The organism is Tropicibacter oceani (genome assembly GCF_029958925.1).
In the GTDB taxonomy this organism is placed as follows: Bacteria; Pseudomonadota; Alphaproteobacteria; order Rhodobacterales; family Rhodobacteraceae; genus Pacificoceanicola; species Pacificoceanicola oceani.
The window spans coordinates 1,579,579-1,689,541 of sequence record NZ_CP124616.1 but is presented as its reverse complement, the minus strand read 5'-3'; the positions used below and the strand labels follow the sequence as shown (position 1 = coordinate 1,689,541).

The window sequence follows — 109,963 nt, the reverse complement described above, 5'->3', positions numbered from 1 at the left end:
CCTGCGTCGAGGGTATCGCCGCCCTTGCCCGCGCCACCACATCGGCCGAGGCTGCCGCCGCCTATTCGGGTGAACAGCTGACATTCGGCGTCGATTACCTGATCCCCAAACCCTTCGATCCGCGCCTGTCGGGTGTCGTGTCGACCGCCGTGGCGCGCGCCGCCATGGAAAGCGGCGTGGCCCTGCGCCCGCTTGAGGACCTCAAGGCCTACAAGGCGCATCTGGACGCCAGCGTCTACAAATCCGCCCTGCTCATGCGCCCGGTGTTTCAGGCTGCGCTGTCCGCCTCGCGCAAGATCGTCTTTTCCGAGGGCGAGGATGAACGCGTCTTGCGCGCCGCGCAGGCGATCATGGAGGAAACCACCGAACAGCCGATCCTCATCGGGCGTCCCGATGTCATCGCCACCCGCTGCGAACGCATGGGCCTGAACATCGGCCCCGACAGCCTGCAGATCGTGAACCCCGAAAACGACCCGCGTTACCGCGATTACTGGGGCACCTATCACGAACTGATGGCGCGCAAGGGGGTCACCCCCGATCTGGCGCGCGCCATCATGCGCACCAACACCACCGCCATCGGCGCCGTCATGGTGCATCGCGGCGAGGCCGACAGCCTGCTCTGCGGCACCTTCGGCGAGTACCGCTGGCACCTGAACTATGTCACCCAAGTGCTGGGCGGCGGCACCTATTGCCCCAAGGGCGCACTGTCGATGATGATCCTCGAAGACGGGCCGCTGTTCATCGCGGACACCCATGTCTGGTCCGTGCCGACGCCGCAGCAACTGGCCGAAACCGCCATCGGCGCCGCCCGCCATGCCCGCCGCTTTGGCGTGGAACCGCGCATCGCCTTCTGTTCGCAGTCGCAGTTCGGCAACCAGACCGAAGGCAGCGGCAAACGCCTGCGCGAAGCGATTGCCCTGCTCGACGCCATGCAGACCGATTTCCAGTACGAAGGCGAAATGAACGTCGACGCCGCGCTTGACCCGGAGCTGCGCGAACGCCTGCTGCCCGGTGGTCGCCTGCAAGGCGCGGCCAACGTGCTGATCTTTGGCCACGCCGATGCCGCCAGCGCCACGCGCAACATCCTCAAGATGAAGGCAGGCGGGCTCGAGGTCGGGCCGATCCTGATGGGCATGGGCAACCGCGCCCACGTCGTCACGCCCGGGATCACCCCGCGCGGCTTGCTGAACATGGCAGCGATTGCCGGCACGCCGGTGGCGCATTACGGCTAGGCCCGGCAGACCGCTCCGCAGCGCCCCGGACCTGATCCGGGGCCTCTTGGCCCGGTGATCCGACCGGGCGGATGCCCTGCCGACTCAGGTTTTGCACTCACAAATTTGCAGATTTGCAATTCACCCGCATCTTTGCACGCCTCGCGCAAAACCGCAGCGGGTTTGCAAAACTTCGCAACGCCATCCCCGCCGAATATGCAAATTTCCTGCGGTAATCTGTCCTGTCATACGCCAACACACTTGCCCGACACGGCCACCACCCCCTAAGCCATTCCTCAAGGATCAAGAGGAGGACGACCGTGGGTTACAATGACGTCTATCAGGCCTGGAAAGCCGACCCCGAAGGCTTTTGGATGGAACAGGCCAAGGCCATCGACTGGGTCGAGGCCCCGAAACAGGCACTCTATGACCGCGGCGATCACATCTATGAATGGTTCGCCGACGCCAAGGTGAACACCTGCTGGAACGCCGTGGACCGCCATGTCGAAAATGGCCGGGGCGAACAGACCGCCATCATCTACGACAGCCCCATCACCCATACCAAGCGCGAAATTTCCTACGTGGAACTGCGCAACCGGGTTGCCAACCTGGCCGGCGCCCTGCGCGCCAAGGGTGTCGAAAAGGGCGACCGCGTCATCATCTACATGCCGATGATCCCCGAGGCGCTTGAGGCCATGCTGGCCTGCGCCCGTCTGGGGGCCGTGCATTCCGTGGTCTTTGGCGGCTTTGCCTCGAACGAACTGGCGGTGCGCATCGACGACGCCAAGCCCAAGGCAATCATCGCCGCCTCGTGCGGGATGGAGCCGGGCCGCGTCATCCACTACAAGCCGCTGCTTGACGGGGCCATCGACCTGGCCAAGCACAAGCCCGACTTCTGCGTGATCTTCCAGCGCGAACAAGAGGTCGCCAAGCTGATCGAAGGCCGTGACTATAACTGGCACGGCTTTCAGTTTGGCGTCGAACCGGCCGAATGCGTCCCGGTCGAGGGCAACCACCCGGCCTATATCCTTTATACCTCGGGCACGACCGGCCAGCCCAAGGGCGTGATCCGCCCCACCGCCGGACACCTCGTGGCGCTGAACTGGACGATGAAAAACCTGTATAACGTCGACCCCGGCGATGTGTTCTGGGCGGCCTCAGATGTGGGCTGGGTCGTTGGTCACAGCTATATCACCTATGGCCCGCTGGTTCACGGCAACACCACCATCGTCTTCGAAGGCAAGCCGGTCGGCACCCCGGATGCGGGCACCTTCTGGCGGGTGATTTCGGAACATAAGGTCAAGTCGTTCTTTACCGCCCCCACCGCCTTTCGCGCGGTCAAGCGCGAGGACCCCAAAGGCGAGTTCGTCAAGAAATACGACCTGTCCTGCCTCAAGGCCGTTTATCTGGCAGGCGAACGCGCCGACCCGGACACCATCGTCTGGGCGCAGGACCAGCTGAAGGTTCCGGTGATCGACCATTGGTGGCAGACCGAAACTGGCTGGTGCATCGCGGGCAACCCGCTGGGGATCGAGGAACTGCCGACGAAACTTGGATCGCCTGCGAAACCCATGCCCGGCTATGACATCCAGATCCTGGATGAAGCAGGCCACCCGATGCCCAAGGGCGAACTGGGCGCGATTGCCGTCAAACTGCCCCTGCCCCCCGGCACCCTGCCGGGCCTGTGGAACGCCGAGGCGCGGTTCAAGAAATCCTATCTCGAACATTTCCCCGGCTACTATGAAACCGGCGATGCGGGCATGATCGACGACGACGGCTATGTCTACATCATGGCGCGCACCGATGACGTGATCAACGTCGCCGGCCACCGCCTGTCCACCGGCGGCATGGAAGAGGTGCTGGCATCGCATCCCGACGTCGCCGAATGCGCGGTGATCGGCGTGACAGACCAGCTCAAGGGCCAGTTGCCGCTGGGCTTCTTGTGCCTGTCCTCGGGCGTGAACCGCCCGCACGACGAGATCGTCAAGGAATGCGTCAAACTGGTCCGCGACAAGATCGGCCCGGTTGCGGCCTTCAAACTGGCCTGCGTCGTGGATCGTCTGCCGAAAACCCGGTCGGGGAAAATCCTGCGCGCCACCATGGTCAAGATCGCCGACAGCGAAGAATTCAAGCTGCCCGCGACCATCGACGATCCGGCCATTCTGGACGAAATTCGCGAAGCCCTGCAAACCCTGGGCTATGCCAAGGGCTGACCAAAACAAAAGGCGGTGCATCCGAAATTGATGCACCGCCCCTTATTCTACCCAGCCATATTGGGAGCCTCGCCGCGATTGTAACCCACCAAAGACATGGGGACGACGAGTTACGACGGCTTGGCGAAACGGCACGGGCCGAAACACGGACCCTACAACACACTGGTTGCGCGCCACTCAACGCGCAAAGACGACCAACACCTTCAGTCGCAATAATTTCGTCTGACGGCGGATGCCATTCCACAGACGGTTGAAAAGTAATCAAAGATCAGGAAAGTTTCCCCAAATCCACTTTTCTCGCGCTGCCCGTCTACCTATTCATGAGTCCCGCCAGTTGTATGTGATACAAGTCACAGTCGCCCGGAATTAAAGACAAAAGGCCAATCCCTTGGACGGACCGATCTCGCAAAAACAGACCAGCATCCTGTTCGAGTCCTTGCCAGCCCGGGACGCCGCCGCCCTTCGGGCGATGGGGCGGCCCATGCATTACCAGCCGCAGGCCCAGATCTGCGCCGAAGGCAGCGATGATCAGTCCATGCTGCTGATCGAAACCGGGCGCGTGGAAATCAGCCTGACCTCGGTCGATGGGCGCCGCTCGATCCTGGCGCAGCTTGGCCCCGGTGAGGTGGTCGGGGAAATGGCCGCCCTTGATGGCGAACCCCGCAGCGCCGACGCCGAGGCAGCCGTGGATGTGACCGGACTGCTGTTGACGCGGTCGCAGGTGCAACGCTTTCTGCGCGATCACCCCGACGCGGCCTTGCAGGTGATCCGGACGCTTTGCGCGCGCCTGCGCAAGACCAATACGCGGCTGGCAACCCAGGTGCTCAGTGACGGGCCGTCACGGCTGGCCGGGCTGCTTGGGCAGCTTTTCGAAGACTGGGGCACCCCCGACGCCATGGGCCACCTGCACCTGTCCGAAGGGTTTTCGCAATCCGACCTGGGCGACATGACCGGGCTGACGCGCGAAACCGTCAACCGCGCCATACGCTCTTGGGAAAAGGACGGGATCGTGCGCCGCGACGGCCGCAGTCTTGTCCTGCTGGATCCGGCGCTCTTGGCGAAACGCGCGTTTTAGCGCAGCATCGCCTGCGACAGGTTGACGTTCGCGGTCTTGCGGATCAGGTAGGTCACCCGTTCCTTGACCCCTGCCCGTGATCCGCCAACCATGCGTTTGACGATCTTTTGCTGGTCAAGCAGCCCTTGCAGCGATGTCTTGCGGCCCAGCTGCGTCAGCACCAGCTGCCCTTCGTCCAGGTCCAGGTTCCACTGGTGCAGGCCCTTGTATTTGCCCTGCTCCGCCTCGTTGGGGCAAAAGCTCAGGATCAGCCCGCCACCGATTTTCACCACCGAAAGCAGGTTCACCAACCCCAGCACCGGGTCGATCGAATGATCGAGCGAGTTGAAGCACCAGACCACGTCAAAACTGCCCGCTCCGAAATCCGCCAGCGCTGTCTCGAAATAGCCGGGGCGGGTGCGCACCACCCCTGTCACGCCGACCGAATCCAGCAGCCGGTTGTATTCGTCCGACAGCGGGTCAACCGCGGTCAGATCCACCTGATAGGTGTCATGGGCATAGCCGACATAGGACAAGGGCCCCGACCCGATATCCAGCACCTTGACCGTCTGGCCCGGCGTCAGGTCCAGATGCGGCAGCAGGTCAACCAGCATCGGGGTCAAGGGCGCGTTCGGGTCCGTCCGCCGTTGGAAATCGACGGGCCAGCGGTCACCCTTCGAGGTGATCCAGCGATCCCAGAATTCCACCTCGGCGGGGGCCCGCACGGTCCAGGCCTCGCGGTCCCATGTCGCGGTATTCTGAAGGCTCGGAATGTCCATGATCACCCTATCCCTGAAACAATGCATCAAAGCACAACTGTGGGGCGCGCACCCCTCCAAGGCAACCGTTTTCCCGGCCAGGCCGCGCCGTCAGACGAATTGTTCCTGGATCAGCCGTTCTTCCAATCCATGGCCGGGATCGAACAACACACGATGTTCGATCCGGGGTTCGGACCGGATGTGCACCTGGCGCACATCGCGCACCGCGCGGCTGTCCGCCTCGGCCATGACCGGGCGTTTCTCGGCCTCCAGCACCTCGAAACTGACTTCGGCGGATTTCGGCAACAGCGCGCCGCGCCAGCGCCGGGGCCGGAACGCGGCCACCGCCGTCAGCGCCAGAACATCCGCCCCGATCGGCAAAATCGGCCCGTGCGCCGAATAGTTGTAGGCTGTCGATCCGGCGGGCGTCGCCACCAGCGCACCGTCACAGACCAGTTCGGCCAGACGCACCTTGCCGTCGACGCTGATCCGCAGCTTGGCCGCCTGCGGACCCATGCGCAACAAGGACACTTCGTTGATGGCCAGCGCCCGATGCTCGGACCCGTCCCCGCAAACCGTGCGCATGACCAGCGGGTTGATCACCGCGACCTCGGCCGCCTCCAGCCGTTCGGGCAGGCCGTGTTCGGAATACTCGTTCATCAAAAAGCCGACGGTGCCCCGGTTCATGCCGTAGACCGGCGCGGGGTTGTCCTGGGTGCGATGCAGCGTCTGCAACATGAACCCGTCGCCGCCCAGGGCCACGATCGCATCGGCCCCCTGTTCGGCATGATCGCCATAGCGGCGCGTCAACCCGCGCAGCGCGGACTGCGCGATCGCGGCGTCCGAGGCGCAGAAGGCGATCTTTAACGACATAAAGTTTCCTGTCCTCTCCGTTTGGAGCCAAAAGAAACACAAGTTCCCCGCCCTTGCCAGCCAAGACGCAAGATTAATGCGTTATGTCGCTTTACATTCTTTGCCTCCGGTATCGTTTCCGATACGAAACCGCCAATCCCGAATCCCAAGGAGCAGGACGATGACCGCATCCCACCGTGACACCGGTTTCTTCACCGAAACGCTTGAAACCCGCGACCCTCAGCTTTTCGGCGCCATCAAGGGCGAACTTGGTCGCCAGCGGGACGAGATCGAGCTGATCGCCTCGGAAAACATCGTGTCCCGCGCCGTGATGGAAGCGCAGGGCAGCGTGATGACCAACAAATACGCCGAAGGCTATCCGGGCCGCCGCTATTATGGCGGCTGCGACTGGGTCGACGTGGCGGAAAACCTGGCCATCGAACGCGCCTGCCAGCTGTTCGGCTGTGAATTCGCCAACGTGCAGCCGAACTCGGGCTCGCAGGCCAACCAGGGGGTGTATCAGGCGCTGATCCAGCCCGGCGATACCATTCTGGGGATGAGCCTGGATGCGGGCGGCCACCTGACCCACGGCGCCAAACCGAACCAGTCGGGCAAGTGGTTCAACGCCATCCAGTACGGCGTGCGCCAGCAGGACAACACGCTGGACTACGATCAGGTTCAGGAACTGGCACTTGCCCACAAACCCAAGCTGATCATCGCCGGCGGCAGCGCCATCCCGCGCCAGATCGACTTTGCCCGCATGCGCGAAATCGCCGATATGGTCGGCGCCTACCTGCATGTGGACATGGCGCATTTTGCCGGTCTGGTGGCAGCGGGCGAACACCCCTCGCCTTTCCCGCATGCGCATGTGGCCACCACCACCACGCATAAAACCCTGCGCGGCCCGCGCGGCGGCATGATCCTGACCAACGACGAAACCATCGCCAAGAAAGTGAACTCGGCGATCTTCCCGGGCATTCAGGGCGGCCCGCTGATGCACGTCATCGCCGCCAAGGCCGTCGCCTTTGGCGAAGCGCTGCGCCCCGAATTCAAGGCCTACGCCAAGCAGGTGATCCTCAACGCGCAGGCGCTGTCGGACCAGCTGATCAAGGGCGGTCTCGACACCGTGACCCACGGCACCGACACCCACGTCGTGCTCGTCGACCTGCGCCCCAAAGGGGTCAAGGGCAACGCCACCGAAAAGGCATTGGGCCGCGCGCACATCACCTGCAACAAGAACGGCGTGCCGTTTGATCCCGAAAAGCCGACGATCACATCCGGCATCCGGCTGGGCAGCCCCGCCGGAACCACCCGCGGTTTCGGTGAGGCCGAGTTCCGCCAGATCGCCGACTGGATCATCGAAGTCGTCGATGGGCTGGCGGCGAACGGCGAAGACGGCAACGCCGAAGTCGAAGCCAAGGTCAAGGCCGAGGTCGAGGCGCTGTGCGCGCGCTTCCCGATCTACGCAGACCTTTGAACGGGTGCGGGGAATAACCCCGCCCTGCTGCACGACAGCCTGTAGGGCGGGGTTATCCCCCGCCCTTTTTCGTGGCATGCTGCCCAGGGCCTATTGTTGGGCCTGAAAGGACACCCATGGACATTTTCCGCGCCGGAAGCCGCCCGTCAAGCACCCCGAGCCCCGACTATTTCACCGGCAAGGTCCGCATGGACCCGGTGATTTCGTCCAACCCGCCGTCGCGGGTCAACGCGCTGATCGTCACCTTTGATCCCGGCGCGCGCACCGCCTGGCACACCCATCCCTACGGGCAGACCCTGCACATCCTGTCGGGCCTGTGCCTTGCGCAAAGCGAAGGTCAGGACATCCGCGAACTGCGCCCCGGCGACACCTGCTGGTTCGCCCCGGGTGAAAAACACTGGCACGGCGCCGCCCCCGACGTGGGCATGGCGCACCTGGCGATCCAAGAGGCAAAGGACGGCAGCGCCGCCGACTGGCTGGAACAGGTCTCGGACGCGCAATACACCGGCCCGCGCATCCCCTGACCCCAAATAGCATCGCTGCCAAAACCCTGTTTCCTCAAACAGCCCGCGCCACGATGAAATGGTTGGGCAGGGACTTGGGATAATCCCCGGTCTCGACAATCTCGAAGCCCGCCTCCCTCAGCTCGGCCTGCAGCATCGACGGCGACACAAAGCCAACCCCCGGCGGCGCCTTGCCGAACCAGCGCAGCACCGCGATCAACGGCCGGAACCAGGGCTTGCCCGCAAGGCACGGCGTCTTGGAAATGAACACCCCTCCCGCCGGCAAGGCCGCGCGCACCTGCGCCATCAAATCCCGGCGCCCGGGCAGCAGATGCAGCAGGCTGAAGGCCAGGATCACATCATATCCCGGCTGCACGGCCTCCTGCGCCTCGGCCCGCACAAAACGCAGCGCGCCCCCGTCGGGCACCGGTTTGGCCATGGCAATGTCCAGCATCCCCTGCGCCGCATCCGTCGCCGTATAACGGCGCACCGCATCGCTCAGGCGCAGCGCTGTCGTCCCGGTGCCGCAGCCCAGCTCCAGCACCGCCATATCGGGGCGCAGCCAATGGCGTACCCGCTGCAAGGTCGTCTCGTAGGCGGCCGGATCACCGACCGGACGGGCGGCATATTTCACCGCAATGCGGTCCCAAAAGGCACTGTCTGTGGTCATCTGACGCTCCTGAACCAAATCTGCCGCGACCCTATCCCGCCTGATCGCGCAAACCCATCGCCCAAAAGCGAAAGGCCCCCATGCGAATTTGCATGAGGGCCCCCAAAGCCTATTCGGCGGCGTCGCGGCGCGGCAGAACCCAGTCGGCGCGCGGGAAATGGCAGGTATAGCCGTTCGGAATACGCTCAAGGTAATCCTGATGCTCCGGCTCGGCTTCCCAGAAATCCCCCACCGGTTCGACCTCGGTCACCACCTTGCCCGGCCAATGGCCCGAGGCCTCGACATCGGCAATGGTCTCAAGCGCACAGGCCCGCTGCGCATCATCGACATAATAGATCGCCGAACGATAGCTCATCCCGCGGTCATTGCCCTGCCGGTTCACCGTGGTCGGATCGTGGATCTGGAAAAAGAACTCCAAAATCTGGCGATAGCTGATCCGCGCGGGATCGAACAGGATCTCGATCCCCTCGGCATGGGTGCCGTGATTGCGATAGGTCGCATTCGCAACGTCACCACCGGTGTAACCCACGCGGGTCTTTTCGACACCCGGCAGCTTGCGGATCAGATCCTGCATGCCCCAGAAACAGCCCCCCGCCAAAACAGCGCGTTCCATCATTCCACATCCTCCACCTGGGCCAGATACTGGCCATAGCCTTCGTCTTCCATGTCATCGCGATGCACAAACCGCAACGAGGCCGAGTTGATGCAATAGCGCAAACCGCCCTGCTCGACCGGCCCGTCCGGGAACACATGCCCCAGGTGACTGTCACCATGGGCGCTGCGCACCTCGGTCCGGATCATGCCATGCGTGGTATCGCGCAACTCGACGATATTGTCCGGCTCGATCGGCTTGACGAAACTCGGCCAGCCGCAGCCGCTTTCATACTTGGCGGCACTTGCGAACAAAGGCTCGCCCGACACGATATCGACGTAAATCCCCGGGTCCTTGTTTCCCAGATATTCGCCCGTTCCGGGGCGTTCGGTGCCGTTTTCCTGCGTGACACGATACTGCTCGGGGCTGAGCGTTTCGATCACCTCGGGGCGGCGTTCATACTTGGCCATGCGCGTCCTCCTGTTTGTCTGACCATAACATGGGCCAAAAAACGCCCGATACAATCCGTTTCACACGCCGTGTCACGATCGCTTGTGTTCCCTCTTGCGGCAAAGCGCCCGAACCGCCAAATGCAAGGATGAGCGCATTCTTTTTAACTCCCAAGGCAAGAAGGGTCCGCTCGGGGCGTCGGGATGGCAGCCTGACGCCCCTCATCGCTCAGGCGGGCAGGCGCGCCGCCGCCCAGCGTGCCGCATCGCGCACCGCCGCGTCCGCATCCTCGCACAACGCTTGCACCGCAGGCCGCAACCCCGCCTCGCCGGAATTGCCGATGGCATAGCAGACATTGCGCACGAACCGGTCCCGCCCGATGCGCTTGATCGGACTGCCCGAAAACAGCGCGCGAAACCCGGCATCGTCCAACCCCGCCAGATCTGCCAGCCTGGGCGCCAGCAATTCGGGCCGCGCATGGTACTTCGCCTCGGCGGCGCGCTGCGCGAACTTGTTCCACGGACAAACCGCCAGGCAATCGTCACAGCCATAGATCCGGTTGCCCAGGCCTGCGCGCAACGCCGGGTCCACCGGCCCCGCGTGCTCGATCGTCAGATAGGAAATGCAGCGCCGCGCATCCAACTGGTAGGGCGCCGGAAAGGCCCCGGTCGGACAGACATCCAGACAGGCCCGGCACGATCCGCAATGATCGACCTCACCCCCATCCACGGGCAACGCCACCGTGGTGAAAATGCACCCCAGGAAAAACCACGATCCCAGTTTCCGACTGACCAGGTTGGTATGCTTACCCTGCCAACCCAGCCCCGCCGCCTGCCCCAGCGGCTTTTCCATCACCGGAGCAGTGTCGACAAAAACCTTGATCTCGCTGTCCGGCCCGGCGGTCTCGATCAACCAGCGCCCCAGCCGCTTCAGCCGCTTTTTCACAACGTCATGGTAATCGCGGTTCTGAGCATAGACCGAAATCGCCGCCCGATCGCGTTGCTCCAGCACCGCAAGCGGATCATGCTCCGGGCCGTAATTCTCGGCCAGCATGATGACTGACCGCGCCTCGGGCCACAGCGCATCCGGCGCGCCGCGCCAATGCATCCGCTCGCCCATCCAGCCCATCTGCCCATGCCGCCCCGCAGCCACATAGGCCTGCAAACGCGCCATCACCTGCGGCACATCCCCCGGCTGACAAACCCGACAGGCGGCAAAGCCCACCTCCCGCGCCTCCGCCTTCAGCATGTCCACAAGTTCAGCCAACCGCCAGCCCCCTCATTCCTCTTGCCCGAAATATCCCGGGGGCGTGGGGGCTGGCCCCCACTCCGACCTCACAACAAACACCGCGCCCCGGGCATCGCCCCACGGGACGGCGGGCGGGGCGCCTTTGCGCTCCTGCGCAAACAGCGCCGTCCGGCCGGCCTCAGAAATCCAGGTCGGCGTAGTGCGCCGGCGGCGGAAAGCCGGGCACCTGGTCGGCCAGGATCGACCGGAACGCCGGCCGAGACTTGATCTTGGCGTACCAGTCCTTGACCACCTCGCTGCGGTTCCAGTCCACGTCCGAAATGTAATCCAGCGACGACAGATGCGCCGCCGCCGCGAAATCGGCCAGCGTCATGCTGTCGCCCGCCAGCCAGCGCCGGTGATCCAGAAGCCAGGCCAGGTAATCCAGATGATACTTGATCGCCTTCGCCCCGGACTTGACGTTGCCGCTGTCGGGAAAACCCGCCTTCATGACCTTCTTGTTCACCCGTTCGTACAGCAGCTTGCTGGTCACTTCATTGTGGAACTTGTCGTCGAACCACCCCACCAGGCGGCGCACCTCATAGCGCGCATCAGCGCTGCGCGGCATCAAGGACGGCTCGGGGTACTTCTCCTCGATCCACTCGCAGATGGCGGCGCTTTCGGCCATGGTCTTGCCGTCGATCTTCAGCACCGGAACCTTCGCCGCCGGGTTGCGGCGCAGGAAATCCGGGTCCTTTTCCCAGTACCGTTCCTCCAACAGCTCGCACTCGATCTTCTTCTCGGCCAGGCTCAACCGGACCTTGCGGCAGAACGGAGACAAGGGAACGTGGTACAGCTTGGCCATGATGATCCTGAAAGAGACTGCGAACAGCCCCTACTTGCCGCGAAACCCACCCGGATTCAAGCGGACAAGCGGGCCTGCGCCAGCAATGGCCGACGCCGGCGGGCTCCTGCCGGGTGGCGGCTCCAAACCGGCGCCCGGGCCCTCAGCGCTCGAAACAGGCCGCGCGCCCATCCGCCGCGATCGTGTCTGCCCCCGACCGGATCGACCTGGCGCGCCGTTCCAGATAGGCCGTCGGGCGCGCCGCATTGCGGTTCTTCGGATTGGGCAACACCGCCGCCAACAGCGACGCCTGCCGCGCCGACAGGTCCCCCGCCCCGACCCCGAAATAATGCCTAGCCGCCGCCTCGACCCCGAAAACACCCGTGTCGAATTCGGCCACGTTCAGGTACACCTCAAGGATGCGCCGCTTGGACCAAAGCGCCTCGACCATCGGGGTCATCAGCGCCTCCAGCGCCTTGCGCAGATAACTGCGCCCCTGCCACAGATAGACGTTCTTGACCACCTGCTGCGAAATCGTGCTGCCGCCCCGCGCCGCGCCGCTTTCGATGGCCGCCCGGATCGCCGCCATGTCAAATCCCCAGTGGCTGCAGAAATTGGCGTCCTCGGCCGCCACGGCCGCCCGCAACATCACCGGAGCGATGGCGTCGACATCCATCCAGACCTGCTCGACCGTCCCCAGCCTGCGCTGCTCGGACCAGATCGTATGCGTGGTCGGTGGGTTCAGCCCCTTGAAGGCCAGAACCAGCATCAACATGACAGCAGACATGATCACCCCCAGTCTGAACGCGCCCCGCAGCACCCAGCGCATCGGCCGAAAGCGCCGCCCCTGCGCAGGCGTCTTGGCCGCGGATTTACGCGCGGGTCGGGCCTTCTTTGCGGGGCTTGTCTTGGCTGCCATGTCCAAGGATTAGACCGTCTTTGCAAAAAGGGAAACAATCCTGGCAGAATGGGCCGGGCGGCCCTTGCGAAAAGGACACGCCCGGCGTGGATCGCGATATCGCCCGCAGTCACTCAAAAGAAAACCAACCACATCCAAAGCGCCGTTGAATTGCTTCTCCGGTACGCGATGCCCACAGCGCAGCGCTAAACCGTTTGGCCCGCCGGGAAAAGCGTTAATTGACGCGATGTAACGTCACATCCCGATGCACCGAAACCCGTTGCCCCGCTGCAACGCAAAAAGGCCCGGGGACATCCCCCCGGGCCTTTCGCATTCATATGGCCTTGCGGATCATTCCGCCGGAACGGCCTTGTCTTCGATGCCCAGAGGATAGGCGATCTTGTCCAGCATTTCGGTCGGGCAAACCTGCAAGAAGTTCGCCTTTTCGGTATCCCAGTGCTGCAGGATATCCGCCGCCTTCAGGCTGTTGGTCTCGGTTGCGTGGCGTTCGATCAGGCCTTTCAGCTGGGCCTCCCACTCGGGGGTGGTGACCGGGCAGGTCACAAGCCCCTCAAGGTTCATCATCGAATGCGCCTTGCCTTCGGGATCGTACAGATAGGCCATGCCGCCGGTCATGCCCGCGCCAAAGTTTGCCCCGATCGACCCAAGGATCACCGCGACACCGCCGGTCATGTATTCACAACCGTTGCTGCCACAGCCCTCGACCACCACTTTCGCGCCCGAGTTGCGCACCGCAAAGCGTTCTCCTGCGCGGCCTGCCGCAAACAGGTGCCCGTCGGTCGCGCCATACAGCACGGTGTTGCCGATGATGGTGTTTTCCGAGGCCACCAGCGGCGACACCTGCGGCGGACGCACCACGATCAGACCACCGGACAGGCCCTTGCCGACATAGTCGTTGGCATCGCCCGACACTTCCAGCTTCAGGCCCGGCGCGGCAAAGGCACCCAGCGACTGCCCCGCGCTGCCCGTCAGCTTGACGTGCAGGTGGTCGGGTTGCAGCGCGTTGCGCATGCCGAACTTGCGCACGATATGGCTCGATACCCGCGTGCCTACCGTCCGATGCGTGTTCATCACCGCATAGGACAGCTGCATCTTTTCGCCGTCCTGAAGGAACCGGGCCGCATCGCGCACGATTTCGGCGTCCAGCGTATCGGGCACCGGGTTGCGCGGGCGGTCGCGGTCATAGACGATGTTTTCCGAGCCATCCACATGGATCAGCAGCGGGTTCAGGTCCAGGTCGTCCAGATGTTCCGAGCCACGGCTGACCTGGCTCAGCAGGTCGGCCCGGCCGATCACGTCAGACAGGCTGCGCGCACCGATGCTGGCCAGGATCTCGCGCACTTCCTGCGCGTAGAAGGTGATCAGGTTCACCACCTTGTCGGCGTTGCCGGTGAACTTGGCGCGCAGGTCTTCACGCTGGGTGCACACGCCCACCGGGCAGGTGTTCGACTGGCACTGACGCACCATGATACAGCCCATGGCGATCAGCGCGGCGGTGCCGATGCCGTATTCCTCGGCGCCCAGCATCGCGGCCATGACGATGTCACGCCCGGTGCGCAGCCCGCCGTCCGTGCGCAGCACCACGCGGGACCGCAGGTTGTTCATCGCCAGAACCTGATGCGCCTCAGTCAGACCCATTTCCCAGGGCAGACCCGCGTACTTGATCGAAGTCGCAGGCGAGGCCCCGGTGCCGCCGTTATGGCCGGACACAAGGATCACGTCGGCGTTGGCCTTGGCCACACCGGCGGCAATCGTGCCAACACCCGAGGACGCCACCAGCTTCACCGTGACCTTCACAGTCGGGTTGATCTGCTTGAGGTCATAGATCAGCTGCGCCAGATCCTCGATCGAATAGATGTCGTGGTGCGGCGGCGGGCTGATCAGGGTCACGCCTTCAGTCGAATGGCGCAGACGCGCGATCAGCTTGGTCACCTTCATGCCGGGCAGCTGGCCACCTTCGCCGGGCTTGGCGCCTTGTGCGACCTTGATCTCAAGCTCTTCGCAGTGGTTCAGGTACTCGGCGGTGACGCCAAAGCGCCCCGAGGCCACCTGCTTGATCTTGGCCGACGGGTTGTCGCCGTTGGGTTCGGGCACGAAATGCGCCGGATCTTCGCCGCCCTCGCCGCTGTCGGACTTGGCGCCGATGCGGTTCATCGCGACGTTCAGCGTCTTGTGCGCCTCGGGCGACAGTGCGCCCAGGCTCATGCCCGGCGTCACGAACCGCTTGCGGATCGAGGTGATCGATTCCACCTGCTCCAGCGGGATCGCATCGCCCAGCGGCTTGATCGCCAGCAGGTCGCGCAGATGGATCGGCGGGTTGCTTTGCATCGCCTTGGAATACTGCTTCCACAGCTCGAACGACGCACGGTCACAGGCCGATTGCAGCAGGTGCATGTTCTGCGCACCCCAGGCGTGGGTTTCGCCCGATTTGCGGGCCTTGTAGAACCCCCCGATCGGCAGCACATCGCGCCCCGAGGCAAAGCCCAGCGCATGCACCTCTTCGGCCTTTTTCTGCAGACCGTTCAGACCGATACCGGAAATCCGGCTGATCATTCCGGGGAAGTATTCGGCGCACATGGCGCGGCTCAGCCCCACGGCTTCGAAGTTCAGACCGCCGCGATAGGACGACACGACCGAAATGCCCATCTTGGACATGATCTTCAGCAGGCCCTGATCCACAGCCTCGCGGTAGCGCGCGACGGCCTCGGTCAGGGTGCCGTCCAGCAACCCGCGCCCGATGCGGTCGGCGAGGCTGTCCTCGGCCAGGTAGGCGTTGACCACCGTCGCACCCGCCCCGATCAGCACCGCAAAGTAATGCGGGTCGATGCATTCTGCGCTGCGCACGTTCAGCGAACAGAAGGTCCGCAGTCCCTTGCGCGTCAGGTGGCTGTGCACCGCGCTGGTGGCCAGGATCATCGGCATCGCGACCTTGCCGGCGTCGCAGCGTTCATCCGTCAGGATGATGTGCCCGCTGCCCGAACGCACGGCGTCCTCGGCCTCGGACCGGATGCGCGCCAGCGCGTTGCGCAGCGCGCCCTGCCCGCCATTCGCCGGGAAGGTACAGTCGATCTCGATGAAGGGCGCGTTGAATTCCGCCTTCAGCGCCTCGAACTGCGCATTGCCCACAAACGGGCTGTCCAGCACGTAAATCTCGGTCTGCGCGCTGCTTTCGTCCAGCACGTTCTTGAGGTTCCCGAACCGCGTCTTCAGGCTCATCACCCGGAATTCACGCAGGCTGTCGATCGGCGGGTTGGTCACCTGGCTGAAGTTCTGGCGGAAGTAATGCGACAGCGGACGGTATTTTTTCGACAGCACCGCCGACGGCGTGTCATCGCCCATCGAGGCCAGCGTTTCCTTGCCGTCCTCGGCCATCGGCGCCAGGATCTGCTCAAGCTCTTCGATGGTATAGCCGGCCGCGATCTGGCGCTGGCGCAGCTCGGCGCCACTGAACAGCGGCTTTTCGGTGACCGCGCTCAGCTTTTCGTCCAGTTCGGTGATCTTGCCGACCCATTCGCCAAAGGGCTGTGATGCCGCCAGAGCGTCCTTGATCTCGACGTCGTGGTACAGCTTGCCCTCTTTCATGTCGACGGCGATCATCTGGCCCGGGCCAAGCGCGCCCTTTTCGCGAACCGTCGCCTCGTCCGTCGGCACCATGCCGATTTCCGACCCGGCGATCAGCAGGCCATCGCCCGTCACCACATAGCGCATCGGGCGCAACCCGTTGCGATCCAAACCGCCGCAAACCCAGCGGCCATCGGTCATCGCCAGCGCGGCGGGGCCATCCCAGGGCTCCATGACGCTGTTGCAATAGGAATACATGTCGCGCCAGGCCTCGGGCAGTTCCACCGCCTGCTTGGACCACGATTCCGGCACCAACATGGTTTTCGCCATCGGCGCATTGCGCCCGGCGCGCACCAGCACCTCGAACACCGCATCCAGCGCCGCCGAGTCAGACGACCCGTTCGGGATGATCGGCTTGATGTCCTCGGCCAGTTCCTCGAACGTCCCCGAGGCCATGCGGATCTCGTGCGACTTCATCCAGTTGATGTTGCCCTTCAGCGTGTTGATCTCGCCGTTGTGCGCCAGCATGCGGAACGGCTGCGCCAGCCACCACTGCGGAAAAGTGTTCGTCGAATAGCGCTGGTGATAGATCGCAAAGGCGCTTTCGAACCGTTCGTCCTGCAGGTCGGGATAGAATTCCGCCACCTGCTCGGCCAGCATCATGCCCTTGTAGATGATCGACCGGCACGACAGCGACGCGACATACAGCCCGTTGATGCCAGCGGCCAGAACCGCCTTTTCGATGCGGCGGCGAATGACATACAGCTCGCGCTCAAAGGTTTCCTCGTCCACGCCCTTGGCGTTGGAGATCAGGATCTGCTCGATCTCGGGGCGCGTCGCGTTGGCCTTTTCGCCCAGGCATTCCACCTTCACCGGCACATGGCGCCAGCCATAGATGTAATAGCCCATGCGCAGCACTTCGGATTCCACGATGGTCCGGCAGGCCTCTTGTGCGCCATGATCGGTGCGCGGCAGGAACACCTGCCCCACCGCCATCAGCTCGTTGCGGCGCGGCTTGTGGCCGGTGCGGTCGATCTGGTCGTAAAAGAACTTGACCGGGATCTGGACGTGAATGCCCGCGCCGTCACCGGTCTTGCCATCGGCATCGACCGCGCCGCGGTGCCAGACCGCCTTGAGCGCGGTGATCCCCGCGGCCACCACCTTGCGCGACGGCTTGCCCTCGAGGCTGACCACCAGGCCAACACCGCAGGACGAATGCTCTTCGCTTTCGTGATACAGCCCGTTCTCGGACAGGTACGCGCGCTTGGCTTCCTCGCGGGCCACCCATTGTGCATCATACTTGGTCATGGTCCAGTTCCTCCATGAAGCGCCGCCGCAGCGGTCATTAAATCCGCCGGACCCTAGGACGGCGCTGCCGACACGAGTCCGAATATGTCACGGGGGTCCGGGGTTTTTGTCCCCCGATCCGCCCTCAATCCTCTGGGCCGCCGCCGTCCAGAACGCCGAATTTCTCGACGCATTCCTGACGTGTCAGCAACCGCCGCCCGTCCATGCCCGCATAGGCAAAGCTGTCCGGCTTGTGGTCGATGTAGATCTCGTTGGTGATCTCGAACCCGTTTGCATCATCGAAAAGGCCGATCGGCAGTTCGGTGGTGCCGAACCAGTCGCCCGGCATCGTCACCCGGAAATACATCCCCGACCCGCATTTGGTGCAAAACCCGCGCTCGGCCCAGTGGCTGGACGCGATTACGCCCAGCGCGTCGCCGCTCCAGGTCACCTTGTCCGTCGGCACGGTCACGCCAATCAGCGCGCTGCCGGTCCAGCGGCGGCACATCTCGCAATGGCAGACCCCGGCCTTGGACGGGACATCCGTGGCAACAAAGCGCACGGCGCCGCACATGCAGCCGCCTTCCCGCTTGGTTCCCTGTTCAGACATCCTTCATCCTTTCGACAGTCCGGGTCAGTCGCCCTGACCCTTTAACCTTGGTTAGCGCCCGATTTCCGGGCAATGTGCGGACCCGCACAACAGCCTTGCAATCTGTACCAAACGCGCCGGGTTTCGTACCAAACCCGTCCAAAGGGGCGATTTTGCCGCCGCTCAGGCCCGGTGCACTCTGTACCAAACCCGGCCTGTTTCGTACCGATTGCCCTTTTCGATCACTCCGCCGCGACGGCAGCCTCGGCGTTGAGGTCCGTCAACAGGGCCTCTGCACAGTCGCGCCCGTCGCGGATTGCCCAGACCACCAGCGATGCGCCGCGGACGATATCGCCGATGGCATAGACGCCCGGCATGGCGGTGCGGCCACTGGTGAACTCGGCCTTGACGGTGCCCCAGCGGGTCACTTCCAGCTCGGGCTGTCCCCACAGCGTCGGCAGGTCTTCGGGCTCGAACCCCAGCGCCTTGATCACCAGATCGGCCGGTTCGTCATAGTCGCTGCCTTCGATCAGTTCGGGGCTTTGACGGCCCGTCGCATCGGGCAGGCCCAGACGCATGCGTTCGACCACCACGGCCGAAACCGGATCGCCCTTGAAGCCCTTGGGCGCGGTAAGCCATTCAAACTGAACGCCTTCTTCCTCGGCGTTCTGCACTTCACGCTGGCTGCCCGGCATGTTGGCGCGGTCGCGGCGGTACAGCAGTTTGACGCTGCTTGCGCCTTGGCGCACGGCGGTGCGCACGCAGTCCATGGCGGTGTCGCCGCCGCCGATGACGACGACCTTCTTGCCCTTGGCGTTCAGTTCGCCGCTTTCGAATTCCGGCACCTTGTCGCCAAAGTTGGCGGCGCGGTTCGAGGCAGTCAGATAGTCGATGGCCCGTGCAATCCCCGTGGCTCCGACACCCGGCCCGCGCAGGTCGCGCGACTTGTAGACGCCGGTGGCGATGATCACCGCATCATGCTGCGCCCGAATGTCGTCAAAGGTCATATCCTCGCCGACATTGCAGTTCTGGACAAAGCGCACCCCAGCCTGTTCCAGCTGGTCGATCCGGCGCATGACCACATCCTTTTCCAGCTTGAAGCCAGGGATGCCATAGGTCAGCAAGCCGCCGGCGCGGTCATAGCGGTCATAGACCGTGACCTGCAGACCGGCACGGCGCAGCATGTCCGCCGCCGCCAGCCCGCCGGGGCCGGCACCGATGATGCCCACGCTTTCACCGCGTTCCTGCATCGGAACGCCGGGCTTGACCCAGCCCTTTTCCCAAGCAGTATCGGTGATGTATTTTTCGACCGACCCGATGGTGACCGTGCCGTGACCGGATTGCTCGATGACGCAGTTGCCTTCGCACAGGCGATCCTGCGGGCAGATGCGGCCGCAGATTTCCGGAAAGGTGTTGGTGGCCTGGCTGATCTCGTACGCCTCTTCCAGACGGCCCGTCGCGGTCAGGCGCAGCCAGTCGGGAATGTTGTTGTGCAGCGGGCAATGGCTTTGGCAATAGGGCACGCCGCACTGGCTGCAGCGGCTCGCCTGCTCTTCGGCCTTGGCCTGGGCGTATTCGGCGTAAATCTCGTCGAAATCCTTGTTGCGGACGTCCGCATCACGCTTTTCGGGCATGTCGCGTGCAACATCTACGAATTTCAGCATGGGCTGCTTGGCCATCTTGGTCTTGCTCCGTTCAGGGATTCCGGTTTCGACTCTCTACACAAGGCGGAAACGGATGAAAAGTAAGTCATGCTGACCTATATTCGATATTTTTCCAAAGCGCCCGCCCCAAAGCCCCCTGAATCCCCGCCTTTTAGGTCCGAACCGGTCCTTTAAATGGCGTTTCGTCGCTAGTCCAATAGGTTATACAGAGCCTGATTTTCCACTACGGATGATACCAGATGACCTTTGCCCACCTGCTGATCCTTGCATTGATCCAAGGGATTACCGAATTCTTGCCCATTTCGTCCTCGGGGCACCTGATTCTGCTGCCGAATCTGACCGGCATGGCGGATCAGGGCCAGGTTCTGGACGTTGCCGTCCATATCGGCACCCTGTTCGCCGTCGTGCTGTATTTCTGGAAAGACGTCCAAGAGGCCCTTTTCGGCATCCCCGCCATGCTGCGCGGACGGCTGGACAGCCCGGGGGCCAAGCTGGCCTTTCTGCTGTTGGTCGCCACGATCCCCGTGATCCTGGCCGGTCTGGTGCTGAAGGTCACCGGCCTGAACGACATGCTGCGCTCGACCGCGGTGATCGGCTGGACGATGCTGATTTTCGGACTGGTGCTGTACTGGGCCGACAGCCGGGGCAGCGTCGAAAAGACCGCCCCCGACTGGACCCTGCGCGACGCCGTCATCATGGGGTTGTGGCAGGCGGTGGCGCTGATCCCCGGCACCTCGCGGTCTGGCATCACGATCACGGCGGCGCGCCAGTTGGGCTATGCCCGTCACGACGCGGCGCGCCTGTCGATGCTGATGTCGATCCCCACGATCATCGCCTCGGGGACCTTGCTGGGGCTCGAAGTGGCGGCGACCGCCGATGCCGCTGCCGCGCGCGACGGCGCCATCGCCGCCGTCATGGCCTTTGTCGCGGCGCTTTTGGCGCTGACCTTGATGATGCGCCTGCTGCGCTCGGTCAGTTTTACGCCTTACGTGATCTACCGCGTGATCCTTGGCGTCATCCTGCTGTGGATCGCCTACACCTGATCGGCATGGCCCGGCTGCGACGCCGGGCCATGCCCTGTCACTGGGACCATTCCCAAGGCCGCGTGAAGGCGCCAAGCACCTCGGCCACCGTTGTCTCTTCGGCGCCATTGCGGTCAAGCTGCGCCACAAGGCCGCGCTTTTTGTCGTCAACGACCGAAACCACCCGCGCCGCAAGCCCCTGCTCTTCCAACGCCGCGTTATAGACGCGGGTGATCGCGGCCTTGCGCAGATCGGGCTTGAAGACCTTGCCGACGGCGGTTTTGGGCAGCTCGCCGAGGATGGTCATGTGCTTGGGATGGGCGGCGCGTTCGTGGACATGCACCCTGGCATGCTCCAGCAGTTCCTCTTCGGTAACGCTTGCCCCGGACACCAGCTCGACAAAGGCGCAGGGCAATTCGCCGGCATAGGCATCCGGCTGGCCGATGGCCCCGGCAAAGGCGACCGCCGGATGCGCCAGCAGGGCCTCTTCGATCTCGGCGGGGTCGATGTTGTGACCCGAGCGGATGATCAGATCCTTGGCCCGGCCGGTGATCCACAGGTAGCCGTCCGCATCCACCCGGCCCAGATCGCCGGTGCGCAGATGGGTGCCATAGTGGAACAGATCGGCGTTCTTTTCCGCCTCGGTATAGGTATGGCCCGCAAAAACGCCGGGGTTGGAAATACAGATCTCGCCGACCTCGTCGACGCTGCATTCCACCGGCGCGTCACCCACCATCTTGACGATCTTCACGTCCGTATAGGGCAGCGCGATGCCGGTCGATCCGACCTTCTTTTCGCCGTCCGGCGGGTTGACGCTGACCAGGCAGGTCGCCTCGGTCAGACCATAGCCTTCGCAGATGGTAACCCCGCAGGCCGCCTCGAACCGCTTGAACAACTCCAAAGGCATCGGGGCCGACCCCGAAAACGCCGTCTTGATGCTGGAAATATCCGCATCCACCGGGCGCTGCATCAGCGCCGCAACGGCCGTGGGAACGGTGATCACAAAGCTGATCTTCCAGCGCTCGCACAGCTTCCAGAAATTGTCGAACACACCTTCGCCGCGATAGCCCGCAGGCGTCGGGAACACCACATGCGCCCCCGAACACAGCGCCGCCATCAGGATGACGTGGCAGGCAAAGACGTGGAACAACGGCAGCGGACACATGATGTTGTCCCGCTCGTCAAACAGCAGCGTCGCCCCCAGCCAGCCGTTATAGATCATCCCGCTGTATTTGTGCTGGGCCACCTTGGGCATGCCGGTGGTGCCGCCGGTGTGGAAATAGGCGGCGATCCGGTCATCGGTGCTGTCGGCGAACCCCAGGGTCCTCGACTGCTTCGCAACCTCTTTCGAGAAACACTTGTAGTCGGCATGGGCATGGCTGCGGTCCAGCTTCGGCCGCACCAAAGGCACGATCCAGCTTTTGGGCGGCGCCAGATAGCGGTTCAGATCGACCTCCAGAACCGTATTCACCCCCGGCGCATGCTGCACCGCCTCGGCCACCTTCTGCGGCACATCGGTCTTGGGGAAAGGTTTCAGCGTGACAACGACCTTGGCCTTGGTCTCGCGCAGGATCGAGGCGATCTGCTCAGGCTCCAAAAGCGGGTTGATCGGATTGACGATGCCCGCAACGGCGCCCCCCAACAGCGTGGCAATCGTCTCGTTGCAGTTGGGCAGCACATAGGCGATCACATCGCCTTCACCGATGCCGAGACTGCGAAAAAGGTTCGCCGCCTGCGCTGTCCTGGCCTGCAACTCGCGCCAGCTCAGCGTCTCTGACTTGTCCTTGGGCCCGGACAACAGCTGATAGCTGACGGCCGGACGATCGGGAAAGGCATCAGCGGTTTTGGACAGCTGGCCCCAGATCGTTTTCGGAACGTCGCGCTGATCCCAGGGCATCGCCCCTTGTATTGCATCACGGTCGGCCACCCCTGCATAGGTCATGGTCGGCCCTCCTCCCTGTTTTTTTTCATTGCCAGCACTGTGGAAAGGAAAACGCATTCGCGCAAGAGGAAGGGACGCTGCGGCAGCTTCTTCGTGACGCCGCGTCCCTGCTTCTTCTTGGTCAAAATACTCCGGGGAGCGTGAGGGGCAGCGCCCCTCACTCCCGCAGGTGGCTGCGCGCGCAAGGCCGGCAAGCGGTCACTCGGCCGCGACCCCATCGGTGAACTGAAGCCGCGCCAGCCGGGCATAAAGCCCGCCTTCGGCCACCAAAGCATCGTGCCCGCCTGTCGCGACAATGCGCCCGTGTTCCATGACGATGATGCGATCGGCCTTTTTCACGGTGGCCAGGCGGTGCGCCACGATGATGGTCGTGCGCCCTTCGGCCAGCTTGTCGACGGCCGCCTGCACAGCCCGTTCGCTTTCGGCGTCCAGCGCGCTGGTCGCCTCGTCCAGCAGCAGCACCGGCGCGTCGCGCAGGATGGCGCGGGCAATCGCCACGCGCTGTTTTTGTCCGCCCGACAGCATCACGCCGCGTTCCCCCAGCCAGGTGTCATAGCCTTCGGGCAGCGCATTCAGGAAATCATGCGCGGCGGCGGCACGGGCGGCGGCCTCGATCTCGGCGTCGCTGGCGTCGGGACGCCCGAACCGGATGTTGTCCTTGGCCGAGGCGGCAAAGATCACCGGGTCCTGCGGCACCAGCGCGATATGACGGCGGAAATCGGCGCGGGTCATGTCCGGCAACGCCACGCCATCCAGGCGCACGGCCCCGCTGATCGGGTCATAGAACCGCTGGATCAGCTGGATGATTGTCGTCTTGCCCGCCCCCGACGGGCCGACCAGCGCCACGGTTTCGCCCGGCGCGATGGTCAGGTCGACATGGTCCAGCGCCGGAATCTCCGGGCGCGCCGGATAGTTGAACGACACCGCGTCAAAGACGATTTCGCCACGCACCGGTTCAGGCAGCGCAGCAGGCCGGGCCGGGTCCTTGACCGTGTCGGTGGCTTCCAGCAACTCGACCAGCCGCTCGGTCGCGCCGGCGGCGCGCTGAAGCTCGCCAAAGACTTCGGACAGCGCCCCCACGGCCCCCGCCACCATGACCGAATAGACCACGAACTGGATCAGCGCGCCGGGCGTCATCTGATCGGCCCGCACGTCCCAGGCGCCAACCCAAAGCACGCCGACGATCCCGGTAAAGACAAGGAAGATCACGATTGCCGTCATCAGCGCCCGCGTCCAGATCCGGCGGCGCGCCGCGTCAAAGCTTTTCTCGGTCACATCCGCAAAGGCTTCGCGCGACAGGGATTCGTGGGTATAGGCCTGCACGGTCTGCACGCTGCTCAGCGCCTCGGACGCATTGCCCGACGATACCGCGATCCAGTCCTGGTTCTCGCGGCTCAACTTGCGCAGGCGGCGGCCCAGCGTCAGGATCGGCACCACGACGATCGGCACCAGCAGCAGCACAAGCCCCGTCAGCTTGGCCGAGGTCAGCGACATCAGCAGCAGGCCGCCAAAGAACAACAGGATGTTGCGCAGCGCGATCGAGATCGACGAGCCGATGACCGATTGGATCAGCGTCGTGTCGGTGGTGATGCGGCTCAGCACCTCTCCGGTCATGATCTTTTCGTAAAAGGCTGGCGACAGCGCGATGGCCCGGTCAAACACGGCCATGCGGATATCGGCCACCACCCGTTCGCCCAGCCGCGTCACCAGCGCATAGCGCAGCGCCGTCCCCAGCGCGAGAAGGCCGGCAAAGCCCAGCGCGGCGGCGAAATAGCGGTCCAGCAGGGCGCCGTCCTCGACGTTGAAGTTGTCGACCACGCGGCGCACCGCCATCGGCAGGGTCAGCGAAATCGCCGCCGTGGCCATCAGCGCCAGCACCGATGCGATCATCAAGCCCTTGTAGGGCGTCAGAAAAGGCCACAGCGCCGAAAGCGATCCCAGCTTGCGCGACTTTTCACGCTCTTCTTCGCCATTCGTCTGCTTGCTTGTACCGCGGGCCATGCCGTCTCCTTGGATCTTTCACAGGGCCTTTTGCCATGCCAGACGCGCGGGTCAAGCGCCGGAATTGCCGCAAGGGGGATGCAAAGGGGGGTTTTTGGAGCGGGCGGCGGGAATCGAACCCGCGTCTCTTGCTTGGAAGGCAAGGGTCTTACCATTACACAACGCCCGCGACGCGTCATGAATTATGACAGCCCGGCGGCGACGTCAAGCAACTGGTTTGCCCATCTGCCCGTGCAATGCGATCTGCGCCGGATTGGCCCATGCGCGGCGCTAGGGCGCGATGGGGTCGATCAGCTGCGCACCGCTGGCGCGGTTGGAATTCACCTCGGTCCCGACCCGGTGCAGCGCCAGCACCGCTTCGGGCGGGGCGTGCATCAAGGTGGCCGCGCCGTGCCCTTCTTCGCCCAGCCATTTTCCCCAATCATTCTTGTCCAGGATCACCGGCATGCGGTGGTGGATCTTTGAAATCTGGTCATTTGCCCCGGTGGTGACGATGGCGCAGGTGCGATGGCGCTCCTCGCCCTGCGCCCAGTCCTGCCAGACCCCGGCAAAAACCAGCGGGCCGCCATCCGCCGCGTGGATGTACCACGGCAGGCGGTTGCCCGCCTCGTCCTTGGTCCATTCGTAGAACCCCGTGACCGGGATCAGGCAGCGCCTTTCGCGGCAGGCGGCCTTGAACGCCGGTTTTTCGGCGATGGTTTCGGCACGGGCGTTGATCAGCAGCGGGCCACCGTTGGTCGCCTTGTACCAATGCGGCAAGAACCCCCAACGCATCGCCCCCAGCCGCCTTTGCCCCTCTTCGCTGCGCACCACGTGGACCTGGTTGGTCGGGCAGACGTTGTAGTTGGGCACCGGCGGCAGATCGTTGGCAGGCACCGCGCTGAACAATTGTGCCATGGCGTCAGGCGGCAGGGTGATGGCAAAGCGTCCGCACATGCGCCTAGCCCTTGCGCCCGAGGTTGGAATACAGCAGCAGCCCCCAGTCGACCAAATCGCGCTCCAGCTTGCTCCACTGTGCGCCAAAGGCCAGCGGGTCCAGCCGCGCGCCCTGGGCGATCTGCGCCAGCGTGCGTTTGCCGTCGATCCCGGCGATCAGCGCGGCGGCCTCGCGCGGCAGGCGCAGCGTGGTGCGAAGTTCGGGCAGCGTAACGGGGATCGGTTTGCCCTGCGCCACGGCCTGCGCCAGCGCCCTTGGCTGCACGCCGCGCAGATGCGGAACCAACTGCCGGTTGCTGCCCTTGGCGGGCTTGCGGGTGTCCCCGGCCGGCACCGCATAGGCGATGTGCATCTTGAGCGTGCCGTGCAGCTTTTCGGCCACTTCCATGGCCTTGGCGTCGCTCAAGCCGCCAGGGCGCGGGGCGATGCGCGACAGATCGTACAGCGCGGGGGTGGGAAAGCCCTGCAAACGCCAACCGGTCTGGTCCAGAACGTCCAGCAGTTGCGGAATGTCATAGGACCGGTCCTGCCCGTGCAGCAGCAGGTCGTAAAACCCCGCATCGCTTTGGGTGTGATCGCCCAGGTTAGGGTTCGTCGCAAAGGGATGGCCCTTTGGAAGGGCGGCGACGATGTCCCGGGCCTGACGCAGCCGGGTTTCGGCATCCACCCCGTCGAACAAGGCGCCAAAGGCCTCTTGCAGCGGATAGACCCCGGACCGGCCATAAGGCGCATAAACCATGAAGCCCAGCCCGCCACCGGGCGCCAGCGCCGCGCGCAGGGCCTTGAACCCCTCTTCGGGTTGCGGCAGGTGGTGCAGCACACCGCAGCAGTCGATATAATCGAACTGGCCATAGTCAGGCGCATCCAGCAACGACCCGGTGTGAAACCGGATGCCCGTCAGCCCGCGCGCCTGCGCCCGCGCCTCGGCCACCGCGCGCGAAGCGGTGGACAGATCGACATAGGTGATGTCAAAGGGCGCGCCCGCATTGGTCAGAACCTGCGCCAGCTGGATCAACCCGTCGCCGGTGCCGCCCCCCGCCACCAGCGCGCGCAGGGGCTGCGACCAGTCGCGCGCACCGCCAAACAGGTGATGGTCGATTTCCAAAGGATGCGAGGGCGAGCCGGTGATCAGGCGCTTGGCCTCGTCCGCCGGATCGCGTTCGGGATAGGGGTAGGTTTCATATTGCTCGCGGGTCGAGACCATGCCGGGGCTTTCACAAACTGCTTTGACCGGCACAGTGGCACGGCGCGCGCCCAAGGCCAAGCCAGAGCCGGGTCAGCCGCGCTTGCGGGCGATCTCGATCCTGGCTTCGAGCAGGGACATGTCGCGGATCAGCGCGCGGCGATCGGTGCGGTCGGTGGTGTCGCGCAATTGGTCGCGCAGGCGGGCCAGTTCGCGCGACAGCGAAACGAACTCTGGCACCGCGCCATTGTCCTTGAGGATGCGATTGAGCACGGCGTTCTGCGGATCGTCGCAGGGCGGCAACGGTTTGCCCGCCCCGGTCAGGTTGTCAAAGGCGCCCTCGGCCTCGGCGGCCTGAATCCTGGCGTTGATAAGGTCAATCAGCGGGTGGTCCATGATCGCCAGTCTGCCAGAGCGGCGCGTCCTGAACCAGTGGGCACAGGCCAAAAAAAGCGGCGCCGGAAAGCTCCCGGCGCCGCCAAATCCGTCAGACCGGATTATTCAGCGATCTTGATGCGGCCATCGGTATAGGGCGCATAGGGCGCGTTCTTGGCGATGTATTCCGCCGTGACGTCGGCCAGATCGGGACCAAAGTCATAGGCGTTCTGCGCATCGACGAACATCTTGAACCCGTCGCCGCCGTTGCGGACATAGTTGTTCGACACAACGCCGTACAGCTTGTCCATTTCGATGGGGGCACCGCCCACCATCACGTCCGACACCCGGCTGCCGGCCTCGGCCTTGGGGTCAAAGGCAAAGGTCATGCCCGCGACTTGCGGGAAGCGGCCTGCGCCCTCTTCGACCTGGCTCACGCCGTTTTCCAGCGCTTCGACCACGACCGCGCCAGTGACCTGAAAGGTCGACAGCGTGTTCTGGAAGGGCAGCACCGTCAGCACTTCGCCCATGGTCACCTCGCCCGCGTCGATCGAGGCACGTAGCCCGCCCGAGTTGGCAATGGCGATTTCGATGCCCTGATCCTTGACCCGGTCAAGCATGGCGTCGGCCACAAGGTTGCCCATCGAACATTCCATGGCGCGGCAGACGTCGCGGTTGCCTTCGATGGCTTCGGCGGCCTCGGCCACGACCTTGTTGCGGATTTCCTCCAGCGGCACGGCGGCCTCGGCGATGCGGGCCTTGGTGGCCTCTTCCTCGACGACCGACCCGTCCAGCAGGATCGGTTCGCCCTTGGCTTCGGTGATCACGCCGTTGTCGTCAAAGGTCACGTTCAGCTCGCCCAGGAACTTGCCATAGGCATAGGCCTGCACGATGGCGGTATCGCCGATCATGATCGGGTACGGGCCCTTGGCGCCTTCGATGGTGTTGGACAAAAGCGAGTTGTCGTGACCGCCGACGATGACATCCACGCCAGTGGTGTTTTCAGCCACGCGGGTGTCGACGTTCAGACCCGAGTGCGACAGCACGATGATCTTGTTCACGCCCATTTCGGTCAGCTTGTCGACCTCGCCCTGCACCGCCTCGGAGGGATCGGTAAAGATGATGTTCTTGCCGGGGCTGGCCAATTCATCGGTGTCCTGCGGGGTCAGGCCGATCAGGCCCAGCTTTTCGCCGCCGCGCTCGATCACCGTCGATTTCATCAGCACATCGGCCAACAGCTCTTCGCCCGAGACATCGGCGTTGGACATCAGCACCGGGAATTCCACCGCGTCGATGAAACCGCGCAGCACCTCGGGGCCATCGTCGAATTCGTGGTTGCCCACGGTCATCGCGTCATAGCCCATCTGGTTCATCATCTCGGCGGCCAGCTTGCCCTTGTAATAGGTATAGAACAGCGTGCCCTGGAACTGGTCGCCGCCATCCACAAGGATGTGGTTGTTGGTGCGGGCCTTGGCCTCGGAAATGGCGGTCTGCAGGCGGGCCGAGCCGCCAAAGCATTTGCCCTCGGTGTTGTCCTCGGCCGAACAACCCGAATCGTATTTGCTGATCGGTTCGAACCGGGCGTGGAAATCGTTGGTGTGCAGGATGGTCAGGGAATAGTCGGCGTAGGCCTGCCCGGCCATCAGGGCAAGGGCGGCAGCGCCGGTCATCAGACGATAAGACATGGTGAACCTCTCTGTCGGTATTTTCTTCTATGGGCACAGGGTGACTCCACCATGGGGCGAGAGTCAAAGGCTGAAACGCACTATCCCCGCGTCATGTGACAGGCGCATGACCCCCTTGCACGAAAAACGCCCGCCCCCATATCGACAGGATGCCCCGGTTTCCCTGGCGCCCCCTGCGGCGCGGCCTTGCCGCCCTTGTTGTCCTGTCGCTGGCTGCGGCCTGCGCCCTGCCCGGGCCGCAGCACGCGCTTGCGCCCGGACTGAACGGGTTGCAGCGCATCGCCCCGGGTGTCTACAGCGACGCCCCGGGCAGCGCCGAGGCCCAGCGAATGGCCCTGGCCGAGGCCCGCGCCCGGATCGAGCCATTTCACGGCGACGTCATGCCGGGCCGCATGATCCTGTGCACCGCCCAGCCCTGCGCCGACCGCATGCGCATCGGCGTCCTGGGACTGGCCTATGGCGACCGGTTGGTCATCATCGGACCTGCCGGCATCACCCCGGCCGTGATCGGGCATGAGCTTGCGCATGTCGGCCTGCACCGCCGGGTCGGCCTGTCCGGGCGGCTCCAAAGCCGGATGCCGCGCTGGTTCGACGAAGGCCTTGCCGTGTGGCTGTCGCCCGACCCGCGCTATCTGCGCCCCGATCTGGCGCGCGATGCCGAATGGATCACCCAGGCGCGCAGCCTGCGCGACTGGAAGAGCGTAGTGACCAAGGACAGCTGGCCCGCAGTCTATGGCGCCGCCGGCCGCATGGTCGAGGCGATCGCAGGCGAGATCGGCGCCGAAGGCCTGCACCGGTTGATCGAGGCCACCGCAAAAGGCGCGGATTTCGACGCAACACTGGCCCGTCTGCGCGCGGACGCTTGACCCCTGCCCCGCGTCAAGGCAACAAGCAGCCATGCTGATTTACAAGATCCTTCGCGCCGAGGAATGGGCGGCTTTGCAATCCCGCGGGGAAACCGCCGGAGCGCCAATCGACATCGCCGATGGCTATGTGCATTTTTCCACCGACCAGCAGGCGCGCGAAACCGCGGCCAAGCATTTCGCCGGGGTCGAGGGGCTGCAGCTGCTGGCCTTTGACACCGACACGCTGGGCGATGACATCACGTGGGAGCCGTCGCGCGGCGGCCAGTTGTTCCCGCACCTCTACGCCCCCTTGCGGTATGCGCAGGTGGTCTGGTCGCGGCCCCTGCCGCTGGGCCCCGGTGGCCACGACTTCCCGGAAGGCTTTGCATGAGACTGATCGAACAGGCGGGGCTGAAGCTGCTGCGCGGCTGCGACCCCGAGCGCGCCCATGGGCTGGCCCTGACCGCCCTGCGTGCCGGGCTGGCCCCGGCGCCGGGTGTCGTTACCTCTGACCGGCTCCGCTGCTCGGTTGCCGGGCTGGACCTGCCCAACCCTATCGGCCTTGCCGCCGGGTTCGACAAGAACGCCACGGCGCTGGCAGGCCTGTCCCGCGCCGGTTTCGGCTTTGTCGAGGTTGGCGCCGCAACGCCGCGCCCGCAACCCGGCAACCCCAAACCGCGCCTGTTCCGGCTGCGCGAAGATCAGGCGGCGATCAACCGCTTTGGTTTCAACAACGACGGCATGCAGGCCATCGGCGCGCGTCTGGCGCAGCGCCCGCGCGGCATGGTCCTGGGCCTTAACCTGGGCGCCAACAAGGACAGCGATGACCGCGCCGCCGATTTTGCCCGCGTGCTGACCCATTGCGGCGCGCATATCGATTTCGCCACGGTCAATGTGAGTTCGCCCAACACCGAACGCCTGCGGGATCTGCAAGGGAAAGAGGCGCTTTCCGCCCTGCTTGCCGGCGTCATGCAGGCGCGCGCCGCGCTGGCCCGCCCCGTCCCCGTTTTCCTGAAAATCGCCCCCGATCTGGACGAACAGGGCCTTGCCGACGTGGCCGAGGTCGCCCTGTCCTCGGGCGTTGCGGGCGTGATCGCCACCAACACCACCCTGTCGCGCGACGGACTGACATCCCGTCATGCGGGCGAAATGGGTGGCCTGTCGGGCCAGCCCCTGTTCGAAAAATCCACCCGTACGCTCGCTCGCCTGTCACAGTTGACCGATGGCGCCCTGCCCCTGATCGGCGTTGGCGGCGTCGGCTCGGCCCAGCAAGCCTACGACAAGATCCGCGCCGGAGCCTCGGCCGTGCAGCTCTATACGGCGCTGGTCTATGGCGGCCTCAGCCTTGTGCAGGACATCGCCACCGGTCTTGACGCCCTGCTGGCCCGCGACGGCTTTGCCAATGTGGCGCAGGCCGTCGGCACCGGACGAAAGGACTGGACATGATCCTGTGGCACAATCCCCGCTGTTCGAAATCACGGGCCGCACTTGCCCTGTTGCAGGAACAAGGTGTCACGGTCGAGATCCGCAAGTATCTTGACGATGCCCCGTCGCTGGACGACCTCAAGGCCGCGCAAAGGGCGCTGGGCCTGTCCGCAATCGCCATGATGCGCCCGCAAGAACCGGATTTCAAAGCCATGGGCCTGTCGAAAACCGACGACGATGCCACGCTGCTGCGCGCCATGGCACAAACCCCGAAACTGATCGAACGCCCCATCGCCTTTACCGGGGGCAAGGCGGTGATCGGACGCCCACCGGAACGGGTGCTGGACCTGCTCTAAAGCTTGGGCACGACCCGCGCGCCCTTGGCCGCTGTCACGAATGCGGCGATCCTGGCGGCGTCCTTCACCCCCGGCGCGCTTTCCACCCCCGAGGACACGTCAACCTGACGCGCCCCGGTCATGGCAATCGCCGTAGCCACATTGTCAGGGGTCAGGCCCCCGGCCAGCATCCAGGGCTTGGCCCAACGCTTGCCCGCCACCAATCGCCAGTCAAAGGCCAACCCGTTGCCCCCCGGCAAATCGGCATTGCGCGGCGGCTTGGCATCGATCAACAACTGGTCGGCCACCTGTGCATAGACGCCCAGCATCGGCAGATCCTCTTCGTCCGCCACACCCACCGCCTTCATCACCGGCAGACCATAGCGCGTGCGGATCTCGGCCACCCGCTCGGGGCTTTCCTTGCCGTGCAACTGCAACATGTCCAAAGGCACCTGCGCGGTGATCTCGTCCAAAAGCGCATCCGACGCATCCACCACCAGCGCCACCTTGGCCAGCCCCACAGGCGCCAGCACCGCCAACTCACGCGCCACCGCAGGCGTCACGTTCCGCGGGCTTTTGGGGAAAAACACGAAACCACCATAGGCGGCGCCCGCCGCAGCCACGACCTCGACATCGGCGGCGCAGGTCAGCCCGCAAATCTTCACACGGATATCCTGCACGCGCCCTGTCTCGCTTCTTCTTGGTCAAAATACTCCGGGGGAGTCGCCAAAGGCGACGGGGGCAGCGCCCCCTCCCCGGTCAGCGATCAGCTTGCCTGATCCAGCAGGGCAAGAACCTCGTCCTTGTCCTTGTCACGCTCGGCCTGGGTCTTTTTCAACTCACGCTCCAGCTTGCGAACCTCGCCCTGTTTGCGGGTGGCTTCGGCGCGATGCTTGTGCTCGCGGAACCATTCCCAGACGAACCCGATCATCAGACCGGCCAGGATGCCGCCGAAAATCACCAGGAACAGCGGCATCTGGACCGAGAAATCAACCAGCCCCGCCCCCGGAAAGCCGCGCAGGCCCTCGGGCAAGGTGTTCAACACAACCGATTCCCGGTTGGCCAGCGCCAAGGTCACCAGAACGATGGCCAGTGCCGCAAGAAAGGCATAGCGAATGTAACGCATCTTTTAGACTTACTTTCCGTTCAGACGGTCGCGCAGCAGTTTTCCGGTCTTGAAGAACGGTACGTGTTTTTCTTCGACCTCGACCGAATCCCCGGTCCGGGGATTGCGGCCAACCCGCGCGTCACGCTTCTTGACCGAGAAGGCCCCGAAGCCCCGCAATTCGACCCGGTCACCCCGGGCCATGGCATTGGTGATTTCCTCGAAGATCGTGTTGACGATGCGCTCTACGTCCCGCTGGTACAGATGCGGGTTGTCGTCGGCAATCTTCTGGATCAATTCAGACCTGATCATGGTCGCATATCCCCCTGGGCCGCGTCTTTTGCCAAACGCTTGTTACCCGGAAACTATACTTGGCGAAATGCGAATGCGAAACCTGCAACTTGGCGGAAAACCCATCATTTGCAGCAGTTTGCGCCTACCCAAAGGGATAGCTGGCAGGTTTTTGCGCAGCCATCGCCCATTCGGACATTTGCCGCAGCGCAGAGCGAATGTTCCGATTCGCAAGGAAAAGGGCCCCGAACAGCGCTGTCCGGGGCCCCTGATTTCATGCCTTCAGGCTGCGATTACTCGTCGCCGCTCTTGAGGGCTGCGCCAAGGATGTCGCCCAGCGATGCGCCCGAAGCGGAAGAGCCATACTGTTCGACGGCCTCTTTCTCTTCTGCGATTTCGCGTGCCTTGATCGACAGGCCCAGACGACGGGTCTTGCTGTCGATGTTGGTGACGCGCACGTCGACCTTGTCACCGACCGAGAAACGCTCGGGGCGCTGCTCGGCGCGGTCACGCGACAGATCGGAGCGGCGGATGAAGGACTTCATGCCTTCGTATTCCACTTCGATGCCGCCGTCTTCGATCGCGGTGACTTCGACAGTCACGATCGAGCCGCGCTTGGTGCCGCCAACGGCGTCAGCGAACTTGTCGCCACCCAGAGCCTTGATCGAGAGCGAGATACGCTCTTTCTCGACGTCGACTTCGGAAACCACGGCCTGGACGATGTCGCCCTTGCGGTATTCCTGGATGGCTTCTTCGCCGCGCTGATCCCAGGACAGGTCCGAAAGGTGAACCATGCCGTCGATCTCGCCTTCGAGGCCGATGAACAGACCGAATTCGGTGATGTTCTTGACTTCGCCTTCGACCTGCGTGCCCTCGGGGTGGGTTTCTGCAAACACTTCCCACGGGTTGCGCTGGGTCTGCTTGAGGCCCAGGGAAACGCGACGCTTGGCGCCGTCGATTTCCAGAACCATGACGTCGACTTCCTGGCTGGTCGAAACGATCTTGCCGGGGTGCACGTTCTTCTTGGTCCAGGACATTTCGGACACGTGGACCAGACCTTCGACACCGGGCTCGAGCTCAACAAAGGCACCGTAATCGGTGATGTTGGTGACGCGACCCTTGTGGACCGAAGCCAGCGGGTACTTGGCGCCAACCAGATCCCACGGATCTTCCTGCAGCTGCTTCATGCCCAGGCTGATACGGTGGGTGTCCTTGTTGATCTTGATGACCTGAACCTTGACCGTCTCGCCGATCGTGAGGATCTCGGAGGGGTGGTTCACACGGCGCCATGCCATGTCGGTCACGTGCAGCAGGCCATCGACGCCGCCAAGGTCGACGAATGCGCCGTACTCGGTGATGTTCTTGACCACACCGTCAACGGCCTGACCTTCGGTCAGGTTGGCGATGACTTCGGCACGCTGTTCGGCACGCGATTCTTCAAGGATTGCACGGCGCGAAACAACGATGTTGCCACGGCGACGGTCCATCTTGAGGATCTGGAACGGCTGCTTGAGACCCATGAGCGGGCCGGCGTCGCGCACGGGGCGCACGTCAACTTGCGATCCGGGCAGGAAGGCAACGGCACCGCCGAGGTCGACGGTAAAGCCGCCTTTGACACGGCCAAAGATCGCGCCTTCGACGCGGGCGTCGTCTGCGTATGCTTTTTCCAGGCGGTCCCAGGCTTCTTCACGGCGGGCCATCTCGCGCGAGATGACAGCTTCGCCGCGGGCGTTTTCAGCCGCGCGCAGGTACACTTCCACTTCGTCGCCGACTGCGACCTTGGGAGCTTCACCGGGTTCTGCGAATTCTTTCAGATCAACGCGGCCTTCCATCTTGTAGCCGACGTCGATGATGGCCTGGCCCGCTTCGATCGCGATGACCTTGCCTTTGACGACAGTCCCCTCATCGGGGGTGTCCATTTCGAGGCTCTCGTTCAGGAGTGCTTCGAATTCTTCCATTGTTGCATTTGCCATGTGGCGTCTTTTTCCTTTTACTTCGGTTTTCTGGCCATGCGGTTGTCTCCGCCGGTCTTGTGGTTTGGTCCTTGGGCGATGCAAAACAAACAAGGGCCGGAGGTTGCCCGACCCTGCTCGACTCATCTGTTTTGCGGCGTTTTCGCCTTCTCGACAGGGGGCTCTATAGCCAAGAGCCCCCTGTCAGGCAAGCCCTAGGCGACTTCGGTCACGAATTCCTCGCGCGGTTTGCGCACCTTTTTCATCTTTACCAGCCAGTCGCCGTCTTCCTGGCGGTAACCCAGCGGCAACAGGACCACCGACCGCAGCCCTTTTTCCCGAAGGCCAAGGATCGCATCGACCTTGTCGGCGTCAAACCCCTCCATCGGAGTGCTGTCAATCTCCAGCTCGGCCGCGGCGGCCAGGGCAAAGCCCAGCCCGATATAGGCCTGACGCGCGGCGTGGTTGTAGTTCACCTCTGCGTCGCGCGGCAGGTAGGTGGATTTGAGGTTGTCGTAATAGCCGCTCAGGCGCTCGTTCTTGCCGCGTTCGGCCTCCATCTGGCCGACCACACCGTCGATGCGTTCGGCGGTGTAGTTATCCCATGCGGCGAAAACCAGCAGGTGCGACCCATCGGTGATCTGCGCCTGATCCCATGCCACCTTGCGAATTTCGGCGCGGGTGTCCGGGTTGGTGACAACGAACAGGTGAAACGGCTGCGTCCCGGACGAGGTCGGCGCCATCCGCACGGCCTCGATGATCTGATCGACCTTGTCTTGTGGCACCGGCTTGGCGGGGTCCATTTTCTTGGTGGCGTAGCGCCAGTTCAGCTTGTCGAACAGGGTTGTGGTCATGACGGCATTCCTTTGTGCAATGCGTGAGCGTTTACTCTGGACGCTCCATCTATGCTTTTGACCTGCCGCCACAAGGCGCCAAGCCTGTGCGATTTCGCAGGGACGATTTGCGATCCTGTACACAAAGGGGGGCAGGCATGACGCGGCTGGGCGACGTTGCCAGACGCGCCTTGATCGATACAGTTGGCGCGACCCCGTCATTGACTGAAATCGGCCGTTCCATGCGCAGACTGTTTATCGCCATCGCGGCATTTCTTTGCTACATCCTGTTGCTGGGGTTCGTCGCCGGCGCGGCCGTCCTGGTGACAGGGCGGCCCGGGGGCGTGGCCTATGGCATCACCCTGCACTACCTGCTTCTGGGTCTGGGCATCCAGGGGGTCATCGCCTTGATCCTGGCCGAGGTCTTTTCCAGGCGTTCCGCATCCATCGCGGTTGCCGCGCTCAATGCAAGCCTCACAATCGCCCTTTTCCCGGGGTTTGGGTCCGGTCTGCTGGCCTACCTGGCCACGTCTGCCACGGCGCTCGCGCTATGTCTGTTGTACCTGGGATGCAAACCCGTGGTCGGGCGACCAGACTGACACCACATCAGCGCCTGATGGCAATTATTTCCGCCGCAGCCGGATGACCACGTCGACGCTGGCGATCTCGGCGCCCTCGGGGGCGTCGGGGATGCGGATGATTTCCAGCTGTTCGGCCGGGGCATCCGTCAGGCGGCCATCGTCCTCCCAGTAGAAATGCGGGTGTTCGTGGGTGTTGGTGTCGAAATAGCTTTTCGATCCGTCCACCGTCACTTCCTGCATCAACCCGGCATCGCAAAACGCCTTGAGCGTGTTGTAGACCGTGGCCAGAGACACGCTTTCACCCGCCTTGCGCGCGGCATCGAACAGGCCTTCGGCGGTGACATGACGATCCTGCCCGTCGCCCACCAACAGCGCGGCCAAAGCCACACGCTGCCGCGTCGGGCGCAGCTCGGATGTGCCCAGCCATTTCTGTCCGCGCTCGATTGCCTTGTGCTGCATCACGGGTCCTGTCCTCCTCGGCGTGTTCCATATATAGAGCGCCCCGCACCGCAATTTCAAACGGATTTGCCTGTTTTGCGTGCGATCCCGCGCGGCAAGGGCGCCCTTGCATGCCCTCGCGGCAGGGTGATAGAGGGGAAAAAACCGATCACTCAACCATATGGGAGCGCGCCAAACATGGCCGATTATCCGACCAGCTTCAGCAAGGAAGACCTCCTGAAATGCGCCGCGGGCGAGCTTTTTGGGCCCGGCAACGCGCAGCTTCCGGCGCCGCCCATGCTGATGATGGACCGGATCACCGACGTGTCCGCCGATGGCGGGGCGCATGGCAAGGGCCACATCACGGCGGAATTCGACATCAATCCCGACCTGTGGTTCTTTGAATGCCACTTTCCCGGCAACCCGATCATGCCCGGCTGCCTGGGTCTTGACGGGCTGTGGCAGCTGACCGGCTTCAACCTGGGCTGGCGTGGCTGGCAGGGGCGCGGTTACGCGCTGGGTGTGGGCGAGGTCAAGCTGACCGGCATGGTGCGCCCCGACCGCAAGATGCTGACCTACAAGATCGACTTTACCAAGGCGATCCAGACCCGCCGCCTGACCATGGGCGTCGCCGACGGCATCGTCGAGGCGGACGGCGAAGTGATCTATATGGTCAAGGACATGAAGGTGGCGCTCAGCGAAAGCTGAGCCTTCCTGCCAGAGGCACACGCCTTGGCGCTGCGAAAAAGGAAGAGGCCCCCGGGCCTCTTTTTTGTTGAGTGGCGGGTTAGAGCCCATACTTACCAAGGTTCTGCACAACGGAGAATGTCGGGTCGTGTCACACCTCTTGCACCTCAGTGTGTTGCACCTGACAATGCCAACATGTCCAACGAGACTTGGAAAAAATACCAAAACATGGAGACCTATCGTATTGACGGCGAACGGTTCTCGACGCTTGAAGAATTCTATGAAGAGATCAGCCGTGTTCTCATTCCAAATGTCAGCTGGGGGCATAACCTCGATGCCTTTAATGACATTCTGCGTGGTGGCTTTGGCACCCCGGATGAGGGCTTTATTCTAATCTGGGAAAACTCAGCATTGTCGAAGAAGCGGTTGGGATACCCGGAAACCGTAAGGATATTGGAGCGTCGGCTTGATCGTTGCCATCCAACTGCGCACCGATCGGTGAAGAGACAATTGCGGGATGCGGGAAACAACAAGGGTGCCACTGTTTTCGTCTGGTTGGTGGAAGTCATACGTGCGCATGGCGAGGGTGGAGAAGAGGCAGAGGACAATGTGATCTTGAAGCTTAGCTAGCCGAAGCGGACTTTGGGGATCACTTTACCAACGGCAGGAAAGTCCGCAAAGCTGGCAGTCCCTTGGTTGCATCACCACTTACCCCCCACATCCCATCACCAAACAACCCACCCACCTTGCACCCTGCCCCGCCAATGGCCTAGATAGGTTTTAACTAGCAAGGGAGTGGCCGCATGCGCCGTGTCGTCGTCACAGGTCTGGGGGTCGTATCCTCCATCGGGAACAATGCAGACGAGGTTCTGGCCTCGCTCAAGGCGGGCAAGTCCGGGATCACCGCCAATGAGGCGATGAAGGAACATGGCTTTCGCAGCCAGATCGCCGGCGACATCAAGCTGAATGTCGCGGATCACATCGACAAACGCACCCTGCGCTTCATGGGGCCGGGCGCGGCCTATGCCTATATCGCCATGGGTCAGGCGATTGCAGACTCGGGCCTTGAGGAAAAGGACATCGTCAACCCGCGCACCGGCCTGGTGGCCGGGTCCGGTGGCCCGTCGACCAGCGCCATGCTGGTGGCGCATCAGGCGGTTCTGAACAATGGCTCGACCAAGCGGATCGGGCCCTTTGCGGTTCCGAAATGCATGTGCTCGACCGTGTCGGCCAACCTTGCGACGGCCTACCAGATCAAGGGCATCAACTATTCGATCACCTCGGCCTGCTCGACCAGCTTGCATTGCATCGGCAACGCGGCGGAACAGATCATGATGGGCAAGCAGGATGTGATGTTCGCAGGCGGCGGAGAGGAACTGGACTGGACCCTGTCCTGCCTGTTCGACGCCATGGGCGCGATGTCGTCCAAGTATAACGACACGCCGGAAAAAGCCTCGCGCGCCTTTGACGCGAACCGCGACGGGTTCGTGATCGGCGGCGGCGGCGGTATCGTCGTGCTGGAAGAGCTGGAGCACGCCCGCGCCCGCGGCGCCAAGATCTATGCCGAGGTTACCGGCTATGGCGCGACGTCCGACGGCGCCGACATGGTCGCCCCGTCCGGCGAAGGCGGCGAACGGGCGATGCGCGTGGCCCTGTCCACCCTGCCCGAGGGCCGCAAGGTCAGCTATATCAACGCGCACGGCACCTCGACCCCTGTCGGCGATGTGGGCGAGATCGAAGCGGTGCGCCGGGTGTTCGGCGATGGATCGACCCCGCCGGTGTCCTCGACCAAGTCGATGACCGGCCACAGCCAGGGCGCCACCGGCGCACAAGAGGCGATCTATTGCCTGCTGGCGCTCGAGCATGACTTCATCATCCCGTCGATCAACGTCGAAACGCTGGACCCGGCCCTGAAACCTGCGGAAATCGCCACAAGCCTTGTGGAAAACGCCGGGCTGGACAGCGTGATGACCAACTCTTTTGGCTTTGGCGGCACGAACGGGTCGATGATCCTGTCGAAATTGCGCGATTAAATCAGGATATTCAGACGATGATCATGTCTTTGAAGGGCAAGCGCGGGCTTGTCATGGGTGTTGCGAACGAACGTTCCATCGCCTGGGGGATTGCCAAGGCCTGCGCCGAGGCCGGGGCCGAGCTGGCCTTTACCTACCAGGGCGACGCCTTTGGCAAGCGGTTGCAGCCGCTGGCAGCCAGCGTCGGCAGCGATTTCATGGTCGATGTCGACGTGACGGACGATGCCTCGCTGGACGCGGCCTTTGACGCCCTTGCGGCGCGCTGGGACCGGCTGGATTTCGTCATCCACGCCATCGCCTATTCCGACAAGAATGAATTGACGGGCCGCATCCTCAACACCTCGCGCGAGAACTTCAAGAATTCGCTCGATATCTCGGCCTACAGCTTTATCGACGTGGCGCGCCGGGCGCATCCGCTGATGACCCAAGGCGGCACGCTGATCACCCTGACCTACATGGGCAGCACCCGCGTGACGCCCAATTACAACGTCATGGGTGTGGCCAAGGCCGCGCTGGAAAGCGCCACCCGCTATCTGGCCAACGATCTTGGCCCCGATGGCATCCGCGTCAACGCCATCAGCCCCGGCCCGATGAAAACCCTGGCCGGCGCGGCCATCGGTGGCGCGCGCAAGACCTACAAGCACACGGATGAAAACGCCCCGCTGGGCGGCAATGCCACGCTGGATGCGGTGGGCGGCACAGCCGTTTACCTGATTTCCGACGCCGGCGCCTGTACCACCGGCGAGATCATCCGCGTGGACGGCGGTTTCCACGTTCTGGGGATGCCGCAGTACGACAACCTTTAAGGGGACCTTGCCATGTTTCGTTTCGTTCTGTCCGGGCTATGCGCGCTGTCCCTTGCGGGCTGCATGCAGGGCGCAGCGCCCGGCGCAGGGGCCACTGCAAACGATGGCATGGCAAGCAAGCTGAAGCCGGGCAGCAGTGAAAACGACGCCTTTCTGACCTTTGGTCCAGAAAGCGGCTTTGAACGGAACCCGCAGAACTGGGACCAATCCTGCCTCAGCTATGCCTACGGGCCGGGTGATGCGCCGCGCTATGTCCATGCGTTGTATGAAAACGGCGCCCTGGTCCGCGCCACCGAAGGCCATGGCGGGCTGTGCACCTTTGACGCCCCTGACGCGGGCATGGGCACCTAGGGTGGTTGGCGGGCCGCATGCGACAGGATTGACCTGACCCATGGTGACGCGCCTTTCCGCCGCCTTTCGCAGACGACCGATCCTGACCGGGGCCTTTGCCCTTGCGCTGGCGCTGACACTGTTCTTTGCCATCCGTCTTGCGCTGCATTCGCTGTATTGGACCGACCCGGCCCACCGTGACCAGCAGATCATGGAATGGATGACGCCGGGCTATGTGGCGCATTCCTGGTCCGTCCCCAGGGCACTGGTCGGCGATACGCTGGGCTTTGCCAAGGGGGCCTTTGAACCCGGCCAGACCCTGGAAGAGCTGGCCGAGCAGCGCGGCGTGCCGGTCGCGCAGCTGATCGAAGACCTGAATGCCGCCATCGCCGATTTCAGGGCCAATCCGCATGACTGATGCGCTGGTTTCCCTGGTTCCGCTGTATGGTGGCTGGATCCTGATGATCGTCACCTTTCTGTCCTGCCTGGCGCTGCCTGTCCCGTCATCCTTCCTGATGCTGGCTGGCGGGGCCTTTGCCGCCTCGGGCGATCTGGGGCTTGGCACGGCTGTGCTGTCGGCCTACGGCGGCGCGGTGGCTGGCGACCAGTCCGGCTATCTGATCGGCAACAAGGGCGGCGCGCCGCTTGTGTCGCGGCTGGGCCGGCACCCCAAGGGCGCCGAGACCCTGCTGCGGGCAACCGACCTGGTGACGCGGCGCGGCGGTATCGCGGTCTTTCTGACGCGCTGGTTGTTCAGCCCGCTTGGTCCCTATGTCAACTTCATCGGCGGCGCGATGGGGCTGAGCTGGCACCGGTTCACCGTCGGCAGCCTGAGCGGAGAGGCCGTCTGGGTCAGCCTTTATACCGGGCTGGGGTTTCTGTTTGCCGCGCAGATCGTCGAAGTCGCGCAGATCGCCACCGACCTTGCCGGTTTGCTGGCGGCGGCGGCGGTTGCCGGAGTGCTGGGCATGCAGCTGTTCCGCACACGCCCCGACCAGACGCCCGGAGACTGAGCCCCCGTCAGCCCTGCGGCCTCAGAACCACTGCCCCGGCTCCATCAGCCCAAGGTCCAGCAATTGCCGCGAATGCCATTCAAAGGGCATCGAATTGTGCCAGCGGAAATTCTTGATATCAAAGGTGCTTCCGGGGTTTGACTTCAGCGCCTTGGCGGTGCGGAACGATGCGATGGCCGCCGTCAGGTTGTTGTGCCAGGGGCAGGCATAAGTGTTGTATTCCTCGATCGAAAAGGTGTGGTCGTCGCGCAGGGTCAGGCCCGGCTGGGCGCGGAACAACCCGATCCTGTCGATCTTGCGCCGCGCCTGGGGCACGTGTTCCTCGTAGCGCCAGCGCAACCCGCCATAGAAATCCAGCTGCCGTTCCTTGGGATGATCGTGATTTTCGCCGTCCTTGCGCGCCAGCGCGTAATACCCCGAACGATCCAGGTAGGCGTCATCCAGTGACACCGCCAAGGGAAACTGGTTCAGATCGCCGGCGTACAGATCCACCACGTAGGTCAGCATCGCATCGCGGCGTTCCTCGGTGTGGAACGCCAGCAGCTCGCCGACCGAGCGTGTCTCGCAGAACGGGTAGAACAGGTATTCGGCGTTATAGCAGTAATACATCCACTGACCCGGCGCGGCGGCGATCATCGCGTTGACATGGGTCTGAACGGCCTGATCGACGCGCGGATTGAAATCGATGCGGATGGTCTTGTCACGCAGGTCCGGGGGCAGGTCATAGCGCGGCTCCATGAAGGCCATCGTGGTCTGAAACCCCAGCTGGCGATGATGCCGCAAGGTGGTGGCCAGTTCCACATCGTCTTCGGCAAAGATCATCGCCACCGGCCCCCGGGCCAGCGCGGCGGGATCCGCCTGAAGAAAGTCCTGAAGGTTCTTGTACTGCATCCTGCGCCCCTGCCCCGGCGGTTTTGCCATAGAATCCGTGAAAATCTCGTGCATTGCAAGCGATGGGGGATTCGGGCTATCTGCGGCCCTTGAAACCAAGGGTGAATGGAATTTTCGCAGAAAATTCTTGCATGCCCCAGGCCGCGCGACAGGACAGACCCATGACCCAGCCCAAAAAGCTTTTCATCAAGACCTACGGTTGCCAGATGAACGTCTACGACAGCGAGCGTATGGCCGAAGCCATGGGCGGTCAGGGCTATGTCACCACCGACAGTCCCGACGACGCGGACATGATCCTGTTGAACACCTGCCACATCCGCGAAAAGGCCGCCGAAAAGGTCTATTCCGAGCTTGGCCGCTACAAGGGGCTCAAGACCGCCAAGCCCGATCTCAAGATCGGTGTCGCCGGCTGCGTCGCCCAGGCAGAAGGCGAAGAGATCATGCGCCGCCAGCCCATGGTCGACCTGGTCGTCGGGCCGCAAAGCTATCACCGCCTGCCGGATCTGACCGCCAAGGCGATTGCCGGCGAACGCGCGCTGGACACCGATTTCCCCGAAGAGGACAAGTTCGAGCACCTCAAGGCCCGCCCCAAGGCGGCGCGCGGGCCCACCGCCTTCCTGACCGTTCAGGAAGGCTGTGACAAGTTCTGCGCCTTCTGCGTGGTGCCCTATACCCGCGGCGCCGAAGTCAGTCGCCCCGCCAACCGCGTGATGACCGAGGCCCGCGACCTGGTCGAACGCGGCGTGCGCGAAATCACCCTGCTGGGCCAGAACGTCAACGCCTATCACGGTCACGATGGCGGCCTTGCCGGGCTGATCCGCGAACTGGCCACCATCGACGGGCTGGAACGCATCCGGTTCACCACCAGCCACCCCAACGACATGGACGACGCCCTGATCGCCGCCCACGGCGACTGCGACAAGCTCATGCCCTATCTGCACCTGCCCGTGCAGGCCGGCAGCGACAAGATCCTCAAACGCATGAACCGCAGCCACACCGCCGAACAGTACCTGAAGCTGATCGAACGTCTGCGCGCCGCGCGCCCCGACCTGCACCTGTCGGGCGATTTCATCGTCGGTTTCCCCGAAGAGACCGAGGCCGATTTTCAGGACACCCTGGCCCTGATCGAAGCGGTCAAATACGGCAGCGCCTTTTCCTTCAAGTATTCCGAGCGCCCCGGCACCCCCGCCGCCGAACGCCCCCAGATGGACGAGGCAGAAAAGGACGACCGGCTGCAGCGCCTTCAGGCTCTGCTGACCCGCCAGCAGCGCGAATTGCAGGATGCCATGGTCGGGCGCGAAGTCACCGTCCTGTTCGAAAAACCGGGTCGCATGCCCGGGCAGATGGTGGGCAAATCCGAATATCTGCATGCAGTGCACGTCAGCGGCGCCTCCCTGGCCCGCGGCGACCTGGCCAAGGTGCGAATCGTGTCCTCGGGCCCGAACTCGCTCAAGGGCGAATTGATCCCCGGCGAGGGCTGACAGAAGTCCTTGTTTCGCAAGCAGCCTTCGGTTTATCCACAGTTTGCCCCGCGCCGACCGGGAATTGTTTCGGAATCCGGTGCAAAAGCCCTGCCTTTTCGCTTCACACGCGAGAAACATTTGCTAATGTGTTGATTATAGTAAGTTTGCGCGCACCCGCTGCCAATATTGGGATTCGCGCGCTGGGGGAAACACGAACCAAGGGACAGTGGCTGTGGCAAATCGCATTTCCAAAGCCGTCGGCGCAATCGCGCTGGCTGCCCTGACGGGTATCACGGCCTCTGCGCCGGCGATGGCCGACGGGACAGGGCAAAAAGAACCATTCATCTCTACGCAGAACACGCGCACCATCAAAGGTGAACAGTATATTCCGGGCATCTGGATTGATCCCGACGGCTGTGAACACTGGGTCATGGACGACGGCGTCGAAGGCTACATGGACATCCATCTGGATCGCAAAGGTCTGCCGGTCTGCAACCGCGGCAACACCTGCGGCGTGATGAACACCGACCAGTTCTTTGCCACCGACAGCCACCGCATCTCGGCTGCCGGCAAACAGAAACTGGCGGAATTCTTCCAAAGCGCCTCGGCCCAAGCCTACATCATCGCAGGCCACACCGACAGCCGCGCTTCGGACGAATACAACATGCGTCTCAGCTATAACCGCGCGCTGGCCGTGGCCAATGTCGCCAAGTCGATCGGCGCGAACATTTCCGACGTGCGCGGCTATGGCGAACGCTGGCCGGTTGCCTCGAACGGCACCTCGACCGGCATGGCCAAGAACCGCCGCGTCGAAATCATCTGCATTCGCTAAAGGGGCCTGACGACATGAAACTGATCAAACTGGCCCTTGTTCTGGGTGCGGCCACCGTTCTTGCCGGCTGCGAAGTCGGCGAAGGCATCGGCGCCTACGGCCCCGACAAAAGCATCGACCGCGGCATCGACGCCGACGATCTGAGCACCATGCGCGCAGGTATCTGGGTTGACCCCAATGGCTGCGACCACTGGATCATCGATGACGGCGTCGAGGGCTACCTGTCCGGCCGTCTCGACAAATACGGCAAACCGGTCTGCTCGGGCGTCGCCCCGCCGACCATCGCCACCGGCGATTTCAAGCAGGGCTCGACCTCGATCATCGGCGATCCGCTCTGATCGTCGTGTTGACTGCACAAATCAAAGGCCGCGCACCCGTTGCGCGGCCTTTTTCGTTTCAAACACGTGACATTTGCCTCTCACCGCTTGCGTCACCCGCCCGGTCTTGGCACCATATGTTGAACCCCATGCGCAGGAGACATGCGTGAACACAGGCACCCTGACCGAAGCGATCCTCGAATTCCCAGACAACCGTCTGCTGATCGATCTGTGCGGCGAATACGACCGCAACCTGACCGATATCGAAACCCGGACCGGCGTTCAGATCCTGCGGCGGGGCAACTTCCTTGCCGTTCACGGCACCCCCGAGGCCCAGGCCGAAGCCACCGAAGTGCTGCGCGCCCTCTACGAGCGGCTCGAACAAGGCCGCGAAGTCAGCCGCGGCGAGATTGATCGCCAGTTCCGCATGGGTGACGACTCCGGCCCCGACGACCAGCTGGAAATGTTCCAGGGCGGCAAGGTCGAAATCAAGACCCGCAAAAAGCTGATCGAACCCCGCACCGAAGCGCAAAAGGCCTATGTCCGCGCCCTGTTCGAAAACGAGATGGCCTTTGGCATCGGCCCTGCCGGCACCGGCAAGACCTACCTGGCCGTGGCCGTCGGCGTGAACATGCTGATCAACGGCGAGGTCGACAAGATCATCCTGTCCCGCCCCGCCGTCGAGGCGGGCGAAAAACTGGGCTACCTGCCCGGCGACATGAAGGAAAAGGTCGATCCCTACATGCAGCCGCTCTATGACGCGCTGAACGATTTCCTGCCCGGCAAGCAATTGGCAAAGATGATCGAGGAAAAGACCGTGGAAATCGCCCCGCTGGCCTTCATGCGCGGGCGCACACTGTCCAACGCCTTCGTCGTGCTGGACGAGGCACAGAACGCCACCTCGATGCAGATGAAGATGTTCCTGACCCGCCTTGGCGAAGGCTCGCGCATGGTGATCACCGGCGACCGCACCCAGGTCGACCTGCCCCGCGGCATGCCCTCGGGGCTTGCCGATGCCGAACGGCTCCTGAACGCCATCCCCAAGATCTCCTTCAACTACTTCACCTCCAAGGACGTCGTGCGCCACCCGCTTGTCGCCGCCATCATCGAGGCCTACGAAAAGGACGCGGAACAGGGCTGAACGCCCTTCGTTTCCAATTGCCACAAATATCCCGGGGGTCCGGGGGCAGAGCCCCCGTTGCGAGCCACATGTTGACCGACACCATCATCGAAGACGCGCGCTGGGACCAGGCCGGTCTGGAAACCCTTGCCGAACAGGCCGCGCAGGCCGTCCTGCGCCACCTGGGCATCGCCGAAGAAGACCACGAAATCGCGGTGCTTGGCTGCGACGACACGCGCATCGCCGCGCTGAATGCCGATTTCCGTGGCAAGCCGACCCCGACCAATGTGCTCAGCTGGCCCTCCGAAGACCTTTCCGCCGAAATTCCCGGCGAAAACCCGCTGCCGCCCGAACTGCCAGAGCTGGGCGATATTGCCATTGCCTTTCAGACCTGCGAACGCGAAGCGCAGGAACAGGGCAAACCCTTTGCGGACCATGTCACCCATCTGGTCATTCACGCCGTGCTGCATTTGCTGGGCTACGACCACATCCGTGACGCGGATGCCACGTTGATGGAAGGTATCGAAGTGGCGATACTTGGCAAACTGGGGGTGCCGGACCCATATAGGGAACTTGACGGGCCATCGGGCCTCTAACTGGACAGGAAAAATGGGCGACAACGACGACCCGTCTAATGCAGCGCAGGGCGCGCAAGTGACGGGACCGACAGACAAGACCGAGAATGACAGCCCCGGCGTGATCCGGCGGCTCTTTGGATGGATCGGCGGCGATCAACAGGCCACATCGCCGGTAAACGGCAGCACGCCTCCGCGCCCCGAACCGCCCCGGCATGGCATGATCAACCTGCGCCGCATGCGGGTCGAAGACGTGGCCATCCCCAAGGCCGAAATCGTCGCCGTGCCCAGCACCATCACCAAGGACGATCTGGCGCAGGTGTTCCGTGACACCGGCCTGACCCGGGTGCCGGTGTTCGAAGGCACGCTGGACACACCGGTCGGCATTGCCCACCTCAAGGATTTCGCGCTGCAGCACGGCTTCAACGGCACCGGCCAGCGTTTCAACCTCAAACGGATGGTGCGGCCCCTGCTGTTCGTTCCGCCCTCGATGCCCATCGGCGTCCTGCTGACCAAGATGCAGGCCGAACGCCGCCACATGGCGCTGGTGATCGACGAATATGGCGGTGTCGACGGTCTGGTGACCATCGAGGATCTGATCGAACAGGTCATCGGTGAAATCGAGGACGAACACGACACCGACGAAGGCCAGTATTGGACCAAGGAACGCTCTGGCTGCTACCTTGCCCTGTCCAAGACCCCCTTGAACGATTTCGAGGCCGAGCTGGGCATGCCCCTGACCGACCACGACGAAATCGACGAAGAAGAGATCGACACGCTGGGCGGCCTGGTCTTCATGCTGGCCGGCCGGGTTCCGGTCCGGGGCGAAGTGGTCCGCCACCCTGCCGGGCTGGAGTTCGAGGTGGTCGACGCTGATCCGCGCCGGATCAAGCGGTTGCGCGTGCGCCTTCCCGGCGCAGCGGGCAGCGGTGCTGCCGCCGTCCCGGCTGCGGAAAAACCGACAACGCAGGCCGGCGACCAGACAGGTGCCTGACATGACCGTTTGGGCCGCCGGCCCGTCCCGTCCGCTTCCCCGTTGGGCGCGCCTGCCGCTTGCCATCGGCTTTGGCATGGTGATCGGGCTGGGCGCGGCGCCCTTTGATCTGTGGTATGTCGCCCTTCTGGGGTATGTCGGGGCCTTCTGGCTGTTCCTGAACGCGCCGCGCGGCATCCATGCGGTCGGCACTGGCTGGGCAGTGGGCTTTGGCTATTTCGGCCTGTCACTGGGCTGGATCGTCGAACCCTTTATGGTCGATGCTGCCGAAACCGGCTGGATGGCTCCCTTTGGCCTGCTTGGGCTGGCGGGCGGGCTGGCGCTGTTCTGGGCGCTGGCCTTCTGGCTGGCGGGCCATGCGCGCCGCGCCCCCCTGGCAACGCTTGTCCTGGCCTGGAGCGCGGCGGAACTGGCGCGCGCCTATGTCTTTACCGGATTCCCCTGGGGGCTTGTCGGCTATCTCTGGGCGCCCAGCGCGGGCATCCAGTGGGTGTCGGTCATCGGACCGCACGGGCTGACACTGGTCACTCTGGCGCTGACCGCCCATGCCGCAAGGGTGCTTCGCGCACCTTCGCGCCTGGGCGCTGCGGCGCTTGTGGCCGCCCTGATCGCGGTACTGGGTGGCGGCGCCCTGCTGATGCCGCCCGAACAGGACCTGAGCAAGCGCCCCATCGTGCGCCTGATCCAGCCCAATGCGGCCCAGCATGAAAAGTGGAACCCCGACCTGGTTCCGATCTTCTTCAACCGCCAACTGACCTATACCGCCGCCCCGACCGAAACCCCGGACGCCCCGCGCCCGGCGCTGGTGGTCTGGCCCGAAACCTCGGTCCCCGGCTTGCTGCACCGCTCGGGCGACATGCTGGCCATGATCTCCGAGGCGGCGCAGGGCAGCCCCGTTGCCCTTGGCATCCAGCGCTACGAGGGCGGCGGATATTTCAACTCGCTCGCCGTGCTGGACGGCTATGGCGACGTGGCGCAGGTCTATGACAAACACCACCTTGTCCCCTTTGGCGAATACATGCCCGCCGCCGGGGTGTTCAAACGCTGGAACATCGCCGGGCTCGCCGCGCGGGCCGAAGGCGGCTATTCCCCCGGCCCCGGCCCGGCGCTGATCAATCTGGGCCCGCTTGGCCTTGCCCTGCCGCTGATCTGTTACGAGGCGGTCTTTCCGCAGGATGTGCACCGCGCGCCGCAGCGGCCCGACCTGCTGCTGCAGATCACCAATGACGCCTGGTTCGGCCAATGGTCCGGGCCCTATCAGCACCTGCGCCAGGCCCGCATACGCGCCATCGAACAGGGCCTGCCCATGGCGCGGGCCGCCAATACCGGCGTTTCCGCGATGATCGACGGCGGTGGGCGCATTACCGCCGAACTGGGCCTGGGCGTTGCCGGATACCTTGATGCCCCCTTGCCAGCGCCCGCACGCATAACGATTTATTCACGAACAGGCGATCTACCTGCACTGGTGTTACTCTTTCTGGCCTCTTTGGCGCTATTCCTGCTGCGAAACCGCAATGCGCATTGACCGCAGGGTCCACCGGGCGTAGTGCGAACCAACCGAATTTGCCCGTCACAACGGCTTCCTGGCGTGACGGAGAACCCCAATGGAGCAATTCCCATGTCCCGTCAGAACTATATCTTTACCTCCGAGTCGGTGTCCGAAGGCCATCCGGACAAGGTCTGCGACCGCATTTCCGACGCCATCCTCGATGCGTTTCTGGCCGAGGACCCGCTGGCCCGCGTCGCCTGCGAAACCTTTGCGACCACCGATCGCGTGGTGATCGGCGGCGAGGTCGGCTTGACCGATCAGGCCAAGCTGGCCGAATACATGCACCGCATCCCCGACATCGCCCGCGCCTGCATCAAGGACATCGGCTATGAGCAGGACAAATTCCACCACGCCACCTGCGAGATCACCAACCTGCTGCACGAACAATCCGCCCATATCGCACAGGGCGTGACCGGCGAACGCGGCGACGAGGGCGCAGGCGATCAGGGCATTATGTTCGGCTATGCCACGAACGAGACCGAGGCGCTTATGCCTGCCCCGATCCAGTATTCCCACGCCATCCTGCGCCGCCTGGCCGAGGTCCGCAAGGACGGTACAGAACCGCTGCTGCGCCCTGACGCGAAATCGCAGATTTCCGTGCGTTACGTCGATGGCAAACCGGTCGGCGTCACCTCGATCGTGCTGTCGACCCAGCACGAGTCCGAGGCGCAGAGCAGCGCCGACATCCGCGCCATCGTCGAACCCTACATCCGTCAGGTCCTGCCTGACGGCTGGATCAGCGCCGACACCGAATGGTGGGTGAACCCCACCGGCACCTTCGTCATCGGCGGCCCCGATGGCGACGCGGGCCTGACCGGGCGCAAGATCATCGTCGACACCTACGGCGGCGCGGCCCCCCATGGCGGCGGCGCGTTTTCCGGCAAGGACCCGACCAAGGTCGACCGCTCGGCCGCCTATGCGGCGCGCTATCTGGCCAAGAACATCGTCGCGGCGGGCATGGCGGACCGTTGCACCGTGCAGCTGTCCTACGCTATCGGCGTGGCCAAGCCGCTGTCGATCTATGTCGACACCCACGGCACCGACGACGTGTCGCCCTCGGCCATCGAGCGCGCGATCCCCAAGGTCATGGACCTGACCCCGCGCGGCATCCGCACCCACCTTGAGCTGAACAAACCGATCTATGCGCGCACCGCCGCCTACGGCCACTTTGGCCGCGCCCCCGAGGCCGACGGCGGCTTCAGCTGGGAAAAGACCGATCTGGTCGAGGCGCTGAAAAAAGCCGTCTGACCCGGACCGACAGACCCGGTTTCAGGAGGACGTCAGGGGGCGGTGCAGAAAATGCGCCGCCCCCTTCTTATCATTTGCAGGCGGAACCCATACTTCAGCGCTCTGCCCGCATGGCGCCCAAGGCGGCGCACCGCGCTTTTTCTTCATCAGGTTGGAGTTCCCATGTCCAAAGTCATCCTCGTCACCGGTTGTTCCACCGGCCTTGGCGTCAGCATCGCAGTTCAGGCCGCCGCCGCCGGCCACCGGGTCTTTGCCACCATGCGCAACCTGTCCAGGAGCGACACGCTGAAGGCCGCCGCCACCGCCAGGGGCGTGAAGCTGGAAATCCTGCAACTGGACGTGCAGGACAGCGGCTCGGTCGAGGCGGCCGTGGCGCAGGTGCTGGAACAGACCGGCGGCAAGCTGGACGTGCTGATCAACAATGCCGGCGCGGGCTATGTCAGGACCACCGAACAGGCCAGCGAAGCAGACATCCAGTGGGTGATGGACGTGAACTTTACCGGCGTGGTGCGCTGCACCAAGGCCGTAATCGGCCATTTCCGCCAACAGCGCAGTGGTCACGTGATCACCATATCCTCGGTTGGGGGCCTTGTGGGCCAACCCTTCAACGAAATCTACTGCGCTGCGAAATTCGCCGTCGAAGGCTATATGGAGGCGATGGCCAGCTATATCACCCCCAGTTTCGGCATCCATTTCACCACCGTGGAACCCGGCGGCATCCAGTCCGACTTTGCCGCGAACGTCATGAAGCAGGTCGAACAGACCGGCGGCATGCTGGATGACGAATACCTGCCCATCTTGCAAAAATACATCGGCGGCGCGCAAAACCGCGCGGCAGGCAGCGACATCTACCAGACCGCAGACCAGGTGGCCGCCGTGGTCATGGACTGCATCAACACCGAAACGCCCCCGATCCGCACCCGGACATCGGACTGGGGCCGGGCTTTTTGCGGGCTCAAGACCGATCTCGACCCCGATGGCCGCAAACAACAGGCCCGCGTGATCGAGCAGTTCCTGTCCTGATCCGGGGCCCATCGCGGGGCCACTGCGCAGTCTTGCGCCCCGCGATGGCTTTGGCGTGCATTGCCCCGCGCTCCGGCTTTCTGTAAAGCCCCCTGCCATGACCACTTCGAACAAACATCCCGACGCCCCCTGGCGCAATTTCTATGGCCGCGTGCGGGGCAAGACGCTCAAGCCCGCGCAAGAGGCGTACCTGAACGAAGACCTGGACACGCTGTCGCCCGGCCTTGTCGACTGGGACGTCAATCCCGACCGCACTCCGCTGGACCTGAACGCCCTGTTTTCGGGCAAACCGGTCTGGCTGGAAATCGGGTTTGGCGGCGGCGAACATCTGGTGCATCAGGCCGCGACCTACCCGGATGTCGGCATCATCGGCTGCGAACCGTTCATCAACGTCGTCGCCATGCTGCTGGGCAAGATCCGCAAGGCGGGCGTCAGCAATCTGCGGGTCCATCCCGGCGACGTGCGCAACCTGTTCGACGTGCTGCCCGAGGCATCGCTGGACAAGGCCTTTCTGCTTTATCCCGATCCCTGGCCCAAGAAACGCCACCACAAACGCCGCTTTGTGACCCAGGAGCATCTGGAACCGCTGGCCCGCGCGCTGAAACCGGGGGCGGAATTCCGCGTGGCAACGGACATCCCGGACTATGTGCGCCAGACCCTGATCGAAGTTCCGAAAGCGGGCTTCGAATGGCTGGGCGAAGGCCCCGAGGATTGGCGCAAACCGTGGGGCGACTGGATTTCGACCCGCTACGAACAAAAGGCCCTGCGCGAAGGGCGCACGCCGCATTACCTGACCTTCCGGCGCCTGGGGTAGGCGCGGCAGGGGCGCTGCCCCTCGGCCTGCGGCCTCACCCCGGGATATTTTGGGCACAAAGAAACCCTGTGTCTGGACGCTAACGCAGCGGCGGTCTATCAGGCATGAAGCAGTTTTTGGAGGCTTCATGTCCGCGCACGGCACACCCATCCCGATGACCTCGTACAAGAGCGGCCCGCTGAAAGGCGAGGCGCATGTTCCCGGCGACAAGTCGATTTCGCACCGCTCGCTGATCCTTGGGGCGATGACGGTTGGCGAAACCAAAGTGACCGGATTGCTGGAGGGGCAGGACGTGCTGGACACCGCCAAGGCGATGCAGGCCTTTGGCGCCGACATCGAAAAGCGCGGCGAGACCTGGCACATTCACGGCGTCGGTGTCGGCGGATTTGGCGAGCCTGAAAACGTGATCGACTGCGGCAACTCGGGCACCGGGGTGCGGCTGATCATGGGCGCCATGGCGACCTGCCCGATCACCGCGACCTTTACCGGCGATGCCAGCCTGAACAAACGCCCGATGGCGCGGGTCACCGACCCCTTGGCGCTGTTCGGGGCGCGCGCCTATGGCCGATCCGGCGGGCGGTTGCCGATGACCATCGTCGGGGCCGCGAACCCCGTGCCGGTGCGCTATGCGACGCCGGTGCCCTCGGCGCAGGTCAAATCCGCCGTGCTGCTGGCCGGGCTCAATGCTCCCGGTGAAACCGTGGTGATCGAACGCGAAGCGACGCGCGATCATTCCGAACGCATGTTGGCGGGCTTTGGCGCGACCATCACCACCGAAGACACGGATGAGGGCCGCGTCATCACCCTGCAGGGCCGTCCCGAATTCACGCCGCAGACCATCATTGTGCCGCGCGATCCGTCCTCGGCCGCCTTCCCGGTCTGCGCCGCTCTGATCACCGAAGGTTCGGACGTTCTGGTGCCCAACATCGGGCTGAACCCGACCCGCGCCGGATTGTTCTTTACCCTGCAGGACATGGGGGCCGACCTGACCTTTGAGAACATGCGCGAAGAGGGCGGCGAACCGGTTGCCGATCTGCGCGCCAAATTCTCGCCCGACCTCAAGGGCATCGAGGTTCCCGCCGAACGGGCCGCCAGCATGATCGACGAATACCCCGTCCTGTCCGCCGTAGCGGCCTTTGCGCAGGGCAAGACACACATGCCCGGCGTCAAGGAGCTGCGCGTCAAGGAAAGCGACCGCATCGACGCCATGGCCACAGGCCTGCGCGCCGCCGGGATCACCGTCGACGAGGGCGAAGACTGGTGGACGGTGCATGGCCGCGGCTTTGGCGATGTGCCGGGCGGCGCCACGGTGCAAAGCCATCTGGATCACCGCATCGCCATGTCCTTTCTTGTCATGGGCCTTGCCACCGAAAAACCGATGAGCGTCGATGACGGCCAGCCGATTGCGACCTCTTTCCCGATCTTCGAAGGGCTGATGGCGCAGCTTGGCGCGCGGATCGACCGTGACTGAGACCAGGGCAGCGGCAAGGCCCCGCCGCGCAATCGGGTTCTGGGCGCTGGTGATCTTTGTCGGCATGGCGGTGGCGCTGCACTGGCGGATCGCCCCCCTGTCTCCGGGCGGGTTCCTGCCGCAGGCGCACCTGGGCAGCTATTCGCTGCGCGATCTTTACGGCTTTGCCTCCCAGGTCGGGGCCGATCCGGGCGCGGTCGCCCTGTATACCCGGTTGCTGGCCTGGGTCGATCCGGCCTTTGTGCTGCTGTTTTCGCTTTGGGTGGTGCTGTCCTTTGACAACCGCACGCTGGGCATCTGCCTGGCGCTGGTCTTTGCGCTGCTGGACCTGACGGAAAACGGCATGTTGCTGTATCTTCTGTCTGCCATGCGCTGGGAATATTTCTTTGTGAACTTCGACGACATGCCCGTGCCGGTCCTGACCGACGCCCCGCTGTTCCTGTCGTGGATCACCAGCGCCAAGCTGGTCATGGCCGCCAGCCTTGTGCTGATCATTGCCGGACAGGCCCTTCGCACCCGCCTTCAATCCAGGACCAAGCCATGACCCCCTTTTACGTTGCCCTACACCTTTACGATCCGCTTGCCCCCGCGACGATGGCCGCCGGCGACGTCTATGGCGGCGAAGCCCGCCTGTTCGTGCTGACCGACGACAGCCTGGCCAAGGCGCTGTTCACCGTGCTTGAAAGCATCGCGGACAAGGGCGCGCGGCTGGAGCGGATCGAATTCGCCGGTCCGGTCGAGACCTTTCAGCCCGATCACTTTCCCTTTGAAATCGACGTCATCGCCATGAGCGACGATGCCATGGAAACCGGCGACATCTGCAGCTCGCCGGCCTATACCTATGCCCCCTGGGATGCGCCGCAGCCCTCGGGGGTCAGCCTGGCCGTGCTGGACCTGTTCGACCCTTCGATGGTGTCGGGCAACCAGCCCTATGCCGGGGAACAATGCCTGGCGGCCGTGCCCGGCGATCCCGACAGTGCCCTGCGCGGCCTGCTCGAGGTGCTTGAAAACGACGACATCCGTCTCAAGGCGCTTGAGGATCTGCGTGACAGCGCCGAGGCCGAGCCCGACGAATATGACGCCGAATGGGACATCGCCGAACTGGTCGGCGAGGCCAAGGAAACCAACGGACCTGCGTTTTCCCTGGCCTTCGCCTATGAACGCGAGGACTGAGGTCTGACGAAAGAAGGAGCGGACATGGCTTTCACCATCGCCATCGACGGGCCGGCAGCCGCCGGCAAGGGGACGATCAGCCGGGCCGTGGCCGAACACTTCGGCTTTGCCCACCTCGACACCGGGCTTTTGTACCGTGCTGTGGGGCGCAAGATGCTGGATGGCACCGCCCCGATCGAGGCGGCGCAATCACTGGTCGCCGAGGATCTGGAAAACCCCACCCTGCGCAGCCCCGAGGTGGCCCAGGCCGCCTCCAAGGTCGCCGTCATCCCCGAGGTGCGCGCCGCGCTGGTCGATTTCCAGCGCGCCTTTGCCCGCCGCGCGGGCGGCGCCGTGCTGGACGGGCGCGACATCGGCACCGTGATCTGCCCCGAGGCCGAGGCCAAGCTGTTCGTCACCGCCAGTGCCGAAGTCCGGGCGCGGCGACGCCATCTGGAACTGGCGGAGAAAGACGCGGATGTGGACTTTGACACCGTGCTTGCCGATGTGCGCGAACGCGACGAGCGCGACATGAACCGCGCCGATGCTCCCTTGAAACCGGCCGACGATGCGGTGACCATCGACACCACGGATCTGGACATCGACAGCGCAGTGCGCGCCGCCATTAACGCGATCACTGCCAGAAAGGGCACCCCATGAAGCAGGTCAGCATCGGGGCGAACGGCCCCAAAACCGCCTGTCTGGGCATTGGCGGCATGTCCTTTGCGGACTTCTATGGACCGACGAGCGAAGAAAACTCCCATGCCATCCTCGATGCCGCCATCGCGGCGGGCGTGACCCATATCGACACCTCGAATGTCTATGGCATGGGCCGGTCCGAAACGGCGATCGGCACCTACCTGCGGGCCAACCCTGCGGCGCGGGACCATTTCCACATCGCCACCAAGGGCGGGATCAGCAAGGACGCGCAGGGCAACCGCGCCTTTGACAATTCACCCCAACACCTCGAAGCGGCGCTGGATGCCTCGCTGCAGCGGCTGGGGATCGACCGCGTCGATCTGTACTATGTCCACCGCCGCGAGGCCGCGCGCCCCATCGAAGAAGTCGCCGAAACCCTTGCCGGCCTGGTGGCAAAGGGCAAATGCAGACAGATCGGTTTCTCCGAGATCGCGCCGTCGTCGCTGCGCCGCGCCCATGCGGTGCATCCGGTGGCCGCCGTCCAGTCGGAATATTCGCTGGCCACCCGCTTTCCCGAACTGGGGCTGGTGCAAACCTGCGCCGAGCTGGGCACGGCGCTTGTCGCCTTTTCGCCAGTCAGCCGGTCACTTTTGACCGATACGCCGCTGGCCGCGGAGGTGATCCAGACCCTGCCCTTCCTGAAATCCGCGCCGCGTTTCCAGCAGCCGAACCTGTCGGCCAACCTTGCCCTGACCGAAGGCTTTCGCAGACTGGCCGCGGAAATGGGTCTGCCTGCCGCCGGCCTTGCCATCGCCTGGTGTCTGGCCAAGGGCGATCACATCCTGCCGATCCCGGGCACCCGGTCGGTCAGCCATTTCCACGAACTGGTTGCCGGGGCCAACGCCACGCTGACCGCCGATGACATCGCGCGGATCGAAACCGTGCTGCCCGTCGGCTGGGCGCATGGCGACCGCTATTCCGACGAACAATGGAACGGCCCCGAGCGTTACTGCTGATCGTGGTCTTCGGACTGCACGCGGCGGCGCGATGCATCAAGCCGCGCGATGTAATCCTCGCCGTCGCCATAATCCAGGAACTGCGCATACCGCGGGTGCGGGTGGCGCACCTTGCCGGCATGTTTGATCGGGCACCAGAATGCCTCGGTCCGCGACCCGATTTCGCGCACGAATGAGATCAGCCCGTTGATATAGCCGCAATAGACGCAATACAGCTTTTGAAAGCCATTGAGATAGGCCAGCTGGTGCCGGTCGATGCGGATATGGTCGCGCCGCCGCACCCGCGGGATGCCATAGGCGCGAAAACAGATCTGGTGGTACAGGGTCACCCACAGATCCAGCAGGGCAAAGGGCACAAGCAGGCTGAAAATCACAGGGGCGGTGATCACGTATTGCGGTTTGGTGCGCAGGATCAGGTTGCGCAGGCTGACCCGGTGCTGGCGCAAGCGGTCGCGGGTTTCCTTTTCGAAATGCGCGCGTCGGCCTTTCATTTCATAGGCCATGCTGCTGCGCTTGCGTGCGATTTCTTCTTCCAGCTCATGTTCCAGCTGGTCGATCCGTTCCAGGATGCTGTCGATCCGCGCGCTCATGTCGTGCCCCTTGCTTTGGTCGTGGCTCAGGCTAGGCGATCTGGCCCGTGCCGTCACCTGCCGCAGTGCCTGTCGATCACGGGGCAGGCGGCTGTCCCGCCAGCCGTTCGGCCATCCGCAGCGCGCCGTCCAGCGCATTGCCCCGGGCCGCGATCAGCGCGCCCTGCAGTGGCGCAGGCAACCAGTCGGCATAAGATGGCCCCAGCCCGCCGATCAGTACCAAGGGGTCCCCCTGCCAGCCCAGCGCGGTCAGGCCCTGCGCGATATAGTCGGCGCCGCGCCGCATCAGCGCCGCACCCTGCGGGTCCCCGGCCTTGGCTGCCTGCACGATCTGCGGCGCCAGTTCCGCCAGCGCCTGCGGCCCGGCCTGCGCGGCAAAGCTGATCACGCCATGCGGCGTTTCGAACCGCGCCAGCAGGGCCTGCGTCAGATCGCTGTGCGCGCCCCAGCCGTCCTGCGCCCGCAGCACAAGGCTCAGCGCTTCGCGGCCCAGCCACGCGCCCGAGGCCTCATCCCCAAGGGAAAGCCCGTACCCCCCCTGGAACCGCAGCCCCTGCGCGCTTTGCCGCGCCAGAAAGGACCCGGTGCCAATGGCGGCCAGCGCCCCCGGCGCATCACCGAGGGCGCCCATGACCGAACTGGCGCGGTCCTCTTCGACCAGCGTCTGGCGGAACGGCAGGGCCTGCGCGATACGGTTGCCAACGGCGGGGCCGGTCACGCCCGCAAGGCCCAGATAGGCGGTGGCCTGGTGGAACGCCTCGGGCGACAGGCCGGATTTGCAGCGCAGGGTTTCCAGAACCGCCAGCACCCGCGCCAGGCACAGCTCAGGGTCCGAACTGGCGTTGGCCCCCGGACCCGCAGCCTCGATACGCTGGGCACCATGGCTGAGGACCGCGCGGCAGCCCGTGCCGCCACCATCCACACCGATCAGCAAGGGGCTTGTCATGGCCTTGGCACCGCCTGTCGTTCCCGTCTTCACCCGGGCCACCAACGGCCCTGCCCCCGATGTAGCAAGCAGGCAGGCCCTTGCCCAACGGATTTTGCGATCATCCGACGCGCCGGCCACCACCATCAGGATTCGCCCCGCGCAGGCTGCGACCGCCCTTGGCAGGCCCCCGCAACCGCGCGCGGCCCACAGGCGCACACGCGCCAAAAACGCATGATTTTCAAGGACTTCACTGTATCGCTGGTACCCGCGGCCGGACTTGAACCGGCACGGCACTAAGGCCTAGGGATTTTAAGTCCCTTGTGTCTACCATTCCACCACGCGGGCCAGCGCGGCGACAATAGCCAGACCTGCGCCGGTGTAAAGCGTCACAACTCCTCGCCGGGCAGCGGTTTCAGCAAACCGCGTTCGGTCAACCAGGGGTTCAGCGCCAGCGCCGCGCGCAACGCCTTCTGGCCCTCCAACTCGCGGCCAAGTCCCAGCAGGGTCAACGCCTTGCCCGCAAGGGCGCCGACATGCTGCGGATTGATCCGCAGGGTTTCTTCAAGGTCCGGCAGCGCCGCCTCGTAATCCTCGCGCAGGAAATGGATGAAAGCGCGCTGGTTGTACCCTTCGGCGTAGAACGGGCAGTAGCCCACCAGCCGATCGAACCGGTCAAGCGCCCGCGCGAAATCGTAGCTGCCCCGCGCCGCCATTCCTTCGTCCAGCATGGTCTGGCTTGGTTCGTCCGGGGCATCGGACCACAGTTGCCACAGCCGGTTGGACAGGCCGCGCGCCGCCATCTCGTTCGGGGCGGCCTTCAGCTCTTGCAGCAACGCCCCAAGTTCGGCGGAATGGTCCGGCGCGACGGGGCAACCGTCGGCCAATACGGGCGGGGCCAAAAGGCAAAGGGCAACAAGCAGCGGTTTCATCCCGCCAGCCTGCCTGACCCGCCCCCGAAATCAAGTCACATCCGCGAGACCGTCGTCCTTGACCGCCTGCATCGCCACATAGGTCGAGGTCAGTGAAATCCCCGGCAGCGTCGACAGCTTTTCCGCCAGCACCCGGCGATAGGAAGGCATGTCGGCGGTCCGCACCTTCAACAGATAGTCGAAATTCCCCGCGATCAGATGCGCCTGTTCAACCTCGGGGATTGCCGCCACCGCCTTGTTGAACGCCTCCAGCGCCGCCTCGCGTGTGTCGCTCATGCGCACTTCGACAAAGGCGACATGATCCAGGCCCAGCCGGATCGGGTCCAGAATGGCGCGGTATCCCCGGATGATCCCGGTTTCTTCCAGCCGCCGCAGCCGCGCCTGCGTCGGGCTTTTTGACAGGCCGATCCGCCGCGCCAGCTCGGTCACGGAAATCCGGCCCTCTTCTGCCAGAACCGTCAGAATCGCCCGGTCGAACCGATCCAGATCCTCGATTGCCTCTTGCACTGCGCGACCCCCCGTTTTTCGCCAAATTGCCTGCCATCCAGCATACCTTAAGTCGAACTTCCCGCAAGGCCCCGGATATACTGCCCATACCATTCAGAGAGCCCAACATGACCCCCACCGATTCCCTGCGCGCCAAAATCGCGTCCGACACCTACGCAAACGAGGCGAAGACCGTTGCGCGCCTGACCTCTCAGGCCGCCCTGACACCCGAGGATCGCGCCCGGATCAGCGCCCGCGCCGCGCAGCTTGTCCGCGACATTCGCGGCACCTCGACCCCCGGTCTGATGGAGGTGTTCCTGGCCGAATACGGGCTGTCCACAGACGAAGGCATCGCCCTGATGTGCCTGGCCGAGGCGCTTTTGCGCGTCCCCGACGCCGACACCATCGACGCCCTGATCGAGGACAAGATCGCGCCGTCGGACTGGGGCAAACACATGGGGCACTCGACCTCGCCCTTGGTCAACGCCTCGACATGGGCCTTGATGCTGACCGGCAAGGTGTTGGACGACGACGCCCCCGGCCCGGTCAAACACCTGCGCAGCGCGATCAAACGGCTGGGCGAACCGGTGATCCGCACCGCCGTGGGCCGCGCGATGAAGGAAATGGGCGCGCAGTTCGTGCTGGGCGAAACCATCCAAAAGGCGATGAAACGCGGCAGCGTCCAAGAGGCCAAGGGCTATACCTACAGCTATGACATGCTTGGCGAAGCGGCCCGCACCGAAGGCGATGCCAAGCGCTATCACCTTGCCTATTCGCGCGCCATCACTGCCATCGCCGAGGCCGCGCGCGGCAACGACATCCGCACAAATCCCGGCATTTCGGTCAAGCTGTCCGCCCTGCATCCGCGCTATGACGAGATGCAGCACCAGACCGTGATGGACGAGGTCGTGCCGCGCCTGCGTACCCTGTGCCAACTGGCACGCAGCGCCGGAATTGGTCTGAACATCGACGCCGAAGAGGCCGACCGCCTCGATATCTCGCTTGACGTGATCGAACAGGTCCTGTCCGAACCCTCCCTGTCGGGATGGGAAGGCTTCGGCGTGGTCGTGCAGGCCTATGGCAAACGCGCCAGCCATGTGCTGGACTGGCTCTATGATCTGGCCACGCACCTGAACCGCAAGATCATGGTGCGGCTGGTCAAGGGCGCCTATTGGGACACCGAAATCAAGCGCGCGCAGGTCGCGGGCATCGACGGTTTCCCGGTCTTCACCTCCAAGGCGGCGACGGACGTGTCCTATATCGCCAACGCCCGCAAACTGCTGGGCATGACCGACCGCATCTATCCGCAATTCGCCACGCACAACGCCCACACGGTTGCCGCGATCCTGCACATGGGGGCCGATCCGGCCGCCTATGAATTCCAGCGTCTGCACGGCATGGGCGAAACGCTGCACGCGCTGGTGAAAGACCGTGAAGGCACCCGCTGCCGCATCTACGCGCCCGTCGGTGCGCACCGTGACCTGCTGGCCTATCTGGTTCGCCGCCTGCTGGAAAACGGCGCGAACTCGTCTTTCGTCAACCAGATTGTCGACGAGGACGTCGCCCCCGAAGTGGTCGCCGCCGATCCCTTTGATCAGGTCACGCCCTCGACCCTGACCACCGGCCTCGACCTGTTCCAGCCCGAGCGCGTGAACTCGCAGGGCTTTGATCTGCGCCATCGCCCGACGCTGGCCAGCATCGACACCGCCCGCGACGCCTTTGCCACCCACCAGTGGCACGCCGCCCCGCTGACCATCGGTGACCTGCCGCATGGCGCGTCCGATGCCGTACGCAACCCCGCCGATTTTGCCGACACCGTGGGGCAGGTCACATGGGCCACGCCCGAAACCGTGACCCGCGCCGCGCAAGGGGCAGAACGCTGGGGGGCCACCCCCGCCGAACGCGCCCGGATCCTGAACCGCGCCGCCGACCTTTACGAGGCGCACTACGGCGAGTTTTTCGCCCTGCTGCACCGCGAGGCGGGCAAGCTGCTGCTCGATTGCGTGGCCGAACTGCGCGAGGCGGTGGATTTCCTGCGCTACTACGCCGCCCATGCGGAGGGCGCCGAGGCGCGCGGCACGTTCGCCTGCATCTCGCCGTGGAACTTCCCGCTGGCGATCTTCACCGGACAGATCGCCGCCGCCCTTGCTGCGGGCAACGCCGTTCTGGCCAAACCCGCCGAACAGACAACCCTGATCGCCCACCGCGCCGTGCAACTGCTGCACGAGGCCGGGGTGCCGCGCGCCGCCCTGCAACTGCTGCCCGGTGCCGGTGACGTGGGCGGTGCGCTGACCTCTTGCCCTGCGGTCGACGGCGTGGCCTTTACCGGGTCGACCGAAACCGCGCAGATCATCCACCGCGCCATGGCGGCCAACCTTGCCCCCGGCGCACCGCTGATCGCCGAAACCGGCGGGCTGAACGCCATGATCGTCGACAGCACCGCCCTGCCCGAACAGGCCGTGCAGGCCATCGTCGAAAGCGCCTTTCAGTCGGCGGGCCAGCGCTGCTCGGCCCTGCGCTGCCTGTACGTCCAAGAGGACATCGCCGACAGCCTGACCGAAATGCTGACCGGCGCGATGGACGCGCTGGTCATGGGTGACCCGTGGCAGATCACCTCCGACCTTGGCCCCGTCATCGACGCCGAGGCGCGCGCAGGCATCGTCGCTCATATCCAGCAAGCCCAGGCCGAGGGCCGTGTGCTGCGCACCTACCCGACACCCGACACCGGTTTCTACGTGGCCCCCACGCTGATCCGCGTGCAGGGCATTGGGGACATGCAGCGCGAGATTTTCGGCCCCGTGCTGCACCTTGCCACCTTCAAGTCGCACGAACTGGACAAGGTGATCGACGCCATCAACGCAACCGGCTATGGCCTGACCTTCGGCCTGATGACCCGCATCGATGACCGCGTCCAGCACGTCACCGAACGCGTCCACGCCGGGAACATCTACGTCAACCGCAACCAGATCGGCGCCATCGTCGGCAGCCAACCCTTTGGCGGAGAAGGGCTTTCCGGCACCGGACCCAAGGCAGGCGGCCCGCTTTACCTTGATCGCTTCCGCCAGCACCCGGCCGCGCAGACCGGCAGCGACTGGACAGCCAAGGCCGACCCAAAGGCGATTCAGGCTCAGCTGAACAAGGCGCCGGTTTCGCTTCCGGCGACCCGCACTGAACTGCCCGGCCCCACCGGCGAGGCGAACCAATACAGCACCCTGCCCCGCCTGCCCGTGCTTTGCGCAGGTCCCGGCGCCGAAACCGCCAGGGCCCAGGCCGACGCGATCAAGGCCATGGGCGGCCGCGCCGTGACAAGCGACGGGACCCTCGCGGCGGGCGATCTGGCGCAACTCGATGGCTTTTCGGGCGTGATCTGGTGGGGGGATGCGGACACCGCCCGCGCCTATCGTCAGGCGCTGGCCAAACGCCCCGGCCCGATCCTGCCGGTCATCACCGGCAGCCCCGACACCGGCCACGCTGTCGCCGAACGTCACGTCTGCATCGACACCACCGCCGCAGGCGGCAACGCCGCGCTGCTGGCAGGCAAGGACTGACCGACGCGCCCAAAGGGTGAGCAAATGAAGTGTCTAAAAATCTGCTCACCCGCGCGCCGCGCTTGACCTTGGCACCGGGTCAGGCATTCTCGCCACCATGTTTCCAATTCGTGATCACAACCCGTCGGGGCGTGTGCCCTATGTCACCTATGCCCTGATCATCACCAACGTGGCGATCTTTCTGGGCAACTGGCATCTGCATGCCGACCAGCGCGCGCTGTACCAGTTCTACGGCGATTATGCGCTGGTCCCGGTCTTCATTTCCGAAGGCTACGGCTATTCAGGGTTCCTCACCTCGATGTTCCTGCACGGCGGGCTGGCGCATCTGGGCGGCAACATGCTGTTCCTGTTCATCTTTGGCGACAATATCGAAGACGAGATGGGCCACCTTTTCTACCTTGTCTTCTACCTTGCCTGCGGGGTCGGCGCGGGCCTGGCCCATTACATCGCTGCGCCCTTTTCGCCAGTCCCCACCGTGGGCGCATCCGGCGCGATTGCCGGCGTCATGGGCGGGTACCTGTTGCTGTTCCCCAGGGCGCGCGTCGACATCCTGGTGATCCTCGTGATCATTTTCAGGGTCTTTCCGCTGCCGGCCTGGGTCATCCTGGCCGTATGGTTCGGGTTGCAGATCTTTGGCGGCTTTGGCAGCCCCGCCGACCAGGGCGGCGTCGCCTATTGGGCGCACGCGGGCGGGTTCGTGATCGGCATCGGCCTGACCGTCCCCCTGTGGCGGCGTCTTGGCGGCCCAGCCTTCTGGCAACGCACCCACGGCCACCCGCCCCACCCCGAGGCGAATTACCCGATTTCCCACACCCGTGTTCCAAGGATCCCAAGACGATGACCGACCCCGTCAAAGCCACCTGCCACTGCGGCGCAGTAGAACTGCGCGTGACCCTGTCCGACGGGTTCAACACCGCCCGGCGCTGTGACTGTTCCTTTTGCCGGCGGCGCAGCGTGCCCGTCGTCTCGGCCCCGCTGGACGGGATCACCGTGGTCAAGGGCGCGGACAAACTGACGCTGTATGAATGGGGCACCAAGACTGCCAAGCACCATTTCTGCTCGGTCTGCGGCATCTACATGTACCACCGCCGCCGGTCGAACCCGAACGAATTTGGCGTGAACCTGTATGCCATCGAAGGCGCCGAGCCAAAGGATATCGAGCCCGTGATATGGCACGACGGCGTCAACCACCCCTCGGACCGCAGATGAAAAAACCCCCGCCGACCGGTGTCGACGGGGGCCAATCACACGCGTCCGCGACGATCACACCTCGCGGATGATCCGGGCGAAATGGTCGAAGATCTGGTTGTTGGCGCACAGGATCGCGCCTGCCTCCAGCGGGTCTTGATCCTTGCGGACCCCTTCGACCAGCGCCCCCGCCTCCTTGGCGATCAGGAAACCGGCGGCGCAGCTGGTCAGATCCAGCTCACGCTCCCAGTAGCCATCGAACCGGCCAGAGGCGACATAGGCCAGGTCAAGCCCCGCGGCGCCCCACTGGCGCGCGCCCGCGCATTCCGGCATCAGGCGGGCAAGGTCCTTGATCGTGGCAGGCAGCGTGCGCTTGGTGCTGTGCGGCACGCTGGTGGCAAACACCGCTTCGACCATGCGCGACCGGCCCGAAACCCGCATCCGCTTGGAATCGTTTAGCCAGGCGCCCGAGCCACGCTCGGAATAGAACATCTCGTCCTTGGCGGGGTCAAAGACCACCGCCGAAACGATCTGGCCCTTGTGCTCCAGCGCGATGGAAATGCACCAATGCGGCAGACCGTGAAGGAAGTTGGTGGTGCCGTTCAGCGGATCGACGATCCAGCGGCGGGTTGGGTCTTCGCCCTCGGTCTCGCCCGAGACGCGGCTCAGCCAGCCATAGCTGGTGCGCGCCGAGGTCAGTTCCTCGCGCAGGATCTCTTCGGCGGCCATGTCGGCCCGGGTGACAAAATCGCCCGCGCCGCGCAGCGACACCTGCAGGTTTTCGACTTCGCGGAAGTCCTTGACCAAAGACCGGCCCGCTTTGCGCGCCGCCTTCATCATGATATTGAGATTTGCGCTGCCCTGCATCCGTCCGGCCCTCATAAGCGATCAGGCCGCGCGTATACGCGGCCTGACATCAAAAGCCAATAGCACGAGAGCCTTCCCCGCGCCTTGTCGTCCCTTAACGGTAAACGACGCCCTTTTCGCCGACCGGCGCATAGGCGCGCGGCCGATAGGCGGGCTTTGCCTTGGGCTTGTAGCTGGCCTTGCCGGGACGATCGACATAGGGGCCCGCATTCGGTGTGCCGCAGCAGATCACGCCGCCCATGGTCACCGGCTGCAACCCGGCAGGACAATGGTTGGGGGCGTTATAGCTGTGCATGAGGAAATTCGAGTTCGGATCGTTTGTCCCGTCCCCCATGTACATGTCGCCCCATGCAAAGGCAGCGCCCCCCATCAGGGCAAAGCCAGCCGCCAGCCCCAGAGTCCCGAAAATACGCATGATGTCCCCCATCGTGACCAAAAAAATCCATAGCCTTGTCTTTCAGGCTACCAGCCCAAGAGCGCAAGTCAATTTTTTACTGTGCAAAATCCGGGATTTGATGCGCCTTGACGCAGGGGCGGGCATTGCGCTGCCTCTGCCCGCGCACCGGGGAAACGAAAAAAGCGCCCTGACTGGGTCAGAGGCGCCTCACTCGTTACGAATTCGGGTTTTGATGTCTCTACCGCGCGGTAAAATCCGTCAAAAGCGCACGAAGCGCCACGGGAGACAGAGGAAACAGGGATTGTATCGCCGGTGCCGTCTGATTTGTGGTTCGTGCCATTCACTGATCCCCCGTGGACAGGTTTATTCCTATCGCCAGGCACCAGGAAGATCATGGGGAGAAAGCAGCGCCGTTTCCCCGGCGCGCGCTTTGCCAATGAGCAGGACGTCGCCTTCTGGCGCGTCATGACCGCTCAAACTGTTGTTGTCGCAGGGCCGCCTGCCTGAATATGGCATGGCCTGCACTGACCACTGGTCAGTAGATGTACCGAATCTGATCGGTCCAGTAGCGTTCGACACGGCGCAGAGAATTCGTGATCTCGTCGATTCCGTCCAGCCCCAGAACGCCCTTGGACTGCAGCCCCTCGGCATGGCGGCCGAACAGGTCGGTCACGATGTCGCGGATCTCGCGGCCGCGCTGGGTCAGGCGCACCCGCACCGACCGGCGGTCGATCTCGCAGCGCTGATGGTGCATGTACCCCATCTCGACCAGCTTCTTCAGGTTGTAGCTGACATTGCTGCCCTGGTAATAGCCGCGCGATTTCAATTCGCCCGCCGTCACCTCGTTGTCGCCGATGTTGAACAACAGCAACGCCTGCACCGCGTTGACATCGATGATGCCAAGCCGCTCGAATTCGTCCTTGATCACGTCCAGCAAAAGACGGTGGAGTCGTTCCACCAAGCTGAGAGCGTCTAGATAGCTGGCCATGAAACCCTGCTCACCGGGTTTCGCCATTTTGGAATGAATGCTCATTTCCGTCTCCGCCTGAGTTTACGCAGGGGGGAAACTGGAAGATAAAAACCAATATTGGGTTAAATGACGGCGATAATGGGAACAATGCGAACGATATTTTCGACGCATTTCAGTCGAACGGCGGGCTGATCGGCTCAGCCCGCGCCGGATGCGACCTCGCGGATATCCTCGACCAGCGCCTGATGCGCGGCCGGAGCCGGGCGCTGGCCGGAAATCCACTGGTACAGGTCCTGGTCGTTCTCGCCCAGCAGCGCCTCGTAGGTGTCCAGCGCGGCATCGTCCATGCCGGCCAGCTTTGCCTCGCTGTAGCGGATCAGAAGGATATCCATTTCCTTCATGCCCCGCCGCATCGAACGCATCGCCAGCCGCTTCTTGCGGGTTTCGCGGTCCTCGACCATTCAGACCTGCTCCTTCAAAAAAACGCGCAGCGACTTTTCCAGCCGCCCCAGCTTTTCGGCCTGCGCCTGCATGCGCGCGCGCATGGCCCGGATCTCGGCCAGAACGGCGGTGACATCCGGGGACAGGGCATCGACGTCGGGCGCGCTGACGCCTTCGCCTTCGCCGGTGATCAGCCAGACCATCGACACGTTCAGGATCCCCGAAATCATCGACAGCTTGTTGGCGCGCGGTTCGGAAAGGTCCTCTTCCCAGTTCTGCAAGGTCGCCAGTTTGACGCCCATCCGCTTGGCCAGCACCTCCTGGGTCATCCCGGCCGCGTCGCGCGCGGCGGCCAGCCGATCGCCGAATGTGGCGGCATCCGGCCCGTACCAGTCGCTTTGTTCGTTCGAGTTCGTCATCTCAGTCCTTCCTTCCCCGGTGCTTTGCACACAATGGGGGGTCAAGCGCCTTGATCGCAGGCTTGGCGCAATCTAAGACAGTCGGCGGCCATATACAAACCGGTGATCCGCATGCCTTTCCTGTCGACAACGCTGTCTCGTGTTCAACCGTCGCCCACCGTGGCCATCACGCAGCTTGCGCGCGAACTGGCCGATAGCGGGCGCGACATCATTTCCCTCAGCGCTGGCGAGCCTGACTTTGACACGCCCGACAACATCAAGGCCGCCGCGATTGCGGCAATCCATGCGGGAAAAACGAAATACACCGCCCCCGATGGCATCCCCGAGCTGAAACAGGCGATCTGCGCCAAGTTCGCCCGCGAAAACGGCCTGACATACCAGCCCGCGCAGGTCAGCGTCAGCACCGGCGGCAAACAGGTGCTGTACAACGCCCTGCTGGCCACCCTAAACCCCGGCGATCAGGTCATCATCCCCGCGCCCTACTGGGTGTCCTACCCCGACATCGTGCGTCTGGGCCATGGCGAGCCTGTCATCGTCAAGGGCGAACGCCAGATGGGCTACAAGATCACGCCCGAGGCGCTCGAGGCGGCGATCACCCCGAAAACCAAGTGGTTCATCTTCAATTCTCCCTCGAACCCCACCGGCGCGGGGTATTCGCGCGACGAACTCAAGGCGCTGACCGACGTGCTGCTGCGCCACCCGCATGTCTGGGTGATGTCCGACGACATGTACGAACACCTTGCCTATGATGGTTTTGAATTCGTCACGCCCGCGCAGGTCGAACCGCAGCTTTATGACCGCACCCTGACGGTCAACGGCGTGTCCAAGGCCTATGCCATGACCGGCTGGCGCATCGGCTATGCCGCCGGCCCCGAACCCCTGATCGCCGCCATGCGCAAACTGCAATCGCAGTCCACTACCAATCCCTCGTCCATCAGCCAATGGGCCGCGGTCGAGGCGCTGAACGGCCCGCAGGATTTTCTGGCCGAACGAAATGACGCCTTCCTGCGCCGCCGCAACCTCGTGGTCGCAGGGCTGAACGCCTGCACGGGCATCACCTGCCCCACCCCCGAAGGCGCATTCTACGTCTATCCCGACATCTCCGATTGCATCGGCAAGACCAGCGCAGGCGGCACCCGGATCGACACCGACGAGGCGTTCTGCACCGCCCTTCTGGCCGAACAGGGCGTCGCCGTGGTCTTCGGTGCGGCTTTTGGCCTGTCTCCCTGTTTCCGCGTCAGCTACGCCGCCTCAGACGCGGCCCTGACCGAGGCCTGCACCCGTATCACGGCCTTCTGCAACGGTCTTTCCTGAGTTCCCCCAGTCATAGGTGCCCCATGTCCGACGCTCTGCCCCAGTTCTACTTTCGCGTCCGTGACAACGGCGCCATGGTCTTTCGCGTCGACACGGAAAACCGCCAGCGCCGGATCGAACTGGACCAGATCGCCGTGATCAACTTGAACAAGGGCGACATCAAACCGCACGGCGAACACGTCCTGACCCCCGAAGAAATCACCGAGATCACCAACTGGATGACCGCCCGCAAGGAAACGCTGGCAACGCGCGAAATCGACGACATCCACCGCACCGTCGACCACCTGAACCTGACGGCGCAATGGGCACAAAGCCGCGCCAGCGACGACCAGCTGGACGCGGTGACCGACGCCTTGCTGCTAGCCATGCACGACCTGCGGCTGGTCCTGGTGCGCAAAAAGGCCGACCGCCTGCTCAAGGGCTGATCCGCCCTTCCACGGACCCCGTCCCGGACGTCTACGCGCTCAACCAGTTTTTTTGTGCCCAAAATATCCCGGGGAGTCGCAGCTTGCTGCGACGGGGCAGCGCCCCATCCCGCCTCAGCGCCCTGACAGCACCATGACCTGCAATTCGCGCTTCAGCTTGCGCACCATGGCCGCCTCGAAAGCCTCGAACCCCTGCGCGGTCTCGACAAAGGCCTGATCGCCCTCGATCACGTAAGCGCGGAAATAGGCCACCAATTCACCCAACCCCGGCGCCGCGCGCCCCGGCGTCTCCGGCGTGCCGATGACCAGCGCGTTGATCGTGATGCCGCCCGGGCGCACATCCTGCGGCCTTGGCCCGGTGTTGCTCTGCCCGTCGCCCGACAGGTCCAGCACCTGCCGCCAGCACCCGGGCTGCTGCGCCAGCAACGCCGCCCCATGCGCCTTGGCCGCGCCAATCGCCGTCGAGGGATCCAGCGGAACCCGCGCCACCGCGCGCAGCCGCGCCGCAATCCCGGCCAGAACCGCCCCATCCGTCACCGCCGTCCAGTCCAGCAACCCGCGCTGCGCCGCGGCGCCGCTCCATTCGAACACCGCCAGCGACACCGGCGCCTGCGGCATCGCCAGAAAGGCCGCCGCCACCTCGGGGTTTTCCAGCGCATTCGCCAGCCCGTCCAGCTGCAACCGGTACTCCCGCGCGTCGACCGACCCCGACACATCCAGCCCCAGCGCCAGCGCCTGCCGGCACTCGGCCACCGCCTGCCCCGCCCACAGCGCACAGATCACCGCCAGGACCCTCATCCCGGCCCCCGTCCGCCGGGCAATCCGCCGACCACGCGATCCTCGATCTCGCGGTACAGCTTGCGCTCCATCGCGCGCTGAAACCCGGCATAGCCCTCGGCGGTCTCGACAAAGGCGCCCGGCCCGTGTTGCAGAAAAAACTCGTAGTGATCCAGAACATCCGGGTCCGCGCCCAGCACCGCCAGCCCGTTCACCGTCACCCCGTCAAAGGGAAAGTGCCGATAGGCCAGCTCGGGGCCAAAGCCGTCGTTGGTGATCCCGTCGCCCGACACGTCTATCACCCGCCGGTCGCACTGCGGCGCGCGGCCCATCATCGTCGCGCCATAGCCCAAGGCATAGCCCAGGGCCGTCGGAAACCGCGTGAACGACCGGCGCGCCCCGCGCAGCCGCTCCGCCGCTGCCAGAACATCCGCCTCGGATCGCAACACCGTCCAGTCCAGCACCACGCTGGACTGCCGCCGCCCGCTCCATTCATAGACGCCCAGCGCAACCGCGCCGCCGCCACCCTGCAGGATCGCCTGCATCACATCGGGCGCGGTCAGCGCCGCCGCCGTGCCATCGCGCTGCAGGGCATATTCCGCCGCATCCACCGACGACGACACATCCAGCGCCAACAGCAGCGCCAACCGGCAATGGCTTTGCGCGCCTGCCACCCCGGGCAGCAGGCACAGCACAGCCAATAGCCGGACAAGCCTTACCAATGGCCCGTGTTCTGCATCGACAGCCAAGGTTCGGCCGGGGTCAGCGCCTCGCCCTCCTGCAACAACTCGATGGATACATTGTCGGGCGAGCGCACAAAGGCCATGCGCCCGTCGCGCGGCGGCCGGTTGATCACCACGCCGTTGTCCTGCAAATGCTGGCACATTTCGTAGATGTTGGGCACCGAATAGGCCAGGTGCCCAAAATGTCGCGAATCCGACGGCAGCCCGTCGTCGCCATCCCAGTTATAGGTCAGCTCGACAGGGCATTCTTCCTGCCCCTCGGGCGCCATGAAGATCAGCGAAAAGCGACCCGCCTCGCTGTCCATGCGCCGGGTCTGCTTCAACCCCAGCAATTCATAGAACTTGATCGATGCGTCCAGGTCTTTCACCCGAACCATCGTGTGCAGATATCGAATGCCCATGATCTCTCCCAACAGCGGCGAGGCCGGGCAAAACTTTCGGTGAAAATTCTACCCGCAGCCAGTTCCCGATCAGAATACCGACTTGAGGCCCAGCCGCAAATCGGTGCTCTGCGTTTCGTACAGCGAATAGTTGGAGCTTCTGTCCCGGAAGGAAAGCCCGATCTCGGGGGCAAAGCCGAAATAATCGACCTTGGGCAACAGCACATCCACCGACATGGCCCATTCCTTGTCTTCGCGCGGATCGACCCAGAACCCGAACGGCGACTGGTCAAACCGGACATCCTCGTAACTCAGCGACAGGCGCGGCAGCATCCCCAGGACGGGCTTGCCCATCTGGTAGCCCAGCGTCGCGCGCGCGGTTTCGCGCGCCACCAGCCGCGATTGCGACCGCGTGTCCGACTGCTCCAGATCCAGCGTCAGCGCGCCCATGGCAAAGGGATGCGACAGGCTTGCGCCGATCGACCTGGTCGTGGAACTGCGCGTTGCCAGATCATGGCGGGTTTCATCCTCGTAGCCCAGGCGCAGACCGCCCTGCCAGCGCCCCAATAGCTTTCGCTGATAGGCCGCGTTCACCATCACGGCATCCGAGCTTGGCATACCGCCCGCCCAATAGCGCGCCACCGCAACCTCGCCCTTGGCCAACCAGTCCCCGCCGTCGCCCATGCGTTCATACCCCAGCGAAAGCCCCAGCCGGTCGCGGCTGTAATCCTCGTTGCGGATTGTCGGCACCTTGGCCTTGGCGCTGGTGGAAAACTGCACCCGCTCGATCCCGCCAAAGGCGCCCAGGTTCACGCGGCTGCGCTGGCTTAGCGGGATGCGATAGGTAAACTGCACATCCGCGCCATAGCGCATCCCCGACAGCGGCACCGCCGCTGGGTTTTCAAATGTCAGACCGGCAAAGGTGAATTCATTGGTCTTGGGCGCGCCGTTCAGGTTGTCCGAAGGTTCGGCAAAGACGCTGGCCTTCAGCCGCCAGGGCGTTGTCTTGCGCACAAAGCGGAAATCGCGCACGGCCACGGCGCGCAGATCGTCATCCGGGGCCACCTGCGCCGCATAGCGCAGCCAGTATTGCGCAATCCCCTTGTCCCCGTCCGAGGCCCGCGCCTGCGCCGTCACCAGCGCGGCAAAGAACCTGTCCTTGTCATTTTCCGCCGCAGCCCGCGCCGCCGCAGCCGCCTTCCGCGCATCCTTGAAACGGCCCAGATCGCGCAGCGCGCGGCTTTTCAGAACCAGAGCGGGAACATCGCCGGGCGCGCCCTGCAGCACCCCCTCGGCCAGCATCAGCGCCTCGCGCGGGCGGCCCATCTGCAACAGGCGCCCCGCCACGTCGCGCGCTTCGTCCAGGCTCAGCCGGGTTTCAGCCTGCGCCGCGCCCGGCCCGACACCAGGGCCCGACAACACAAGGACACAGGCCATCAGGCAGCAGGCAATCCCCCGCCTGATCACGGTGCGAAAGGCGACCACCTGCCCTACCGTTCGGCGACAAAGCCGCCGACTTCGCGGACTTGGACAAAGACATAATCACCCGTGGTTTCGTCAATTCCGATTGCGCCGGAACCCTCCATCACCACGATCCCGGCGACTTCTTCGCCATTGGGGCCAGCGAACAAACCTTCCCAAGTCCCTGCAACGGTTGTTGTCCCGCCGCCAAGGCCGCCCAGATTGTTGGGATCCGTCGTCGGTTGCGGGCCGCCGACAACCGATGCGTCCGAAGATCCGATCGTCCAGTTGTCAAAGTTGATTTCCGCGGTGGACAGGGTGATGAATTCGCCCGTCCCGTTCAGATCGTCGATCAAAACGCCGTTGTTGTCGAAAAAGGTCCGGTCGGCGATATAGCCTTCGACCGCGCCGGTGGTGTCGAAATCCTCGACATCCACGCGAATGCGCACCGTGCCGGCGACATACTGCATTTCCGACCCGGTATCGGGGTCGATGATCGTGCGCACCGCCGCGTATTCGCCATCGAAGATATAGGACTGATCGGCGTTGGGCAGCGCACCGTTGCCCTTCAGCCGCTGCGCCGCGACGCCGCCGAACCCGAAGGTCACATAGTTGTCCGTGCCCGCAGCCGTCACCCGGCTATACCCCGAGTCGGTCTGCCGGAAGACCGCATAATACCGGTTGGACCCGCCCACGTTGCGGTAGGCATCAAAGCTGGACCCGGCATTGCGGAACGAGGTCGAAACCGTGGCGTCGCGCGCATACAGGTTGTCGTCGCCGTCAAAGGGCATGTTGTTCAACACCAACTCGCCGGTGGCGGTGTCGAACTCCACGTCGTTCATCGTCAACAGGTCGTTCGCCTCGGTGCCATAGACATCCGGACCGCTGTTGTCGGTCGAACCTTCTTCGTCGACGTTGTCCGGCACCTCTTCGTCAACCAAAGGCTGCGTTCCCGTGCCGATTCCGTCATCGTTCCCGGAATCGTTTGGGTTGCCACCCGTACAGGCGGCAAGAACGCTTGCCAACGCAAGCGCGAGTATAATGCGATTCATTTGACTGCCTCAGGTCTTGCCCGTTTTTATATTTTGCAGCCAGACTGCGCACTTGCCCCCCGCTTGTCAATTCCCGCCCCACCCGCGCCGCAATTTCCCCCGATGTGAGGCAATTGCGCCTCTACCCCATATCGCCCTCCCCATCAGGCACCCCACCAGATATAGTCGCATCCGACTCATCTTGTGGCACCGGAAAGGCAAGTCATGCAGCAATACCACGACGCCCTGCGCACCGTTCTCGACCACGGCACCCCCTCGACCGACCGCACCGGCACCGGCACCACCTCTTACTTCGGGCTTCAGGCGCGTTACCCGCTGGCCGATGGCTTCCCGCTTGTCACCACCAAGAAACTCCACCTCAAATCCATCGTCCACGAACTGCTGTGGTTCCTCGCCGGCGACACCAACATCGCCTACCTCAAACAGAACGGAGTCTCGATCTGGGACGAATGGGCCGACGAAAACGGCGACCTCGGCCCGGTCTACGGCCACCAATGGCGCCACTGGCCCGGCCACCACGGCACCATCGACCAGATCGAAACCCTGCTCGACCAGATCAAGACCACCCCCGACAGCCGCCGCATGATCGTTTCCGCCTGGAACCCGGCGGATGTGCCCGACATGGCCCTGCCGCCCTGCCACACCCTCTGGCAGGTCCGCATCCTGGGCGGCAAACTGCACCTGCAACTCTACCAGCGCAGCGCCGACATGTTCCTTGGCGTGCCCTTCAACATCGCCTCTTACGCGCTGCTCGCCCACATGCTGGCCCATGTCACCGGCTACGAACCCGGCGATTTCGTCCACTCCATCGGCGACGCGCATATCTACTCCAACCACATGGATCAGGTCCGCGAACAGCTTTCGCGCAGCCCGCGCCCCCTGCCCCGCCTCACGATCAAGCGCACCGTCCCCTCGCTCTTCGACTTCCGCTATGACGACTTTGCCTTTGACGGCTACGACCCTCTGCCCGCGATCAAGGCGCCGGTGGCCGTATGATCACCCTCATCGCCGCCCGCGCCCGCAACGCCGCCATCGGCCGCGCCGGGGATATCCCCTGGCACGCGCCCGAAGACCTCGCCATGTTCAAACGCGAAACCCTGGGCGGCGCGCTGATCATGGGCCGCAAAACGTGGGAGAGCCTGCCCGTCAAACCGCTCAAATCCCGCCTCAACGTGGTCGTCACCTCGAACCCCGGTTTGTGCGACCACACCGCCCCCGACATCGCCACCGCCCTGCGCCTGTGCCACGACCAGGGCTATTTCCGCATCTACGGCATCGGCGGCCAAAGCATCTATCAGGCCCTCCTGCCCTTGGCCCACCGCATGCTGATCACCGAAGTCGATTTGGTGATCGAAAAGGCAGACGCCTTCTTTCCGGAATTTGATGAGCAAGACTGGCGCGAGATCGGCAATCAGGGGTTGCGAGAGCAAGAGCCACGGTGTGTAGTGAGGGAGTTGGTGAGGGGGGCGAATTTTTCGCAAACCGAGTGCTCCGTTTGCACATCCGGCCTACTGTGAAAAAAGGGAAGAAAGAGCATGTCATACTTCGCTACAGAGTTTCGCGTTAGGGCTGACATTACTCAAGCAAAGTTTGCTGCTCTGGCAATCGCTTGGGCTCGCGGAATGAAAAACTCAGAACTCTTCAGCTCAGATTATGCTGAAGACATGTCTTCTGATCACGCCTTAATAATGTCAGAAAGCGGAGAAACGTTCGCCTTGAAAAAGTGCCTTACCAAAAGTGGTTTCGTTGAAGGCGCTCGCTATGAGAGAACTGATGCAGACGGCCTATTATGGCGAAGCGAAATTGTTTTAACCAACAAGGGGTCAGCGGCCGCGTTGAGAGTAAAGGCGCAATGCCTTTCGACGACAGGAAACTCACGTCCGAAAATGCCCAAGAAACCATACTTCGTAAAAATGGCAATAGACGACGGTTGGACTGTGGATGACGGTGCAATTCCTCTTGCAGACTACGCGCACTCGGCACTTGCACTTGGATCCGATTTCGTTTCCCAGGCTTTGTTGCATGGGGGGGACAATATCCTCCCAATAATCTATCTCTCCGCCCCCTTCCAAACCTCTGGACTCAACCCAGATGACATTTCTCGATACGCTTTTCAAATGGGAGGGGTGGCTCATATTGTTGTCGAGCCAGACAGAGATTTTTCGTCTGAATTGATGGAGAAGACCGGCGGCCGAAATCCGTACGGAGGGACGATGGCCCTGATCTCGCCATCAAATGGCGTTATCACTAGGCTTTACAAAGGCGGCAAGTTCTCTTCAGACCAGGACGTACTTCAAGCGATGTGCCTCAAGGCCACCGATTTCATATCGAGCAAACAAGCAGTTTTCGGATGGGACTGGAATGATCTTCTGGAGGAAACAGCAAGGCAACTCAGAGATCGAGTATCGGACTCCTCAGAAGAGCACGATACTTGGCAAACTCTGGTCCAAGATCAATTAAAAGAAAAAGACGAGGAAATTTTGAGATTGCGAAGATCTGTTGAAGAACTTCAATCGGTCATATTGGACACTTCAAACGAAGATGGAAACATCATTAGTCCAGAGTTTTCCAAAGTTGCAGGAAAGGAAATCTACCGGAACGAGTTTTCCGACAGAATCAGATTCGCGCTTAGCTGTGTAACACAATCAGGCGCTCCCGATCTAGATGAACGTACACTATCTGTTGCCTCCAAATTCTTGCGAACTACCCAATACAGCGGAGGAGCGAAGTCGATGATTTCCAGAATAAAAAATTGTGGCAATGATAGTGGAAAAGCGGATGCTCGCCTCATCCAAATTCTAGAAGAAATTGGTTTCACTAAGAGAATTGATGGCGGGCACCCGGTACTAACCCCGGACCCTTCCTTAGAAGGATTGAAACCGCAAACATTCTCAAATTCACCTAGCGACCACAGGGCTGGGAAGAACAAGGCCTCTCAGATTATCAAAGGCTTGCACCTTAGAAAATTGGATTGTGACGAATGAAGAAGGCAAGTCACGAAAAGCGGTATCAAAGGTTTTGAGGCAGGATGCGCCTGGCAGCAGGAGGTGGAAAATGTTATATCCAAGCTCAAGGTAGCGAACCGCGTAGCAGCACAACACACCCGGCAAAGCCGAGAACCATCAACCTTTTGACGAAGTAGTCGAAAAACCGCCTCGAATTTTTTCCGGTCAAAGCCAGTTTTAACAGCAAAAAAAGCGGGAAAAACGCTATTGAGATGGATGAAAACGCCCCAGGCGAGACTGCCTGCCGTCCACTTAGCAACCAAAAGCGGAACATTTGACGAAAACCATTCTTGCCCGGGGCTGACGCCCCGCGCCAAGGGTCGTGGCAGGTGCTGCACGACAAAATCGCAGACGCCGGTGCAGGGGCTTGCCGCCGTCCCGGACAAGGCCCTCGCTGTGTGGGCTGGTGATCTTTTCGTGGGGCGAAAAGACACCCCTGCCCACAGGGAGCGTTTGATGGGACAAACGCACCCTAAACGCACCCTGAACGCACCTTCTTAACCCTTATCCTCCGATTTTAACGAAAAACCCCATGCGGGTTTTGCAATCTGTACCGAACCCGGCCAAAATCCTACTAAACGGGGCACAGCTCTGATCCGGGGCCCCATGGCGGGCCGGGCAATCTGTACCGAACCGGGGGGTGTTTTGTACCAATAAACCGCAAAAACCCCGGCTCAACGGCCAACGAACGACCTGTTATCGTCAGTGTACGTTGGCTCAATCCAATCTTTCCCCTCCTCGTCCGCTCTGCCATAATGCCCCAAACCCTCAGAAGAACAAAAAGGGCACGAGCATGGCCGACGACCTCCTGCATGTCACAGAAACCAAAGCTTATGATGCCTCCTCGATCGAGGTTCTCGAAGGTCTCGAACCGGTGCGCAAACGCCCCGGCATGTATATCGGTGGCACCGACGAACGCGCCCTGCACCATCTGGTGGCCGAGGTTCTCGACAACTCGATGGACGAGGCCGTCGCCGGCCACGCCAACCGCATCGAGATCACGCTATTTGCCGATTATGCCGTTGAAATCAAAGACAACGGGCGCGGCATCCCGATTGATCCGCACCCCAAGTTTCCCGGCAAATCCGCGCTCGAAGTCATCCTGTGCACCCTGCACGCGGGCGGCAAGTTCAGCGGCGATGCCTATGAAACCTCGGGCGGTCTGCACGGGGTCGGCGCCTCGGTCGTGAACGCGCTCAGCGACTTCATGGTCGTGCAGGTCGCCAAGAACAAGGAACTCTACGAACAGCGATTCTCTCGCGGCATCCCCCTTGGCCCCGTCGCCAAGGTCGGCGCCGCCCCGAATCGCCGCGGCACCACAGTCACCTTCCACGCCGACGAAGAAATCTTTGGACATCATAGGTTTAAGCCCGCCCGCCTGTTCAAGATGGTGCGTTCAAAGGCCTATCTTTTCTCGGGCGTCGAGATTCGCTGGAAGTCCGAGATCGACGACAAGGAAACCCCCTGCGAGGCCACCTTTCACTTTCCCGGCGGACTGGCGGACTACCTGACAGAAACCCTAGGTAAATCAAGCACCTACGCCGAAAAACCCTTTGCCGGTGTGGTCGATTTCAAGGAAAAGTTCAGCGTCCCCGGCAAGGTCGAGTGGGCCATCAACTGGACCCCCTCGCGCGACGGTTTCATCCAGTCCTACTGTAATACCGTCCCGACGCCCGAGGGCGGCACCCACGAGGCCGGTTTCTGGTCCGCGATTCTCAAGGGCATCCGCGCCTATGGCGAGCTGGTCAACAACAAGAAAGCCGCGCAAATCACCCGCGACGACCTGATCACCGGCGGCTGCGCGCTGGTGTCCTGTTTCATCCGCGAACCGGAATTCGTCGGCCAGACCAAGGACCGCCTGGCCACGACCGAAGCGCAGCGTCTGGTCGAAAACTCGGTCCGCGACCATTTCGACAACTGGCTGGCCTCGGACACCAAATCCGCTGGCGCGATCCTTGATTTCCTTGTGCTGCGGGCCGAAGAACGCCTGCGCCGCCGCCAGGAAAAGGAAACCGCCCGCAAGTCCGCCACCAAGAAACTGCGCCTGCCCGGCAAGCTGACCGATTGTACCGCCAAATCCCGCGAAGGCACCGAGTTGTTCATCGTCGAGGGCGACTCGGCCGGTGGATCGGCCAAGGGCGCGCGCTTCCGCGAGACGCAGGCGCTGCTGCCGCTCAAGGGCAAGATCCTGAACGTGCTGGGCGCGGCCTCGAACAAACTGTCGTCCAACGCCGAAATCCGTGACCTTTGCGAAGCCCTGGGCGTCGGCGTCGGCACCAAGTTCAATCTGGACGACCTGCGTTACGAAAAGATCATCATCATGACCGACGCGGACGTCGACGGCGCCCACATCGCGGCGCTGCTGATGACCTTTTTCTTTACCCAGATGCGGCCGCTGATCGACAATGGCCACCTGTACCTGGCCTGCCCGCCGCTGTACCGGCTGACGCAGGGCGCGCGTCGGATCTATGTCGCCGACGACGCCGCAAAAGACGCAGCTATGGCCAAGGGTCTGGGCGGCAAGGGGAAAATAGACGTGCAACGGTTCAAGGGTCTGGGTGAAATGGATGCCAAGGACCTGAAGGAAACCACCATGGACCCGGCGACCCGCACCCTGATCCGCGTGACGATCGACGAGGACGAGCCCGGCGAAACCGGCGATCTGGTCGAACGTCTGATGGGTAAAAAGCCCGAGCTGCGCTTTCAATACATTCAGGAAAACGCGCGGTTTGTCGAAGAACTGGACGTCTAGGACCGCATGGCTTGGTGGCGCGCTGCACCCCGCCATAAGCCCAATTCTTGAAACACGAAAAAGCGGCCCCGAAGGGCCGCGTTACTCGTCAACGGACAGGGCAGGTCAAAGTTTGGCGACCCACAGGTCGAATTCGCGCTCTGCCTCTTCGCGGGTCTTGCCGTATTTTTCCTGGATCTTGCCGACCAGCTGATCGCGTTCGCCGCGGGCCTCCATGACTTCGTCGTCGGTCAGCTCGCCCCATTCTTCGCGGGCCTTGCCAACCAGTTGGGTCCATTTGCCTTTGACTTGGTCCATATTCATGGCGTGTCCTCCGTTTGCTGTCTGTCTTCATCACACCAACCGCCGAACGGGTCATAGGGTTGCATGAAAAGTGAAATAAATTTTGGGTCCCGGCCTAATCCGCTTGCCTCTGGCGGCCTCCCGCGCTTCCCTGCGGTCATGCGCCTTGTCCTGATTTGCCTCCTTTTCCTGTCCGCTTGCGGGCGTCCCCTGACGCCCATGGAAACCGCCTATCTCAAGGCGCTTCAGGGCGATCAGATCGACACGCAGAAAATCCGCGTGGTGGATGGGCATTTTGCGGGGTCCTACGTCTACACCATCCCGGTGCGGCCCCGGACAACCTGCCAGGAACGCATCTGGCCGCCCCTGGAAAAGGAAAGGACGGTCGAGGTGTCCCCCGCCGCCAGCGTGATCTACAACACCATGCTGTTCCGCGAGGACCTGTACCGCGATGACCTGATGGAGGGGTGGCCAACCAAGATCGACCTGGCGCAGGCCATGCTGCTGGCACATGAAAGCGTGCATGTCTGGCAATGGCAGAACCGCGACCGCACGGGCTATACTCCGCTCAAGGCCTTGTCGGAACACACCGCCAGCGCCGACCCCTACCTGTTCGATCCCGACAAGACGGCGGATTTCCTCAGCTATGGCTATGAACAGCAGGGCAGCATCGTCGAGGAATACGTCTGTTGCCGCCTGCTTGATCCGGCGGCCCCGCGCACCGCGCGGCTGCGCGCGATGATCGCGCAGCACATGCCGGTGGACGGCTTGGACAGGGTGCTGGGTCAGGGCACCGTCAGGCTGCCCTGGGCAGGGGTCCAGACCGAAGGCATCTGCCGCTAGGGTTTGATCACGACGCGCGTCTCGCTCATCCCGACGGATTTGACCTGTTCGTACAGAGCCTGCGCATTTTCAGGGGCAAGCCGCACACAGCCAGCCGAGGCGGGCGTACCCAACTGGTCGACATGCGTTGTGCCATGAATGGCGAAATTGCCGGTAAAAAAGATCGTCCAGGGCATCGGCGCATAATCGTACAGCGTCGAATAATGCATGCGCTTCATCAGGTAGGGGGTAAAACTGCCGACCGGAGTGAACTTGCCCGCGCGCGCGGTCGACACAGGCCAGACATGCAGGACATCCACGCCCGTTGATACCGTCATCTGCTGGTCGGACAGGTCAACGGTGATGCGCAGGGCTTCGGCGCTGACCTGCCCGGCCATCAGCAGCAAAAAGAACAGCAGGCGGGTCATTCGAGCCGCTGGATTTCCCGCAGGTAGGCGACCAGATCAACCACCGGCTGAGATGTCAGCACAGGCTGGCCCGACGGCGCCTTGACCGGCACGTCAAAGGCCCCTTCGAAAAAGTCGCCATAAACCGGCATGGGCGATCCGTGGCTGACCAGGGGCTCGCGCCCGTCGATGCGCATGACCACCCGCTCCAGCGGAAAGGTGCCGCCGTTCTGGACGCTCAGCTCGGTCAGATTGACCGGTTTGACCAACAGCACGCCCGCCATCGGCCCGTCGCCTCGCCCTTCCAGCCCATGGCAGGTGGCGCAATGGGTATGATACTGCGCCCGCCCGATATCGGCGTCCTGCGCAGCGGCAGGGGCTGCGGCCAACAAGGCCAGGAAAAGAATTCTGTTCATCTGTCTGTTCTCCGGTTTCCCGATAGGAACAGTGCCACAGGCGGGGATCCCCGGCCTTGATCCCCGTCAAGCGCCGTGCGCTACATCACCGCCGTCAGGTGGGCCGCCGGGGGCGCCGCCATTTGCGGCCAGGGCAGGCTGCCGGCCGCATCGCGCAATTCGACCAGCCCGCGCCCGAACTGGCGCGGATGCGCAACGATGCGCAGCGCCCTGCCGTCAAAGTCGCGGAAACTCAGCGTTGCGCTGCGGTTGTCCTCGGACAGCGCCTGGCGCAAGACCTGAAGCGCGATGGCCTGTCCCAGCCGCATGTCCTGGTGGTTTTCGGAGGGGTAGAACCCGCCGGACACCACCCGCGCCATGGCCGTATTGGCGACCAGCAGGTCCAGTTCGTCGGCAAGGTCCATGGGCGCCGCCGATTTGCCCGCCAGCCGCAGGTGACGGGGCCGCGAAGTGTCGAACACCGCCTTCATCAAGGTGGCCAGCGCCCCGGCAACCACCACATGCGCGGCGGCATCAGACGGGTAGACCGAGCCCGAACAGCTGCCGAGCGGCAGGAACAGGCTTTGGTCGAACCGCTGCGGGCCGCGGGCGGCGGCGTTGGCGTGGCTGACCCAGCCCAGCAGGTTCGCGCTGTGGCGGGCCAGCATGTCGGCCGCATGGCGATAGCGCGCATCGGGCATGTGCTCTTGCCGCTCTTCGCGGGCCAGGTAGACGGTCATCCGCGCCGCGGTCACGCCGGGGCGGGTCAGCCTGTCGGCCTGGGCCAGACGGCGCAGGGCCGCCCAGCGCGCCTGCTCTTCGGCCTGGGCCATCAGCGCGAAAAGGCGGCCACCCGTCCAGCGTCCGGGCGTACCGGGCACGGGCGCCAGCCCTTCGTCAAAGGGTGTGCCATGCGCAAGGCTGGCCAGCGTGGCGCAATGAAAGGCCCGCGCCGGGGGCGCATCAAAGACGTGCCGGGCCAGCTGCGCCAGTGTGGTGATCTGCGCTCCGGCCGCGCCGCGCCCCGGCAATGCCAACCCCGCGCCGCTGTGCGCCGCGCACCATTGCGACCACTCGGACAGTTGCGCCGACGCGGCGGGCGCGGGCAGCGGCCCCTTGGCCGGACCGACCGGGTGATCGGTGGCAAACAGCCCCGACAGCCGCATCCCGGCACCGTCAGGGCGCCGGACTCCGGATCGCAACAGGGTTTTCAAGGTCATCTGCGCCTGACCGTTCCACCGGATCGCCCGGCGCTCGGCGGCCGGGGGCGACGCCGCCCCCGCCAGATCCGGCAAGGGCGCCGCAGCATCACACCAAGGCAGGCTGCGCATTTCGCACAACAGCTCGTGCAGGTTGAACCGGGTCGCGCCATTGATGCGCACCGTGCAATGGGGATTGTCCAGATCGTCCAGGTGGCATTCGGACATCAGCGCCAGGGCAAACAGTTCGGCCATTTCCGCCGCCAGTTCCGAAACCGACAAACGCGGGGCCGCGGGCAGGTCAAGCGGTTCGGGGCGCATCGGCTGCGCCGGGCCAGTGCCTTGGACGACGCGCAGGAAGCCATGGGTAAGCGGGGTGTGTCGGGTCATCGCAAAGGTCCAGTTCGGCAGAGGGCGCTGGAAGGCAGCGTGGTTGACGATAGGTTAACCTCACTCTGCGCCTGCCTGCGTGATCGCATCGCAAATCCGCCGTGAATGATGGGTGAATCCGCCAGAAATTGCCCAGACATGCCCAAAGGGTCGCCAATTTCCCGCGTGAATAGACCGTAAACAGCCGCGCCATTCTTGACGCAGCGCCCCATGCCGGACTTACCTGAGACCATAGATTGAGACATTTGCAGGAGGCCCCGATGGGATTGAAATGGACCGACGCGCGCGATGCGCGCTTTCGCGATGCCTATCTGGACTGGTCGGACCTGCTGACGCGTCGGCGCGCGGCCTTGCCGCCTGCGCAACCCGACTCCGGCCAGGAGTACGAGCCGATCTTTGTGCGCCTTGTCGGACCGGGCGCGCGCACGGGGCTGATCGCAGCGCTGGCGGATGGTTCGGGGCGGCTTTTGATGGATGGCCATGAATATGCCGAGCTGACGGCGCGGGCGGCCCCCACGGATGCCTTGGCCGGACTGCCGGACGAATATGCGCTCTACCGCCGCCTTGGCACGTCGGATGCCGAATTCGCCGCCTTGTTCGAGGTTCTCGATACCGGCGTTCCCGTGGTGATTTCCGATGCGGCCAGCCCTGCCGCGCCCGTCGCCCCGGCCCCGGCCAACCCGCAAAAGGGTGCTCCGATCATCGCGGTCGTCGACGACGGCATCGGCTTTCTCAACGCCCGGTTCCGCAGGCAAGCGGCCGATGGCACGCAGACCAGCCGCTTTCACGCGCTCTGGCTCCAGTCGCTGGAACAGCGCGGGCCCGGTGGCGGTGTCCTGCTGGGCGAAACCCTGTCGCAGACCCAGATCACCGCCCTGCTGGCGCAGCCCGAATGTGCCGCCTATGCCGCGCTGAACGATCGCCTGTTCAAAGGCGAGGCCCGTCAGATCACCGGGTTTTCCACGACCCACGGCACCCATATCCTTGATCTGGCGGCAGGGGCTGATCCGGCGGGCGACGACGCGGTTCGCGACTGGCCGCTGCTGGCGGTGCAATTGCCGCCACAGGCGATCGAGGACACCTCGGGCACCCGCTTCGAAAGCTACATGGTGCAGGCGGTGCGCTGGATCCTGCGCCGCGCCGGCGAGATCGACAAGACCGCGCCGGTGATCGTCAACCTGTCGCTGGGCGTGCTGGCCGGCCCCAAGGACGGCAGCCGCTTTGTCGAATACCAGATCGCCCGCGAGGCGGCGGAATGGGAACGGGTCACTGGCCAGCCGGTGCGCATCGTCTGGTCCTTTGGCAATGACCACCAGGGGCACCTGGTTGCCCGGTTTAAGTACAAGGCGGCAGACAATCGCAAGCGCACCGACCGCGACATCACCTGGCGCGTGCAACCCTGCGACCAGACCCCAAGCTACCTGGAACTGCGCCTGCCGCGCAGGGATATGGGCGATCTTCAGGTCGCCCTGACCGCGCCCGATGGCACGACGTCCGGGTTTGGCCCACTTGCCCCCGGCCAGCTACGCAGTCTTGAACAGGACGGCCAGGCCATCGCCCGCCTGTACCACGTGCCCGCGCGGGACTTCGGCACCGGAGTGGTGAGCCCGGCCCATGTGGTCCTGGCCCTTGCCCCCACAGAAGCGCGCAAGCAGGCCGAGCCCGAGGCCCCTTCTGGCGCATGGCGCGTCACGCTGCGCCACGAGGGCCCCGAGGCGCTGGAGCCGGTCCTGCAAATCCAGCGCGACGATGCCCTGCGCGGCTATCGCGCCCAGGCACGGCAAAGCTATTTCGACGACGCCGACGCGCATGACTGGAACCCCGAGGCGATGGACTACGGGGCCTATGCCCCCGGTTGCCCGATCACCCATGAAGGCACGCACAGCGCCATGGCGACAGCCCCGGCCCGGCAGGTGTTTTGCGTCGCCGCAGCAGCGCATCGCGGCGGCCCGCAAGGCGATCAACCCGCCCGCTACAGCGCCCAAGGCGCGCCCTGGTCGGTTCCCGGCCCCACGGCCGCGGTCAGCGCGCAGGACGGGGTGTTTCATCGCGGCCTGCTGGCCAGCGGTACGCTCAGCGGCTCGGCCCGCGCCATTGGGGGGACCAGCGCCGCTGCCGCGCGGTTGACCCGGGCCCTGGGCCATTCGGCGAAACGGATCGTCAAGAACGCCGGCAAAGGCAGGCCAAGCGCCGATCTTGATCCGGCAAGGATCGACCTGCTGGCCGTCGAGGACGGCAAGGCCGCCCGCCTTGGGGATTACCTGGTGCAGCTGCGCGACCTGCCGCCCCGGATGGATGCGCCGCAGGACAAGGACACCGCCCCGCTGGTGGGATGATAAAAAGCCGGGGGCCTTGCGGCGCCCCGGCCTACCAATACGCTTCGGTCAGGGCCAGGGCCCCGACGTTCACCACCTAAAACCGATTACCACTCGTCCTTGGCGGTGGCCCACATCCGGGCCAGCCAGGTCGGCACCGCGTCACCCGACAGCGGGGCCGACGACGTCTCGATCACCGAGGCATCGTCGAGGGCAGAAGAAAGCAGGGAAAGGTTAAAATCACCCTTATAGGTATCGCCGTGGTACAGCCGCGCGGTTGTCTGCGTCTCGCCCTCCAGCTTGCGCACCAGGGCCTCGGCTACGGTGACGCCCAGCACGGCGCCGGCCATGCTGTCGGTGGGGAAATGCACACCGGCGATGGTCCGGTTCATCGCGATCCGGGCGGCATGGCGGTACAACTCGTTCCCCGAGGCGATCTCGGACGCCGGGTCAAAGGCGCGGTTGTAGAACAGCCGGGTCAGCAGGGTCGCCAGTGCAAAGGCTTCGGTCGCGTGTCCCGAAGGCCAGGCGCCATGCCCCGGCGTCTGGATGATCGGCTGGACCTTGTAAGACATGGCGATGGGCCGGGCGACGTCAAACCCGAACTTGAGCGGATGTTCGATCCCCTGCATCAGCCGCAAAACCGCGTAGTGCAGCATCAAGGTCCACTTGGTCGCCGCCGGGGACATGTGCCCCACCAGCCCGAAAAAGGATTTGAGGTTGCTCATCTGCACCTTGATCTCGCCCAGCCTGTCGGGGCGCAGATCGGCCGCCGTGCGCAGATAGGGCAGCTGGTGCTGGGCCAGGAAATCATCGGCCGGCTTGTGCAGGGTGACGATGGGCTGGCCCTGGCAGCGGACCGTGCCAATGGTGTTGGCCTGCGCCGCATTGTCCAGCGCGACGTCGAACATGGACCCGATGGCCTGGTCCAGGACCTTTGCCTTGGGCGTGCCGCCCAGCGTCTGATAGGCTGCCCAACTGTCGCGTCCGGTGCTTTTGGGGGTGCGGTCCGCGGTGCCGTCCCAGAACCCGACCGTGCCGTCGCGGGCCGCGCCTAGCGCGCCGCTGGGCGCCCTGCCGCCGCGGCCATCATAGCCGTCATAGCCGTCATACCCATCATAGCCATCGTAACCGTCATACCCGTCGTAACCATCATACCCATCATATCCGTCATAGCCCAACCGCGGCATAATAAGTCCCTTTCAAATGCAATGCCCCAACCTTTGTCGAAACCGGACCACGGGTCAAAGCCCGATCGCCCTGTGCCAAAGGATTAACGAAGAATTCACGACAGTTGCCGCCTCTTCGACCCGGTGTTAGCGTGTCAGGTGAACTCCAACGCAGACAGGACTATGGACAACAGGCCCCTGACGCTTCGCATCTCACTGCTTGGCCCGCTTCGGATGGTTGGGGCCAAGGGTGACGTGCTGACCCCCAAGGGCGCCAAGAACCAGGCCCTGCTGGCGCTGCTGGCGCTCAGCCCCGGCATGTCCCGCCCCCGGCGCTGGATCGAGGACAAGCTGTGGTCGACCTTTGGCCCCGAACAGGCCAGCGCCAACCTGCGCCAGGCGCTCAGCAAACTGCGCAGCGCCCTGGGCGATCATGCCGATGCCTTGCGGGCCGACCGCACCACCGTGTCGCTGGATCGCAAACAGATCTGGGTCGACAGCCTTGACGATGTGCTGCCCCTGGACGACCGGGTCGAGCTGCTGCAGGGCATCGACGTGCGCGACCCCGAGTTCGAGGAATGGCTGCGGATGGAGCGCGCCGCGCTCAGCACCCGCATTGCCCGCGCCAAACCGACCCCCGCCACCGGCATCCTGATCCATTGCAACGCCTTGGCCGAAGACCCCGGGCGCGAAAGGATGATGGGGGAAATCCTGGCCAACCAGATCGGCGAAAACATCTCGGAACAGATCCGCGCCTGGCGCCAGGACCGCGACCTGCCCGACGGTTTGTCGAACCTGCCGCCCAGCGACGTGACGATTTCAACCCAGCTGGTGCCCGACGACACCGGTCATTCGGTGTTCATCAAGGCCGTGCATCAAAGCAGCGGGCGCATCCTGTATTCCAAGCTGCAGCATGTGGACCGGTTGAACGACATTCTGGAAACCGAGGTTTCGGTCGGCAAGACCGTCTTCGAAGCCGCTGACCAGATCATCGGAAAACTGCCGCAGGTGCTGGAAGGCACGCGCCCCGAAACCCGCGCGACCGCCCTGTCGCGGCTGGGGCTATACCGGATGTTCAGTTTTGAACGCAGCGCCCTGCGCGAGGCTTACGGCCTGATGAAACAGGCCTATGACCACGACAACAATGGCGTCTACCTGGCCTGGACGGCGCTGATCCGCACCATCCAGATCGTCGAGCTGGCCGAGGACGACGCCGCCGGGCTGCGCGAAGAGGCGGTCGAACTGCACTACAAGGCGCTGGAAAGCGGCACCGACAATGCCCTGGTCCAGGCCCTGGCCGCCAAGATCAAGGGCACCGCCCTGCGCGACGGCGCCGGCTTTTTCGAACTGGCCAAGCGCGCGGTGGAACGCAACCCCGCCAATGCCATTGCCTGGAATTCGCTGGCCGAGGCGCATCTGTTCGCCGGGCAATTCGATCAGGCGCTGGCCGCGTCGAAACGGGCCAGCCACATCGCCTCGACCTCGCCTTTCAAGCATTGGTGGGACACCGGGCGCTGCCTGATCGCCATTGCCTGCAACAAGCCCGACGAAGCCATCGAGGCAGGCGAGGCGGCGACCCGTTCGGCGCCCTTGTCGCGCCCGGCGCATCGCCAGCTTTTGGCGCTGTATGCCCTGCAGGGCGATCTGGACAAGGCGCGGGCCGTGGCCGACAAGCTGACCAAGATCGAACCGGGCTTTTCGCTGGATCGTCTTGTGAACGACGCCAGCTATCCGGTCACGACCCTGCGCAAGAACGGCATGCTGGAACCGATCCGCGCCCTGCTTTAGGCGTCAGGTCAAGCGGCGCAACAGATCCCTTGACGGTGTGCCGGTGACGGGCAGCCCCTGCTCTTGCTGATAGGCGCGAATGGCGGCTTCGGTCTTTTTGCCCAGCACCCCATCCGGGGTTCCGGCGTCGAAACCGCGCTGGGTCAGCCCCCTTTGCAGCGCCTTGCGGTCGTCCAGCGTCAGCCCGTACTGGTCCGGCCCGAACCCGGCGCTGAGCGGGCCGCCCCCGTTCAGACGATCCGCCAGGTATCCGATGCCCAGCCCGTAGTTTTCCGACGGGTTATAGCGCAGGATCATGTTGAAGTTGTGATAGACCAGAAAGCTGGGCCGCCCCAGCCCCATCGGCGCCAGCAGCGCCGCAGACCCGTGATCGGGAAGCGAGCCGCCCTTGGCTGGACGCAGCCCCAGATCGCGCCAGGTGGCGACGCTACGCGTGTTGCCGCGCCCGGTGGGACCGGAATAGCCATTGGGCACCGTCACTTCCAGGCCCCAGGTCTGGCCCCGGCGCCAACCGGCCCGCGACAGGAACCGCGCGGTGCTGGCCAGCGCGTCGGTGGGGTCTTCGGTCCAGATGTCGCGCTTGCCGTCGCCGTTGAAATCGACCGCATTGGCCTGATAGGCGTTGGGGATCAGCTGGGTATGACCCATGGCCCCGGCCCAGCTGCCGACCAGCTGCGCGGGCCGCGCGTCACCAGTCTGGATGATGCGCAGCGCGTCCATCAGGTTGGATTCAAAGAACCGCCCGCGCCGCCCTTCCCAGGCCAGCGTCGAGGTGGCAGAGATCACCGGGATGGTGCCGCGCTTGGTGCCGAAATAGCTTTCCAACCCCCAGACCGCGCCCAGGATATGCGGCGGCACGCCATAGCGGTCCTCGATCTGGCGCAGGGTGCCGATCTGCCGGGCATAAAGCGGTTTGCCAAAGCGCAGCTTTTCCTCGGGGGCGACGATGGCCAGGTAATCCTCGAGCGAGCGTTTGAATTCGGTCTGGTTGCGGTCGCGTTCGATCACCCCGGGCAGATAGCCCTGCCCGCGAAAGCCCGCGTCAAAGGTGGCGGCGCTGATGCCCTGCGCCATGGCGCGATCGCGGAACGCCGCGACCCAAGCATCGTAGGAGGCGTTGGGTTGCGGCCGCAGATCCGGGTCGGTTGCCGGATCGGGGCGTGCCACGGCGGGCGCCCGCCCGCCACCTGTCCCGACGCACCCCGAAAGAGAAATCGCCGCGATCCCGATCGAGAAAGCCCGCCTGCTGATGGTCATGTCATTCACCCTGCTCTTATTGGTTTTCGATACTCTATCGTGGATCGCAGCCCCCCGAAAGTGGCGCGCGCGGCCTTGGCAAAGATCTGCGCGCACAACCCATGGTAGTTGACACAACGCTATTCACCACACAAAATATGGGCAGGAGGCTGCCATGACCCTTCGCAAGCTGATCCTTTTTGCGCTGGCCCTGTCCCTGCTTGGGCTGGCGGGTGCCCTTGCCGCTGACCGGCTGACCAGCGCTGTTGCCATGCACAACACCGCGCGCGCCCTGTCGGCGTTCTTTTTCGCCGCCGTGCTGGTGTTGCTGGCCGGGCTGGCGCTGCTGTCGGCGCTGCGCAAACCGCGCATCCCCCCGGATCAGGACACGATCCCGGCCGAGGCCGAGCATCCCCAGACCTGACGCCTTGCGGTCTTGCCCAAGGTTAATGCCCGTCGATGGCGGCCGTGCTCAACTGCGTTCAGGCGGCTTGCTCCAACCCCAATAGCGCCAAGACGCTTTGCCAAGTGTCGAAAGCCTGGGCAGGCCGCCATAGCAAACCGGAGCCAGACCATGACCCTACGTTTTCCTGTTGTCCTTGCCGCGGCCAGCCTGCTGCTGGCCTCTGCCTGCGAAAACCTGACACCCGAACAGCGCACCGTCGTCGGCATCACCGCCGGGGCCGCCGCTGGCCTGATCACCGCCAACGCGCTGAACGCCGACAAGGACTGGCGCCTGATCGCAGCGCTGGCCGGGGCTGCGGCCGGTACGCTGGTCGCGCAGAACGCGGCCACTGGCAATTGTGCCTATGCGCGCGGCGACGGCACCTATTACACCCGCCCCTGCCCCTAGGTCTGCCAAAACCGCGCGCCGCCATGCCGTGACAGGCCGGGGCGCGCGGCCGCTGGATCAAGCGCCAGTAGCGGCGACCATCAGAACGGCATCGGCCGCCTCTTCGCCCTTTTTGACGAAATGGGCGCGGAAGAACCCGACATGTTCGTCGCTGGGCTGGAAATGGTGCGGCGTCAGCGACACCGAAAACACCGGAACCCCGGTGTCCATTTGCGCCCGCATCAGCCCGTCGACCACCGCGGCGGCGACGAAATCGTGGCGATAGATGCCGCCATCCACCACCAAAGCGGCGCAGACCACTGCGTCATACGTGCCGCTTGCCCCCAGTTTCTTGGCCAGCAGCGGCATTTCAAAGGCCCCCGGCACGTCAAAAGCCGTGAGCTCATGCGCGGTGCCACAGGCCTTCATCCGGGCCTGGAACCCCACAAGGGCCTGATCGACGATGTCGGAATGCCAACGGGCCTTGATAAAGGCGATTTTCAGTTTTTCAGTCATGGAACCATCCTTGAGGTGTCAACAAATGGTCCCAAGGCGATTCCACCCGCGCGGGGCGCAAACCCCGTCGGCTGGTTCTCTTTCATCCGGACTATGACCGTCGGCCCCGGAATTTCACCGGTGTCTGCTGACCCTGCCACGCCGCAAAGGGGCGTTGGCAGGCGCTCGCGGGCTGTAACCGCCGGTGGGGAATTTCGCCCCGCCCTGAGAACGCGATTGGAATGCCGGGATTCATGGCAAAAAGCAAGGGCGTCAGCCGCCCTTGAGCCGTTGCATCAAAAAGACCTCGTTTTCCGGGGTCACGGGCAGATGGCGCCCGTTGGTGATTTCGCCGTCGATGGCCACCGACACGCCCGCCTGCAACAGCGGGCCAAGGGCCGGATGCGCCGCAACCAGCGCATCCAGCATTTCCCCGACGGTCGTTGCCTCGACCGTAACCACCTGCTGACCGTCCGCCAGACGGCGCAGGCCGGACCACAGGTTGACCTCGATCCTGGCCATGCGCCTTACCCTTTCAGCGCCTTGATCGCCGCCAGCACCTTGGGCGGGCTCATCGGCAGGTGGCGCAGGCGCGCGCCGGTGGCCGCGTGGATGGCGTTGGCGATCGCCGGCAGCGGCGGCGTGATGCCGGTTTCCCCGACCCCGCGCACGCCGTAGGGATGGCCGGGGTTCGGCACCTCGACGATGACCGTGTCGATCATCGGCAGGTCCGAGGCGACCGGCACGCGGTAGTCCAGGAACACCGGGTTCAAAAGGCGACCGTCCTTGTCATAGACATACTCTTCGTTCAGCGCCCAGCCGATGCCCTGCGCGGCGCCGCCCTGGTATTGGCCTTCGACATAGGACGGATGGATCGCGCGGCCTGCGTCCTGCACCACAAGGTAGCGCAGGATGGTCGTGCGCCCGGTTTCGGGATCAACCTCGACGTCGACAACATGCGCGCCAAAGCTGGCCCCGACACCCCCCGGCACCGATTCATGGTGGCCCGAAATGGGCCCGCCCGTGCTGCCCATCTTGCCGGCGATTTCGGCGATGGTCATCGGGGGGAACTTGCCGGCGTTGGGCCCGGCGGGCTGCGCCGCGCCATCGACCCATTCCACCGCCTCGGGTTCGATCCCCCATTCGGCTGCGGCGCGGCGGCACATTTCCTTGATCGCGGCCTCTGCGGCCTCGACCGCGGCCTTGCCGCTGGCAAAGGTGGCGCGGCTGCCGTGGGTGGGTTCATTGACGCCCAAGGCGCCGGTTTCGACCACGTTGACCCGCACGTCCTCGTAAGGAATGCCCAGCGTTTCCGCCGTCATCAGCGCGATCGAGGCGCGGCTGCCGCCAATGTCGGGCGTGCCCACCGACACCTGCGCGGTGCCATCTTCGGAAATCGCCATCGACACCGAGGTTTCGCCGCCATGGTTGAACCAATAGCCCGCTGCGATGCCCCGGCCCTGGTTCGGGCCCAGCGGCGCCGACAGGTTCGGGTGCGCCTTTGTCGCCTCGAGGGTTTCGATCAACCCGATCGAGCCGAACTTGGGCCCATAGCTGGAGGCATCGCCCGAACGCACGGCGTTCTTCAGGCGCACCTCCATCGGGTCAAGCGCCAGTTCGCGGCACATTTCATCCACAAGGCTTTCGACCGCAAAGGCGCCCATCGGCGATCCCGGCGCGCGGTAGGCGGCGCATTTCGGGCGGTTGGCCAGCACGTCATAGCCCACATGATGCACCGCAGGCAGTTTATAGGGCGCAAAGGCGCAATACAGCGCCATGTCGACCGGCGCGCCGGGAAAGGCGCCGCCCTGCATGCGGAACTCGGCGGTGGCGGCGGTGATGCTGCCATCCTTGGTCATGCCGATCTTGACGTCCATCGACGCCGAAGCGGTCGGCCCCGTTGCGCGCAACACCTCGGCGCGGCTCATGACCAGTTTCACCGGACGCCCGCCTGCCTTGCGCGACAGCGCCAGCGACAGGGGTTCCATGAAGATCGTGGTCTTGCCGCCAAAACCGCCGCCGATTTCCGACGGGGTCACACGCAATTGCGAGGTTTCCAGCCCCAGCACGGCGGTGCACATCTTGCGGATATACCATTGGCCCTGCGTGCAGACCCACATCTCGCCCTTGCCATCCTCGCCCAACTGGCCAAGGCAGGCGTGCGGTTCGATATAGCCCTGATGCGTGGCCTCGGTCTTGTAGGTCTTTTCCATGACCAGATCGGCCTTGGCAAAGCCTGCATCCGTGTCGCCGTGCCCGAATTCCATGTAGCGCACCACGTTGGGCGGGCTGCCTTCGGGCACGGTGGCATCGGCGGCGCCCTGGCGGATCACCGGGGCGTCGGGCTTGATCGCCTCGTCGACGTCGGTGACATGCGGCAGGACCTCGTATTCGACCTTGATCAGCCGCGCGGCATCCTGTGCCAGCAGCGCCGAGGTCGCGGCGACGGCGGCGACCGCATGACCGTCATACAGCGCGCGTTCCCCCGCCATGGTGTTTTCCTGCAGGTCCCAGTCCTCGCCGGTCAGCCCGGTTGGGAAATCGGCGCGGGTGATGACCGCCTTGACCCCGTCCAGCGCCATCGCCTTTGACGTGTCGATGCTGACGATCCGCGCATGGGCGTGGGGCGATCGGACCACCGCCGCGAACAGCATCCCCGGCGCCGAGATATCCGCGCCATAGCGCGCCCGGCCCGTGACCTTGTCCAGCCCGTCGGGGCGGTTGGGCCTGGTGCCGACCAGCTTGAATTCCTTGAACTCGTCCTTTGCCATCACGCAGCCCCCCGCATTTCCGCCGCCGCATCCATCACGGCGCGGATGATCTTGTCATATCCGGTACAGCGGCACAGGTTGCCCGCCAGCCAATAGCGCACCTCGGTTTCGCTTGGGTCCGGGTTCTTTTCCAGCAGCGATTTCGCCGCCACCAGAATGCCCGGCGTGCAGAACCCGCATTGCAGCGCTGCGTGTTCGATGAACTTGCGTTGCAACGGGTGCAGCGCCGCGCCCTCGGCCATGCCTTCGATGGTGCCGATCTGCTTGCCCTCGGCCTCGACGCCCAGCACAAGGCAGGAACTGACCAGCGTGCCATCCAGCGTCACCGAACAGGCACCGCAATCGCCCGTGCCGCAACCCTCTTTCGAGCCAGTCAGCCCAAGGTGGTCGCGCAGGCAGTCCAGCAGCGTTTCGCGCGGATCGGCGAGGAATTCGACCGTATCGCCGTTGACGGTGGTCGTCACATGTATCTTGCTCATTTCTCAGGCTCCTTTCGCGCGTTCAAGCGCGATGCGCGCGGCACGCTTGGCCAGAACGCCCGCCACTTCGGTGCGGAACTCGGCGGTGCCGCGTTTGTCGGAAATCGGTTTGCAGGCGGCCGTCACGGCAGCGATCAGGCTGTCCACCGCCGCATCGTCCAGCGTGGTGCCAATGATTGCCTGTGCCGCCTCGGGCACAAGGATCACGGTGGGCGCAACCGCCCCCAGCACGATGCGGGCCTCGGTGATGGTGTCGCCGTCAACCCGCAGGTTCACAGCGCAGCCCACCACCGCAATGTCCATTTCGGTGCGCGGGATAAAGCGCAGATAGGCATCGCCGCCCCCTGCCCCGCGCGGCGGCAGCGTGATCCCCGAGATCACTTCGCCCGCCCCAAGCGAGGTCTTGCCCGGCCCCACCGGGATATCCTGAACGGCAACCTCGCGCACCCCCTTGGGGCCCGTCACGGACACCAGGGCGCCCGCCGCCACCAGCCCCGGAACGCTATCCGCCGCGGGCGAGCCGTTGCACAGGTTGCCGGTCAGCGTCGCCCGGCCTTGGATCTGGGTCGAGCCGACCAGCTCCATTCCCTCGACCACGCCAGGCCAATCGGCGCACAGCCCGGCATGAGCGCCCAGTTCGGCCCCCGAAACCGCGATGCCGATCCGCCAGCCGCCGTCGGGCGTCTGCGCGATGTCATGCACCCCCGGGATATTCTTGAGATCGATCAGATCGTCCGGCAGGACCATGCCCGCGCGCATCTGGACCAGAACATCCGTGCCCCCGGCCAGATACCGCGTCACGCCCTGCGCGGCGGCTGCAATGCCGACCGCATCTTCGAAGGATGTCGGATTGTGATAGCGCATGTCGCCTCCCTGTTGTCTTGTGTCCGGTCTTGCCGGGCGCAACGCCCCGCCGCCGGAATGGTTGCAGCGCAGGGCGTGCCGCCTGCGCGTGTCGTCCGTTCCCCATACCCGGGAACACTGATCCTGTCAGAGCGCATCCTGCGCCTGTTGAAACCTGCAAATCCAGCTGGCCGCATTGTGGTCAGTCTGCCAAGCCTGCGCAATGCAATTCTGGGCAAATCCGGCGACGCGCCCCGACGTTCCCGGCGATTTCGACCCGCCGCCGAAACCGCCACCCCACAGCATTCCGGCGACGCAAAAAGAAATGTTGCGCACCCCCTTGCGCGGACCGAAAATCCCACCATCTTCCCCGCATCCGGGCGCGAGGCTCCGTCCGGCGGCTGCAGACGCGGGGTTCGCGTCGAGAGCGCCTTCCTCCTACGGGACACCCCCATGCGCATTCTTTTCGCCGCGGTCATGACCGCCCTTGTCGCCAGCCCTGTACTGGCCGACGAAACCTCGGGTCAGGTTCTGGCCTTTGATCGTGTCGACGGCATCCTTGTCCTGACCGACAAAACCGTCTGGAACATTGCCGCCGATCTGGACATGCCGTCCGATCTGGGCGCCGGCGACATGATCAAGATCGACTATCAAAGCGATGGCGAAAACGGGCTGACTCGGATCAACAGCATCGTTCGCGAATAAGACCGGACCGGCCGCCAGCAATGCGGCCGAAACAGATCGCACAGCCCAAAAGGGGCGCCACTGGGCGCGCCCCTTTCTGTGCGCGCCCGACCGTGGCGCGCGGCCCGAGTTGACCCCAAGGCGCGGCGCGCGCAATGTTGGCCTGATCATACTCTGTCAGGACCAGATGCGCACCCGCCTTGCCACGACCCTTGCCCTGTTGTTCTGCCCCCTCGCGCCGCTATCGGCCGAGCCGCTGCGCTGCGCCCCGCCCCCGTTTGACGATCTGCCGGAATTGCAAGGCACCCTGACGGCGCTTGCCCCGGCGATGCAGGCCTTTCCGACGCTGCAGACCGCGCTGGAAACCCGCGTACGGGAAATCTGCATTTCGTCGCAGCTGCGTGATGCGCAGGGGTATTTCGAACCCGAAACCCGCAGGCTGGTTCTGTCCGACGGGCTCTCGCCCGGCCTGCAACAGGCAGTGCTGATCCACGAACTGCGCCACGCACAGCAATTCGGCATGGGCAGCTGTCCCTCTCTTGACCTGGCGATGACCGACTATGCCCAGGCGGTTTTCGCGATGGAGGCCGATGCCAGCGTTGCCAGCCTTGTGGTGGCCCGGTACCTGCTGGACAACGGCCAGCCCCGGATGTGGGAGGCCCTGATCGCCTGGCCCTTGCAAGGCGATATCGCGCAGGTCTTTCAGCAGGCCTGGACCCGGCACGCCGATCTGGGTGCGGCGGCGGCGCAGGCCTTTGACGCCTGGTTCGACAATCCCGCCCGGCTGCAGACCTATTACGTGGCAAGCTGCATGGATTACCTTGACCAGACCGAGCGCGACCACCTCCTGCCGCAGTACCAACACCTGTCGCCCGCCTTTTACGATCAGCTGTGCCGCCTGCCCGACGGGCGCGCCTATGCCTGCGCTGCACCGGAAAAGGACGGGTTTTTCGATTGACCAAGGGCCGCGCGATCCGCACTGTTCGCCCATGGTTTCAGGAGTCAATTCCATGCGCGCCTTGCTGATCACCGCCCTTCTTGCCGCCACGCCGGCCGCCGCCTGGGACGAACCGCAGCGCGGCACCCAGACCCGCACCGACATGATGGATGCGATCCGCCCGCATATCGAATGGGCGCTTGGCGCACCGATCGAATTCGTGATCTGGGATTTGCGCGTTGACGGCAATGTCGGCTTTGCCAGCGTCATGGCCCAGCGCCCCGGAGGCGGTGTCATCGACGTCGCCCGGACGCCCGCCGCGCGTCGGCAGGAAATCGACCCGACCGTGGGGGACGGCGCGACGGTGCAGGCCTTGCTGCAGAAATCCGGCAACGTCTGGGTCGCAACCCATCACGCCATCGGCGCCACCGACGCCTGGTGGTACTGGGACGAATTCTGCCCGACCTGGGCCCCCGTCATTCCCGAAGCCTGCGGCGGCTAGCCCCAAGGTCGCCTGAACGATTTCACCGCCCCGGTTGGAACCAAAGCCGCATTTCAGGGTTGATTAACCATAGGAACATCACACCCAAAGGGAGTAAGACCCATGGAATACGGCTTTTTCGGACTGCTCATCCTTATCGCGGACCTTTATGCGATCTATCAGGTCCTGACGTCGTCCGCCTCGACCGCGGGCAAGATCGTCTGGACGCTGGCCATCCTCATCCTGCCGGTGCTTGGCTTTATCGCCTGGCTGGTGGCAGGCCCGCGCGGCGCCGTGGCTCGGGTGTAATACGCTGCATTCAAATCAACAAAGGCGGGCCTTTTGGCCCGCCTTTCGTGTTTCCAACGACCCCGTTTCAGAAATCAAAGATGTCGCCCAGGATATCGGCGATGCCGCCCCTTTTCCTGGGCGCGCCCTCTGACCGGCTGACCGTGTCTTCGTAAACGTCCTGGGACTGCGGCGCAGGCGGCACCGCATAGCTGGCGGCGCGTTCGATGATCTTGTCCAGCTCGCCCCGGTCCAGCCAGACACCCCGGCAGGTCGGGCAATAGTCAATCTCGACCCCGGTGCGGTCTGTAATCACAAGATCGGTTCCATCGACGGGACATTTCATGGCGCGCTCTCCTTTTCAAAACCTGTGTCAGAGATAGGCAATCCGGCGGCGTTTTCAGCCCGGCGCGGCAAATATTTCCAAGCCCGCGCTTGAGATGCGCCGCAAAAGCCGTAGTGTCGCCCCTGCGCGACAGGACAGGCCCAAGACCTCCGGTGCAGGTGTCACCTGGCCAGCCCCCGCCGCAGCCAACAGGAGCCTGCCCATGCCCATCACCGCCTTTGATCACGTCAATGTCCGCACCGCGAACCTGCGGGCCATGGTTGACTGGTATGGCGCGATCCTTGGTTTGCACCCCGGGCCGCGCCCGCCCTTTCGCATGGGCGGGGCTTGGCTGTATCTGGCCGATCAGCCCTATATCCACCTGGTCGAGGTGGGCAGCACCCCGCAGGCGGGCGGCGATTGCACGCTGGAACACTTCGCCTTTCGCGCCACGGACATGGCCACTTTCATCTCCCGGCTGACGCAGGCGGGGATAGAACACAGCATCGACCCGGTGCCGGATTTCCCCATCGTGCAGGTCAATTTCCGCGATCCCGACGGGAACCACATCCACGTCGATTTCCACAAGGACGAGATGGCCGGACTGTAGCCCCGGCACGCGCCGCTACTGCAACCCGTCCGGCCCGTGTTTCAGAATGACCGGCACGATCAGGTCTTCTTCGTCTTCCAGATGGCGCAGCAACATCGCCTCGAACGACAGCGCCTCGGAGTGAAAGGCGCCTGCCTCGGCCTGGCCTTGCAGCACGCCATTGGCCGACCGGGTGAACCGGTCCAGCAGACCGTCCATCGCGTGATGGTCGCGGTCCAGGATGTCAAAGCCCCGCGTCAGCGCGGCTTCGCGGCGGCTGAGCACGGGGAAATAATGCATGTCCTCGATCTGGTGGTGGCCGTGCAACTGTTGCACCAGCATCCCGCCAAAGCGCGACAGGCGCGGATTCCACTGCGAGGCGGCCAGACGCCCGTCGATCGCCGCCTCGGCGTCGGTGCGCAGCATGTCGCACAGCCGGCGGAACATCATGTGCCGGTCCAGCCAAAAGGCGACCAGTCCGGCAAAATTGGCGTGATGCTGCCATTCGTCCCGCGGGAAATCCTCCAGCAGAAGGCGCAGCGCCTCGGGCAACCCTTCGCGGGTCTTCAGATCAAGGTTCGTGTCCATACCCGCAAAGTGTGGACCGGGCGCGATAAGTCAACGCAGTACGTGCACAGCACATGCGGCGTGGCGCACAACCTGCGCTGCGGTCGAGCCCAGCAAAAGATCCTGCATGCCCGGACGATGCGACGCGATGACAATCAGATCGACTTCGTGATCCTTGGCCCAGTCCAGGATGGTGCGCCCGGAGTGGCCTTCGATCACCAGCCCGCGGCCGCCCTTGATATCGGCGGCCATATCGGCCAGCTCGCCCGCGATCGCCTGACGCGCCTGCGCCGAGTAATCCGCTGGCAGGTAGCTGATGGCATAGCCAGGAACGCGCTCCATGACGTGCAAAAGCGTGATCCTGGCCCCTTTCGCCGCAAGAACCTGCGCGATTTCGATCGCTGCCTTCGACTTTTCATCGCCGCCGGTTTCAAAGGCGATGGGCACAAGAATGTTGGTATACATGGTCCTGATCTCCGTTTTGCCCGTCAGTATCGCGCGGGACGGCAGGCCGCGCATTGACGCAGGTCATGCCGCGTTCTGTCCACATTTCGACCATATTTCGCCGCTATCCCTGACCTTGGTGACAGAACGCACTGATTCCGATCCATCCTGCCGTCAGAAGACACCGGGACGGATCACGATTTGCCATGTGGGTGGCCCCTTTGCGGGCTGTCATGGCCTTGGGGGCTCCCGGCCAGAACAGCAAGGAGCAAGCGGATGCGTTACCTGATCGCCGAAACCAATTGGGACATGATGACCCTGGCACAAGAGCTGGTGACCAACGGGACACTGCTGACCCGGACCGACCGGCCCGAGGACCTGATGCATTATTTGCAGATCGGTCAGGCGGACCTGCTGGTTCTGGCCGCCAGCCAGCTTGACCGCGACGGAATCGACCTGGAAAGCCTGCGCAGCGCCCGTTCGCGCGCGCCCATCGCCCTGATCGCCCGCGATGCCACCCCCGAACAAACAGCCGCCTGGCTGATGGCCGGGGCCGATACAGTCATCGACCCGCAAAGCCCGACCGAGGAAATCCTTGCACGCCTGCAGGCGGTTGCCCGGCGCGCCCATGGGCTGGGCCGTCCGGTGCTGCAATACGGCCCGCTGCGCATCGACCTGATGCACCACCGCGCGCATCTGGGCGATGTCCGATTGAAACTGACCCCCAAGGTCTATGAAGTCCTCGAATTCATCGCGCTGCGCCCCGGCCGGCTGGTCACGCGCGAAACCCTGTTGACGCATATCTACGGCCTGGAAAACGAACCCGACCCCCGGGTTTTCGACGTCTACATGTGCAACCTGCGGGCGCAACTGGCCGCCTCGGGCGGGGCGGTCGACATCGAAACGGCGCGCGGCGCGGGCTTTCGCTTTGTCTCGGGCGATATGGACAGCGCGGCCATCGCCGCCTGATCTGGCGCTGTGATCCGCATTCCGCGCCCGCCCCGGTTTCCCGCCTCTCTTGCCCCCTTTTTCTTGACAGCGGCGGGGGCGCGGGGCCAAACAGGGTCAACCAAAAGATGACCGACCCGCAAAGGGGCGGCCCGAAAGCAGTACAGGATCGCCATGACCAGCAGCAGCCAGCGCATCGAAGATTCGATTCGGGAAACCATCATTTCCCAACCTGACATCATCTTGGATGACAAGGATCTGATGCATGCGCTGATCGCGGCGAACGAACGCGCCATGGGTGGCAACATCATCGACCTGCGCGGCATCGCGATGGAACGGCTCGAGGCGCGGCTTGACCGGCTTGAGGACACCCATCGCTCTGTCATCGCGGCGGCCTATGAAAACCTGGCCGGCACCAACCAGATTCACCGCGCCGTGCTGCGCATGCTGGACCCGGTCGAATTCGAACCCTTCCTGCATGACCTGGCCGGCGAAGTGGCGCAGATCCTGCGCGTCGACACCGTGCGCCTTGTGCTTGAATCCGCCAACGCCGAGGGCGAGCTGGCCGTGACGCGGCTGGGCGATGTACTGTCGGTGGCCGAACCCGGTTTTGTCAGCGACTATGTCTCGGACGGGCGCGAGGCGCCGTTGCGCCCGGTGACCCTGCGCCAGATCGAAACCGGAGAGACGCGAATTTACGGCGACAAATCCGGCTGGATGCGCTCCGAGGCCTGTCTCAAGCTGGACTTCGGCCCCGGCCGCCTGCCCGGCCTTCTGGTCATGGGATCGGAAGATCCGCACATGTTCACCCCGCAGCAAGGCACCGACCTTCTGGCCTTTTTCGGCGGCGTTTTCGAACGGGCCATGCGGCGCTGGCTGTCCTGAGGGGCGGGCGTGATGTCCACGCCTTTCGAAATCTCCGCGGCGGCGCGGGATGCGCTGGCCAGTTGGCTTGAGGCGGCCAAGGCGCTCAAGGCCGCGTCCGACAACACCATCAAGGCCTATCAGGTCGATGTGCTGGATTTCATCACCTTCCTGACCCTGCACCATGGCCAGCCCCAGGGCTTGGCGCCGCTGGCGCGGGTGACGACCCCGGACATGCGGGCCTGGATGGCCCATCTGCGCGCACAGGACGTGGCGCCACGTTCCATGGCGCGCAAGCTGTCGGCGGTCAAAAGCTTTTACCGCTGGCTGTCCGAACGCGAAGGGTATGAACCCACCGCCGTTCTGTCGGCCCGCGCCCCCAAGTTCCAGAAAAAGCTGCCCCGCCCGCTGACCGAAGACGCCGCGCGCGCCATGATCGACACCGTCGAACTGCAGGCAACGCAAGGCTGGATCGGGGCGCGCGACGCGGCCGTGGTCACGCTGCTTTATGGCTGCGGGCTGCGCATATCCGAGGCCCTCGGCATCACCGGCCGCGATCTGCCGCTGGGCGAGACGATGCGCATTCTGGGCAAGGGCCGCAAGGAACGCATCGTTCCGGTGCTGCCGGTCGCCCGCCGCGCGGTCGACACCTACCTGAGCCTGTGCCCACACCCGATGGAGCCGGACAAACCGCTGTTTCGCGGCGCCCGCGGCGGTCCGCTGAACCCGCGGCTGATCCAGAAGGTCACCGAAAAGGCCCGGATGCAGCTGGGCCTGCCCGCCACGGCCACGCCGCATGCCATGCGCCACAGCTTTGCCACGCATCTGCTGTCGGCGGGGGGCGATCTGCGGGCGATCCAGGAATTGCTGGGCCATGCCTCCCTGTCGACGACGCAGGCCTATACTTCGGTCGATCAGGTGCATCTGATGAAGGTTTACGAGGCGACGCATCCAAAGGCTGGGTAAGCCGGGTTTTCATGCTAGGCTGCCGAAAAAGCCAAAGGACATCCCCATGAAACTGATGAAATCCGACGCCTCTCCCTTTGTCCGCAAGGTCGTGGTGACGCTGCATGAAACCGGGCTGTTGCCCGAGGTGACGTTGATCGACGTGGCGACGACCCCGCTGGCGCCGGATTCCGCGCTGATTGCCGCCAACCCCATGGGCAAGATCCCGGCGCTGCTGCGCGACAGCGGCCCGACCCTGTACGACAGCCGCGTGATCTGTCGCTATCTGGACGACCGCGCCGGCACCGCCCTGTATCCCCAGGACCGCCTGTGGGACACGCTGACGCTTGAGGCGACGGCCGATGGCATCATGGAGGCCGCGGTGCTGATCACCTATGAAATGCGCTTCCGCCCGGCGGACATGGTGTTCCAGGACTGGATCGACGGCCAATGGGGCAAGATCGCGCGCGCGCTGGATGCGCTTGAAACCCGCTGGCTCAGCCATCTGCACGGGCCGCTGGACATGGGGCAGATCGCCGTCGGCTGCGCGCTGGGGTATCTGGACCTGCGCCATGACGTGCGCGGCTGGCGCACCGGTCACGAAGGCCTGGCCGATTGGTACGCCGGCTATGCGCAACGCGAATCGATGCAGGCCACCGCCCCGGCATAAGCGACATGGGCAGGGCGGGGAGTTACCCCGCCCTAGTCGTCAGAAGTTGAACGAGATACCGACGTTCAGCGCGTTGGTCTTGATGTCGGTGTTGAAGGTCCCGCCCTGGTCGAACTCGCCTTCGTTGGTCGAATAGGTGAACTGGTATTCCCCGAACATCGAAAAGCGGTCGTTGATCGGATAGCTCACACCGGCCAGCAGGCGCATCGCCGGGCCTGTGACCTGAAAGCCATAGGTGCGGCTGCCGCTGGCATGGTCCGCATCCACATGCGGAAAGGCAATCCCGAGGCCGCCACCGGCATAGGGCGTCATTGCCCCCCACTGGGCCGGCCAGCGGCGGATCACGTTGGCGGTCAGAACGTTGTGACCATCGGAAAACTCGAGCCGGGAAAAGCCAAGCGCCTTTTTCGTGCTGTCGGGCGCATAGGCCTTGGTGTGCGTGTATTCGACGCCGAATCCCAAGGTTTCGCTGCGCCACCAAGTTGCGCGCGCGCCATAATAGGGCGGCATTTCAAAGGGCTTGCCTTCCCATCCGACCAGTTCGTCATAGCTGCCGCCACCGTTGGGCAGCTTGCCGGTGATGCGGCTGTGCGGCAGCGTCTGCCAACCGGTATAGAACGACAGTTCCACCTCTGCCGAGGCGGGAATGGCCATGGCAGCAAGCAGTGCGGAGGAAAGAATCAGTTGTCGCATCTGGGCGCCCTTTTTGTCTCGGGTCCTACATAATCACCCGCAGAACCGCGTTTCAACCGCGACACATCCGCGCTTATTGAGCCACAAGGCTTTTGTGTGCTGGACGCCTCAGTCTACCCCCGCTAAATACCCCGCGGAATGGCTGTGGACTCCCACGGCCCGGGTTGTATTGCGGCCGACCAACGGCCCCGAAGCAATGGAGCAAAGCTCGTGTCACACACAGAAGATCACGAAGGCACCCGTAGGGACTTTCTCTACTATGCCACCGCCGGTGCCGGGGCCGTCGCCGCTGGCGCGGTTGTCTGGCCCTTGGTCAATCAAATGAACCCCTCGGCCGATGTCCGGGCCCTGTCGTCCATCCGCGTGGATGTGTCGGGTCTTGAAATCGGCTCGCAGCTGACGGTGAAATGGCTGGGCAAGCCCGTCTTCATCCGCCGCCGCACCGAGACCGAGATCGAGGAAGGCCGCGCCGTCGAAATGTCGCAGCTGGTCGACCCGGTTGCGCGCAACGCCAACATCGACGGCGGCGCAGACGCTTCGGATGCCAACCGCACGCTGGACGAAAACGGCGAATGGCTGGTGATGATGGGCGTGTGTACGCACCTTGGCTGCGTTCCGCTGGGCGATGGCGCCGGCGAATATGACGGCTGGTTCTGCCCCTGCCACGGGTCGCACTACGACACCGCTGGCCGCATCCGCAAAGGCCCCGCCCCCGAGAACCTGCCGGTCCCGCCGGCCGAGTTTGTCGACGAAACCACCATCCTGCTGGGATAAGGAGACGCGCGAATGTCTGGTATTCCGCACGACCATTACGAACCAAAGACGGGCGGCGAAAAGTGGCTGCACAAGCGGCTTCCCATCGTCGGCCTGATCTATGACACGATCATGATCCCCACACCCAAGAACCTGAACTGGATGTGGATCTGGGGCATCGTCCTGGCCTACTGCCTGGTGCACATGATCGTCACCGGCATCGTGCTGGTGATGCACTACACCCCCCATGTCGACCTGGCCTTTGCCAGCGTCGAGCACATCATGCGCGACGTGAACGGCGGTCACATGATCCGCTACATGCACGCCAACGGCGCATCGCTGTTCTTTGTTGCGGTCTACCTGCACATCTTCCGCGGCCTCTATTACGGGTCGTACAAGGCGCCGCGCGAAATCACCTGGATCATCGGTATGCTGATCTACCTGGCGATGATGGGCACCGCCTTCATGGGCTACGTTCTGCCCTGGGGTCAGATGTCCTTCTGGGGTGCGACCGTGATCACCGGCCTGTTCGGGGCGATCCCGCTGATCGGTGAGCCGATCCAGACCTGGCTGCTGGGCGGACCGGCCGTGGACAACGCCACGCTGAACCGCTTCTTCTCGCTGCACTACCTGCTGCCCTTCGTGATTGCCGCGCTTGTCGCCATTCACATCTGGGCCTTCCACACCACGGGCAACAACAACCCGACCGGTGTCGAAGTGCGCCGCACCTCGAAAGCAGACGCCGAAAAGGACACCCTGCCCTTCTGGCCGTATTTCGTGATCAAGGACGTCTTTGCCCTGGCGGTCGTCATGGTCGTGTTCTTCGCCATCGTCGGTTTCATGCCCAACTACCTGGGCCACCCCGACAACTACATCGAGGCAAACCCGCTGGCGACGCCCGCACACATCGTTCCCGAATGGTACTTCCTGCCGTTCTACGCGATCCTGCGCGCCTTTACCGCCGATGTCTGGGTTGTCCAGATCGCGTCCTTCGTGACCGGTGGCATCATCGACGCCAAGTTCTTTGGCGTGCTGGCGATGTTCGGTGCGATTGCCGTGATGGCGCTGGCACCCTGGCTGGACACCTCTTCGGTTCGTTCCGCACGGTTCCGTCCGATGCTGAAATGGTGGTTCTGGCTGTTGGCCATCGACTTCATGGTGCTGATGTGGGTTGGTGCGATGCCCGCCGAATATCCCTATGACTGGATTTCGCTGATCGCCTCGGCCTACTGGTTTGCCTACTTCCTCGTCATCCTGCCCCTGCTGGGCGTGATCGAAAAGCCGCTTCCGACCCCCGACACCATCGAAGCCGACTTCAACGATCACTATGGCAAAGCCAAGGGTGACGCAGCCGGCACCCCGGCTGAGTAATCGAAAGGACCGTTTGAGATGTTCAAGAAACTCACCCTCTCGGCCCTGACGGCCCTGACCCTTTCTGCCGGCAGCGCCTATGCTGCCGGTGGCGAGGCCCACGTCGAGGACTTTGCGTTCTCGTTCGAAGGCCCCTTTGGCACCTACGACCAGTTCCAGCTGCAGCGTGGCCTTCAGGTCTTTACCGAAGTCTGCGCAGCCTGCCACGGGCTGAAGTTCGTGCCGCTGCGCACCCTGGCCGACGAAGGTGGCCCGCACTACTCCGAGGACGAAGTGCGCGCCTACGCCGAGCAGAACTTTGAGGTCTACGACGAAGAGCTCGAAGATTTCCGCCCGGCCAAGCCGTCTGACAACTTCCCGGCCAACACCGGTGCTGGCGCCCCTGACCTGTCGCTTATGGCGAAGGCCCGTGCCGGTTTCCACGGCCCCTACGGTCTGGGCATCAACCAGTTCGTCAAGGGCATTGGCGGCCCCGAGTATATCGCTTCGCTGCTTGCCGGTTACACCGGTGAGGAAAAGGAAGAGGCAGGCACCATCCTGTACGAAAACCACGCCTTCCCGGGCGGCTGGATTTCGATGGCCCCGCCGCTGTCCGATGGTCTGGTGGAATATGCCGACGGTCACGACAACTCGGTGCACCACATGGCGCAGGACGTTTCGGCCTTCCTGATGTGGACTGCCGAGCCCAAGATGATGGCCCGCAAACAGGCCGGTTTCACCGGCGTTCTGTTCCTGGTGATCCTCTCGGTGCTGCTCTACCTGACCAACAAGCGCATCTGGTCGCCGGTCAAGCGCAAGGCCAAGCAAGGCTGATCCGCCGCTTGCGGATCTGAAAACACCAAGCCCCGCCCAATCGGCGGGGCTTTTTCTTTGGGGTCTGCTTGGGCTGACCTCGTCAGGCATCCGCCGCCCTGCGAACCGATACCAAGGGCACGCACGGATAGCGCTGGCCCGAAGGGCGACGATCCGGCTAACCTGCCCTCACCTGCCGGCCGGTCCTGTCCCCAAGGCCGCATTGGTCAAACCCGCGCCCACGCCAAAGCCGCCGCCAGCAAGCAAGGAGACAGCGATTCCGACCCCCAAGTCCAACACGCCTTGCAGCGCCGACCGCGCCATTGACCATGTCCGCGCAAAGGCCAAAGGCCCGCCGCTGGCACCAGGCCTTTGCGTCACGATCAACTTTCATCCCGACGCCCTGCATGATGGCGCCCCGATGATCGCGTCTCTGGCGCGCGACGGGTTCTATCGTTCGCAGTTCGAAACCGGCATCAGCAACGGCGCTCTGGCCACGGGCCGCGGCGCAGGGCGATGGCTGTGGGAAAGTCGCGTGTTCGGCGGCGCCTATGAAGATGACACCCCCGCCGCCCGTCCAAAGTACGGCGCCTTGAACCACGCCAATCGGATCACAGGGGGATCGCCGCGCTTTGGCTCGGCGCATCTGCGGTTGAAACCCGGGGTCCTGCCCCGGACCACCTTTTGCCATCCTGACAGCCACCTTGGCCCGCACGACTTCGGCGTCGCCGACCGGATGGGGCTGTTGGCCCTGCTTGGCGCATCGCAGGCCACCGCTGACCCCCTCGACCACTATATCGAGGCGCATATCCACGGCCCCCTCAGCTTGAAAAACGACGTCCACGCCATCGTGCTTGACCCAAGCCACAGGGGCACCGCTGTCGAAGACTGGGCCAGGGCCCTCGGGTGCGCAACCGAATGGCATCCCGGGTTCCGCATGTCGCGCGCGCGGCTGGACGATTGCGCCCGCTACCGGGACAAACCCACCGCCGATCTGGCCAGATCGCTGTTTGACGGCGAATTCCTTACCCCCTCCTGCCTTGGAAAGGCGCGTCGCAACGGGCCTGAACACACCCAGACGCTCAAACGGGTCTGGCACTGTATCGCGCGCTTTGGGCCCCCCGATGCCCTTTAGCGCCCCGCAGGCACAACAGGCTGTCGGCCCGGGTTATGCCCCACTGTCCCCCAGGTAGGCGCGCAATGCCTCGGGCGGGTTGTCGAACAAAGCCGCCGTCTCGACCGGCGCCTGCACTTGCCCCGCCTCGACAAAGACCACTTCCTCGGCAAAGCCGCGCGCGTCGGTTGGGTCGTGGCTGACCAGCAGGGTCAGCGCCCCCGCCTCTTGCGCCACCGCGCGGACCTGCTCCAGCATTTCGGCGCGCAGCGCTGGCCCAAGCGCGGCAAACGGTTCGTCCAGCAGGATGATCGGTCGTGCCTGCAACAGCACCCGCGCCAAGGCCGCGCGCGCCTGTTGCCCGCCGGACAACTCGGCCGGTTTGCGTTCCCCCATGCCGCCCAGCCCCATCCGCTCCAGCGCTTGCGCGACGCGGGTTTGCTGCGCCGGATCGGGCTTGCCGCCATCGGGCCGCAGCGCCAGCCACAGGTTTCGTGTCACGCTGAGATGGGGAAACAGGTTCTGGTCCTGGAACAGCATTGACACCGGCCGCTCTTGTGGCGGCAGGGCGGTCAGGTCGCGCCCCTGCCACAGGACCCGCCCCCGGTCCGGCGCCCGGAACCCCGCGATCACATCCAGCAGCATGGATTTTCCGGCCCCCGATGGTCCGATCACCGCCACTCGGCGCCCCGGCGCCAGCGACAGGTCTGCCTGCAAGGCAAATCCGTCCAGCGACACGCTCAAATTCTCAACGACCAGCACCCACGCGCCCTCCTCTGTCCAGCAGCCAGAACAGGCTCAGGCTCAGCCCCAGCAACAGCAGCGCCGCCCCTGATGCCGCCTCCATCTGATAGGACCCCATCAGCCGATAGACCTGCAAGGGCAGCGTCGCGCGGTCCGGATCGGCGAACAGCGCAATCACCCCCAAATCGCCCATCGCCAGCGCCGCCGTCAGCCCCGCGGCAAAGCCCAAGGGGCGGCGCAGGCGCGGCAGGAACACCAGCATGGTCCATGCCCGCGGTGTCAGGCCCAATGTGGCCGACAGCCGCCCGAAATCCTGGCGGATCGCCTCGGCCTCGGGGCGCAGGATGCGCAAGGCAAAGGGCAGCGCCATCAGCGCGTTCACCAACCCCGTCACCGGCAAGGCCATGCTGAACGGGTTCACGAAGGGGCGCAGGATCAGAAACAGCCCGGTGCCCAGCACCAAGGGCGATATCGCGATGGCCGCCAGCGCCAGCAATTCGCCGCGCCGGTTTGCCAGCGGCAAGGCCCAGAGCATGCACAATGCGGTCGACCCCAGCGCCACGATCAGCGAATGCCCCGCCGCGCGAAAGCTGTCCGCCCCCAGCAGCAGCAGCCCCGGCGCGCCGCGCAAGATCACCATGCCCAAGGGCAACAACAGGAACACGGCGACCAGCGCGATCCAGCCTGCGTCGCCTGCCTTCGCGGCCCAGCCGCGCCCGTCCCAGCGCGGTTGCACCCGGTCCAGCCCCGCGCCAAAGCCACTGCCGACAGAGACCCGCCAGGCCACAAGCCCCGCCGCCAGCGCCAGCCCCAGCTGAATCACCGCCAGCAGCGCGGCGCGGCCAAGGTCGAAATCAAAGCGCATCGCCTGGTAGATCGCCAGCTCAACCGTCGTGGCGCGCGGGCCGCCGCCCAGCGTCAACGCCACGGCAAAACTGGTCAGGCAAATGACGAAGATCACCGCAAAGGCCCCCGGCAGGATCCGGCGCAACAAGGGCCATTCCAGAACCCGGAACTGCGCCCATGGGGTCAGCCCCAGCGAGGCCGCCAGACGAAAGCGTTCCGCCGGAATGGCCAGCCAGCCTTGCAGCAGCATCCGCGTCGCCAGCGGCAGGTTGAAAAACACATGGGCCAGCAGCACGCCGTGCAGCCCGTAGATATCCAGACGCGGCAGCCCCAGCGCCCCCAGCCCCCGGTTCAACAGGCCCGAGCCGCCAAAGACGGCCAACAGCCCCATCACCGCGACAATCACCGGCAGGATAAAGGGCGCGCCAAGCAGCGTCACCAGAACGCCGCGCCCGGGAAATCGCCTGCGGGCCAAGGCCCGCGCCACCGGCACCGCGAACAGACAGCTGAGCAGCGCCGACAGAAAGGCCTGCCACAGCGTGAAACGCACCGCCTCAAGATCACCGGGCCGCAACGCGCCAAAGCCCTCGGCCCGGATCAGGACCACGGCAATCGGCCCCAGCGTCAAAAGCGCCAGGGCCGATCCCGCGATTATTGCGACAGCGCGCGGCGCCATGCCTCGATGGCCTCATCCCGCAGCGCGGCGGCTTCGTCCTCGGAATAGAACAGCGCCTTTTCCGGCAGGTCCAGTTTCTGGAAACCTTCGGGCCATTTGTCCTGCGGCAGCGCCGCCGGGAAAGACCAGTTGCCCGTGGCGATCATGCCCTGGAAATCTTCGGACAGGATGAACTGCATGAACTGATCCGCCAGTTCCGGCTGGTCCGTGCCGGCCAGCTTGGCGGCCAGTTCGACCATGAAATAATGCCCTTCGGGGAAAATCGCCGCCCTTTTGGTCTCATCCTCTTCGGCGATGATGTGGTAGGCGGGCGAGGTCGTGTAGGACAGCACCATGTCCGCCTC

The 109,963-nt window shown here is 64.1% G+C and carries 116 protein-coding genes, 2 tRNA genes and 2 riboswitches (2 of these 120 running past the window's edge); of the genes, 60 read left to right on the top strand and 58 right to left on the bottom strand.

The window, feature by feature from the left end; genetic code table 11:
- The 3 genes from QF118_RS08155 to QF118_RS08145 all read left to right on the top strand — a co-directional run.
- On the top strand, positions 1 to 1,232 hold the 3' portion of the coding sequence (locus QF118_RS08155) for an NADP-dependent malic enzyme (protein ID WP_282302131.1). 1,045 nt of this gene lie to the left of the window's left edge; only the last 1,232 of its 2,277 coding nucleotides appear in the window; the start codon falls outside the window, past its left edge; its stop codon occupies positions 1,230 to 1,232.
- A gap of 299 nt (positions 1,233 to 1,531) precedes the next feature.
- Complete coding sequence (gene prpE, locus QF118_RS08150; RefSeq protein ID WP_282302130.1) at positions 1,532 to 3,424, top strand: propionate-CoA ligase PrpE; 1,893 nt, start codon at positions 1,532 to 1,534, stop codon at positions 3,422 to 3,424.
- Between the two features lie 388 nt (positions 3,425 to 3,812).
- Positions 3,813 to 4,499 carry a Crp/Fnr family transcriptional regulator gene (locus QF118_RS08145; RefSeq protein ID WP_282302129.1) on the top strand — a complete coding sequence of 229 codons (687 nt, stop codon included), beginning with the start codon at positions 3,813 to 3,815 and terminating at the stop codon, positions 4,497 to 4,499.
- On the opposite strand, the gene QF118_RS08140 is transcribed toward QF118_RS08145, so the two are convergent.
- Complete coding sequence (locus tag QF118_RS08140; RefSeq protein WP_282302128.1) at positions 4,496 to 5,257, bottom strand: class I SAM-dependent methyltransferase; 762 nt, start codon at positions 5,255 to 5,257, stop codon at positions 4,496 to 4,498. The genes QF118_RS08145 and QF118_RS08140 overlap by 4 nt on opposite strands.
- A gap of 90 nt (positions 5,258 to 5,347) precedes the next feature.
- Positions 5,348 to 6,169 (bottom strand): NAD kinase, encoded by an 822-nt coding sequence (locus tag QF118_RS08135; protein ID WP_394357087.1) that lies wholly within the window; start codon positions 6,167 to 6,169, stop codon positions 5,348 to 5,350.
- Between the two features lie 100 nt (positions 6,170 to 6,269).
- On the opposite strand from QF118_RS08135, the gene glyA reads away from it, so the two are divergent.
- The gene (gene glyA / locus QF118_RS08130) at positions 6,270 to 7,565 is read left to right on the top strand and encodes a serine hydroxymethyltransferase (protein ID WP_282302126.1); all 1,296 of its coding nucleotides are present in this window, start codon (positions 6,270 to 6,272) and stop codon (positions 7,563 to 7,565) included.
- Positions 7,566 to 7,681: 116 nt separating this feature from the next.
- Positions 7,682 to 8,089, top strand: coding sequence for a (R)-mandelonitrile lyase (locus QF118_RS08125; RefSeq protein ID WP_282302125.1), 408 nt, complete (start codon positions 7,682 to 7,684; stop codon positions 8,087 to 8,089).
- Between the two features lie 34 nt (positions 8,090 to 8,123).
- On the opposite strand, the gene QF118_RS08120 is transcribed toward QF118_RS08125, so the two are convergent.
- From QF118_RS08120 to QF118_RS08080, 9 genes are all read right to left on the bottom strand, one after another.
- A complete protein-coding gene (locus QF118_RS08120) occupies positions 8,124 to 8,738 on the bottom strand; it encodes a class I SAM-dependent DNA methyltransferase (RefSeq protein ID WP_282302124.1) in 615 nt (204 codons plus the stop codon).
- 109 nt (positions 8,739 to 8,847) lie between these two features.
- Entirely contained in the window at positions 8,848 to 9,354 is a 507-nt protein-coding gene (gene msrA, locus QF118_RS08115; protein WP_282302123.1) for a peptide-methionine (S)-S-oxide reductase MsrA, read from the bottom strand.
- A complete protein-coding gene (gene msrB / locus QF118_RS08110; protein ID WP_282302122.1) occupies positions 9,351 to 9,800 on the bottom strand; it encodes a peptide-methionine (R)-S-oxide reductase MsrB in 450 nt (149 codons plus the stop codon). The genes msrA and msrB overlap by 4 nt, the downstream gene beginning before the upstream one ends.
- 208 nt (positions 9,801 to 10,008) lie before the next feature.
- Entirely contained in the window at positions 10,009 to 11,028 is a 1,020-nt protein-coding gene (gene queG / locus QF118_RS08105) for a tRNA epoxyqueuosine(34) reductase QueG (protein ID WP_282302432.1), read from the bottom strand.
- Between the two features lie 178 nt (positions 11,029 to 11,206).
- Positions 11,207 to 11,872 (bottom strand): FtsZ-binding protein FzlA, encoded by a 666-nt coding sequence (gene fzlA, locus QF118_RS08100; protein WP_282302121.1) that lies wholly within the window; start codon positions 11,870 to 11,872, stop codon positions 11,207 to 11,209.
- Positions 11,873 to 12,014: 142 nt separating this feature from the next.
- The gene (mtgA, locus tag QF118_RS08095) at positions 12,015 to 12,770 is read right to left on the bottom strand and encodes a monofunctional biosynthetic peptidoglycan transglycosylase (RefSeq protein WP_282302120.1); all 756 of its coding nucleotides are present in this window, start codon (positions 12,768 to 12,770) and stop codon (positions 12,015 to 12,017) included.
- 330 nt (positions 12,771 to 13,100) lie between these two features.
- Positions 13,101 to 17,639 (bottom strand): glutamate synthase large subunit, encoded by a 4,539-nt coding sequence (gene gltB / locus QF118_RS08090; RefSeq protein WP_282302119.1) that lies wholly within the window; start codon positions 17,637 to 17,639, stop codon positions 13,101 to 13,103.
- A 124-nt stretch (positions 17,640 to 17,763) separates the two neighbouring features.
- The gene (locus QF118_RS08085) at positions 17,764 to 18,228 is read right to left on the bottom strand and encodes a GFA family protein (RefSeq protein ID WP_282302118.1); all 465 of its coding nucleotides are present in this window, start codon (positions 18,226 to 18,228) and stop codon (positions 17,764 to 17,766) included.
- 221 nt (positions 18,229 to 18,449) lie between these two features.
- Positions 18,450 to 19,886 carry an NAD(P)-dependent oxidoreductase gene (locus QF118_RS08080; RefSeq protein ID WP_282302117.1) on the bottom strand — a complete coding sequence of 479 codons (1,437 nt, stop codon included), beginning with the start codon at positions 19,884 to 19,886 and terminating at the stop codon, positions 18,450 to 18,452.
- A 224-nt stretch (positions 19,887 to 20,110) separates the two neighbouring features.
- Here QF118_RS08080 and QF118_RS08075 point away from each other — a divergent pair, with 224 nt between their 5' ends.
- Complete coding sequence (locus tag QF118_RS08075; RefSeq protein ID WP_282302116.1) at positions 20,111 to 20,914, top strand: undecaprenyl-diphosphate phosphatase; 804 nt, start codon at positions 20,111 to 20,113, stop codon at positions 20,912 to 20,914.
- Between the two features lie 37 nt (positions 20,915 to 20,951).
- Here QF118_RS08075 and QF118_RS08070 read toward each other — a convergent pair whose 3' ends face one another.
- The 7 genes from QF118_RS08070 to QF118_RS08040 all read right to left on the bottom strand — a co-directional run bounded on the left by QF118_RS08070 (position 20,952) and on the right by QF118_RS08040 (position 29,015).
- Complete coding sequence (locus QF118_RS08070; RefSeq protein WP_282302115.1) at positions 20,952 to 22,835, bottom strand: acyl-CoA synthetase; 1,884 nt, start codon at positions 22,833 to 22,835, stop codon at positions 20,952 to 20,954.
- 198 nt (positions 22,836 to 23,033) lie between these two features.
- Positions 23,034 to 24,836, bottom strand: a complete 1,803-nt coding sequence (locus tag QF118_RS08065) for an ABC transporter transmembrane domain-containing protein (RefSeq protein ID WP_282302114.1) — start codon at positions 24,834 to 24,836, stop codon at positions 23,034 to 23,036.
- Between the two features lie 95 nt (positions 24,837 to 24,931).
- A tRNA-Gly gene (locus tag QF118_RS08060) sits at positions 24,932 to 25,005 on the bottom strand.
- Positions 25,006 to 25,106: 101 nt separating this feature from the next.
- Positions 25,107 to 25,772 carry an SOS response-associated peptidase gene (locus tag QF118_RS08055; protein WP_282302113.1) on the bottom strand — a complete coding sequence of 222 codons (666 nt, stop codon included), beginning with the start codon at positions 25,770 to 25,772 and terminating at the stop codon, positions 25,107 to 25,109.
- 4 nt (positions 25,773 to 25,776) lie between these two features.
- On the bottom strand, positions 25,777 to 26,976 hold the full coding sequence (locus tag QF118_RS08050) for a class I SAM-dependent methyltransferase (protein WP_282302112.1): 1,200 nt from the start codon (positions 26,974 to 26,976) through the stop codon (positions 25,777 to 25,779).
- Between the two features lie 72 nt (positions 26,977 to 27,048).
- On the bottom strand, positions 27,049 to 27,351 hold the full coding sequence (locus QF118_RS08045) for a DnaJ family domain-containing protein (RefSeq protein ID WP_282302111.1): 303 nt from the start codon (positions 27,349 to 27,351) through the stop codon (positions 27,049 to 27,051).
- Positions 27,352 to 27,452: 101 nt separating this feature from the next.
- Positions 27,453 to 29,015 carry a bifunctional metallophosphatase/5'-nucleotidase gene (locus QF118_RS08040; RefSeq protein WP_282302110.1) on the bottom strand — a complete coding sequence of 521 codons (1,563 nt, stop codon included), beginning with the start codon at positions 29,013 to 29,015 and terminating at the stop codon, positions 27,453 to 27,455.
- A 149-nt stretch (positions 29,016 to 29,164) separates the two neighbouring features.
- Here QF118_RS08040 and QF118_RS08035 point away from each other — a divergent pair, with 149 nt between their 5' ends.
- From QF118_RS08035 to arsC, 4 genes are read left to right on the top strand one after another with little or no spacing between them, the layout of a single operon-like run.
- Positions 29,165 to 29,881 (top strand): hypothetical protein, encoded by a 717-nt coding sequence (locus QF118_RS08035; protein WP_282302109.1) that lies wholly within the window; start codon positions 29,165 to 29,167, stop codon positions 29,879 to 29,881.
- A 31-nt stretch (positions 29,882 to 29,912) separates the two neighbouring features.
- The gene (locus QF118_RS08030) at positions 29,913 to 30,251 is read left to right on the top strand and encodes a DUF952 domain-containing protein (RefSeq protein WP_282302108.1); all 339 of its coding nucleotides are present in this window, start codon (positions 29,913 to 29,915) and stop codon (positions 30,249 to 30,251) included.
- On the top strand, positions 30,248 to 31,306 hold the full coding sequence (locus tag QF118_RS08025; protein ID WP_282302107.1) for a quinone-dependent dihydroorotate dehydrogenase: 1,059 nt from the start codon (positions 30,248 to 30,250) through the stop codon (positions 31,304 to 31,306). Before QF118_RS08030 ends, QF118_RS08025 begins: the two co-directional genes overlap by 4 nt.
- Positions 31,303 to 31,641, top strand: coding sequence for an arsenate reductase (glutaredoxin) (gene arsC, locus QF118_RS08020; protein WP_282302106.1), 339 nt, complete (start codon positions 31,303 to 31,305; stop codon positions 31,639 to 31,641). The genes QF118_RS08025 and arsC overlap by 4 nt, the downstream gene beginning before the upstream one ends.
- On the opposite strand, the gene QF118_RS08015 is transcribed toward arsC, so the two are convergent.
- From QF118_RS08015 to QF118_RS07995, 5 genes are all read right to left on the bottom strand, one after another.
- Positions 31,638 to 32,300, bottom strand: coding sequence for a phosphoribosylanthranilate isomerase (locus QF118_RS08015; RefSeq protein WP_282302105.1), 663 nt, complete (start codon positions 32,298 to 32,300; stop codon positions 31,638 to 31,640). The genes arsC and QF118_RS08015 overlap by 4 nt on opposite strands.
- A gap of 86 nt (positions 32,301 to 32,386) precedes the next feature.
- Positions 32,387 to 32,746: a lipopolysaccharide assembly protein LapA domain-containing protein gene (locus QF118_RS08010; protein ID WP_282302104.1), complete on the bottom strand. Its 360-nt coding sequence runs from the start codon at positions 32,744 to 32,746 to the stop codon at positions 32,387 to 32,389.
- A 9-nt stretch (positions 32,747 to 32,755) separates the two neighbouring features.
- Positions 32,756 to 33,037, bottom strand: coding sequence for an integration host factor subunit beta (ihfB, locus tag QF118_RS08005; protein WP_282302103.1), 282 nt, complete (start codon positions 33,035 to 33,037; stop codon positions 32,756 to 32,758).
- 272 nt (positions 33,038 to 33,309) lie between these two features.
- Positions 33,310 to 34,989, bottom strand: coding sequence for a 30S ribosomal protein S1 (gene rpsA / locus QF118_RS08000; RefSeq protein ID WP_282302102.1), 1,680 nt, complete (start codon positions 34,987 to 34,989; stop codon positions 33,310 to 33,312).
- Between the two features lie 194 nt (positions 34,990 to 35,183).
- A complete protein-coding gene (locus tag QF118_RS07995) occupies positions 35,184 to 35,822 on the bottom strand; it encodes an NAD(P)H-dependent oxidoreductase (protein WP_282302101.1) in 639 nt (212 codons plus the stop codon).
- A 221-nt stretch (positions 35,823 to 36,043) separates the two neighbouring features.
- Between QF118_RS07995 and QF118_RS07990 the strand changes: the two genes are divergently transcribed.
- On the top strand, positions 36,044 to 36,400 hold the full coding sequence (locus QF118_RS07990; RefSeq protein WP_282302100.1) for a hypothetical protein: 357 nt from the start codon (positions 36,044 to 36,046) through the stop codon (positions 36,398 to 36,400).
- Between the two features lie 24 nt (positions 36,401 to 36,424).
- On the opposite strand, the gene irrA is transcribed toward QF118_RS07990, so the two are convergent.
- Positions 36,425 to 36,841: an iron response transcriptional regulator IrrA gene (gene irrA, locus QF118_RS07985; RefSeq protein WP_282302099.1), complete on the bottom strand. Its 417-nt coding sequence runs from the start codon at positions 36,839 to 36,841 to the stop codon at positions 36,425 to 36,427.
- A gap of 177 nt (positions 36,842 to 37,018) precedes the next feature.
- Between irrA and fabA the strand changes: the two genes are divergently transcribed.
- The 7 genes from fabA to QF118_RS07950 all read left to right on the top strand — a co-directional run bounded on the left by fabA (position 37,019) and on the right by QF118_RS07950 (position 41,689).
- A complete protein-coding gene (fabA, locus tag QF118_RS07980; RefSeq protein WP_282302098.1) occupies positions 37,019 to 37,528 on the top strand; it encodes a bifunctional 3-hydroxydecanoyl-ACP dehydratase/trans-2-decenoyl-ACP isomerase in 510 nt (169 codons plus the stop codon).
- Positions 37,529 to 37,702: 174 nt separating this feature from the next.
- Positions 37,703 to 38,137: a barstar family protein gene (locus tag QF118_RS07975; RefSeq protein ID WP_282302097.1), complete on the top strand. Its 435-nt coding sequence runs from the start codon at positions 37,703 to 37,705 to the stop codon at positions 38,135 to 38,137.
- Positions 38,138 to 38,310: 173 nt separating this feature from the next.
- Positions 38,311 to 39,540, top strand: a complete 1,230-nt coding sequence (gene fabB, locus QF118_RS07970; RefSeq protein ID WP_282302096.1) for a beta-ketoacyl-ACP synthase I — start codon at positions 38,311 to 38,313, stop codon at positions 39,538 to 39,540.
- Positions 39,541 to 39,557: 17 nt separating this feature from the next.
- Entirely contained in the window at positions 39,558 to 40,346 is a 789-nt protein-coding gene (locus QF118_RS07965) for an enoyl-ACP reductase FabI (protein WP_282302095.1), read from the top strand.
- Positions 40,347 to 40,358: 12 nt separating this feature from the next.
- A complete protein-coding gene (locus QF118_RS07960) occupies positions 40,359 to 40,697 on the top strand; it encodes a hypothetical protein (protein ID WP_282302094.1) in 339 nt (112 codons plus the stop codon).
- Positions 40,698 to 40,737: 40 nt separating this feature from the next.
- On the top strand, positions 40,738 to 41,094 hold the full coding sequence (locus QF118_RS07955; protein WP_282302093.1) for a hypothetical protein: 357 nt from the start codon (positions 40,738 to 40,740) through the stop codon (positions 41,092 to 41,094).
- Positions 41,087 to 41,689: a DedA family protein gene (locus QF118_RS07950; RefSeq protein WP_282302092.1), complete on the top strand. Its 603-nt coding sequence runs from the start codon at positions 41,087 to 41,089 to the stop codon at positions 41,687 to 41,689. Before QF118_RS07955 ends, QF118_RS07950 begins: the two co-directional genes overlap by 8 nt.
- Before the next feature lie 21 nt (positions 41,690 to 41,710).
- Here the strand turns inward: QF118_RS07950 and QF118_RS07945 are convergent, their stop codons facing one another.
- Positions 41,711 to 42,580, bottom strand: a complete 870-nt coding sequence (locus QF118_RS07945) for a hypothetical protein (RefSeq protein WP_282302431.1) — start codon at positions 42,578 to 42,580, stop codon at positions 41,711 to 41,713.
- Positions 42,581 to 42,741: 161 nt separating this feature from the next.
- On the opposite strand from QF118_RS07945, the gene miaB reads away from it, so the two are divergent.
- From miaB to QF118_RS07870, 15 genes are all read left to right on the top strand, one after another.
- Positions 42,742 to 44,061 carry a tRNA (N6-isopentenyl adenosine(37)-C2)-methylthiotransferase MiaB gene (miaB, locus tag QF118_RS07940; RefSeq protein ID WP_282302091.1) on the top strand — a complete coding sequence of 440 codons (1,320 nt, stop codon included), beginning with the start codon at positions 42,742 to 42,744 and terminating at the stop codon, positions 44,059 to 44,061.
- Between the two features lie 214 nt (positions 44,062 to 44,275).
- Positions 44,276 to 44,875 carry an OmpA family protein gene (locus QF118_RS07935; RefSeq protein WP_282302090.1) on the top strand — a complete coding sequence of 200 codons (600 nt, stop codon included), beginning with the start codon at positions 44,276 to 44,278 and terminating at the stop codon, positions 44,873 to 44,875.
- Positions 44,876 to 44,889: 14 nt separating this feature from the next.
- Positions 44,890 to 45,213 (top strand): hypothetical protein, encoded by a 324-nt coding sequence (locus QF118_RS07930; RefSeq protein ID WP_282302089.1) that lies wholly within the window; start codon positions 44,890 to 44,892, stop codon positions 45,211 to 45,213.
- Positions 45,214 to 45,358: 145 nt separating this feature from the next.
- On the top strand, positions 45,359 to 46,333 hold the full coding sequence (locus QF118_RS07925; RefSeq protein ID WP_282302088.1) for a PhoH family protein: 975 nt from the start codon (positions 45,359 to 45,361) through the stop codon (positions 46,331 to 46,333).
- Positions 46,334 to 46,401: 68 nt separating this feature from the next.
- Positions 46,402 to 46,908: an rRNA maturation RNase YbeY gene (ybeY, locus tag QF118_RS07920; protein ID WP_282302087.1), complete on the top strand. Its 507-nt coding sequence runs from the start codon at positions 46,402 to 46,404 to the stop codon at positions 46,906 to 46,908.
- 13 nt (positions 46,909 to 46,921) lie between these two features.
- Positions 46,922 to 47,881 carry a hemolysin family protein gene (locus QF118_RS07915; RefSeq protein ID WP_282302086.1) on the top strand — a complete coding sequence of 320 codons (960 nt, stop codon included), beginning with the start codon at positions 46,922 to 46,924 and terminating at the stop codon, positions 47,879 to 47,881.
- Between the two features lies 1 nt (position 47,882).
- The gene (gene lnt, locus QF118_RS07910) at positions 47,883 to 49,406 is read left to right on the top strand and encodes an apolipoprotein N-acyltransferase (RefSeq protein ID WP_282302085.1); all 1,524 of its coding nucleotides are present in this window, start codon (positions 47,883 to 47,885) and stop codon (positions 49,404 to 49,406) included.
- 39 nt (positions 49,407 to 49,445) lie between these two features.
- Positions 49,446 to 49,493, top strand: a riboswitch (SAM-SAH riboswitch).
- Between the two features lie 6 nt (positions 49,494 to 49,499).
- A complete protein-coding gene (gene metK, locus QF118_RS07905; protein WP_282302084.1) occupies positions 49,500 to 50,678 on the top strand; it encodes a methionine adenosyltransferase in 1,179 nt (392 codons plus the stop codon).
- A gap of 162 nt (positions 50,679 to 50,840) precedes the next feature.
- A complete protein-coding gene (locus QF118_RS07900; protein ID WP_282302083.1) occupies positions 50,841 to 51,701 on the top strand; it encodes an SDR family oxidoreductase in 861 nt (286 codons plus the stop codon).
- A 97-nt stretch (positions 51,702 to 51,798) separates the two neighbouring features.
- Positions 51,799 to 52,515 (top strand): tRNA (guanosine(46)-N7)-methyltransferase TrmB, encoded by a 717-nt coding sequence (gene trmB, locus QF118_RS07895; RefSeq protein ID WP_282302082.1) that lies wholly within the window; start codon positions 51,799 to 51,801, stop codon positions 52,513 to 52,515.
- 127 nt (positions 52,516 to 52,642) lie between these two features.
- Positions 52,643 to 53,986: a 3-phosphoshikimate 1-carboxyvinyltransferase gene (aroA, locus tag QF118_RS07890; protein WP_282302081.1), complete on the top strand. Its 1,344-nt coding sequence runs from the start codon at positions 52,643 to 52,645 to the stop codon at positions 53,984 to 53,986.
- Positions 53,979 to 54,530 carry a hypothetical protein gene (locus QF118_RS07885; RefSeq protein WP_282302080.1) on the top strand — a complete coding sequence of 184 codons (552 nt, stop codon included), beginning with the start codon at positions 53,979 to 53,981 and terminating at the stop codon, positions 54,528 to 54,530. Before aroA ends, QF118_RS07885 begins: the two co-directional genes overlap by 8 nt.
- Positions 54,527 to 55,159, top strand: coding sequence for a hypothetical protein (locus QF118_RS07880; protein ID WP_282302079.1), 633 nt, complete (start codon positions 54,527 to 54,529; stop codon positions 55,157 to 55,159). The genes QF118_RS07885 and QF118_RS07880 overlap by 4 nt, the downstream gene beginning before the upstream one ends.
- Before the next feature lie 24 nt (positions 55,160 to 55,183).
- Positions 55,184 to 55,798 carry a (d)CMP kinase gene (locus QF118_RS07875; protein WP_282302078.1) on the top strand — a complete coding sequence of 205 codons (615 nt, stop codon included), beginning with the start codon at positions 55,184 to 55,186 and terminating at the stop codon, positions 55,796 to 55,798.
- Positions 55,795 to 56,793, top strand: coding sequence for an aldo/keto reductase (locus QF118_RS07870; RefSeq protein ID WP_282302077.1), 999 nt, complete (start codon positions 55,795 to 55,797; stop codon positions 56,791 to 56,793). The genes QF118_RS07875 and QF118_RS07870 overlap by 4 nt, the downstream gene beginning before the upstream one ends.
- Here QF118_RS07870 and QF118_RS07865 read toward each other — a convergent pair.
- The 5 genes from QF118_RS07865 to QF118_RS07845 form a co-directional block, all read right to left on the bottom strand.
- Entirely contained in the window at positions 56,784 to 57,383 is a 600-nt protein-coding gene (locus QF118_RS07865) for a hypothetical protein (RefSeq protein WP_282302076.1), read from the bottom strand. The genes QF118_RS07870 and QF118_RS07865 overlap by 10 nt on opposite strands.
- 76 nt (positions 57,384 to 57,459) lie before the next feature.
- Entirely contained in the window at positions 57,460 to 58,329 is an 870-nt protein-coding gene (locus QF118_RS07860) for a glucosamine kinase nucleotide-binding domain-containing protein (protein ID WP_282302075.1), read from the bottom strand.
- A gap of 241 nt (positions 58,330 to 58,570) precedes the next feature.
- Positions 58,571 to 58,656, bottom strand: a tRNA-Leu gene (locus tag QF118_RS07855).
- Between the two features lie 41 nt (positions 58,657 to 58,697).
- Positions 58,698 to 59,240 (bottom strand): tetratricopeptide repeat protein, encoded by a 543-nt coding sequence (locus QF118_RS07850; protein WP_282302074.1) that lies wholly within the window; start codon positions 59,238 to 59,240, stop codon positions 58,698 to 58,700.
- Positions 59,241 to 59,270: 30 nt separating this feature from the next.
- Complete coding sequence (locus tag QF118_RS07845; RefSeq protein ID WP_282302073.1) at positions 59,271 to 59,747, bottom strand: Lrp/AsnC family transcriptional regulator; 477 nt, start codon at positions 59,745 to 59,747, stop codon at positions 59,271 to 59,273.
- A gap of 107 nt (positions 59,748 to 59,854) precedes the next feature.
- Here QF118_RS07845 and putA point away from each other — a divergent pair, with 107 nt between their 5' ends.
- From putA to QF118_RS07830, 3 genes are all read left to right on the top strand, one after another.
- Positions 59,855 to 63,274, top strand: coding sequence for a bifunctional proline dehydrogenase/L-glutamate gamma-semialdehyde dehydrogenase PutA (gene putA / locus QF118_RS07840; RefSeq protein WP_282302072.1), 3,420 nt, complete (start codon positions 59,855 to 59,857; stop codon positions 63,272 to 63,274).
- Positions 63,275 to 63,371: 97 nt separating this feature from the next.
- On the top strand, positions 63,372 to 64,115 hold the full coding sequence (locus QF118_RS07835; RefSeq protein ID WP_282302071.1) for a rhomboid family intramembrane serine protease: 744 nt from the start codon (positions 63,372 to 63,374) through the stop codon (positions 64,113 to 64,115).
- The gene (locus QF118_RS07830) at positions 64,112 to 64,483 is read left to right on the top strand and encodes a GFA family protein (RefSeq protein ID WP_282302070.1); all 372 of its coding nucleotides are present in this window, start codon (positions 64,112 to 64,114) and stop codon (positions 64,481 to 64,483) included. Before QF118_RS07835 ends, QF118_RS07830 begins: the two co-directional genes overlap by 4 nt.
- A 54-nt stretch (positions 64,484 to 64,537) precedes the next feature.
- On the opposite strand, the gene QF118_RS07825 is transcribed toward QF118_RS07830, so the two are convergent.
- The 5 genes from QF118_RS07825 to QF118_RS07805 all read right to left on the bottom strand — a co-directional run bounded on the left by QF118_RS07825 (position 64,538) and on the right by QF118_RS07805 (position 67,556).
- On the bottom strand, positions 64,538 to 65,329 hold the full coding sequence (locus QF118_RS07825) for an inositol monophosphatase family protein (protein ID WP_282302069.1): 792 nt from the start codon (positions 65,327 to 65,329) through the stop codon (positions 64,538 to 64,540).
- A 94-nt stretch (positions 65,330 to 65,423) separates the two neighbouring features.
- Positions 65,424 to 65,744 carry a hypothetical protein gene (locus QF118_RS07820; RefSeq protein WP_282302068.1) on the bottom strand — a complete coding sequence of 107 codons (321 nt, stop codon included), beginning with the start codon at positions 65,742 to 65,744 and terminating at the stop codon, positions 65,424 to 65,426.
- A gap of 517 nt (positions 65,745 to 66,261) precedes the next feature.
- On the bottom strand, positions 66,262 to 66,759 hold the full coding sequence (locus QF118_RS07815; protein ID WP_282302067.1) for a MarR family winged helix-turn-helix transcriptional regulator: 498 nt from the start codon (positions 66,757 to 66,759) through the stop codon (positions 66,262 to 66,264).
- Between the two features lie 134 nt (positions 66,760 to 66,893).
- Positions 66,894 to 67,157: a succinate dehydrogenase assembly factor 2 gene (locus QF118_RS07810; RefSeq protein WP_282302066.1), complete on the bottom strand. Its 264-nt coding sequence runs from the start codon at positions 67,155 to 67,157 to the stop codon at positions 66,894 to 66,896.
- Positions 67,158 to 67,556: a helix-turn-helix domain-containing protein gene (locus tag QF118_RS07805; protein ID WP_282302065.1), complete on the bottom strand. Its 399-nt coding sequence runs from the start codon at positions 67,554 to 67,556 to the stop codon at positions 67,158 to 67,160.
- Between the two features lie 111 nt (positions 67,557 to 67,667).
- On the opposite strand from QF118_RS07805, the gene QF118_RS07800 reads away from it, so the two are divergent.
- Both QF118_RS07800 and QF118_RS07795 read left to right on the top strand, forming a co-directional pair.
- Positions 67,668 to 68,870: a pyridoxal phosphate-dependent aminotransferase gene (locus QF118_RS07800; RefSeq protein ID WP_282302064.1), complete on the top strand. Its 1,203-nt coding sequence runs from the start codon at positions 67,668 to 67,670 to the stop codon at positions 68,868 to 68,870.
- 23 nt (positions 68,871 to 68,893) lie between these two features.
- On the top strand, positions 68,894 to 69,295 hold the full coding sequence (locus QF118_RS07795) for a hypothetical protein (RefSeq protein ID WP_282302063.1): 402 nt from the start codon (positions 68,894 to 68,896) through the stop codon (positions 69,293 to 69,295).
- A gap of 114 nt (positions 69,296 to 69,409) precedes the next feature.
- Here QF118_RS07795 and QF118_RS07790 read toward each other — a convergent pair whose 3' ends face one another.
- From QF118_RS07790 to QF118_RS07770, 5 genes are all read right to left on the bottom strand, one after another.
- A complete protein-coding gene (locus QF118_RS07790; protein WP_282302062.1) occupies positions 69,410 to 70,093 on the bottom strand; it encodes a DUF1194 domain-containing protein in 684 nt (227 codons plus the stop codon).
- On the bottom strand, positions 70,090 to 70,821 hold the full coding sequence (locus tag QF118_RS07785; protein ID WP_282302061.1) for a DUF1194 domain-containing protein: 732 nt from the start codon (positions 70,819 to 70,821) through the stop codon (positions 70,090 to 70,092). Before QF118_RS07785 ends, QF118_RS07790 begins: the two co-directional genes overlap by 4 nt.
- Positions 70,788 to 71,216, bottom strand: coding sequence for a VOC family protein (locus QF118_RS07780; protein ID WP_282302060.1), 429 nt, complete (start codon positions 71,214 to 71,216; stop codon positions 70,788 to 70,790). Before QF118_RS07780 ends, QF118_RS07785 begins: the two co-directional genes overlap by 34 nt.
- Positions 71,217 to 71,285: 69 nt before the next feature.
- Positions 71,286 to 72,632, bottom strand: coding sequence for a surface lipoprotein assembly modifier (locus QF118_RS07775; protein ID WP_282302059.1), 1,347 nt, complete (start codon positions 72,630 to 72,632; stop codon positions 71,286 to 71,288).
- Between the two features lie 53 nt (positions 72,633 to 72,685).
- Entirely contained in the window at positions 72,686 to 73,708 is a 1,023-nt protein-coding gene (locus QF118_RS07770; RefSeq protein ID WP_282302058.1) for a hypothetical protein, read from the bottom strand.
- A gap of 204 nt (positions 73,709 to 73,912) precedes the next feature.
- Between QF118_RS07770 and QF118_RS07765 the strand changes: the two genes are divergently transcribed.
- The 4 genes from QF118_RS07765 (at position 73,913) to parE (ending at position 79,465) form a co-directional block, all read left to right on the top strand.
- The gene (locus QF118_RS07765) at positions 73,913 to 74,704 is read left to right on the top strand and encodes a thymidylate synthase (protein WP_282302057.1); all 792 of its coding nucleotides are present in this window, start codon (positions 73,913 to 73,915) and stop codon (positions 74,702 to 74,704) included.
- Entirely contained in the window at positions 74,701 to 75,225 is a 525-nt protein-coding gene (locus QF118_RS07760; RefSeq protein ID WP_282302056.1) for a dihydrofolate reductase, read from the top strand. Before QF118_RS07765 ends, QF118_RS07760 begins: the two co-directional genes overlap by 4 nt.
- Before the next feature lie 18 nt (positions 75,226 to 75,243).
- Complete coding sequence (locus tag QF118_RS07755; protein ID WP_282302055.1) at positions 75,244 to 76,692, top strand: hypothetical protein; 1,449 nt, start codon at positions 75,244 to 75,246, stop codon at positions 76,690 to 76,692.
- A gap of 814 nt (positions 76,693 to 77,506) precedes the next feature.
- On the top strand, positions 77,507 to 79,465 hold the full coding sequence (parE, locus tag QF118_RS07750; protein ID WP_282302054.1) for a DNA topoisomerase IV subunit B: 1,959 nt from the start codon (positions 77,507 to 77,509) through the stop codon (positions 79,463 to 79,465).
- A gap of 105 nt (positions 79,466 to 79,570) precedes the next feature.
- Here the strand turns inward: parE and QF118_RS07745 are convergent, their stop codons facing one another.
- Positions 79,571 to 79,768, bottom strand: coding sequence for a CsbD family protein (locus QF118_RS07745; protein WP_282302053.1), 198 nt, complete (start codon positions 79,766 to 79,768; stop codon positions 79,571 to 79,573).
- 198 nt (positions 79,769 to 79,966) lie between these two features.
- On the opposite strand from QF118_RS07745, the gene QF118_RS07740 reads away from it, so the two are divergent.
- Positions 79,967 to 80,590 (top strand): hypothetical protein, encoded by a 624-nt coding sequence (locus QF118_RS07740; RefSeq protein ID WP_317133902.1) that lies wholly within the window; start codon positions 79,967 to 79,969, stop codon positions 80,588 to 80,590.
- Here QF118_RS07740 and QF118_RS07735 read toward each other — a convergent pair.
- The 3 genes from QF118_RS07735 to QF118_RS07725 all read right to left on the bottom strand — a co-directional run bounded on the left by QF118_RS07735 (position 80,587) and on the right by QF118_RS07725 (position 82,960).
- The gene (locus tag QF118_RS07735) at positions 80,587 to 80,997 is read right to left on the bottom strand and encodes a L,D-transpeptidase (protein WP_282302051.1); all 411 of its coding nucleotides are present in this window, start codon (positions 80,995 to 80,997) and stop codon (positions 80,587 to 80,589) included. The two genes, QF118_RS07740 and QF118_RS07735, sit on opposite strands and share 4 nt — an antisense overlap.
- Positions 80,994 to 81,392 (bottom strand): c-type cytochrome, encoded by a 399-nt coding sequence (locus QF118_RS07730; protein ID WP_282302050.1) that lies wholly within the window; start codon positions 81,390 to 81,392, stop codon positions 80,994 to 80,996. The genes QF118_RS07735 and QF118_RS07730 overlap by 4 nt, the downstream gene beginning before the upstream one ends.
- A gap of 80 nt (positions 81,393 to 81,472) precedes the next feature.
- A complete protein-coding gene (locus tag QF118_RS07725; RefSeq protein WP_282302049.1) occupies positions 81,473 to 82,960 on the bottom strand; it encodes a bromoperoxidase in 1,488 nt (495 codons plus the stop codon).
- A gap of 260 nt (positions 82,961 to 83,220) precedes the next feature.
- Here QF118_RS07725 and QF118_RS07720 point away from each other — a divergent pair, with 260 nt between their 5' ends.
- Positions 83,221 to 85,296: a S8/S53 family peptidase gene (locus tag QF118_RS07720; RefSeq protein ID WP_282302048.1), complete on the top strand. Its 2,076-nt coding sequence runs from the start codon at positions 83,221 to 83,223 to the stop codon at positions 85,294 to 85,296.
- Between the two features lie 86 nt (positions 85,297 to 85,382).
- Here the strand turns inward: QF118_RS07720 and QF118_RS07715 are convergent, their stop codons facing one another.
- A complete protein-coding gene (locus QF118_RS07715; protein WP_282302047.1) occupies positions 85,383 to 86,465 on the bottom strand; it encodes a phosphatase PAP2 family protein in 1,083 nt (360 codons plus the stop codon).
- A 162-nt stretch (positions 86,466 to 86,627) separates the two neighbouring features.
- On the opposite strand from QF118_RS07715, the gene QF118_RS07710 reads away from it, so the two are divergent.
- Positions 86,628 to 88,232: an AfsR/SARP family transcriptional regulator gene (locus QF118_RS07710; RefSeq protein WP_282302046.1), complete on the top strand. Its 1,605-nt coding sequence runs from the start codon at positions 86,628 to 86,630 to the stop codon at positions 88,230 to 88,232.
- 3 nt (positions 88,233 to 88,235) lie between these two features.
- Here the strand turns inward: QF118_RS07710 and QF118_RS07705 are convergent, their stop codons facing one another.
- Entirely contained in the window at positions 88,236 to 89,489 is a 1,254-nt protein-coding gene (locus QF118_RS07705; protein ID WP_282302045.1) for a lytic murein transglycosylase, read from the bottom strand.
- A 154-nt stretch (positions 89,490 to 89,643) separates the two neighbouring features.
- Between QF118_RS07705 and QF118_RS07700 the strand changes: the two genes are divergently transcribed.
- Both QF118_RS07700 and QF118_RS07695 read left to right on the top strand, forming a co-directional pair.
- On the top strand, positions 89,644 to 89,892 hold the full coding sequence (locus QF118_RS07700) for a hypothetical protein (protein WP_282302044.1): 249 nt from the start codon (positions 89,644 to 89,646) through the stop codon (positions 89,890 to 89,892).
- A gap of 150 nt (positions 89,893 to 90,042) precedes the next feature.
- The gene (locus QF118_RS07695) at positions 90,043 to 90,321 is read left to right on the top strand and encodes a YMGG-like glycine zipper-containing protein (RefSeq protein ID WP_282302043.1); all 279 of its coding nucleotides are present in this window, start codon (positions 90,043 to 90,045) and stop codon (positions 90,319 to 90,321) included.
- 57 nt (positions 90,322 to 90,378) lie between these two features.
- Here QF118_RS07695 and QF118_RS07690 read toward each other — a convergent pair whose 3' ends face one another.
- The 5 genes from QF118_RS07690 to QF118_RS07670 form a co-directional block, all read right to left on the bottom strand.
- Positions 90,379 to 90,816, bottom strand: coding sequence for a 6,7-dimethyl-8-ribityllumazine synthase (locus tag QF118_RS07690; protein ID WP_282302042.1), 438 nt, complete (start codon positions 90,814 to 90,816; stop codon positions 90,379 to 90,381).
- Positions 90,817 to 90,886: 70 nt separating this feature from the next.
- Positions 90,887 to 91,032: riboswitch (FMN riboswitch) on the bottom strand.
- A gap of 36 nt (positions 91,033 to 91,068) precedes the next feature.
- Entirely contained in the window at positions 91,069 to 91,317 is a 249-nt protein-coding gene (locus QF118_RS07685; RefSeq protein WP_282302041.1) for a MoaD/ThiS family protein, read from the bottom strand.
- Between the two features lie 5 nt (positions 91,318 to 91,322).
- A complete protein-coding gene (locus QF118_RS07680; protein ID WP_282302040.1) occupies positions 91,323 to 93,566 on the bottom strand; it encodes a xanthine dehydrogenase family protein molybdopterin-binding subunit in 2,244 nt (747 codons plus the stop codon).
- Positions 93,566 to 94,045 carry a (2Fe-2S)-binding protein gene (locus tag QF118_RS07675; protein WP_282302039.1) on the bottom strand — a complete coding sequence of 160 codons (480 nt, stop codon included), beginning with the start codon at positions 94,043 to 94,045 and terminating at the stop codon, positions 93,566 to 93,568. Before QF118_RS07675 ends, QF118_RS07680 begins: the two co-directional genes overlap by 1 nt.
- Before the next feature lie 3 nt (positions 94,046 to 94,048).
- Positions 94,049 to 94,909, bottom strand: coding sequence for an FAD binding domain-containing protein (locus QF118_RS07670; protein ID WP_282302038.1), 861 nt, complete (start codon positions 94,907 to 94,909; stop codon positions 94,049 to 94,051).
- Between the two features lie 432 nt (positions 94,910 to 95,341).
- On the opposite strand from QF118_RS07670, the gene QF118_RS07665 reads away from it, so the two are divergent.
- From QF118_RS07665 to QF118_RS07650, 4 genes are all read left to right on the top strand, one after another.
- The gene (locus QF118_RS07665) at positions 95,342 to 95,593 is read left to right on the top strand and encodes a hypothetical protein (RefSeq protein WP_282302037.1); all 252 of its coding nucleotides are present in this window, start codon (positions 95,342 to 95,344) and stop codon (positions 95,591 to 95,593) included.
- A 166-nt stretch (positions 95,594 to 95,759) separates the two neighbouring features.
- Entirely contained in the window at positions 95,760 to 96,530 is a 771-nt protein-coding gene (locus tag QF118_RS07660; protein ID WP_282302036.1) for a DUF6782 family putative metallopeptidase, read from the top strand.
- A gap of 52 nt (positions 96,531 to 96,582) precedes the next feature.
- Positions 96,583 to 97,011, top strand: coding sequence for a hypothetical protein (locus QF118_RS07655; protein ID WP_282302035.1), 429 nt, complete (start codon positions 96,583 to 96,585; stop codon positions 97,009 to 97,011).
- Positions 97,012 to 97,113: 102 nt separating this feature from the next.
- Positions 97,114 to 97,299 (top strand): PLD nuclease N-terminal domain-containing protein, encoded by a 186-nt coding sequence (locus QF118_RS07650; protein ID WP_282302034.1) that lies wholly within the window; start codon positions 97,114 to 97,116, stop codon positions 97,297 to 97,299.
- 67 nt (positions 97,300 to 97,366) lie between these two features.
- Here the strand turns inward: QF118_RS07650 and QF118_RS07645 are convergent, their stop codons facing one another.
- Entirely contained in the window at positions 97,367 to 97,624 is a 258-nt protein-coding gene (locus tag QF118_RS07645; RefSeq protein WP_282302033.1) for a TFIIB-type zinc ribbon-containing protein, read from the bottom strand.
- A gap of 202 nt (positions 97,625 to 97,826) precedes the next feature.
- On the opposite strand from QF118_RS07645, the gene QF118_RS07640 reads away from it, so the two are divergent.
- Positions 97,827 to 98,213, top strand: a complete 387-nt coding sequence (locus tag QF118_RS07640; protein ID WP_282302032.1) for a VOC family protein — start codon at positions 97,827 to 97,829, stop codon at positions 98,211 to 98,213.
- A gap of 15 nt (positions 98,214 to 98,228) precedes the next feature.
- Here QF118_RS07640 and QF118_RS07635 read toward each other — a convergent pair whose 3' ends face one another.
- Positions 98,229 to 98,780: a hemerythrin domain-containing protein gene (locus QF118_RS07635; protein ID WP_282302031.1), complete on the bottom strand. Its 552-nt coding sequence runs from the start codon at positions 98,778 to 98,780 to the stop codon at positions 98,229 to 98,231.
- A gap of 30 nt (positions 98,781 to 98,810) precedes the next feature.
- Positions 98,811 to 99,224, bottom strand: a complete 414-nt coding sequence (locus QF118_RS07630; protein ID WP_282302030.1) for a universal stress protein — start codon at positions 99,222 to 99,224, stop codon at positions 98,811 to 98,813.
- A gap of 255 nt (positions 99,225 to 99,479) precedes the next feature.
- Between QF118_RS07630 and QF118_RS07625 the strand changes: the two genes are divergently transcribed.
- From QF118_RS07625 to QF118_RS07610, 4 genes are all read left to right on the top strand, one after another.
- Positions 99,480 to 100,172 (top strand): winged helix-turn-helix transcriptional regulator, encoded by a 693-nt coding sequence (locus tag QF118_RS07625; protein WP_282302029.1) that lies wholly within the window; start codon positions 99,480 to 99,482, stop codon positions 100,170 to 100,172.
- 153 nt (positions 100,173 to 100,325) lie between these two features.
- Positions 100,326 to 101,036 (top strand): DUF484 family protein, encoded by a 711-nt coding sequence (locus tag QF118_RS07620; protein ID WP_282302028.1) that lies wholly within the window; start codon positions 100,326 to 100,328, stop codon positions 101,034 to 101,036.
- A gap of 12 nt (positions 101,037 to 101,048) precedes the next feature.
- Entirely contained in the window at positions 101,049 to 101,981 is a 933-nt protein-coding gene (locus QF118_RS07615; protein ID WP_282302027.1) for a tyrosine recombinase XerC, read from the top strand.
- A gap of 46 nt (positions 101,982 to 102,027) precedes the next feature.
- Positions 102,028 to 102,630: a glutathione S-transferase gene (locus tag QF118_RS07610; RefSeq protein WP_282302026.1), complete on the top strand. Its 603-nt coding sequence runs from the start codon at positions 102,028 to 102,030 to the stop codon at positions 102,628 to 102,630.
- A 39-nt stretch (positions 102,631 to 102,669) separates the two neighbouring features.
- Here the strand turns inward: QF118_RS07610 and QF118_RS07605 are convergent, their stop codons facing one another.
- Positions 102,670 to 103,323, bottom strand: a complete 654-nt coding sequence (locus tag QF118_RS07605; RefSeq protein ID WP_282302025.1) for an outer membrane protein — start codon at positions 103,321 to 103,323, stop codon at positions 102,670 to 102,672.
- Between the two features lie 210 nt (positions 103,324 to 103,533).
- On the opposite strand from QF118_RS07605, the gene petA reads away from it, so the two are divergent.
- The 4 genes from petA (at position 103,534) to QF118_RS07585 (ending at position 107,374) form a co-directional block, all read left to right on the top strand.
- A complete protein-coding gene (gene petA / locus QF118_RS07600) occupies positions 103,534 to 104,097 on the top strand; it encodes a ubiquinol-cytochrome c reductase iron-sulfur subunit (protein ID WP_282302023.1) in 564 nt (187 codons plus the stop codon).
- Between the two features lie 12 nt (positions 104,098 to 104,109).
- On the top strand, positions 104,110 to 105,447 hold the full coding sequence (gene petB, locus QF118_RS07595; protein ID WP_282302022.1) for a cytochrome b: 1,338 nt from the start codon (positions 104,110 to 104,112) through the stop codon (positions 105,445 to 105,447).
- An 18-nt stretch (positions 105,448 to 105,465) separates the two neighbouring features.
- Positions 105,466 to 106,260, top strand: a complete 795-nt coding sequence (locus QF118_RS07590; protein ID WP_282302021.1) for a cytochrome c1 — start codon at positions 105,466 to 105,468, stop codon at positions 106,258 to 106,260.
- 202 nt (positions 106,261 to 106,462) lie between these two features.
- Positions 106,463 to 107,374: a DUF3626 domain-containing protein gene (locus tag QF118_RS07585; RefSeq protein WP_282302020.1), complete on the top strand. Its 912-nt coding sequence runs from the start codon at positions 106,463 to 106,465 to the stop codon at positions 107,372 to 107,374.
- 33 nt (positions 107,375 to 107,407) lie between these two features.
- Here QF118_RS07585 and QF118_RS07580 read toward each other — a convergent pair whose 3' ends face one another.
- The 3 genes in view from QF118_RS07580 to thiB are tightly spaced (each overlapping or abutting the next) and all read right to left on the bottom strand, a layout consistent with a single transcriptional unit that may run on beyond the window.
- Positions 107,408 to 108,115 (bottom strand): thiamine ABC transporter ATP-binding protein, encoded by a 708-nt coding sequence (locus QF118_RS07580; RefSeq protein ID WP_282302019.1) that lies wholly within the window; start codon positions 108,113 to 108,115, stop codon positions 107,408 to 107,410.
- Positions 108,102 to 109,619 carry a thiamine/thiamine pyrophosphate ABC transporter permease ThiP gene (locus tag QF118_RS07575; RefSeq protein WP_282302018.1) on the bottom strand — a complete coding sequence of 506 codons (1,518 nt, stop codon included), beginning with the start codon at positions 109,617 to 109,619 and terminating at the stop codon, positions 108,102 to 108,104. The genes QF118_RS07580 and QF118_RS07575 overlap by 14 nt, the downstream gene beginning before the upstream one ends.
- A protein-coding gene (gene thiB, locus QF118_RS07570) for a thiamine ABC transporter substrate binding subunit (RefSeq protein WP_282302017.1) crosses the window boundary here: on the bottom strand, positions 109,595 to 109,963 show its final stretch. Its footprint extends 612 nt past the window's final position; 369 of the gene's 981 nt are visible here — the last part of the coding sequence; its start codon lies off the right edge, out of view; the stop codon is at positions 109,595 to 109,597. The genes QF118_RS07575 and thiB overlap by 25 nt, the downstream gene beginning before the upstream one ends.

Excerpts from the sequence above, each read along its gene's own strand:
- QF118_RS07995 (WP_282302101.1), bottom strand. The coding sequence starts at position 35,822 with ATGACCACAACCCTGTTCGACAAGCTGAACTGGCGCTACGCCACCAAG.
- QF118_RS07760 (WP_282302056.1), top strand. The coding sequence starts at position 74,701 with ATGATCACCCTCATCGCCGCCCGCGCCCGCAACGCCGCCATCGGCCGC.
- arsC (WP_282302106.1), top strand. The coding sequence starts at position 31,303 with ATGATCCTGTGGCACAATCCCCGCTGTTCGAAATCACGGGCCGCACTT.
- QF118_RS07690 (WP_282302042.1), bottom strand. The coding sequence starts at position 90,816 with ATGACTGAAAAACTGAAAATCGCCTTTATCAAGGCCCGTTGGCATTCC.
- QF118_RS08070 (WP_282302115.1), bottom strand. The coding sequence starts at position 22,835 with ATGACCTATGCAGGGGTGGCCGACCGTGATGCAATACAAGGGGCGATG.
- miaB (WP_282302091.1), top strand. The coding sequence starts at position 42,742 with ATGACCCAGCCCAAAAAGCTTTTCATCAAGACCTACGGTTGCCAGATG.
- QF118_RS07610 (WP_282302026.1), top strand. The coding sequence starts at position 102,028 with ATGAAACTGATGAAATCCGACGCCTCTCCCTTTGTCCGCAAGGTCGTG.
- rpsA (WP_282302102.1), bottom strand. The coding sequence starts at position 34,989 with ATGGCAAATGCAACAATGGAAGAATTCGAAGCACTCCTGAACGAGAGC.
- irrA (WP_282302099.1), bottom strand. The coding sequence starts at position 36,841 with ATGCAGCACAAGGCAATCGAGCGCGGACAGAAATGGCTGGGCACATCC.
- glyA (WP_282302126.1), top strand. The coding sequence starts at position 6,270 with ATGACCGCATCCCACCGTGACACCGGTTTCTTCACCGAAACGCTTGAA.
- QF118_RS07800 (WP_282302064.1), top strand. The coding sequence starts at position 67,668 with ATGCCTTTCCTGTCGACAACGCTGTCTCGTGTTCAACCGTCGCCCACC.
- QF118_RS07720 (WP_282302048.1), top strand. The coding sequence starts at position 83,221 with ATGGGATTGAAATGGACCGACGCGCGCGATGCGCGCTTTCGCGATGCC.
- QF118_RS07620 (WP_282302028.1), top strand. The coding sequence starts at position 100,326 with ATGACCAGCAGCAGCCAGCGCATCGAAGATTCGATTCGGGAAACCATC.
- QF118_RS07810 (WP_282302066.1), bottom strand. The coding sequence starts at position 67,157 with ATGGTCGAGGACCGCGAAACCCGCAAGAAGCGGCTGGCGATGCGTTCG.
- QF118_RS07990 (WP_282302100.1), top strand. The coding sequence starts at position 36,044 with ATGCGCAGACTGTTTATCGCCATCGCGGCATTTCTTTGCTACATCCTG.
- putA (WP_282302072.1), top strand. The coding sequence starts at position 59,855 with ATGACCCCCACCGATTCCCTGCGCGCCAAAATCGCGTCCGACACCTAC.
- QF118_RS07835 (WP_282302071.1), top strand. The coding sequence starts at position 63,372 with ATGTTTCCAATTCGTGATCACAACCCGTCGGGGCGTGTGCCCTATGTC.
- QF118_RS08055 (WP_282302113.1), bottom strand. The coding sequence starts at position 25,772 with ATGTGCGGACGCTTTGCCATCACCCTGCCGCCTGACGCCATGGCACAA.
- QF118_RS08025 (WP_282302107.1), top strand. The coding sequence starts at position 30,248 with ATGAGACTGATCGAACAGGCGGGGCTGAAGCTGCTGCGCGGCTGCGAC.
- QF118_RS08075 (WP_282302116.1), top strand. The coding sequence starts at position 20,111 with ATGACCTTTGCCCACCTGCTGATCCTTGCATTGATCCAAGGGATTACC.
- msrB (WP_282302122.1), bottom strand. The coding sequence starts at position 9,800 with ATGGCCAAGTATGAACGCCGCCCCGAGGTGATCGAAACGCTCAGCCCC.
- QF118_RS08080 (WP_282302117.1), bottom strand. The coding sequence starts at position 19,886 with ATGGCCAAGCAGCCCATGCTGAAATTCGTAGATGTTGCACGCGACATG.
- QF118_RS07715 (WP_282302047.1), bottom strand. The coding sequence starts at position 86,465 with ATGCCGCGGTTGGGCTATGACGGATATGATGGGTATGATGGTTACGAC.
- QF118_RS07775 (WP_282302059.1), bottom strand. The coding sequence starts at position 72,632 with ATGGCCTGTGTCCTTGTGTTGTCGGGCCCTGGTGTCGGGCCGGGCGCG.
- QF118_RS07575 (WP_282302018.1), bottom strand. The coding sequence starts at position 109,619 with ATGGCGCCGCGCGCTGTCGCAATAATCGCGGGATCGGCCCTGGCGCTT.
- gltB (WP_282302119.1), bottom strand. The coding sequence starts at position 17,639 with ATGACCAAGTATGATGCACAATGGGTGGCCCGCGAGGAAGCCAAGCGC.
- QF118_RS07680 (WP_282302040.1), bottom strand. The coding sequence starts at position 93,566 with ATGGCAAAGGACGAGTTCAAGGAATTCAAGCTGGTCGGCACCAGGCCC.
- QF118_RS07825 (WP_282302069.1), bottom strand. The coding sequence starts at position 65,329 with ATGCAGGGCAGCGCAAATCTCAATATCATGATGAAGGCGGCGCGCAAA.
- QF118_RS08030 (WP_282302108.1), top strand. The coding sequence starts at position 29,913 with ATGCTGATTTACAAGATCCTTCGCGCCGAGGAATGGGCGGCTTTGCAA.
- QF118_RS07955 (WP_282302093.1), top strand. The coding sequence starts at position 40,738 with ATGGTGACGCGCCTTTCCGCCGCCTTTCGCAGACGACCGATCCTGACC.
- QF118_RS07870 (WP_282302077.1), top strand. The coding sequence starts at position 55,795 with ATGAAGCAGGTCAGCATCGGGGCGAACGGCCCCAAAACCGCCTGTCTG.
- fzlA (WP_282302121.1), bottom strand. The coding sequence starts at position 11,872 with ATGGCCAAGCTGTACCACGTTCCCTTGTCTCCGTTCTGCCGCAAGGTC.
- QF118_RS07875 (WP_282302078.1), top strand. The coding sequence starts at position 55,184 with ATGGCTTTCACCATCGCCATCGACGGGCCGGCAGCCGCCGGCAAGGGG.
- QF118_RS07670 (WP_282302038.1), bottom strand. The coding sequence starts at position 94,909 with ATGCGCTATCACAATCCGACATCCTTCGAAGATGCGGTCGGCATTGCA.
- QF118_RS07645 (WP_282302033.1), bottom strand. The coding sequence starts at position 97,624 with ATGAAATGTCCCGTCGATGGAACCGATCTTGTGATTACAGACCGCACC.
- QF118_RS07780 (WP_282302060.1), bottom strand. The coding sequence starts at position 71,216 with ATGGGCATTCGATATCTGCACACGATGGTTCGGGTGAAAGACCTGGAC.
- QF118_RS07695 (WP_282302043.1), top strand. The coding sequence starts at position 90,043 with ATGACCCTACGTTTTCCTGTTGTCCTTGCCGCGGCCAGCCTGCTGCTG.
- QF118_RS07675 (WP_282302039.1), bottom strand. The coding sequence starts at position 94,045 with ATGAGCAAGATACATGTGACGACCACCGTCAACGGCGATACGGTCGAA.
- ybeY (WP_282302087.1), top strand. The coding sequence starts at position 46,402 with ATGTTGACCGACACCATCATCGAAGACGCGCGCTGGGACCAGGCCGGT.
- QF118_RS07650 (WP_282302034.1), top strand. The coding sequence starts at position 97,114 with ATGGAATACGGCTTTTTCGGACTGCTCATCCTTATCGCGGACCTTTAT.
- metK (WP_282302084.1), top strand. The coding sequence starts at position 49,500 with ATGTCCCGTCAGAACTATATCTTTACCTCCGAGTCGGTGTCCGAAGGC.
- QF118_RS08045 (WP_282302111.1), bottom strand. The coding sequence starts at position 27,351 with ATGGACCACCCGCTGATTGACCTTATCAACGCCAGGATTCAGGCCGCC.
- QF118_RS07930 (WP_282302089.1), top strand. The coding sequence starts at position 44,890 with ATGAAACTGATCAAACTGGCCCTTGTTCTGGGTGCGGCCACCGTTCTT.
- QF118_RS07590 (WP_282302021.1), top strand. The coding sequence starts at position 105,466 with ATGTTCAAGAAACTCACCCTCTCGGCCCTGACGGCCCTGACCCTTTCT.
- QF118_RS07820 (WP_282302068.1), bottom strand. The coding sequence starts at position 65,744 with ATGCGTATTTTCGGGACTCTGGGGCTGGCGGCTGGCTTTGCCCTGATG.
- msrA (WP_282302123.1), bottom strand. The coding sequence starts at position 9,354 with ATGATGGAACGCGCTGTTTTGGCGGGGGGCTGTTTCTGGGGCATGCAG.
- QF118_RS07805 (WP_282302065.1), bottom strand. The coding sequence starts at position 67,556 with ATGACGAACTCGAACGAACAAAGCGACTGGTACGGGCCGGATGCCGCC.
- mtgA (WP_282302120.1), bottom strand. The coding sequence starts at position 12,770 with ATGGCAGCCAAGACAAGCCCCGCAAAGAAGGCCCGACCCGCGCGTAAA.
- QF118_RS07795 (WP_282302063.1), top strand. The coding sequence starts at position 68,894 with ATGTCCGACGCTCTGCCCCAGTTCTACTTTCGCGTCCGTGACAACGGC.
- QF118_RS08040 (WP_282302110.1), bottom strand. The coding sequence starts at position 29,015 with ATGTCTTATCGTCTGATGACCGGCGCTGCCGCCCTTGCCCTGATGGCC.
- QF118_RS07830 (WP_282302070.1), top strand. The coding sequence starts at position 64,112 with ATGACCGACCCCGTCAAAGCCACCTGCCACTGCGGCGCAGTAGAACTG.
- QF118_RS07655 (WP_282302035.1), top strand. The coding sequence starts at position 96,583 with ATGCGCGCCTTGCTGATCACCGCCCTTCTTGCCGCCACGCCGGCCGCC.
- QF118_RS08050 (WP_282302112.1), bottom strand. The coding sequence starts at position 26,976 with ATGGTCTCGACCCGCGAGCAATATGAAACCTACCCCTATCCCGAACGC.
- parE (WP_282302054.1), top strand. The coding sequence starts at position 77,507 with ATGGCCGACGACCTCCTGCATGTCACAGAAACCAAAGCTTATGATGCC.
- QF118_RS08140 (WP_282302128.1), bottom strand. The coding sequence starts at position 5,257 with ATGGACATTCCGAGCCTTCAGAATACCGCGACATGGGACCGCGAGGCC.
- QF118_RS07705 (WP_282302045.1), bottom strand. The coding sequence starts at position 89,489 with ATGACCATCAGCAGGCGGGCTTTCTCGATCGGGATCGCGGCGATTTCT.
- queG (WP_282302432.1), bottom strand. The coding sequence starts at position 11,028 with ATGCTGAAGGCGGAGGCGCGGGAGGTGGGCTTTGCCGCCTGTCGGGTT.
- QF118_RS07615 (WP_282302027.1), top strand. The coding sequence starts at position 101,049 with ATGTCCACGCCTTTCGAAATCTCCGCGGCGGCGCGGGATGCGCTGGCC.
- ihfB (WP_282302103.1), bottom strand. The coding sequence starts at position 33,037 with ATGATCAGGTCTGAATTGATCCAGAAGATTGCCGACGACAACCCGCAT.
- QF118_RS07860 (WP_282302075.1), bottom strand. The coding sequence starts at position 58,329 with ATGACAAGCCCCTTGCTGATCGGTGTGGATGGTGGCGGCACGGGCTGC.
- QF118_RS07625 (WP_282302029.1), top strand. The coding sequence starts at position 99,480 with ATGCGTTACCTGATCGCCGAAACCAATTGGGACATGATGACCCTGGCA.
- QF118_RS07640 (WP_282302032.1), top strand. The coding sequence starts at position 97,827 with ATGCCCATCACCGCCTTTGATCACGTCAATGTCCGCACCGCGAACCTG.
- QF118_RS07725 (WP_282302049.1), bottom strand. The coding sequence starts at position 82,960 with ATGACCCGACACACCCCGCTTACCCATGGCTTCCTGCGCGTCGTCCAA.
- QF118_RS07965 (WP_282302095.1), top strand. The coding sequence starts at position 39,558 with ATGATCATGTCTTTGAAGGGCAAGCGCGGGCTTGTCATGGGTGTTGCG.
- QF118_RS07975 (WP_282302097.1), top strand. The coding sequence starts at position 37,703 with ATGTCCAACGAGACTTGGAAAAAATACCAAAACATGGAGACCTATCGT.
- QF118_RS08065 (WP_282302114.1), bottom strand. The coding sequence starts at position 24,836 with ATGGCCCGCGGTACAAGCAAGCAGACGAATGGCGAAGAAGAGCGTGAA.
- QF118_RS07755 (WP_282302055.1), top strand. The coding sequence starts at position 75,244 with ATGTCATACTTCGCTACAGAGTTTCGCGTTAGGGCTGACATTACTCAA.
- QF118_RS07790 (WP_282302062.1), bottom strand. The coding sequence starts at position 70,093 with ATGAGGGTCCTGGCGGTGATCTGTGCGCTGTGGGCGGGGCAGGCGGTG.
- QF118_RS08085 (WP_282302118.1), bottom strand. The coding sequence starts at position 18,228 with ATGTCTGAACAGGGAACCAAGCGGGAAGGCGGCTGCATGTGCGGCGCC.
- QF118_RS07660 (WP_282302036.1), top strand. The coding sequence starts at position 95,760 with ATGCGCACCCGCCTTGCCACGACCCTTGCCCTGTTGTTCTGCCCCCTC.
- QF118_RS07815 (WP_282302067.1), bottom strand. The coding sequence starts at position 66,759 with ATGAGCATTCATTCCAAAATGGCGAAACCCGGTGAGCAGGGTTTCATG.
- QF118_RS07850 (WP_282302074.1), bottom strand. The coding sequence starts at position 59,240 with ATGAAACCGCTGCTTGTTGCCCTTTGCCTTTTGGCCCCGCCCGTATTG.
- QF118_RS07740 (WP_317133902.1), top strand. The coding sequence starts at position 79,967 with ATGGAAACCGCCTATCTCAAGGCGCTTCAGGGCGATCAGATCGACACG.
- aroA (WP_282302081.1), top strand. The coding sequence starts at position 52,643 with ATGTCCGCGCACGGCACACCCATCCCGATGACCTCGTACAAGAGCGGC.
- QF118_RS08010 (WP_282302104.1), bottom strand. The coding sequence starts at position 32,746 with ATGCGTTACATTCGCTATGCCTTTCTTGCGGCACTGGCCATCGTTCTG.
- QF118_RS07915 (WP_282302086.1), top strand. The coding sequence starts at position 46,922 with ATGGGCGACAACGACGACCCGTCTAATGCAGCGCAGGGCGCGCAAGTG.
- lnt (WP_282302085.1), top strand. The coding sequence starts at position 47,883 with ATGACCGTTTGGGCCGCCGGCCCGTCCCGTCCGCTTCCCCGTTGGGCG.
- QF118_RS07745 (WP_282302053.1), bottom strand. The coding sequence starts at position 79,768 with ATGAATATGGACCAAGTCAAAGGCAAATGGACCCAACTGGTTGGCAAG.
- fabB (WP_282302096.1), top strand. The coding sequence starts at position 38,311 with ATGCGCCGTGTCGTCGTCACAGGTCTGGGGGTCGTATCCTCCATCGGG.
- QF118_RS07770 (WP_282302058.1), bottom strand. The coding sequence starts at position 73,708 with ATGAATCGCATTATACTCGCGCTTGCGTTGGCAAGCGTTCTTGCCGCC.
- trmB (WP_282302082.1), top strand. The coding sequence starts at position 51,799 with ATGACCACTTCGAACAAACATCCCGACGCCCCCTGGCGCAATTTCTAT.
- QF118_RS07865 (WP_282302076.1), bottom strand. The coding sequence starts at position 57,383 with ATGAGCGCGCGGATCGACAGCATCCTGGAACGGATCGACCAGCTGGAA.
- QF118_RS07710 (WP_282302046.1), top strand. The coding sequence starts at position 86,628 with ATGGACAACAGGCCCCTGACGCTTCGCATCTCACTGCTTGGCCCGCTT.
- QF118_RS07630 (WP_282302030.1), bottom strand. The coding sequence starts at position 99,224 with ATGTATACCAACATTCTTGTGCCCATCGCCTTTGAAACCGGCGGCGAT.
- QF118_RS07765 (WP_282302057.1), top strand. The coding sequence starts at position 73,913 with ATGCAGCAATACCACGACGCCCTGCGCACCGTTCTCGACCACGGCACC.
- QF118_RS08125 (WP_282302125.1), top strand. The coding sequence starts at position 7,682 with ATGGACATTTTCCGCGCCGGAAGCCGCCCGTCAAGCACCCCGAGCCCC.
- QF118_RS07700 (WP_282302044.1), top strand. The coding sequence starts at position 89,644 with ATGACCCTTCGCAAGCTGATCCTTTTTGCGCTGGCCCTGTCCCTGCTT.
- QF118_RS07730 (WP_282302050.1), bottom strand. The coding sequence starts at position 81,392 with ATGAACAGAATTCTTTTCCTGGCCTTGTTGGCCGCAGCCCCTGCCGCT.
- QF118_RS07960 (WP_282302094.1), top strand. The coding sequence starts at position 40,359 with ATGTTTCGTTTCGTTCTGTCCGGGCTATGCGCGCTGTCCCTTGCGGGC.
- petB (WP_282302022.1), top strand. The coding sequence starts at position 104,110 with ATGTCTGGTATTCCGCACGACCATTACGAACCAAAGACGGGCGGCGAA.
- QF118_RS07605 (WP_282302025.1), bottom strand. The coding sequence starts at position 103,323 with ATGCGACAACTGATTCTTTCCTCCGCACTGCTTGCTGCCATGGCCATT.
- QF118_RS07685 (WP_282302041.1), bottom strand. The coding sequence starts at position 91,317 with ATGGCCAGGATCGAGGTCAACCTGTGGTCCGGCCTGCGCCGTCTGGCG.
- QF118_RS07945 (WP_282302431.1), bottom strand. The coding sequence starts at position 42,580 with ATGCAGTACAAGAACCTTCAGGACTTTCTTCAGGCGGATCCCGCCGCG.
- QF118_RS08035 (WP_282302109.1), top strand. The coding sequence starts at position 29,165 with ATGCCCCGGTTTCCCTGGCGCCCCCTGCGGCGCGGCCTTGCCGCCCTT.
- QF118_RS07735 (WP_282302051.1), bottom strand. The coding sequence starts at position 80,997 with ATGACCCGCCTGCTGTTCTTTTTGCTGCTGATGGCCGGGCAGGTCAGC.
- QF118_RS08120 (WP_282302124.1), bottom strand. The coding sequence starts at position 8,738 with ATGACCACAGACAGTGCCTTTTGGGACCGCATTGCGGTGAAATATGCC.
- QF118_RS07880 (WP_282302079.1), top strand. The coding sequence starts at position 54,527 with ATGACCCCCTTTTACGTTGCCCTACACCTTTACGATCCGCTTGCCCCC.
- QF118_RS07900 (WP_282302083.1), top strand. The coding sequence starts at position 50,841 with ATGTCCAAAGTCATCCTCGTCACCGGTTGTTCCACCGGCCTTGGCGTC.
- QF118_RS07665 (WP_282302037.1), top strand. The coding sequence starts at position 95,342 with ATGCGCATTCTTTTCGCCGCGGTCATGACCGCCCTTGTCGCCAGCCCT.
- fabA (WP_282302098.1), top strand. The coding sequence starts at position 37,019 with ATGGCCGATTATCCGACCAGCTTCAGCAAGGAAGACCTCCTGAAATGC.
- QF118_RS07635 (WP_282302031.1), bottom strand. The coding sequence starts at position 98,780 with ATGGACACGAACCTTGATCTGAAGACCCGCGAAGGGTTGCCCGAGGCG.
- QF118_RS07950 (WP_282302092.1), top strand. The coding sequence starts at position 41,087 with ATGACTGATGCGCTGGTTTCCCTGGTTCCGCTGTATGGTGGCTGGATC.